Below are 99,888 nucleotides of genomic sequence, written 5' to 3'. Positions count from 1 at the left end.
CGACAAGTCGGGGCATTGGCTTTTAAACAGCGGCAGACTGCGTTTTCACACAGTCTGCGAAGGCTCCGTTTTTTTCAAACCAACCTGAATCAGGCCAGTTTCTTGTGACGCACACGGTGCGGCTGGGCTGCGGCTTCGCCCAGGCGCTTTTTACGGTCTGCTTCGTACTCGGTGTAGTTACCTTCGAAGAACACCGCTTGGGAGTCGTCTTCGTACGCCAGGATGTGGGTCGCGACGCGGTCAAGGAACCACCGGTCGTGAGAGATCACAATGGCGGCGCCCGGGAAGTCCAGCAGGGCTTCTTCCAGGGAACGCAGGGTTTCCACGTCGAGGTCGTTGGACGGTTCGTCGAGCAGCAACACGTTGCCACCCTCTTTCAAGGTCAGGGCCAGGTGCAAGCGGCCGCGCTCACCACCGGAGAGGTCCTTGACGAACTTCTGCTGGTCGCCGCCCTTGAAGTTGAAACGGCCGACATAGGTACGCGACGGGATTTCATAGTTACCGATGCGGATCTGGTCGGAACCATCGGAAATCTGCTGGAATACCGTCTTGCTGCCGTCGAGGTCGTCGCGGCTCTGGTCCACACAGGCCAGTTGCACGGTGTCGCCGATCTCGATGCTGCCGGAGTCCGGGGTTTCCTTGCCCATCAACATGCGGAACAGCGTGGATTTACCCGCACCGTTACCACCAATGACGCCGACGATCGCGCCTTTTGGCATGGAGAACGACAGATTGTCGATCAGCACACGGTCGCCATAACCCTTGGATACGTTCTTGAACTCGATGACCTTGTCACCCAGGCGCGGGCCGGCCGGGATGTAGATCTCGTTGGTTTCGCTGCGCTTCTGGAATTCCTGCGACTGCATTTCTTCAAAGCGTTGCAGACGTGCCTTGGACTTGGACTGGCGGGCCTTGGCGCCTTTGCGCACCCACTCCAGTTCTTCCTTCATGGCTTTTTCGTGGGCCGATTGCTGCTTGGATTCGGCGGCCAGACGGTCGGACTTGGCTTCGAGCCAACCGGAGTAGTTGCCCTCGTAAGGGATACCGGCGCCGCGGTCGAGCTCAAGGATCCAGCCGGCGACGTTGTCCAGGAAGTAGCGGTCGTGCGTGATCGCAACCACGGTACCTGGGAAGTCGTGGAGGAAATGCTCCAGCCAGGCGACGGAATCGGCGTCCAGGTGGTTGGTCGGTTCGTCGAGCAGCAGCATGTCGGGCGCCGACAGCAGCAGGCGGCACAGGGCCACACGACGCTTTTCGCCGCCGGACAGGTGCTCGACCTTGGCGTCCCACGCCGGCAGCCGCAGCGCATCGGCGGCGACTTCCAGCTGGCGCTCCAGGTTGTGACCGTCGCCGGCTTGCAGGATCGCTTCGAGCTTGGCCTGTTCGGCGGCCAACTTGTCGAAGTCGGCATCCGGTTCGGCGTAGGCGGCGTAGACCTCGTCCAGGCGCGCCTGGGCGTCCTTGATCACGCTGACGGCCTCTTCGACCACTTCGCGCACGGTCTTGGTCGGATCCAGAATCGGCTCTTGCGGCAGGTAGCCGATGTTCAGGTCCGGCATCGGGCGGGCTTCGCCTTCGAACTCGGTGTCGACGCCGGCCATGATTTTCAGCAGCGTGGACTTACCCGAACCGTTGAGGCCGAGCACGCCGATCTTGGCGCCCGGGAAGAAGGACAATGAAATGTTTTTCAGGATTTCCCGCTTCGGCGGAACAACTTTTCCCAGCCGATGCATGGTGAAGACGTATTGAGCCATGGTGAACCTAGCGTCAGTGACTGATGAATTAAGCGGACGAAGCCCGTGCCAGGCCATGCGCCGCGCGGGCCGTTGACGATGATCAATGCCTGCGTGGGGAAAAGCCTGAATGTCTGGGGCTGGAACGCCCCCGCGTAACCGGCAAAGCTACCTGAATGCGCTAGGGCAGTCCAGCCAGGCAGGACTGGCACTTTGCCACAACTCAAGGCATGCTAGCCGCCCTCCGGGCGTCCGGCTTATAGTGCACGTCGCGCGCCAGTCCAGCCAAACCGCAGGATCACAGCTTGTCCAAAGTCACGCCGCCAACGCCCTTGCGCGCCGCTCATATTGCGCCGGGAGCACCCCTGCACGGCACCTTGAAGGGCGCATTGGCGACGCTTGTCTTGTTGCTGCTCGCGTTATTGTTCTGGCAACTGCTCGACCAGTTGCAGCAAAACCAGAAAAACCAGCAGCAATACACCATCGACTACAGTGCCGACCTGGCCGAGCAAATCAGCCAGAGCATGGCCCTGAGCGCGCAGATCGCGCTGAACCTGCTGCCCATCGTCGAACCACCGCGCAATGCCGAACAGCAGCAGGCCTTGATGCGCACCTTGCAGCGTTCGTTACCAGAACTGCGCAGCTTCGCCCTGCTGGCGCCCAGCGGCGCGCTGATCAGCGACACCGACGACGACAGCCGCGACAGCGCCTGGCTTGAAGAGCTGGTCAAACGCAGCCACTCCCAGTCGTATTACCTGAGCAACGACAATGACGGCACCGTCATCTATCTGTTGCTGCACCAGCCCAGCGGCGGCTCCAAGGTGTATTGGGCATTACGCCTGGCACCCAACTACCTGGCCGGCCTCACACGTCAGGATGCCCAGGCCCAGCGCCCGATGTGGGCGATCGAGAACCGCCTGAACCACCGCGTGGTCAGCCGGGACAGCGGCATGCCGGCGCAGTGGGCCGGCGCCCTGACCCCGGAGGAGTTGAACAAAAGCGTGCTGGTCACGCCCTTGAGCAAAAGCGACTGGCAACTGCGCGGCCTGTTTGATCGCAGCGCAGTGCTTGAACAACTGCTGCCGGCGTTTATCGGCAAATGCCTGCTGGGGCTGGCGTTCTCGTTGATACCGGTGATCGTGCTGCTGAACATGCGCCGCCGCCAGCGCCAGGTGAACGAGGGCCGGCGGCGCTACCAGGACATTTTCGAAGGCACCGGCGTGGCCTTGTGCGTGCTTGACCTGTCGGGGCTCAAGACATTCTTCGACAACACCCAAGTACACAGCCGCGAGCTACTGCATGCCTGGTTGCAGGCCAACCCCAGCGAACGCCAGCAACTGCTCAAGGAATTGCGGGTCACCGAGGTCAACCAGGTGGCGGTGCGCCTGTTGAACGTAAACTCATGTGAGCAAGCCTGGGAACGCCTGATCGATGATTGCCCACACAACGCCACCGCCATCGGCTACCCGGTGCTGGAAGCGGTACTGGCCCAGCAGAAACAGCTGGAGCTGGAAATCCAGCTCAACGATGTAGCCGGCAATGAGCAATACCTGTGGCTGGTGATGCGCCTGCCGGAACAACAGGACGACTTCAAGGCGGTGATCCTCAGCATCAGCGACATCACCAGCCGCAAGCTGACCGAGTTGTCACTGGTGGAGCGCGAGAGTTTCTGGTCGGACGTGGTGCGCACCGTGCCCGACCACCTGTATGTGCAGGACGTGATCAGCCAGCGCATGATTTTCAGCAACCATCACCTGGGCCACACCCTCGGCTACAACAGGGCCGAACTGCAGCAAATGGGCGAGTACTTCTGGGAAATCCTGCTGCATCCCGAAGACGCCGAGCATTACCACGACTTGCGCCAACAGCAACGCCAGGTCGGCTACACGACGCAACTGCACTGCCAGCTGCGTTTTCGTCACCGCAATAACCAATGGCGTCGCTTCGATATCCGCGAACAAGCCCTGGCCCGGGACACGTCCGCAGTGGTCACACGGATCATTGGCGTGGCCAAGGACATTACCGACCAGATTGAGGCCAGCGAATCCCTGCGCGACAGTGAGCAGCGCTATCGCATGCTGGCCGAAAGCATCAGCGACGTCATCTGTTCCACCGACAGCCAACTGGCCCTCAACTACGTCAGCCCATCGGTCAACGCCGTGCTCGGCTATGACGTGGACTGGGTATTCAAGAATGGCTGGCAGTCGATCATTGCCAACCCGCAGCAGTTGACCGGCATTTATAGCTTGATGGAACAGGTCAGCCGCGCCCTGGGCAACCCCGAGGCCTTGAACACGCTGCGCGATGATGTTCAGACCCAGTTGTTCCTGTTCGACTGCCTGCGCGCCGACGGGCGCAAAGTGCCGATCGAACTGCGCCTGGTACTGGTATGGGATGAACATGGTGCGTTTGAAGGCATTCTCGGCGTGGGCCGCGATATCAGCCAGCAACGCCGCGCCGAAAAAGACCTGCGCATGGCGGCCACGGTATTCGAGCATTCCACCTCGGCCATCCTGATTACCGACCCGGCGGGCTACATCGTGCAGGCCAACGAGGCGTTCAGCCGGGTCAGCGGCTACGCCGTGAGCGATGTACTCGACCAACTGCCGAACATGCTCACGGTCGACGAGCAGCAGGAAGCCCACTTGCGCTATGTGCTCAAGCAACTGCACCAGCACAGCACCTGGGAAGGCGAAGTGTGGCTCAAGCGCCGCAATGGTGAGCATTACCCGGCCTGGGTCGGCATTACGGCGGTGTTCGACGATGAGGGCGACCTGGCCAGCTACGTCTGCTTCTTCAGCGACATCAGCGAGCGCAAGGCCAGCGAACAACGCATCCATCGCCTGGCCTACTACGACGCCCTGACCCACCTGCCCAACCGCACGCTGTTCCAGGACCGCCTGCACACTGCGTTACAGTCGGCCGAGCGGCAGAAGTCGTGGGTGGTACTGATGTTCCTTGACCTCGATCGCTTCAAGCCGATCAACGACTCACTGGGCCACGCCGCCGGCGATCGTATGCTCAAGGAGATGGCCACGCGCCTGCTCGGTTGCGTGGCCGAGGACGACACCGTGGCGCGCATGGGCGGTGATGAGTTCACCCTGCTCTTGCAGCCGCGGGTCAGTCGCGAGATGGCGTTGAACCGTGCGATTCATGTGGCTGAGCAGATTCTCGCCAGCCTGGTGAAGCCGTTTGTACTGGAAGGCCGCGAGTTCTTCGTCACCGCCAGTATCGGCATCGCCCTCAGCCCGCAGGACGGCAACGAGCTGAGCCAATTGATGAAAAACGCCGATACCGCGATGTATCACGCCAAGGAGCGCGGCAAGAACAACTTCCAGTTCTACCAGGCCGACATGAACGCCAGCGCCCTGGAACGCCTGGAGCTGGAAAGCGATCTGCGCCACGCCCTGGACCAGAATGAATTCGTGCTGTATTACCAACCGCAATTCAGCGGCGACGGCAAACGCCTGACCGGCGCCGAAGCCCTGCTGCGCTGGCGCCATCCGCGTCGTGGCCTGGTGCCGCCGGGTGACTTCATCCCTGTGCTGGAGGAGTTGGGCCTGGTGGTGGACGTGGGCGACTGGGTGATCAGCGAAGCTTGTCGCCAGCTCAAGAGCTGGCACCAGAACAAGGTGCGGGTGCCCAAAGTCTCGGTGAACATCTCAGCGCGACAGTTCTCCGACGGCCAACTGGGCACGCGCATCGCCACCATCCTCAAGGACACTGGCCTGCCGCCGGCCTGCCTGGAGCTGGAACTGACCGAAAGCATCCTGATGCGCGAAGTCAACGAAGCCATGCAGATCCTCGCCAGCCTGAAGAACCTGGGCCTGAGCATCGCGGTGGATGACTTCGGCACCGGCTACTCATCACTCAACTACCTCAAGCAGTTTCCCATCGACGTGCTGAAGATCGACCGCACCTTCGTCGATGGCCTGCCCTCCGGTGAGCAGGACGCACAGATCGCCCGGGCGATCATTGCCATGGCCCACAGCCTGAACCTGGCGGTGATCGCCGAAGGTGTGGAAACCCACGAGCAATTGGACTTTTTGCGCGAGCATGGCTGTGATGAGGTACAAGGTTACCTGTTCGGGCGACCGATGCCGGCGAATCGGTTCGAGGCGCAGTTCAGCAATGATGCGCTGTTCATGTTCGACTGAGCTGCTGCTGTGAGGCTAATGGCCCCATCGGGAGCAAGCCCCCTCCCACATTTTGAACTGTGAATACCTTCAAATGTGGGAGGGGGCTTGCTCCCGATGAGGCCAGCACAGTCACCACCCATCCCCAGATGAGCCCCACTTGTCCGCGACATGATGTCCTTTCATATGCCATCCAAAACCCATTGGGTTAGAATGCCCTTCTTTTCTGCCCCCGATCCTTGAGGACCGCCATGTTCAGCCGTGATTTGACTATTGCCAAGTACGACGCCGATCTCTTCGCCGCCATGGAGCAAGAAGCCGTGCGCCAGGAAGAGCACATTGAGCTGATCGCTTCGGAAAACTACACCAGCCCTGCGGTGATGGAGGCTCAAGGTTCGGTTCTGACCAACAAGTACGCCGAAGGTTACCCAGGCAAGCGCTACTACGGTGGTTGCGAGTACGTCGACGTGGTTGAGCAGTTGGCTATCGACCGTGCCAAGGAACTGTTCGGCGCCGATTACGCCAACGTCCAGCCACACGCCGGTTCCCAAGCCAACAGCGCCGTGTACCTGGCCCTGCTGCAAGGCGGCGACACCATCCTGGGCATGAGCCTGGCCCACGGCGGTCACCTGACCCACGGCGCCAGCGTTTCCTCCTCCGGCAAGCTGTACAACGCCGTCCAATACGGTATCAATGCCGACGGCCTGATCGACTACGACGAAGTCGAGCGCCTGGCAGTCGAGCACAAGCCGAAAATGATCGTGGCCGGTTTCTCTGCCTACTCGCAGATTCTGGATTTCCCACGTTTCCGCGAAATCGCTGACAAAGTCGGCGCCTACCTGTTCGTCGACATGGCTCACGTTGCCGGCCTGGTCGCCGCTGGTGTCTATCCGAACCCGGTGCCTTACGCTGACGTGGTGACCACCACCACCCACAAGACCCTGCGCGGCCCACGTGGCGGCCTGATCCTGGCGCGCGCCAACGCCGAGATCGAGAAGAAGCTCAACTCCGCAGTATTCCCGGGTGCCCAGGGCGGCCCGCTGGAGCACGTGATCGCGGCTAAAGCGATCTGCTTCAAGGAAGCGCTGCAGCCTGAGTTCAAGACCTATCAACAGCAAGTGGTGAAAAACGCCCAGGCCATGGCCAGCGTGTTTATCGAGCGCGGTTTTGACGTGGTGTCCGGCGGTACCGAAAACCACCTGTTCCTGCTGTCGCTGATCAAGCAGGACATTTCCGGTAAAGATGCTGACGCTGCCCTGGGCAAAGCCTTCATCACCGTAAACAAGAACTCCGTGCCGAACGATCCACGTTCGCCGTTCGTCACCTCCGGCCTGCGCTTCGGCACTCCGGCTGTGACCACCCGTGGCTTCAAGGAAGCCGAGTGCAAGGAACTGGCTGGCTGGATCTGCGACATCCTGGCAGACCTGAACAACGAAGCCGTGATCGACGCGGTACGTGAGAAGGTCAAGGCCATCTGCAAGAAGCTGCCGGTATACGGCGCTTAATTGCAGTAGCTTGAATAAGAAGCCCGGCTCTTGAGCCGCAATGCCGTTCAGTTTAAGGCGTTTTGTAGGAGCGAGCTTGCTCGCGAAAAACTCATAGGCGCCGCGTTCATTCATGGTGCACGCGTTATCGTTGACGTTTTTCGCGAGCAAGCTCGCTCCTACAGAGGGCGGTATACGCTTAACTGAACGGCATTGGCTCTTGAGCCGGGCTTTTTTATTTCAATTTGAAATGCAATCCAATGTGGGAGGGGGCTTGCTCCCGATAGCAGTGTCAGTCACTTATTTGTTTACTGACCCACCGCAATCGGGAGCAAGCCCCCTCCCACAGTTGATCGTATTTCAAGTCAGGATTGGTAGACGCGCTGGAAGCCTTCACGGATCTTGTCCTCCGGCAGCTCATCGGCAATAAACACGATCACACTCTCCCGCGCTTCACCCTCGGCCCATTCGGTGTCCCAGTCGAAACCATAGAGTTTCAAGACGCCCTGGAACACCATGCGCCGGTCTTCCCCGGCAATATTCAACACGCCCTTGTAGCGCAGCAATTGCTTGCCGTGGTCTTCCAGCAACTCGTTCATGAACTCGCTGAGCCGGTCGATATCCAGCGGCTGCTCGGTACGCAGTACCAGGCTGGAAATACGGTCGACCGATGGCGCGGCGCTGACCGGGCGCAGGCTCATGCCGGCGTTGAGGTTGAAGCCACGCACATCCAGCAGCTCGGCCAGGTCAATCTTGCCGTGATCCACCACACGGATCGGCGCACGACGGTTGATGCGCGTCAGGCGCTGGCTGAGGGCGTCGAACGTCGCCTCGTCCACCAGGTCTCGCTTGCTCACCAACAGGCGGTCGGCAAAGCCGATCTGGGCCTGAGCGATGGTCTGGGTCAGGTGTTGCTCGGCGTGGGCCGCGTCCACCAAGGTAATGATGCCGTCGAGGATGTAGCGCTCGCGCAGTTCTTCGTCGATAAAAAACGTCTGAGCCACAGGGGCAGGATCGGCCAGGCCCGTGCACTCGATCACCAATCGGTCAAAGGCGATTTCGCCACTGTCCAGGCGTTCGAGCAGCAGGTACAGGGCCTTGGTCAGGTCAGTGTGGATGGTGCAGCACACACAGCCGTTGGACAGGGTCATGACTTGTACCGGCTCTGCGCCCAAGAGCTGGGTGTCGATGCCGGCGTCGCTGAATTCGTTTTCGATCACGGCGATTTTCAAGCCGTGCTCGACCTTGAGCAGGTGGCGCAGCAAGGTGGTCTTGCCGGCGCCGAGGAAGCCGCTGAGGATGGTGACAGGGATGGGAGAGGACAAAATTACCTCCTGATAACTGAATAAACACAAAACAAATGTGGGAGGGGGCTTGCTCCCGATAGCAGTGTGCCAGGCACTTGTATGTCACTGACATACCGCTATCGGGAGCAAGCCCCCTCCCACAGGATCACCGCCAACCCAAGTTATCGAGCTAGCAGCACTTGGGCCCACCCTTGCCGCCGTAACGGGCCTCCTGGCGTTCTCGGAAGAACGCCTTGTAGTCCATCACCGGCTTGTCCGGGTGTTTGGTTTGCATATGCTCGACGTAGGTGTCGTAGTCGGGCATGCCGACCATCAGGCGTGCGGCCTGACCGAGGTATTTACCGAGGCGACTGATGTCATTGAACATGTTTGCAATCCTCGTTTACGCGTCCGGTACAGCCTGGAACGGGGCTTCTTTATCCGTACGCTCTTTGTTGCCCCAGGCGGCGACGCCAACCTTGAGCGCATAGAACAGGATGCTGAACACCACGAACAGGAACAGCGCCGTCAGCGTTGCGTTGGTATAGGCGTTCCAGATCACGTGCTGCATCTGGTCGATGTTCTTGGCCGGGGCCAGGATCTGGCCATTAGCCAAGGCATCGCTGTATTTCTTCGCAAGCGACAGGAAGCCGATGGCCGGGTTGGCGTCGAACAGCTTGATGAAGCCTGCAGTGGTGGTGCAGATCAGCAGCCAGACAGCCGGCAGCATGGTTACCCAGATGTAGCGTTGGCGTTTCATTTTGATCAGCACAACGGTCGCCAGCATCAGCGCGATGCCCGCCAGCATCTGGTTGGAGATACCGAACAGCGGCCACAAGGTGTTGATACCACCCAGCGGGTCGATCACGCCTTGGTACAGCAGGTATCCCCACATCGCCACGCAGCCTGCGGTAGCAATCAGGTTGGCAGTCCAGGACTCGGTGCGTTTCAGCGCCGGCACGAACGAACCCAGCAGGTCCTGCAGCATGAAGCGACCGGCACGTGTACCGGCATCGACGGCTGTGAGGATGAACAGCGCTTCGAACAGGATCGCAAAGTGGTACCAGAACGCCATGGTGTTTTCACCCGGCAGCACACTGTGCAGGATCTGCGCGATACCGACCGCCAGTGTCGGTGCACCACCGGCACGCGCCAGGATCGTGGTTTCACCGATATCGTGGGCCACGGCTGACAGCGCCTCAGGGGTAATTGCAAAGCCCCAGCTGCTGACGGTTTGCGCCACGGTGACCACGTCGGTGCCGACGATTGCAGCCGGGCTGTTCATGGCGAAGTACACGCCTGGCTCGATCACCGAGGCGGCAACCATCGCCATGATGGCTACGAACGATTCCATCAGCATGCCACCGTAGCCGATGTAACGGGCGTGGCTTTCACTGGCCAGCAACTTGGGCGTGGTGCCCGAGGAGATCAGCGCATGGAAGCCCGAGACCGCGCCACAGGCAATGGTAATGAACAGAAAAGGGAACAGGCCGCCCTTCCACACCGGACCGGTGCCGTCGATGAACTGGGTCAGTGCCGGCATTTTCAGGTCGGGCATGGTGACCAGGATGCCAATCGCCAGGGCGATGATGGTGCCGATTTTCAGGAAGGTCGACAGGTAGTCACGGGGCGCCAGGATCAGCCAGACCGGCAGCACAGCGGCAACAAAGCCGTAGCCGATCAGCATCCAGGTGATCTGGATGCCGGTGAAGGTAAAGGCCTTGGCCCAGTACGGGTCGGCGGCAATCTGCCCGCCCAGCCAGATCGAACCGAGCAGCAGCAGCACGCCGATGATCGAGATTTCACCGATGCGGCCCGGGCGGATGTAGCGCATGTAGATGCCCATGAACATCGCAATCGGGATGGTCGCCATCACCGTGAAGATGCCCCATGGGCTCTCGGCCAAGGCCTTGACCACGATCAACGCCAGCACCGCGAGGATGATGATCATGATCAGGAAGCAGCCAAACAGCGCGATAGTCCCGGGAATACGCCCCATCTCTTCGCGGACCATGTCGCCCAGGGAGCGACCGTTACGACGGGTGGACAGGAACAGGATCATGAAGTCCTGCACCGCACCGGCCAGTACCACCCCGGCAATCAGCCACAGGGTGCCGGGCAGGTAGCCCATCTGCGCCGCCAGTACCGGGCCGACCAAGGGGCCCGCGCCGGCAATCGCCGCAAAGTGGTGACCAAACAGGATGTGTTTGTTGGTCGGCACATAGTCCAGACCGTCGTTATTGACCACTGCGGGGGTGGCCCGCCGTGGATCGAGTTGCATCACGTTATTGGCGATGAACAGACTGTAGTAACGGTACGCAACCAGATAGATGGCCACGGCAGCGACCACGATCCACAAGGCGTTGATCGCCTCGCCGCGGCGCAAGGCCACTACGCCCAGGGCGCACGCTCCTACGATTGCCAGCACCAGCCAGGGTAAGTGGCGTAGCAGGCTATTATTATTTTTCATTTTTATATTCCAGCCAGGGTGGACAGAAAGGACAGCCATCCGGAGTTTAGCGCTACTGGCATCAAAGACCAGCCCCCTACGTTGGTCTAGAGCCTTGCCATGGCCAAAAAAAGCGGAAATAAACGCTGGAGGGTGGCGCAGGGCTACACTGCTCCTATCCACAGAGGGCCTCACCATGACCGAGCAAGCGCCTGACCGCCGCCATTTTCGCCGGATCGCTTTTGACGCCAAGACCGAACTTCGGCAAAACGGATGGGAATTGCAGGTTAAATTGGTAGATCTCTCGTTAAAGGGCCTGTTGATAGAGCGCCCCGAAGGCTGGAAGGGAAATAAAGCCCTGCCGTTCGACGTAGACATACGCCTGGATCCTAAAGCACATATAAAGATGCAAGTGAAGCTGAGCCACGAGGATCAGGGGCAGCTGGGCTTCGTGTGCCAATACATCGATCTGGATTCGATCAGCCATTTGCGGCGGCTGGTTGAGTTGAATCTGGGGGATGAGGAAGAGCTGAACAGAGAGCTGGCGGCATTGCTGGAAATCTAGAAGCCAACACAATTCAAATGTGGGAGGGGGCTTGCTCCCGATTGCGGTGGGTCAGTCAGCCCATCTGTTACTGATCCACCGCAATCGGGAGCAAGCCCCCTCCCACATTGTTTTTGCGGTGTCGCTGGCTACTCGAACAGTGCATCCAACGCCTGCTCCAGGCGAGTCACCCCAATCACCTGCAAGCCCTGGGGCATCTCCTTCGGCGCATTGCCCTTGGGCACAATTGCACGCTTGAAGCCATGCTTGGCTGCCTCCTTCAATCGCTCCTGCCCGCTGGGCACCGGGCGCACTTCACCCGACAAGCCCACTTCACCGAACACCAGCAGGTCGTGAGGTAGTGGCCGATTGCGCAGGCTGGACATCACCGCCGCCATCAGCGCCAAGTCGGAAGCAGTCTCCAACACCTTGACACCACCGACCACGTTGAGGAACACGTCCTGGTCGTGGGTCGGGATACCGCCGTGGCGGTGCAATACCGCCAGCAACATTGCCAGGCGGTTCTGGTCCAGGCCGAGCGTGACCCGTCGCGGGTTGGCCAGGTGACTGTCATCCACCAGCGCCTGGACCTCCACCAGCATCGGCCGGGTGCCCTCCCATGTTGCCATCACCACACTGCCGGGGACTTCCTCTTGGGCGCGGGTCAGAAAAATCGCAGAGGGATTGGAGACCTCCTTAAGCCCGCGGTCGGTCATGGCGAACACACCCAGCTCGTTCACCGCGCCAAAACGGTTCTTCACCGCCCGCAGCAAGCGTAGGCGACCGTCGGATTCACCTTCGAAATACAGCACGGTGTCGACCATGTGCTCCAGCACCCGTGGCCCGGCCAGCGCGCCTTCCTTGGTTACGTGACCGACCAGGAAAATCGCCGTGCCACTCTGCTTGGCATAACGCACCAACAACGCCGCACTTTCCCGCACCTGGGACACGCCGCCCGGTGCCGATTGCAGTTGCTCAGTAAAAATCGTCTGGATCGAGTCGATCACCATCACCTTGGGCTTTTCGATCCGCGCCGTGGCAATGATGCTTTCGATGCAGGTTTCGGTCATGACCCGCAACTGGTCCTGGGGCAGGCCCAGGCGCCTGGCGCGCATGGCCACTTGCTGCTGGGACTCTTCGCCGGTGACATACAGCGCCGGCATGCGGCTGGCGATGCTGCACAAGGTCTGCAAGAGAATGGTCGACTTGCCGATGCCCGGGTCACCGCCGATCAGCACCACCGAACCGTCCACCAGGCCACCACCGAGTACGCGATCCAACTCACCGGAGGCTGTGGAGAAACGCGGGATCTCTTCGACACTGACTTCTGCCAGGGTCTTGATCTGCGCCTGTTGCCCGGTCCAGCCGGCGCGGCCGGTAGGCGCTGCAGCCCCGCCGCTCTCGATCATGGTTTCAGTCAGGGTGTTCCACGCACCGCACTCGGAGCACTGGCCCGCCCATTTGGGAAAGGTCGCGCCGCACTCTGTGCAGCCGTACATGCGCTTGGCCTTTGCCATATGAGAACCTCCAACCGAAAAAACCGCGATGATAGCTCAGCGCGACGCCGGGGTCCGGATTTCACCGTTGGCCAAACGTGAAGCGCTGTTGCCGATGGGGTCTTCGGCGTTCAAGTCGGCGCCTTTGGCTTGCAGCTCGCCCAGCAGTTCAAGGCGCTTGAATAGCCCGGCGTACATGGCGGCAGTCTGCCCTGCGCCGTTGCGTTGATCGGGGTTGCAGTCGGTTGCCAGCAGACGCTGGGCAATTTTCAGCTCGCCTTTGAAGATGGCGCCCATCAACGCCGTGTTGCCGCGTTTGTCTTGCACGCAGGCGTCGGCACCCGCGTCGAGCAAACGTTCTACATACGGGCCTTGGCCGTGATAAGCGGCGAGGATCAGCGCGGTGTAGCCTTTATCGTCCTGGGTGTTGAGGCCATAGCCGGACTCGATGAAAGTATTGAGCATGTCGAGGTCGCCACGGCGGGCAGCATCGAAATAGTAATCCTGTAACTGCGCCTTGAGCGCCACCGGGTCGGGGGATTCGGCATGGGCGATAAAGGCCAGCATGGCCATCAGCAAACCGATAGAGATACGCATAGGGTTTTCTCCTGCAAAGGTCAGCGCCCCATCAGGGCGCCGACCACAACCAACGGATCAGTCGGTCAGTTTTTCAGCCAGCGCCTTCACGCGCGCCAGGTCACCCTTGGCGACCTTGGTCACGCCGGTGCCGTATTCCGAATCAGCTTTGTAGAGGAACGACAGGATGATGTGCTTGCTCTCGTCATCGGTGGTGGCCAACGAGCCGCCGAAGTTGTCGATCAAGTCCTGACGCTCCTTCTTGGAGTAGGAACGGTACAGGTCACCGGCCTGCTTGAAGTTCTGCTCACGCTGGATCTTCGCCTGCTGGGTATTGCCCGTCAGCGCCGACTCGCTGTAGCGCGCAGTTTGCGGCTCTTCCCGTGGCATCAGACGACTTGGCTGGTAGTTCACGCCGGTGGTGGTCTTGCCGAAGTTCATCGCGCCGTCCTGGTTGCCATTGTTCACGGTCACCCGTGGGGCGTTGATCGGCAATTGCAGGGCGTTGGCGCCCAGGCGGTACATCTGCGTATCGGCATAGGAGAATACCCGGCCTTGCAGCAGGCGATCTTCCGACGGCTCGATGCCCGGTACCAGGTTGGCCGGGGCCATGGCGACTTGCTCGGTTTCCTGGAAGACGTTGGCCGGGTTGCGGTTCAGCACCATTTGCCCGACTTTACGCTGCGGTACATCCGGCCAGATCTTAGTGGCGTCCAGTGGGTCGAAATCAAATTTGGCCAAGTCCTCGGGCTTGAGGACTTGTACATATAAGTCCCACTTCGGGAAATCGCCCTTGTTGATATGAGTGACCAAGTCATTGGTCATATGGCTGTAGTCACGGCCCTGCACTTCGGTGACTTGCTTGGGATCAAGGTTCTTGATGCCTTGCAGGCTCTTCCAGTGGAACTTGACGTAGTGCACTTCGCCCTTGGCGTTAATCAACTTGTAGGCATGTACGCCGTTACCGTCCATTTCACGGTAACTGGCTGGCGTGCCCGAGTCCGAATACAACTCGGTCAGTGTACGAGTGGACTCTGGAACATGGGAGAAGAAGTCGAAACGACGCGAGTCATCATCCAGGTTAGTGCGTGGGTCCGGCTTGAAAGCGTGGACCATGTCCGGGAACTTGATGGCGTCACGGATAAAGAAGGTCGGGAAGTTATTGCCGACCAAGTCCCAGTTACCTTCGGCGGTATAGAACTTGGTGGCGAAGCCTCGTGGGTCGCGTAGGGTTTCCGGGGAATGGTTACCGTGGACCACCGCCGAAAAACGCACGAACACGGGGGTGGTTTCACCAGCAGCGAACACCTTGGCCTTGGTCAGGTCACTGAGGTTGTCAGTGACGGTAAACGTGCCATGGGCGCCAGTGCCGCGAGCATGAACCACGCGCTCGGGGATGCGCTCGCGGTCGAACCGTTGCAGTTTCTGGATCAGTTGCACGTCCTGCAACAACACTGGGCCGTTGGCCCCGGCGGTTTGCGAATTCTGGTTGTCACCGATGGCGGCACCGTTATCGCGGGTCAGGTTAGCGGCTTGTACTGAGAGGGAAAGCAGGCTGGCGGTCACCAGTGCCAGCGCGTGGCGCGCGGACACGGGCCTGCGGCTGAGTGAAATATTCATCGAGGTTTCCTCTGGTTTTTTCAGTGCACATTCGTTGTGCCTGCCAGAGGCTAGTGACCCGCGAGTCAGAATATAAATAGAAAAACACCACAGGCCCGATTAAGAAAATAATCTGGTAACTCGCTGAAATAGCGCCTATTTCGCGCGCGACTGATGGCACTTTGCAAACTATTTGCGATTTAATGTGTCGATAAAATCGACAGTGTTAACAGTTGTGTCGAGCAAGCCTTGGACGACTGAATTACACTGACCTCCACCCTTTTCAACTGTAACAAGGAATAACCTATGGGCGTGATCAGTGAATTCAAGGCCTTCGCGGTCAAAGGTAATGTGGTCGACATGGCCGTCGGTATCATCATCGGCGCCGCCTTCGGCAAAATTGTTTCCTCGTTTGTAGGCGACGTGATCATGCCGCCTATTGGTCTGCTGATCGGGGGGGTGGACTTTGGCGACCTGGCAGTAACGCTCAAGGCCGCGCAAGGCGATGTACCGGCCGTGGTCCTGGCCTATGGCAAGTTCATCCAGAGCATCATCGACTTTGTGATCGTGGCGTTTGCGATCTTCATGGGTGTAAAGGCCATCAACCGCCTGAAGCGAGAAGAGGCCGTGGCCCCGAGCTTGCCACCGACGCCGAGCAAGGAAGAAGTTCTGTTGGGTGAGATCCGCGATCTGCTCAAGGCACAGAATGACAAGCCACTGTAACCAGCGGCTGCACAAAGAAGGCGCCTCGTAGGGCGCCTTTTTTCTACCAGTAGTTTTCTACTGCAACCTGGCCGGGTCGTCGACTCAGGCTCAATTGCATGTCCCGCTGCTTGAGCAACTGGCGGGTGTCATCGACCATCTGCGGGTTGCCGCAAATCAGTACGCGCGAGTGCTCCGCCGTCAGCTCGACGCCAGCCGCGCGCTCCAACTCACCGTTTTCTATCAAGGCCGTGATGCGCCCGTTCAACGCACCCGGGTGCTGTTCACGGGTGACGATGGGGATGTAGATGAACTTGTGGGCGTATTGCGCAAGATACTCACGTGTCCCCAGCTCCTTGATCAGCGACTGGTACGCTAATTCCCTGGCTTCCCGGGCGCTGTACACGAGGATGATGCGCTCGAACTTCTCCCAGGCTTCGAAGTCCTGCAGGATCGACAGGAACGGGGCCACGCCGGTACCGGTGCCCAGCAGCCACAGGTCACGCCCATCCACAAAGCGGCTCAGGGTCAGGAAACCGGTGGCCTGGCGTTCTACCAGCAAGGTATCGCCTACCTGCAGGCGGCTCAGCTCACTGGTGAACTCGCCGCCTGGAACGACAATGGAAAAGAAATCGAGGTACTCGTCGAACGGCGACGACACCACGGAATAAGCACGCCATACCGTACTGCCATCTGCCTTGGTCACGCCCAGGCGCACGAACTGGCCGGCGGTAAAACGAAAGCCGGGGTCGCGCGTGGTGCGCAGGGTGAAGAGGCTGGGGGTCAGCGATTGCACGTCGAGCAAGGTCTGGCGGGTAAATTTCTCAGCACTGGCCGTCATGGGGGGCTCCGTTTTGCACAGGCGCCTAGTGTCCCTCAAAGCAGGCCGCGCAAACACCGTTGATTTGTACTGGCATTGCCAAGGGCGCCCAACCTGGATGCCGGCCGGGCAGAAAAAGGCGCTGAACGGGAGAACGAGGTCACATTAACGCAAACTAACTATTTCGCTATTAATCGACTGCCAACCTACCACCGTCCAGCACATCGCACCTACGCTGCTATCAGTCTGACACTATTTATAACCCCTTAAATCTACTAAAAAACCACCTCCAATTCCGAAATCTTATACAAAAGCCGCTGTACCGTACAAAGCCAAGCGACTGTTGGATCTGACGGTATATAACATCTTTTTCACATGCATTTGCAGGCAGTGTCCTACACTAATTTCCGTTAAACATTGGGATCAGGACGTACCCACGTAACATGACAAACCATGGAGATTCACGATGGAAAACTGGCGCACTACTCGTCTCCCCAAACTGGAAGGGGAAAACGAGATCACTACTGTCTTTGAAATGGTGCTTAACCATACCTATGAACTAGGCTTCCAGTACTGTTCATTCACGATGGGCTGCCAATCACATAGCCCCCAGGCAAAACCCGTCCAGATGAACAACTATCCAAACGAGTGGAGCAAGCTTTATCAGCGCGCGCACTATTTCGACGTAGATCCAATTGTGGCCCACTGCAAGCGCTGCGTATTGCCTATCGTCTGGGAGGAAAAAGCGTTCGAGACCGCCCCCGAATTGTGGTCGATGGCCCAATCCTACGGCGTGCATCTGGCTTGGACACAACCGGTGCATGACTTCCAGGGCGTCTATAGCATGCTGACCTTGGGCCGCAGTACTGGGGAAATCACCCCGCAGGAATTATATGAAAAGGCGGGGCAGGCCTTGTGGCTATGTCATGCGCTACACGCGGTGGTAGCGCAAAAATATGCCGATAACAGCGACGTGCATTCTCCAAGCAAACTGACCCCACGGGAAACAGAAATCCTCAAATGGTCAGCCATGGGCAAGACCGCCTCGGATATCGCCACCATCCTCTGCCTGTCGGAGCGCACGGTGGGTTTTCATATCAGCAGCACGTTCAAGAAACTGGGGGTCAATAACAAGATCGCTGCTGTACTCAGCGCTTCCAAAGCGGGGCTGTTTTAACTGGGCAAGAAACACTGCATGTCATCGGGTTCAAAAAAAAGTAACATTTGTGGTCAATTCTGAGTGTTGACGCAGCCCTTTAAGGTATTGCTTCGCGGTTCACTCAGACGGCCCGCCGATTACCCCAGAGCCTCCCCTGCCATGCCCCTGCTCGACAGCCCCTTCGCCCAGCTCGATCTGATTCGCCAGCCAGAGCAGCATAATGATCCGCTGCAAGCCTTCGATGCCGCCGACGAGTACCTGCTCAGCTACCTTGCCGAACAGCAACCCCATGCTGCCACCCGCGTGCTGATCCTCAATGACAGCTTCGGTGCCCTGGCAGCCAGCCTGCTGGGCCATGTTCAGATCACCTCCAGCGGCGACTCGTTCCTCGCTGCCCAGGGGCTGGAGAAAAATCTCGTGCGCAATGGCAAGGCCTTTGATGCCGTGAGGTTCATACCTGCCAGCCAGGCCGTGAGCGGGCCGTTCGATAGCGTGCTGCTCCGTGTCCCGAAAACCCTGGCGCTGCTGGAGGAACAACTGATCCGCTTGCAGGGGCAGCTGGCGCCTGGCGCACAAGTGATCGCCGCGGCGATGGTCAAGCATCTGCCACGGGCTGCGGGCGAGTTGCTGGAGCGTTATATCGGGCCGATGCATGCCTCATTGGCGGTAAAAAAGGCACGCCTGTTGATCGCCACCGTTGCAGATCGCGCGGTTGCCGTCTCGCCCTACCCGACCCGCTACACCCTGGACACACCAGCCATCGAGTTGCTGAACCACGCCAATGTGTTTTGCCGCGAGGCCCTGGACATCGGTACCCGCGCCTTCCTGCCCCACCTGCCGAAAGACCTCGGCAGTGCCCGCGTGGCGGACCTGGGCTGCGGCAACGGCGTGCTGGCGATTGCCAGCGCCCTGCAAAACCCAGACGCCCACTACACCCTGGTAGATGAGTCCTACATGGCCGTGCAGTCTGCCGCTGAAAACTGGCAAGCCGCTTTGGGTGGGCGTGAGGTCATAGTACGCGCCGATGACGGCCTAGCCGGCCAGGAGGCGCAATCGCTGGACGTGGTGCTGTGCAACCCACCGTTCCACCAGCAACAGGTTGTCGGTGACTTCCTCGCCTGGCGCATGTTCCAGCAGGCACGTGAAGCCCTGGTCGTCGGCGGCGCCCTGTATATCGTCGGTAACCGTCACCTGGGCTATCACAGCAAGCTGGCGCGGTTGTTCCGCGGTGTCGAGCAAGTGGCGGCCACGCCGAAGTTCGTGATTCTCAAGGCACGCAAATAAAAAAGCCCTGCTTTTTTGTAGGAGCGAGCTTGCTCGCGAAAAACCTGAGAACACCGCGGGGCGTCAGGCACCCCGCGTTATCGTTGACGTTTTTCGCGAGCAAGCTCGCTCCTACATTGGTGTCAGTGCGTGGTCAGGCCGGCGGCATTCATGAACATGCGCATCAGGCTGGCCACAATGAACAGGGCCACCACGCTGGCGGTCCAGATCATCGCCAGCCAACCCAGGCGCCGCCACAAAGGCTGCTTCTCGGCCTGTTCAATCTCGTGCAACGTTGGTTTGCCGGACATGTTTCGTCCCTCCTAGTGATAGCCGTCTTCGTGGGTGACCTTGCCGCGGAACACGTAGTAGCTCCAGAAGGTGTAGCCCAGGATAAACGGGATAATGAACAACGTGCCCACCAGCATGAAGCCCTGGCTTTGCGGCGGCGCGGCGGCATCCCAGATCGACACGGATGGCGGGATGATATTCGGCCACAGGCTGATACCCAGGCCGCTGTAGCCGAGGAAGATCAATACCAGCGTCAACAGGAACGGCGTGTAGTGCGCATGTCGCGCCACGGCGCGGAACAGACCGTACATGGTCACCAGCACCAGGATCGGCACTGGCAGGAACCAGAACAGGTTCGGCAGGGTAAACCAGCGCGAGGCGATTTCCGGGTGGGTCAGCGGCGTCCAGAGGCTGACGATACCGATCACCGCCAACACCACGAACGCCAATGGCCGCGCCAGGTTATGCATCTGCTCCTGCAACTTGCCTTCGGTCTTCATGATCAGCCAGGTGCAGCCGAGCAAGGCATAGGCCACGATCAACGCCACGCCACAGAACATCGTGAACGGTGTGAGCCAGTCCAGTGAGCCACCGGCAAACTGGCGGTCGACCACCGGGATGCCGTCGATAAAGGCGCCCAGCGCCACACCCTGGAAGAAGGTCGCCGCCAGCGAGCCGCCGATAAACGCCTTGTCCCACAGGTGGCGCTTGTGGTCCTTGGCCTTGAAGCGAAACTCAAAGGCCACGCCACGGAAGATCAGCCCGATCAGCATCAGGATCAGCGGCAGGTACAAGGCCGACAACACCACCGAATACGCCAGCGGGAACGCGCCGAACAACGCCGCGCCGCCGAGCACCAGCCAGGTTTCGTTACCGTCCCAGACAGGCGCCACGGTGTTCATCATCACGTCACGGTCAACCTTGCCGGGGATAAACGGAAAGAGAATGCCGATGCCCAGGTCGAAGCCGTCCATGACCACGTACATCATGATGCCGAAGATGATGATCACGGCCCAGATCAGCGGAAGATCAATACCCATCTCAATTCCCCTTGTGCTGGATGTGGTCGTGGTCGTTATCGCTGCCATCATCGGCGGCAGACAACGGCCGTGCCGGGGTGCGTTTCTGGCCAGGGCCACCGTGGGTGGGTTCGCTGCCTTCATAAGTCTGAGGCCCTTTGCGCACCAGGCGCATCATGTAGCCCAGGCCGGCACCGAACAGCGCAAAGTACACCACCACGAACAACACCAGAGTGATGGTCATCTGCGCAAGGCTATGCCCGGATGAGGCATCCGCCGTGCGCATCAGCCCGTAGACCACCCAAGGCTGGCGTCCGATTTCGGTGGTGAACCAACCGGCGAGAATTGCGATCAGGCCGGAGGGGCCCATCCACAACGCCAGGTACAGGAACGGCTTGGACGTATACATCTTGTCGCCCCGGCGCAGCCAGAGGCTGAACAAACCGGTGAAGATCATCAAAAAGCCCAGGCCGACCATGACCCGGAATGACCAGAACACGACGGTCGAGTTCGGACGGTCCTCAGGCGGGAACTCCTTGAGGGCCGGCACCTGTTTGTCCAGGGAGTGGGTCAGGATCAGGCTGCCGAGGTAGGGAATTTCGACCGCGTATTTGGTTTTCTCGGCTTTCATGTCCGGCCAGCCGAACAGAATCAGTGGCGTCGGCTCGTTGCCGATGTTTTCCCAGTGGCCTTCAATCGCGGCGATTTTTGCCGGTTGATGCTTGAGGGTATTGAGACCATGGAAGTCGCCAATCACCGCCTGGATCGGCGCAACGATCAAGGCCATCCACATGGCCATCGACAGCATTTTGCGGATCGCCGGGTTGTCCTTGCCGCGCAGCAGATGCCAGGCCGCCGAGGAGCCGACGAAGAACGCGGTGGCCACGAAGGCTGCCGTGGCCATGTGCATCAGGCGATAGGGGAATGAAGGGTTGAAGATCACCGCCAGCCAATCGGTGGGAATCACGCGGCCATCGATGATTTCAAAGCCCTGGGGCGTCTGCATCCAGCTGTTGGATGCCAGAATCCAGAACGTGGAAATCAACGTACCGACCGCCACCATTACCGTGGAGAAAAAGTGCAGCTTGCGCCCCACCTTGTTCCAGCCGAACAGCATCACACCGAGGAAACCGGCCTCAAGGAAGAAGGCCGTCAACACTTCATATGTCAGCAACGGCCCGGTAATGCTGCCGGCGAAGTCCGAGAAACGGCTCCAGTTGGTGCCGAACTGATAGGCCATGACCAGGCCCGAGACCACCCCCATGCCGAAGTTGACCGCAAAGATCTTCGACCAGAAATGGTAGAGGTCACGGTAGGTATCGTTGTGGGTCTTGAGCCACAAGCCTTCCAGCACCGCAAGGTAACTGGCCAGGCCGATGGTGATCGCCGGGAACAGGATGTGGAATGAGATGGTGAACGCGAATTGAATTCGGGCGAGATCTAGCGCCTCCAAACCGAACATAAGTCTTCCTCTGTCAGGTAATACCGGCTGCTGGCTGGGAGCCTGCAACCACTGCCCCCACGGATATGGAGTGCGGCGAATTTCAATTCGTTTCTTTTTTTACCCATCTCGCGGGGAATCTGGTCTTGCGACCGCCAGAACAATCCCGGGGCAGGTTTTGATCTGGATCAAGCATTGCTCAAAAGAGTAGTCTCATTTTCGCGATCAGACTGTGTGGTCTTTTGCCGCGTGACAGCTTGCCTCAGTCCTGTTCTCGCAACTATTTGTTACAGCTTGGTGCTAATCTCGCCATTCCCACAACCCTGACCTGAGTTCCCGATGCCCAGTGAACCCGCGTTATTGTTACGTCACCACCGTCCTTTCATCGCGTTCTGGCTGGCGCGCATCTTTACTGCCAGCGGCTTCCAGATGCTCACCGTGGCGATCGGCTGGAACCTCTACCAACTGACCGGCAATGTGCTGGACCTGGGCTTGGTGGGTCTGGTGGAATTCGTACCGCGTGTGCTGTTCATGCTGCACACCGGGCATGTGGCTGATCGCTATGAGCGACGCAAAGTCGCCGCCATCTGCCAGACCCTGCAGGCGCTGATTGCCCTGTCCCTGGCCATCGGCGGCCTGACCGGCAACGTGACCCGCGAGATGATCTTTATCCTCGCGTTCCTGCTCGGCGCGGCGCGTTCGTTTGAAATGCCCACCACCCAGGCTCTGCTGCCAAGTATTGTGCCGAGCGCCCTGTTCCCGCGGGCCGTGGCCTCCTCGCAATCGGCCCAGCAATTGGCGACCATCGTCGCCCCGGCCCTTGGCGGTTTGCTCTATGCGTTTGGCAGTGTGTGGGTGTACGGCCCGACCGTGGTGCTGTACCTGATCGCCTGCGTGCTGACCCTGAACCTGCCCGCCCGCCAGAACCCGCTGAACAAAGGCAAGGCCACCCTGGATTCGCTGCTGGCCGGCATTCGCTTTATCCGCAGCCGCCCGGACATCCTCGGCGCTATCTCCCTGGACTTGTTCGCCGTGCTGCTGGGTGGCGCCACCGCGCTGCTGCCGGTGTTCGCCAAGGACATCCTGCTGACCGGCGCCTGGGGCCTGGGCCTGCTGCGTTCGGCGCCAGCGGTGGGAGCGTTATTAATGTCATTGTGGTTGGCGCGGTTCTCGGTGGACCGCCAGGTCGGCCGCGTGATGTTTACCGCCGTCGGCGTATTTGGCGTGGCGACCATCGCCTTCGGCCTGTCGACCTCGTTCTGGTTCTCCCTGGCAGTGCTGGTGGTGCTGGGCGCGGCGGATATGATCAGCATGGTGATCCGTGCGTCGTTCGTGCAGTTGGAGACGCCGGACGAGATGCGAGGGCGGGTCAGTGCGGTCAATGGCTTGTTTATCGGCGCATCGAATCAGTTGGGCGAGTTCGAGTCCGGGATTACTGCTCATTGGTTCGGTACCGTGCCGGCGGTGGTCATGGGTGGGATCGGCACGCTGGTGGTGACTGGGGTGTGGATCAAGCTGTTTCCGACATTGGCTAATCGGGACCGTATGCATGTGCCGGTGGAAGAACCCATTCAAAAAACTACCGTATAACTAATGTGGGAGGGGGCAAGCCCCCTCCCACATGGGTGATGAGGTGTTTTTTTAAAGCACCTTGTCCAGGGTGATCGGAAACTCCCGCACCCGCTTGCCGGTGGCGTGGTAAATCGCATTCGCCACCGCCGCCGCCACCCCGACGATCCCGATCTCTCCCACTCCCTTGGACCCCAGGGCATTGACGACCTCGTCGTGCTCTTCGACAAACACCACGTCAATCTCGCCGATATCGGCATTCACCGGGACGTGGTACTCGGCCAGGCTGTGGTTCATGTAGCGCCCCAACTGATGGTCGACCTGGGTCTCCTCATGCAGGGCCATGCCGATGCCCCACACCACACCGCCAAGGATCTGGCTGCGGGCCATCTTCGGGTTGACCACGCGCCCGGCGGCAATCGCGCTGACTACACGGCTGACCTTGATGGTGCCCAGGTCCTCATCCACCCGCACCTCGACGAACACCGCCGAATGGGTGGCGGTGGCGTAACCTTCGCGCTTCTTGTCTGGCTCACTGTCGACCTGCACCTCCAGGATGTCCTCACCGCTGTCCTTGACGAGCTGGGCCAACGCCACACTTACGTCACCGGCATGCAGCTTGCCGTCCTCGAACCTTACCGATTCGGCATCCTTGAACAGGGGATAAGTCTGCCCGGCGATTTTCAGCAATTTGGCGTTCAGCGCTTCGCACGCTTGCTGCACGGCGGTGCCAACGGAGGACACGGTAAACGAACCGCCCTGCAACGGCGCCGTGGGCAATGACGAATCACCCAGCAGAAAGCTGATATCGGCCATCGCCACGCCACTGGCCTGAGAGGCAATCTGGGTCATCACCGTGTAGGTGCCCGTGCCAATGTCGGTAGTGGCACTGCTGACGGTGAGTTTGCCGTCGCTATCGATGCGAGCCTTGGCGCTGGCCTTCATCTGCATGGCTTCCCACACCCCACCAGCCATGCCCCAGCCGATCAACTGGCGGCCGTCGCGCATGCTACGCGGTTCCGGGTTGCGCTGGCTCCAGCCGAAGCGTTCGGCGCCTTCGCTGTAGCATTCGCGCAGGGCTTTGCTCGACCAGGGTTTGTCTTCGTTCTGGTTGCGCTCGGCGTAGTTGATCAGGCGCAGTTGCACCGGATCGATAGCCAGGGCGCAGGCCAGTTCATCCATGGCACATTCCAGGCCGATCACGCCCAAGGCGGCGCCGGGTGCGCGCATGTCCAAGGGCGTGAACACATCCAGCGGTGCCAACTTGTAGGTCAGTTGCACGTTGTCGCAGTGATAGAGCATGCCGCTCCACTCCACTACGTGCTCGCTGAAATCCTCGAAGCGCGACGTCTGGCCAATTGCGGTATGGCCTAGAGCCAGCAGTCGGCCGTTGGCAGCGGCACCCATTTGCAAACGCTGCAAAGTGCGCGGGCGATAACCGAAAGTGAACATCTGCTGGCGAGTCAGGGTGACGCGCACCGACCGCTTGAGCGCCAGAGAGGCCATGACGGCCAGTGGCAATTGATACTGCGGGCGCAGGCCCGAACCGAAGGCGCCACCGACAAAGGCAGCAAAGATGCGCACCTGGCTTTTATCCAGGCCGAACACTTTTTGCACGTAGGCTTGGCAGTTCTGCGGGCCCTGGGTTTTGTCGTGGATATGCAACGTACCGTCCGGCTGATACAGCACGGTGCTGGCATGGGGTTCCATCGGGTTGTGGTGTTCGATGGGGGTGCTGTAATGCAGATCGAGGCTGATCGCCGCACCGGCCCACTCAGCCTGAAAGTTGCCGCGTGGTTTGGGCGGTGTCTGCGGCGAAGGGTGAGCTCGTTCCTGCTGGGTGAGCAGGTCCGTTTCGAAATCTTCAGGTGCGTATTCGATGTGCACCAGTGAACCGGCGTACCGGGCCAGTTCCAGGTTATCGGCGATCACCAGGGCCAAGGGTTGGCCGCTGTAAAGCACGCGGTCGTTATACAGCGGGCGAAAGGGTGAGCCGTCGGCGGCATCATCATCCTGGAAGGCGTCGTCGTAGCTGGCGATTCTGGGGCGATTGAGATGATGGATGACCTCGACCACGCCGGGCAAAGCCAGGGCCATGGAGGTATCGATCTTGATAACGCGGCCTTTGGCGATGGTGCTGGAGACTACGCTGCCATGCAGCAGGCCACCCTCAGGGAACTCACCGGCATAACGCGCCTGGCCTGTGACCTTGAGCAGACCGTCGACACGGTCCAAGGGTTTGCCGATGGCACTCATGGCTGTTCTCCTGCGACAGCGGCGTCGCTCAGGGCACGGATGATTGCGCGTCGTGCCAGTTTGATCTTGAAGCCGTTGTGTTCCAGCGGCTCGGCGTCTTGCAATAGAGCGTCGGCGGCATTGCTGAAGGTTTCGCGGCTGACGGTCTGACCGATCAATGCCGCTTCCACTGCGCGGTCGCGCCAGGGTTTGTGCGCCACGCCGCCAAGGGCCAGGCGCGCATCAATGATGGTGTCGCCGTCCAGTTCCAGCGCCGCAGCCACCGACACCAAAGCAAAGGCATACGACGCCCGGTCGCGGATTTTCAAGTAGTGGCTATGCCGGGCCAGATGGTCGGCAGGCAGTTCGATAGCGGTGATCAGCTCATCGTCGGCCAACTGGTTATCGCGCTGCGGCGCATCGCCGGGCAGGCGGTGGAAGTCGGCAAACTCGATGACTCGCGCCCCGCCGCGGCCCTCGACATGTACCCGCGCTTCCAGCGCCGCCAGGGCCACGCACATGTCCGAAGGATGGGTGGCCACGCACTGCTCGCTGGCGCCGAGGATCGCATGGATGCGATTCAAACCGCTGCGCGCCGGGCAACCGCTGCCGGGCTCGCGCTTATTGCACGGCACCGTCGCGTCATAGAAGTAGTAGCACCGGGTGCGCTGCAACAGGTTGCCGCCGGTACTGGCCATATTGCGCAGTTGCGGCGAAGCCCCGGCCAGGATCGCCTGGGACAGCAACGGGTAGCGCTGTTCGATCAGCGGGTGCCAGGCCAGGTCGGCATTGCTCACCAACGCGCCGATACGCACACCGCCGTCGGCAGTTTCTTCAATCGCATGAAGTGGCAGGCCAGTGATATCGATCAGGTGCTCGGGGCGGCTGATGTTTTCTTTCATCAAGTCCAACAGGTTGGTGCCGCCGGCAATGAAGCGCGATACCGCACTGCTCAACTGCACGGCTTCGTGCACATCGGCAGGTTTGCTGTACTGGAAAGGGTTCATTGCTCACCTCCCGTGGTGCGGCACGCTGGCAGCGCCTCTTCGATGGCATCACGGATATTGGTGTAGGCGCCGCAACGGCACAGGTTGCCGCTCATCAGTTCCTGGATCTGGGCACTGTCGTGGGCGCGGCCTTCATTGGCCAGGCCCACGGCGGAACAGATCTGGCCGGGGGTGCAATAGCCGCACTGGAAGGCATCGTGCTTGATAAAAGCTTGCTGCATGGGGTGCAGTTGGTCGCCTTCGGCCAAGCCTTCGATGGTGGTCAGCTCGGCGCCATCGCACATCACGGCGAGGGTCAGGCAGGCGTTCACGCGCCTGCCATCACGCAATACCGTGCAGGCGCCACATTGGCCGTGGTCGCAGCCTTTTTTGCTGCCGACCAGATCCAATTGTTCGCGCAACAGGTCCAGCAAGGTGGTCCAGGGCAACACGTCCAATTGGCGATCCTGGCCATTGAGGGTCAATCGAATCGAGTGGGCGACGAACGGTTGGGCCGCCGCGCCATTAGGGGTCGCGCTCATAAAACACCTCACGGGTTGGTGTACATCCGCGGCGTTCAGGAAAGTCGCCGTCTTAGGGGTACGACTTCCCGGGGTTTTGAGCGTTCAAGATGATTGATCAGCGGATATTGAGCTGGGCTTTCAAGGTGTTTTGCGGCGGGTTGATCGAGGTGTTGGTGAACTCGAACCAGCCCTGGGCCTGGACATTCAGGTCGAATACATAGATGTAGCCCATCAACGTGCCTACGCCGTTGCACGCCTCACTGATGTTGCCGACCTGGCATACCGCCGTGCGTTGCCCGTTCAACTCTGCGCCGTTGAAGCGCCCCATTGGGCTGTCGCCCAGGCCGACTTCCATCACCGAGACCTTGGTGGGCCCGCGGTGCTCGCACATCTGGGTGGTGTTGACCCGTTCCGGGATCGCTTCGCTGCAGTTGGTCGATTCCACCTTGAACACCCGCACCTCGCTCAAGGCCGGTGCAGCCGCGCCCCACACCGGTGCTGCACCCAGCCACAGGCTGATACTGGCGATCAGAGCTAGACTCCACGCGTTGGCTTTTTTCATGCTGGCAATGACCCGGTATTGAACGTCGGCGCAGTATGCCTCAAGGCCATGCGCCACACAGCCTCGGCTGCTGGTATGATGCGCCGCTTTTTCCGATCCTCTCTGAAACCACAGGCGCTTGGCGCAGTTTGTGCTTTGACTTAGAGGTCAACAAATAACGACGCAAGATAGCGTCACAGGGAGCCGGCATGCTGGAAAAGCTGTTTCAACTCAAAGCACACAACACCAATGTGCGCACCGAGATTCTCGCGGGTATTACCACGTTCCTGGCCATGGCCTACATCCTGTTCGTGAACCCGAGCATCCTCGGCGAGACCGGCATGGACAAGGGCGCGGTGTTTGTCGCCACCTGCCTGGCCGCCGCCATCGGCTCCACCGTGATGGGCCTGATCGCCAACTACCCGATTGCCCTCGCACCGGGCATGGGCCTCAACGCCTTCTTTACCTACACCGTGGTCCTGCACATGGGCCATACCTGGCAGGTGGCGTTGGGTGCGGTATTCATTTCGGCGGTGCTGTTCTTCCTGCTGTCGATCTTCCGTATCCGCGAGTGGATCATCAACAGCATCCCCCTGCCCCTGCGTTCGGCAATTGCCGCCGGTATCGGCCTGTTCCTGGCGCTGATCGCCCTGCACAACGCCGGTATCGTAGTCGCCAACCCGGCCACCCTGGTGGGCCTGGGCGACCTGAAGCAACCCGCGCCGATCCTCGCCACCCTCGGTTTCGTGCTGATCGTCGCGCTGGAAGCCCTGGCGGTACGTGGCGCCGTGTTGATCGGCATCCTGGCGGTGACGATTGTCTCGATCCTGTTGGGCGTCACCCCGTTCGGCGGCGTGACTTCGATGCCACCGTCCCTGGCCCCGACCTTCCTGCAGCTGGATATCAAGGGCGCCCTGGATATCGGCCTCGTCAGCGTGATCTTCGCCTTCCTGTTCGTCGACCTGTTCGATAACTCCGGCACCCTGATCGGCGTCGCCAAGCGTGCCGGCCTGATGGGCAAGGACGGCCATATGCCGAAAATGGGCCGTGCGCTGATCGCCGACAGCACCGCCGCCATGGCCGGCTCCTTGCTGGGCACCTCGACCACCACCAGCTACATCGAATCCGCTGCGGGCGTGAGTGCTGGTGGTCGCACCGGCTTGACCGCCATCGTGGTTGCGATCCTGTTCCTGCTGGCGCTGTTCTTCTCACCTCTGGCGGCCAGCGTACCGGCCTTCGCCACCGCGCCAGCGCTGCTGTTCGTTGCAGTATTGATGACCTCTGGCCTGGCCGAAATCGACTGGGATGACATTACTGTTGCAGCGCCGGTGGTGATCACAGCCCTGGCGATGCCCTTCACTTACTCCATCGCCAACGGCATCGCCTTCGGTTTCATCGCCTGGACCGCCATCAAGCTGCTTTCGGGCCGCTACCGTGAGCTGAACCCGGCACTGGTGATCCTGTCGATTCTGTTTGTGATCAAGCTGGGCTGGTTCAACGCATGATTTTTGACGCCGCAACCTACACCGTTCAACTGCAAGACAAGGTCACGCGCCTGCGTGACCTGCTGGCACCCTTCGACGCGCCGGAGCCTCAGGTTTTCGACTCGCCCCTGCAGAACTTCCGCCTGCGTGCGGAGTTCCGCCTGTGGCGCGAAGGAGGCGAGCGCCACTACGCGATGTTTTCCCAGGACGACAAGCGCACGCCGATCCTGATCGAAGCATTCCCTATCGCCAGCCAGCGTATCAACCAATTGATGCCGCAACTCAAGGCCGCCTGGCAAGCCAGCGCCGCCCTGAGCCACAAGCTGTTCCAGGTGGAGTTCCTAACCACCCTGGCCGGCGACGCGATGATCACCCTGTGCTACCACCGCCCCCTGGACGAACATTGGCACACCGCCGCGAACAAGCTGGCGCAGGAACTGAACGTGAGCATCATCGGCCGCTCCAAGGGCAAGCGCGATGTGATCGGCCAGGACTACGTGGTGGAGAAACTCGACGTTGGTGGCCGCACCTTCAGCTACCGCCAACCCGAAGGTGCCTTCACCCAGCCCAACGGCACGGTGAACCAGAAGATGCTCAACTGGGCCTATGAAGCCCTGGGCGATCGCCCGGACGATCTGCTGGAGCTGTATTGCGGCAACGGCAACTTCACCCTGCCGCTGGCCACCCGCGTGCGTAACGTGCTGGCCACCGAGATCAGCAAGACCTCGGTGAATGCGGCCTTGAGCAACCTTGATGAAAACAACGTGGATAACGTCACCCTGGTGCGCCTCTCCGCCGAGGAGTTGACCGAAGCCCTGAATGAAGTGCGTCCGTTCCGCCGCCTGCACGGCATCGACCTGAAAAGCTATGAGTTTGGCAGCGTATTCGTCGACCCGCCCCGCGCCGGCATGGACCCGGATACCTGCGAACTGACCCGGCGTTTCGACAACATCCTGTACATATCCTGCAACCCGGAGACGCTCGCGGCGAACATCGCGCAACTGCACGACACGCACCGGATTACCCAGTGTGCGATGTTTGACCAGTTCCCGTGGACACACCATATGGAATCGGGTGTGTTGCTGACCCGCCGATAATTGCTCAAGACACTGAGATCCAACTGTGGGAGGGGGCTTGCTCCCTCCCACATGGGTTATTCATGTGTCTGAAGTATCTGAAGTTTCCGGTGTTTGCTTGCGCGGCCGCCCGCCCTTCTTGCCATTGGCGCGGGCTGCGGCGGATTTGGCCGCGCTGCTTTTGCGACCATTGCGCGATGCCACCAGGCTGGTTGCCAGGTCCATCAGCGGCTGGCTTGTGGCGATCAGGCCGGTGATCGAAACATCCAGGTCCTGAGCTTCACAGCTGATGGCCTTGCCACCGAAAGTCACTTCCAATTGCTGGAAATCCTTCGCTGAAAAACCCTCGAACTCCGGCAGGCCAGCCACCGGCACCATGACGCGGCTGCCGTCGCTGAAGCCAATGGAGAGGCAGTCGCTTTCATAACGTACGTTGCTGGCGTTGGCGTACAGGCGTTTCAACCTGCGCCCTCGGGCGATTGCCTTGTCAACGTCAGCTTCAGTGAGAGGTACATAAGGTTTGACCTTAGCTTTTACGATCTTCATAAATTAATCCCCACGCAATCTGGCGCTCTTACCAGATTCAAAATAGTCCGTTGCCCGACAACGTCGTGCCGTGCGCTTGCGATGACGTAGACACCCGGTCGAATGACCAATCCCGGAACCAATTCACCTGCGTCCCAATTCCAGGAATGATTCTCCAGGCAAACCGTTTGCAGTTTTTCCCACCAGATCCTGCGTGCCCGCGCCAGGTAGTGCGGCTGCATGATCGCCCCGCGTATCTCATTCAAAACCGCCATGGGTGGCCGCCTCCGTTCAGGCTCCACGTCCCACAACTCGACATCCCCATCCAAAAAACTGAAACGAAAGCGCGCATCCCACTCCTTGCCCCTGACATGTACATGGGGCGGGCAATGCTCATCCCTGACAAACACCGAAATCACGTAGCCTTTGTAAGCACCTACTCTCATCGTAACCCATCCGTTAGGTTATTTTCCGCCAGGTAACAATTTCCCTCCGCCACCCGACAACCGGCTCCCTATTCCCGAAGCTGTTTCACAGATTAGTAACCACAAAAAACCCGGCGAATGCCGGGTTGTAACCACTCATGCCGACGGCTGGAAATACCCGGCCAGCGCTCGCAAGTCCTGCTCGCTCAGCAACCCCGCGTAATACTTCAGTTGAATGCGCGCCAGCAGGTACGCATGCCGCGCATTAGCCAGATCGCGGCGGGCGGTGAAGAGTTGTTGTTCGGCATCAAGCACGTCGAGGTTGACCCGTTCGCCGCCGCTGACGCTTTTCTTCGTGGCGGTCACCAGCGCAGTCGCGGAACTCACCGCCATTTCATAGGCCCGCACCTTCGCCGCGCCGCTGGTGTTGAGGTTGAATTGTTTGCGTAACTCCACCAACGTGGCAGCGGTTTGCGCGTCGAGCTCGTACTGGGCCTGGGACAGCTGGTTGGCCGCCTGGCGCGTGGAGGCCGACACCGAGCCACCGGCAAACAGCGGCAGGCTGACCTGGATGCCGACGCTGTTGGTGTCGTACTTCTGGTTGTAGCTGCTTTCTGAATCGGAGCTGGTCTGGCGACTGCTGGCGTATAGGCTGACCCTGGGCAAGTGCCCGGCGCGCTTGCGCTCCACTTCATAAGAAGCCACATCCAGTGCGTGGTGCTGGGACTTGAGTTCAGGGTTGTTGGCCATGGCCAGTTCACGCCAGGTTTCGAAGCGATTCGGTTCCAACGGTGCAATATCGAATTGGCGTGCCAGGGGCGCCAGCGCTTCGATCTGCAGCGGCAGGCCAACAATGGCTTCCAGCTCGCGCAAGGCGCTGTCCTGGACATCCAGGGACTCGATTTCCTCGGCCTGGGCCAGGCTCAGTCGCGCCTGGGTTTCGAGCACATCGGTACGCGTGCCTTCACCGCCTTTGAGCAGGCGATCATTGAGTTGCAGCCGTTCGGCATAGGCGCGTTTCTGCGCTCGGCTCAACTCGATGCGCTCCTGGGCCAGCAACGCCTGGCTGTAGGCGCCCAGCACCCGCACCGCCAGTTCCTGGCTCTTGCCGCGAAAGCGCTCGTCGGCCATCAGTGCCTGGGCGGTGCCCTGGCGAAAGCGTACATAGGCTTCGTAATCCAGCAGCGGTTGCTGCAAGGTCAAGGTCGAGGCGTAGCTGCGGTAATCACGGTCGCTGGTGACATTGCCGAGCGCGGTGCTCTGGGTGACTTCGGACTCATTACGCGAATTGTTGTAGCTCCACGACAGGTTGGGCAGCAGTGCCGCACGGCCGATCACACGGTTTTCTTCACCGGCTTCACGCTCTTGGATGGCCGCCTGAAAGGTCGGGTCGTTGCGCAACGCCAAATCATAAACATCCAGCAAACCCAGGGCATGGGCCGCTGGCGTGCAACTTAAGCAGAGGGTGAACCACAACGCCTTCATTCTTCCACCAGGGCCATATGGGTGCGATCCAGCAACGGTTTGAACAGGTAGTTGAGCATCGAGCGCTCGCCAGTCTTGACGAAGGTTTCCACCGGCATGCCCGGGCGGATCTGCACGCCGTCCAGTTGCTGTATACCGGCTGCACTGACCTGGGCCCGCAACGTGTAGTAGGGCTCACCAGTGCGTTCATCTACCTGACGGTCAGCGGACACCAGCGTGACTTCACCCGCCACCCGTGGCGTGGTGGACTGGTTGAACGCCGAAAACATCAATTCCACCGGCAACCCTGGGTGCACCTTGTCGATCATCTGTACCGGCACCCGTGCTTCCACCAGCAGCGGCTCGCCCTGGGGCACGATGTCCATCAGGGCCTGGCCGGGCTTGATCACGCCGCCCTCGGTGTACACCTCCAGCCCCACCACCACGCCGGATACCGGTGCGCGTACCAGGCTGTTGGCCAGTTCAAACTCAGCCGAGGCCAGGCGATTGCGCAGGTCGTCGCTGCGGGTGCGGGTCTCGGCCAACTGGCCGCGCAGGTCTTTCTGGAAGTCTTCACCGAGCTGGCGGATGCGCAGACGCAACTCCAGCACCTGGCGTTGCAACTGGCCGATGCGTCCAACATCCTCGGCGATGGCACCATCGATTTGCGCGTACAGCCGCTCGCTGTCCAGCAGACGATTGCGTGGGATGTAACCGTCGCGGGCCAACTCACGCAGGCCCTGCAGCTGTTCATTCAACGCTGCACGCTGCTGTACTTTGCTCGCCTGGGAGTCCCGCGTACCGCGCAATTGCGACTCAAAGCCAGCAATGGTTTCGCGCAGGCCCGCCTGCTCGGTGGCCAGTGCCCGGGCACGGCTTTCGAACAGCTGGCGTTGCAGGCTCAGGGTGGCGGCAGCCTCAGGATCGGCCAGCAGTTCAGGTGCAAACTCGATGGCCGGCAAACCTTCGCTTTCTGCACTCAAGCGCGCTTCGCTGGCCAGGGACGCCAGGTATTGGCTGCGCAGTGACTGCATCTGCCCGCGCAACGGGGTTTCCTTTAAACGCAGCAACACTTGGCCGGCGCTGACTGGGTCACCGTCGCGTACTTCGATACGCTCGACAATCCCGCCCGCCGGGTGCTGCACCGTCTTGCGATGGCCCGAGACCATGACTTTGCCCGGCACGGCCACGCCCTTGTCCAACGGTGCCAATGCCGCCCAGCCGAGGAACCCCGCAAAGCCCCCGAGCACCAGCCACCAGCCCAGGCGCGAGTATTTCTGGTCATCCAGCGCCAGCACGTTGTGCGGTTGGTCACTGATTAATGTGGGTTTAGTCTGGCTCATGCGTGTTTTCCCTCACCGAGGCGGTAGCTCATGCTCATGGTCGATACGGGCTTGCTCGCCAAAGGTTTCTGTCGCGCTTCCAATACCCGCGCCGTCGGGCCGAAGGCCTGCATCTGGCCGTCCTTGAGGATCAGCAACTGGTCGGTCAGGCTCAGCACGTTAGGCTTGTGGGTAATCAGGATCAGGGAGCGGCGCTGTTGCTTGAGCTGGGCGATGGCTTGCAGCAGCGCCTGCTCGCCCACTTCGTCGAGATTGGCGTTGGGTTCATCCAGCACAATCAACGCCGGCAGGCCGTACAGCGCACGCGCCAAGGCGACGCGTTGTTTTTGCCCACCGGACAAACCCGCTCCGCCTTCGCCCAGCAGGGTGTCGTAGCCTTGGGGCAGTTGCAGGATCAGCTCATGCACGCCAGCCATTTGTGCCGCAGCGAGGACTTTGTCGGCTTCCACCGTTTCAAAGCGCGCGATGTTCTGCGCGATGCTGCCGGCGAACAACTGGATGTCCTGGGGCAAGTAACCGATATGCGGACCCAGTTGCTGCTTATCCCAGAGAGCCAGGTCGGCGCCATCGAGGCGCACCTTGCCGGCCAGGGGTGCCCAGGCCCCCACCAGCACCCGGGCCAGTGTCGACTTGCCGCAGCCCGACGGCCCGATAACACCGAGTACGTCACCCGCGGGCAGGCTGAAACCCAGGTTGGCCAGCGCCGGCCGGCGACTGCCAGGGGCACAGGCGCTGATCTGCTCCACGCTCACCTGGCCCTTGGGTACGGGCAGGGCCATGCGTACCGGGCGCGCCGGGTTATCCTGGAGCATCAGTGACAAACGCTCATAGGCCAGACGCGCCGAACTCCATTGCTTCCACACGCCGATCAACTGGTCGATGGGGCTGAGCACCCGGCCCATCAGGATCGACCCGGCAATCATCATTCCCGGGGTAATGTCGCCATTGACTGCCAACCAGGCGCCCAAACCCAGCACCAGGGATTGCAGGGCCAGGCGTACGCCCTTGGACCAGGCAGTAACCACGGCGGTCTTTTCACTGGCCAGGTTCTGCTGCACCAGAAATGCCTGGTGTTGGTTGAACCAGCGCCCGCGCAGTGTGGCGAGCATGCCCATGGCTTCGATGGTGTCGGCATTGCGCAGGTTGGCCGTGGCCTGCTGGCTGGCGCTGATCGACAGTTGGCTGGCCAGGGCCATTGGCGCCTGGCTGACATGATGGTTGGCCCACGCCAGCGCGATCAACAGCAGCGCACCGCCCAGCGCCAGCAGGCCCAGCCAGGGGTGGAACAGGAAGATCACCACCAGGTACACCGGAAACCATGGCGCATCGAAAAAGGCGAACAACGCCTGGCCGGTGGCGAACTGGCGCAAGGTGGTCAGGTCGTGCAGGGCCTGGCCCGCCGCCTGGGTGCCGCCCTTGAGCTGCGCTTCATAGGCGGCGTCGAATACGCGCTGGTTCAAGCGCATGTCCATCTGCGTGCCGAGGCGAATCACCACCTGGCTGCGCACCCACTCCAACGCCCCCATCAAGCCGAACAGGCCGAGGATCATCAGCGTCAGCATCAACAGCGTCATCTGGTTGCCCGAGGCCAATACCCGGTCATACACCTGCAACATGTACAGCGCCGGAGCCAGCATCAGCAGGTTGATCACCGCCGAGAACAGGCCGATGTTGAAGAAGGCACTTTTATAGGCCGTCAGTGCAGCCAGCATCTCATTCGTGCGCTTGGCACCGGGCCGAGTCATGGTGGTTGTTCCATTGAAGAGTCGAGCAAGGGCCCGCCCGGTGCGCTGACGGCACCCGCGGCGTGCCCACAGGATTCGCAAGGCCGATGAAGGCGTGAGCCTCCATCGGCTTTTTGCATCAGGCGGCCATGGCGAAGTCTTGAGGCGCGTCCTGAATGCCGACCAGGCCCACATCGGCTGCGGCGAATGCAGGCGAGTCCTGATGCGCCACACCGGCCGCGGCCAGTTGATCGAAGGTGGAATTGACCGACAGGCTTGGGTCGATGCCCTTGAGCAAGGTATCGATGGCCGAAGCCAACGCCGAACTGTCACCGCTCATCAGGCCGTACACGATTTTGTGCACCTGGCCGTCACGGCCTTCGGACTGCAGGCTCGACAGGCCCAGGTTGGTGAAGCTGACTTCCTGGTTGGCGATGCTGTAGCCACCGCTGCTTGCGCCACCGGCCAGGGTGTCGCCCAGGGTCAGAGCATCGAGCGAACCCCACAGCGTGTGGGTCGGCGGATTGAACAAGGTGTAATGCAGGCTGCCTTCGGCGACCACGGCGGCATCACTGACGCTGCTCGAAACGCCGTATTGAGTGCCGTCGAACGGCCCAGGATTGAAACCACCGGTGTTCACACCCTCTTTGACCGAACCTTCACGGTGGTTGAGATCACCGAAGTAGGCCGACCAATCGCTCAGGTACTGGGCGACGGTGCTAGCGGCGTAGGTCGTGCTGTATGAAATAGAAATGCTCATGCAAAACTCCAAGTCATGGGGTGGTCACTCCGCAGCAAGCCGGTGCCTGCTGTGGTTTTGCCCGTCACTGGGCAAAAGCGGTCAGAACTGATATTCAACGGTGCCCTGCAAGGTGCGCCCACGTCCCAGGGTGAAGGCCAGTACATCGCCCAGCGGCACCAGGTAGGCGCGGTCGGTGACGTTTTCCATGGCCAGGCGCAGGGTTAACTGATCGGTGGCGCGGTAGCTGCCGTACAGGTCGTAGACGGTGTAGGGCTTCCAATCGGCGGGGTAGACGCCGGTTTGCGAAGTGGTCACTCCGGCGCCGCCCTTGACGTAATAACCGGCGCTGTAGCGGGCCCGCACACCCACATCCAACCTGCGCTCGAAGAACCGCGCGCCAAGGGTCGCGGTGCCGCGGTCCATGGGCATGTGTTCGGATGAGCCCAGGATCGCGCTGCAGCCCACGCCGGCATTGGCCGCGTCGTCCGGCACCATCGCATCCACGGGCGCACGGTTGCCTGGACGCTTCTGGGTCTTGGTCACGCCGCCGAGCCAGGCGGTCTTGCTGCAGAATTTGTTGCTGCCGAGCATGCGTGTGTAGTTGAACTGGCCGTAGGCAAACCCGGCGTCGTAATCGAGCTGGTATTCGAGGCCACGAAAACGTGTGGTCTCCAGGTTGTTTACATACGCCGCACTGCCGATATTGACGTTGCCATAACCGGGCGGCTGTACGCCCAAGGCCATATAGGAAAAGTCATCGACCCGGGTGTTGAAGTAGGACACCTTCATGCCTACGCGATCCTCGGCGAACAGCAGGTCTTGCTTGAGCACATTGAAGCCGACCTCCCACGCGGTGGATCGCTCCGGCTTGAGGTAGGGATTGGGCAGAATCGACTCCGAACCACCGCCATGGGGCCGGCCGCTGACCATGGTTTCGGTCACCGCCGGCGGGCGCCAGCCCTTGCCGTAGGTGGCGAACAGTTGCAGCCAATCGACACCTGGCTTGATCGACAGGCCAAAGGTCGGCGAAAAACGGCCCTCCTCGCGATCCACGTCGTAGTTCACCGGCACGCCGATCTGACGGGTAGTGCCAATGATAAACGTGCGGGTGTTCAAGCCGGTTTCGCCGCGCAGCCGGTAGCGGTCATAACGCAAGCCGGCGTTGAGATTCAGCCAACCGTCGTAGTCGAAATCCAGGCGCCCGAACACACTGCCCATCGCACGGTCGCCCTTGGGTGTGATGCTCTCGGCCGCTGAGGCCTTGACCGCAGAGCCAGCTTCCACCGCCTGGTTGGAGTCCGGGCGCACTTTGTCGTAGAAAAATTCCAGCCCATAGTTGGCCTTGAGTGCGGCCAGCTCCGTCAGGGCAAAGGTCGAGATGTTCTGCGCCTGCAAGCCATAGGTATTGGTTTGATAGGTGACGTCATAAGCCTTGTTGATCCCCCGGGCCAGGGTGGATTGCTCATTGCGGGTGTCCACGTAGTAGAGCTTGGCCTTGAAGTCGATCAGCGGGTTGTCCGGCGCATAGCTGTAATCCAGCGCAACGTTCTGCGCCCTGACGTCGCTGCTGCCGAGCTTTTCCCATAACTGCGCCTTTTCGGCGGTCATCATGTTGACGTCGTCGTAGTCGACATCGGTGGCCAGGTAACTCAGTTGCAAACGCTGGTCAGCCGGCAGGTTGAGCCCCAACTTGAGAAGGCGCGAGCGCATCACCGAACCTGAATAGGCAACGGTGGTGTGCTTGATACGCTCCTCACTGGCCGGCATGAACGCCGCGCCGGTACGCAACTCGCCAATGCTGCCCTTGGTGCCAGGGTTGTAATCGCCCAGGTGCCGTTCACTGGCGGCCACCAGCATGTCCCATACGTCGGTGCCCACGGCAAACGCCGAGCTGCCGATGAAATGCGTGCCGTTGCTGCGCCCGCCCAGCCCTGAGGTAAGGCGAATGCGCCCGCCGATTTCCTTGCCGCCCTTGAGCAGGTCAGCGGCCTCCACCGTACGAAAGTTGGCCACCCCGCCAATCACGCCCGCACCGCCCTGGGTGGAGGTCGCGCCCTTTTCGATCACGACTTCGGACAACAACTCAGGGTCCACATACAACGTGCCGTTGCGTTGCTGGTGACCGCTCTGCTGGTAATTCTGGCGCATGCCATCGACTGACATATTGACCCGGCCATAGTCCTGGATACCGCGGATGTTCACGGACAGCCCTGGGTCTTGCTGGCTGACGGCGGAGTAGACCCCAGGCGCCTCTTCAAGCATCTCGGCGGCATGCCGGGGCGGGTTGCGATCGAGCTGTTCGCGCCTGACCACGCTCACCGGGCGCGGGGTTGAATACACCCAGTCCTGTTGGTGCAAGCCGGTGACTGTTGTGGTCGCCAAGGCCAGGGCACCGGCCTGCTGCTCGACTCGGCTCAAGGTCACCTGGCGCTCACCGGTAAAGCGGTATTCAACCGGTGCGGCACCCAGCAGGCGGGCAAGCCCTTCCTGCACGCCAAAGCTGCCCTTGAGCGTGGTACTGCTCAGACCTTGCAGGCGTTGGCTGTCGAACAGCACTTGCAGGCCGGCCTGGTCAGCGAAAGCCAGCACCGCACTGCCGAGCGATTGCGCAGGGATATCGAACCTCAGCACCACGGATTGGGCGGCACCGGCCGCAGGTTGCACGGCATGGACCGGCGCGGCGACGGCCAACAACCCCAGGTGAATGGCCAGGGCCAACCGACTGCCGGTGATACGCCCCTTGGTGAGTGCTGACATGTGTGGTGATCCCTGCGCTAAGCGTTTTTTGTTTATGCGAATGCTTCTCACCTAGCAAGACGTGCGAGGCGCGGGAAGTCAGTAATATTTTTTTGCAGGAGCGAGCTTGCTCGCGAAGAACGTCAACGAAAACGCGTTGCCCTTGGGTTTTCGCGAGCAAGCTCGCTCCTACAAGGGCAGCGGTTTTAAAGGGGAAAGATCAGTAGATCAAGCTGAGGCCGGCCAGGTCCAAGCGTTGCACTTGGAGCTCCTGGGTCAGGGTGCCGAGGGCAGTTTCCAGCATATCGAGGCGGAATACGCCGCTGACTTCACGCTCGCCCAGCGCCGGGTTGGTCAACACCACATGCCCGGGTCGGTAACGGTTGAGTTGCTCGATAACCTTGGCCAACGGCTGCCGGTCGAAGATCAACATACCGCGCCGCCAACTGGTGGCGCGATCAACATCAAACTGGTCGAGGCTGACCACACCGTCCTGGGGGCTGTAGCGCGCAGCCTGGCCTTGCTCGACGATGCGCTCGGTCGCGCCATTTTTCGGTGAAGCCTGCACAGACACCTCGACGCTGTGCTGCAACACGCCGACCCAGGCTTGACTGTCACCCTCTCGCTCGACCACAAACCGCGTACCCAATGCCCGGGTCTGGCCCGCGGCGCTGTGCACCACGAAGGGCCGGGCCTCTTCGCCCACCATTGGCGCCACGTCAAACACCGCTGAGCCCTGGAGCAGGCTGATGCCCCGCTGTACCCCATCGTAATCCAGGCGAATAGCACTGCCGGAATCGAGCTCCACCGTACTGCCGTCGGCCAGGTGCACCGTGCGCACTTCACCTTTGCCCGTGACGTAGTCGGCCTGCATGTGCAGCAACATATCCGGGCCGCGCATCCAGCCGACACCCACTACCACTACGACCAGCGCTGCGACAGCCACACGCTGCCACGGCCTTCGGCGGGTGGAACGGCGTACCGTTGAAGCCACTGTCGGCGGTCGCTGACGATAAACGGATTCGTCCTTGTGCACTTCGCCCAGCGCCGCCCAGGTCTGCTCGGCAAAGCGCAAGGCCGCTTCGTGACGACTGTCGCGGGCGATCCACTGGCGCAACTTGGCTTGTTCCTGTTCGCTCAAGGCACCGGCGTGCAGGCGCACCGCCCATTCGGCCGCCTCCTCGGTAATGCTGTGCTGTTGCGGACCTTGGCTATTCACGTGTGAATCTCGAATTCTCGTTATATAGACGCTGTGACGTCTGGCCTGGCGGTTTTCGGTAATTCATTCGTCGGATGGCTTCACCTCGCCTTCCTGCAAGCGCTGCATCACATACGCCAGGGCCTTGGCCAGGTGCTTTTGCACGGAACTGTCGCTGATGTCCAGGTGCTGGGCGACCTGGGCGTGGGTCATGCCTTCGATACGGTTCAAGCGGAAAATCTGCTGGGTGCGCTCCGGCAACTCCGCCAGTGCCTGCTTCAATGCCTGTCGCTGTTGCTGCGCCATTGCCTGAGCCTCCAACCCGGCCACGTCATCTTCAATCTCGGCCAACGCCTCGTGGGGCACGGTATCAGTCTTGCGCCGTGCTTCCTGGCGAATATGGTCGATCAGCAGATTGCTCGCCGTTCGATAGAGATAGCCCTGGGAGTTATCGATGTGCTCGCCGGCCGGCTTTTGCGCCAGGCGCAGGAAGCTCTCCTGCACCAGGTCGGCAGCCAATTGCGGGTCCCGTACCTTGCGGGCCAGATACCCGCGCAGAGTATCGGCGTGCTTGAGAAACAGGCCCTTGAGATCCACGTCCGACAAACCGACTCCCTGGAATGTTAAGGAAACAGGCGGGCATCTTAAGCGTTATCGAGAATGATTTTCAATTGATATCTAATCTGATTGCGTTGGACTTTGGCGCTGATTAACGGTTCGATAATCGAACGGATCCGCTGCCAGCAATTGACCAAATTAACCATCCGGTACATTTTGTCCCCACAACCAATAAGAACTGTGGAGAACCCTCTATGCCGCCCATCGTGCTGGTGCTCAACGGCCCCAACCTCAACCTGCTCGGCACCCGCGAGCCCGCCACCTATGGCCACGAAACCCTGGCCGACATCGCTGCCCTGTGTGGTCGCAGCGCAGACAAGCTCGGGCTGAAAATCGAGTTTCGCCAGACCAACCATGAGGGCGAACTGCTCGACTGGATCCACGGCGCCCGCGCCCGCTGCGCCGGTATCGTGATCAACCCGGCAGCCTGGACCCACACCTCGGTCGCGATCCGCGATGCACTAGTGGCCAGTGAACTGCCAGTGATCGAAGTGCATTTATCCAACGTGCATGCCCGCGAGGCGTTTCGTCATCACTCGTTTGTATCCCCTATCGCCCAGGCGGTGCTGGCCGGGTTTGGCAGCCACGGCTACCACCTGGCGCTGGAGCACTTCAGCCATACGCTGAAGGGACGCGCTTGATGAAACCACGCATTCTCGCCGGCCTGATCGGCGCCGGCATCCAGGCCTCCCGCACGCCGGCGCTGCATGAAGAGGAAGGCGACGCCCAGGGCTTGCGCTATCTGTATCGCCTGATAGACCTTGAGCCACTGCACCTGGACCTCAATGCCCTGCCCGACCTGCTGCGATCCGCCGAGTTGATGCAGTTCAACGGGCTGAACATTACCTACCCGTGCAAGCAGGCGATCCTGCCGTTGCTCGATGACTTGTCCGACGAGGCCAGAGGCATTGGCGCAGTTAACACGGTGGTGTTCCAGGACGGTAAACGGATCGGCCATAACACCGATTGCCTGGGCTTCGCCGAAGGGTTTCGCCGCAACCTGCATGACGTCGCCCGCCGGCACGTCGTGCAGATGGGTGCCGGCGGCGCAGGGGCGGCGGTGAGCCATGCGCTGCTGGCAGAAGGTGTTGAGCACTTGAGCATTTTCGACGTGGACGGCTCCCGTGCCCGCGACCTTGTCGATAACCTTGCGCAGCGTTTCGGACCCGGTCGCGCCCAGGTCGGCACTCATCTGGAAAATGCGATGGCCGAGGCCGATGGGTTAGTGAACACCACGCCAATGGGCATGACCAAGCTGCCCGGGACACCGGTGCCAGCTGCGTTGTTGCGCACAGGACTGTGGGTGGCTGAGATCGTATATTTCCCACTGGAAACCCAGCTGTTGCGCGATGCCCGCGCCTTGGGCTGCCGTACCCTGGATGGTGGCAATATGGCAGTTTTTCAGGCGGTGAAGGCGTTTGAGTTGTTCAGCGGCCAGGTGCCGGATGTGCAACGCATGCTGGCGCACTTCCAGAGCATGAATACCTGACAGTAGAAACCGGGAGCAAAATGTGGGAGGGGGCTTGCTCCCGATTGCGGTGTATCAGACAGAATTGCTTGGCTGACAGACCGCAATCGGGAGCAAGCCCCCTCCCACATGGATTGCCTGCTTACCTGATAGAGGCGTGTTCTCAGGCCTGCAGGTAGCGCAACACCGACTCGCAAATCATCTCCCGATGCCGCTGCTTGATCGCCTCATCCGACAGTTCGATCTGGAAAATTTCACTGAACGTATGCCGGTTGGATACCCGGTAGAAGCTGAACGAGTTGATCAGCAGGTGCACGTCCAACGGCTCCAGTCCTTCGCGAAACAACCCTAATTCGGCGCCACGGCGCAAGGTCTCACCTAGCCCCTCAAGGATCTTGCTGTTCATCGCCTTGATGGTGTCGGTGCGTTTGACGTACTCGGCGTTGTGAATGTTTTCGATGCTGACGATGCGCACGAAATCCACGTTCTGGTCGTGGTGATCAAACGTGAACTCCACCAACCGACGAATCGCCTCACGCGGTTCCAGGGCGGTGAGGTTCATGCGGGTCTCGGTGTTGCGGATATCGCCGTAGAGCTTCTCCAGCACCTCGACGTACAACTGCTCCTTGCTGCCGAAGTAGTAATAGATCATGCGCTTGGAGGTGTGGATGCGCTCGGCGATGGCATCCACGCGGGCGCCGGCCAGGCCCTGCTGAACAAACTCGACAATGGCTTCCTGGAGAATATTCTCGCGGGTCTTTTCCGGGTTGTTCTTACGACTCTTACGCGGTGCGTCTGACACCGCGCGGAGAACGGGACTCGAGGTCATGGGGCGCTCACAGCCATTATTGTGCAGGCCCTGATTATGGGCCGCGGCGCTCGCCGAAGGAAGCACCCGGCCAGCTGTTATAAACGCGCCTGGCGCACTGCGCCGCTACGTGACTTGGCCATCGCCGCCAAACGCACGGCCACGTTGGCTGCGCCATAGCCAGCATAGCCGTTCCTGCGCTGGATGATCTCGAAGAAAAATCGCCCCTCGAACGGTTCGGTGTACACGTGAAACAACTCACCGCCCTGGGCGTCACGGTCGTACAACACGTTGTAGTACGCCAACTCGCTGAGGAACTCATCGTCAAAATCGAAGCGTGCCGCCAAATCGTCGTAGTAATTGAGCGGAATATCCAGCAACGGCACCCCGGCCTCCTTGGCCCGGCGCACCTCGGCGAAGATATCCGCGCAATCGAAGGCAATGTGATGCACCCCCGAACCACGATAGCTGGAGAGTGCGTGGGAAATCGCGGTGTTGCGGTTTTCGGAGATATTCAACGGCAGGCGGATCGAGCTGCAACGGCTGCGCAACGCACGGCTTTTCACCAGGCCGTATGGGTCAGGCAACACCACTTCGTCATCGGCTTCGAAATCCAGCAAGCTCTTGTAGAACAGCACCCAACTGTCGAGGCTGTCGGCCGGCAAGGCCATGGCCATATGGTCGATGCGCAGCAAACCACCACTGGTGGCAGAAGCCGGTTGCAGATTGAAGTCAGTGTCGTACAGCCCGCTTTCACTGGGGTCGACCAGGTAAATCAGGCTGCCATCGGGCGCACGCACGGCGGCCAGTTCCAGCTCGTTTGGCCCGACCAGGCCGCGATACGGCTGGCCCTTGTAGGCCACCGCCCGCTCCAGGGCCTTGGCGCTGTCCTTGACCCGAATCGCCGTGGCGCACAGGGACGGGCCATGGGCCTCGAAAAAGTTGTGGGCAAAGGAATAAGGCTCGCAGTTGAGGATCAGATTGATATCACCCTGGCGTAACAGACTCACATTCTTAGAGCGGTGCTGGCCGGCCTTGGTGAACCCCAGTCGCTCCAGCCAATGGGTGAGCTTGGCGCCGAGGCTTTCATCCACGGCAAATTCCAGGAATTCGATGCCGTCGTATTCACTGGCCGCCGGGGTTTCGAACAGGATGTCGACGGGCTGGGGGAGCTGCTCCTCGGCCAGGCGCTGACGGGTTTTCTCTTCCAGGTACAGCAGCGAACGCAAGCCATCCGCCGCATTCGCACGAGTCGGCGCAGCGCGAAAGCCGTCGTTGAAAATCTCCAGGGACAATGGCCCGGTGTAGCCGCTCTGGATAATCGGTGCCAGAAAACCAGCCAGATCAAATTCGCCCTGGCCAGGGAAGCAACGAAAATGCCGGCTCCATTCCAGCACATCCATGGCCAGGATCGGCGCGTCCGCCATTTGCACAAAGAAGATCTTGTCGCCCGGGATCTGGGCGATGCCGCTTGGGTCGCCCTTGAGCGACAGAGTGTGAAAACTGTCGAGCAATACACCCAGGCTCGGATGATCGACCTGGCGCACCAGGTTCCACACCTGCTGCCAGGTGCTCACATGCCTGCCCCAGGCCAACGCCTCATAGCCGATGCGCAGGCCACGCTTGCCGGCGTGTTCGGCCAGCAGGCCCAGATCGTCGAGTAAAATATTTTCGTCGCCCACACAATCGGCCGAAGCATTACTGCACACCAGTATCAGGTCGGTACCCAGTTCATGCATCAGGTCAAACTTGCGCTCGGCGCGCTCCAGGTTGCGCGTCAGGCGGTCGCGGCGGCAGCCTTCAAAGTCGCGGAACGGCTGGAACAGGGTGATGGCGATGCCGAGGTCGGCACATATCTGCCTAACTTCGCGGGGGCTGCCGTCGTAATACAACAAATCGTTCTCAAAGATCTCCACCCCATCAAACCCGGCTGCAGCAATGGCTTCGAGCTTTTCCGGCAAGGTGCCGCTCAAGGAAACAGTGGCGATGGAACGTTGCATGGATGACTCCCGGCAGTTGTTATTTGTGGCAAATTATTCGCCCCCAGCCTACACCCAGCAATTAAAATGTACGAACCGGTTAGTTTTCGGTGCGATTATCGAACACTATGCCCCTTTGACGAATTGACGACTTTTTAACCACTGCGCACCATCGACCGGGCAACTCGTTCAAATAACAAGACCCAGAACACACCATAAAAATTTCAAAAAACGGGTACGACCTCATGCCTCTGCAAAACCCCACCCTGGCCGCGCGCCCGGGCAACCCGCACGCCGGCATCGGCGACAAGATCCGCGGCGCCCTGGCCGTAGGTAAAACGCGCTGGGGCATGCTGGCCCTGGTGTTCTTCGCCACCACTCTTAACTACATCGACCGCGCCGCCCTCGGCGTCATGCAGCCGATCCTCGCCAAGGAAATGAGCTGGACGGCGATGGACTACGCCAACATCAACTTCTGGTTTCAGGTCGGCTACGCCATTGGCTTTGTGCTGCAAGGCCGCTTGATCGACCGGGTCGGTGTCAAGCGCGTGTTCTTCTGCGCCGTGCTGTTGTGGAGCCTGGCCACTGGCGCCCACGGCCTGGCCACCTCGGCGGTGGGCTTTATGGTCTGCCGGTTTATTCTCGGGCTGACCGAAGCCGCCAACTACCCGGCTTGCGTCAAGACTACCCGCCTGTGGTTCCCCGCCGGTGAGCGTGCGGTCGCCACCGGTATCTTCAACGCCGGCACCAACGTCGGCGCGATGATGACGCCGATGCTGCTGCCGTTGATCCTGCACGTGTGGGGCTGGCAGGCGGCGTTCCTGTGCATGTCGGCACTCGGCGGCATCTGGCTGTTGTTCTGGGGGCTGAAGTACTACAACCCGGAAGACCATCCCACCGTTAAACAATCCGAACTGGACTACGTGCAACAGCAAGTCGAGCCGGAACAGCCCCGCGTGCCGTTCAGCCGCATCCTGCGCATGCGTGGTACCTGGGCCTTCGCTCTTGCCTACTCGCTGACCGCACCAGTGTTCTGGTTCTACCTGTACTGGCTGCCGCCGTTCTTGAACCAGCAATACAACCTGGGCATCAACGTGACGCAGATGGGCATTCCGCTGATCATCATCTACCTGACCGCCGACTTCGGCAGCGTGGGGGGTGGCATCCTGTCGTCGTTCCTGATCGGCCGTGGGATGAACTCGATCAAGGCCCGCTTGCTGTCGATGCTGCTGTTTGCCTGCTGCATCGTCGGGGTGATCATGGCGGCCGGCTCCAGCCAGCTGTGGGTCGCGGTGTTCGCCATCTCCCTGGCCATCGGCGCGCACCAGGCCTGGACCGCCAACATCTGGAGCCTGGTGATGGACTACACGCCCAAGCACATGATGAGCACGGTGTTCGGTTTCGGCGGCATGTGCGCGGCCATTGGCGGCATGTTCATGACCCAGCTCGTCGGTCACATCCTCACGGTGACCAATAACAACTACACCGTGCTGTTCACCCTGATCCCGGCGATGTACTTCATCGCACTGGTGTGGATGTACTTCATGGCGCCGCGCAAGATTCCGACGGTAGACGTCTAATCAACGCCGCCGTTGCTGCCAGGCAGCGGCCAATCCGCTCATGCAGATCACCCCGATACCAACCACAGTGGTGGTATCGGGGGTATGACTGAACACCAGCCAGCCCAACAACCCCGCGAACACGATCTGGCAATAGCCGAACGGCGCCAGCAAAGCCGGCGCAGCGAAACGGAAGGCCTGGGTGAGCATCAGGTGCGCGGTCATCCCACAAGTCCCCAGCGCCAGCATCAACACAGCGTGCCACAAGGTCGGCACCTGCCAGAAGAACGGCACCATGGCGCTCATCACCAAGGTGTTGCACAACCCGGCGAAGAAGTTGCTGGTGGTGGGCGTATCGAACTTACTGAGGATGCGCGTAAGCAGTTGATAGAAGCAGAAGAACGTTGCCGAACACAGGGGCAACAGTACCGCCGGCGTGAACAGCTCGCCTCCGGGATGAATGATCACCAGCACCCCGATAAAACCGCAAATCACCGCCAGCCATTGACCACGTGTGACGTGCTCACCCAGCAGCGGCACCGACAGCGCCGTCACCAGGATCGGCGCGAGAAAGTTGACCGCCGTGGCTTCCGCCAACGGGATGTAGTGCAGCGCCGCGGTGAAAAACAAGCTGGTGCCCAACAGGCACAAGGCACGCACCACCTGCATGCCCGGCCGCTTGCTGCGCAGTACACGCAAGCCCGACTGCGGCAGGAAGATCCCGGCCATCAGCAAGGTGTGCACCAGGTAGCGCGCCCACACCACCATCACAATGGGGTAGAACCCGGCCAGGTATTTGGACAAGGCGTCATGGCTGGAGAACAGGAACGTCGCCAGCACAATCAGCAGAATGCCTTTGAAGGGATGGTTGACGCCGGAAAGCGGGGTACTGACAGTCATGGAATTCTCTTGCGTGGCGAGTTCAACGCGGTAGCACTCAACCGAGTAATCTAGCAGCCGGGCATGGGTCTGCCCCGAGAGCATAACCAAACAGTGGGCGAACAGCGCACTAAATCACTGGAATCGAGTCCAACCCTGCACGCTCGCCCCGGCGCTGCACACTTTTTAACCAAGGCCTTGCCGCTATGAAAAAAATCCTCTTTGTTCTTTCTGCCGTCGCCCTGCTTACCGCCTGCGATAAAGCCAAGGAAGCGCCCAAACCTGCGCCACCCTCTGTACAGGCCACCCTCGTGCCGCAAACGCCCCCGACCGACCAGTGGGTTGGCAAGTGGATCGGCGTCGAGGGCTTGAACCTGATCATCGCCAAGGACGACAGCGTTGGCCGCGGTCACTACATTCTGACCATGCAATACGGCCTCGACGCCGCAGATTCCGGCACCTTCAAGGGTGAAGCGGCCGAAGATGGCATTGCCTTCACCCGCCCGGACGGCCCGCAACTGCTGCGCGCCGGCGACGGTGCCGCCACCGGCCTGAAATGGCTGGCGGATAAAAAAGACTGCCTGATCGTCGCCACGGGCGAAGGCTATTGCCGTTAATACCGACCATAATCACTCACGGTTAGCACACAGAGGATTGCTCCCATGCTATGGAAAAAAGGCAGACGCAGCGACAACGTGGTCGATGCCCGCAATGACAGTGGCGGCGGCGGTGGCGGCATGCGCTTTGGCGGCGGCAAGGGCCTGAGCCTGACGGCGATTGTGCTGATCGTGGGCATTGGCTGGTTGACCGGGCAGGACCCGATGCAGATTCTCGGCCAGTTAAGCGGCCAGATGGAACAGGCACCGTCGGTCAGTACCCAGTCGCGCCAGGCACCACCGGCCAATGACCAGCAGGCCGACTTCGTGCGGGCCGTGCTGGGCGACACCGAAGACACCTGGGGCCAGGTGTTCCAGGAAAACGGCCTGGCCTACAAGAACCCGAAGCTGATCCTGTTCCGTGGCCGGGTGAACTCGGCCTGTGGCGGCGCCACCTCCGCCAGCGGCCCGTTCTATTGCCCGGCTGACCAACAGGTGTACCTGGACCTGGATTTCTTCCGGGAAATGTCCCAGCGCTTCCAGGCATCCGGCGAATTCGCCCAGGCTTATGTGATCGCCCACGAAGTCGGACACCACGTGCAAACGTTGCTGGGTATCTCATCCAAAATCCAGGCAGCGCGCCAGCAAGGTCGGCAGATGCAAGGCGACGGCGGCTTGCTGGTACGCCAGGAACTGCAAGCCGACTGCTTTGCCGGGGTGTGGGCCAACCGCGCACAGAAACGGCTTAACTGGCTGGAACCCGGTGATATCGAAGCGGCACTGAACGCCGCCAACGCCATTGGCGATGACCGTTTGCAGCAACAGGGGCAAGGGCGCGTAGTGCCGGACTCGTTTACCCACGGTACCTCGGCCCAGCGCGTGCGCTGGTTCAAGACCGGCTTCGCCCAGGGTCAGATCTCTCAATGCGACACCTTCGCGGCCAAGAGTCTCTAAATGATCAAACGATTGGGGTTGCTGCTGGGTGTGTTCGTGTCCTGCTGCACCCTGGCGGCCGAACACGGCGTTAAGGTGGTCAGCCCCGATCGCTTTCATCTGGAGGCCGGCGACCTCAGCCTCGGCGTGAGCCAGGACTGGCGCCAGCCGCTGCCCAAGGTCACGCGTGCGCTGATCATCGTGCATGGCCGCCTGCGCAATGCGCAGACCTACCTGCAAAGCGGTATCGACGCCGCCACCCATGCCGGGGTCGGCGGCACTACGCTGGTGATCGCGCCGCAGTTTCTGAATCAATCGGACGTGAAGCGCAACCATCTGGGCAATCAGGTATTGCGTTGGAAGGGCAACGACTGGATGGCTGGCGAAGCTTCCACCGCGCCTGGGCAGGTCAGTTCTTATGGCGTTCTGGACCAGATCATCAAGCACCTGGGCAACCGCAAGCTGTTCCCGGCGTTGAAAGAAATCGTGATCGCCGGGCATTCCGGTGGCGGCCAAGTCGTCCAACGCTTCGCCCTCACCGGCCATGACCACCCGTTGCTGAAAACCGAAGGCATCAGCCTGCGGTACGTGGTGGCCAACCCATCGTCCTACGCCTACTTCAGCCCGCAGCGGCCGGTGCCGTTCGATACGGCCAGTTGCCCAAGCTTCAACGACTGGAAATACGGCATGCAAAACCTGCCGGATTACGTGGGTGAGCGAGGCGCCCAGCAACTGGAACAAGCCTACGTCTCACGCGACATCACCTACCTGCTGGGCCAGCAAGACACCGACCCCAACCACCCGGCGTTAGATAAAGGCTGCGAGGCCGAGACCCAGGGCGCGTATCGACTGATTCGTGGGCATAACTACTTTGACTACCTCAGGCAGCGTCATCCGCAGCTGACTCACAAGCTGGTGGAAGTGCCGGGGGTGGGGCATAACGGGGATAAGATGTTTACCTCGCCAGAGGGAGAAAAGGTGCTGTTTGCCCAGTAGCACCTGAAGGAACTCAATCAAAATGTGGGAGGGGGCTTGCTCCCGATTGCGGTGTGCCAGCTAAACATAGGCTGGCTGACACACTGCAATCGGGAGCAAGCCCCCTCCCACATTTGATCTCTATTGTCTGGGCTAGATCATTTGGCGCAATGCAGCGCAGTCTGCCGCATGCCAATCCGCCAACTCCGGCCATGGGTTCTCCGGCAGGTTCACCAACACGGTTTTCGTCCCCGCTGCTCGGCCACAGTCCAGGTCAAAACGATAATCCCCGACCATCACCATCTCACTCGGCGCTACATCCCAAGCCGCTGCCAGTTTCAACAAACCACCCGGATCAGGTTTGTGCGGCGCATCATCACGCCCCAGCACATCCTCAATGGCAAAGCAGTCCGCCAGGCCGATGGCTTCCAGGGTGATATGGGCCAGCTCGCGCGCATTGCGGGTCAGGATACCCAGGTGATAACCGCGCCCGGCCAACTCACGCACCAGTTCCACAGCGCCTTGTGCCGCGACCGAACCGAGTGCCAGCTCGCGTTCATGCTCCAGTAGCCAGGCATGCTTGGCTGCTGCAACGTCTGCGGGCAACGCAGCAAGATGAGTGAGAATGTCGTCCTCAGGCGCAATATCCAACGCCACGCGGATGGCAGCAAAATCATGCACGGCCACCGTGAGGGTGCCGTCCATGTCGAACACCCAATGCTTAATGTCCGACAGGCTCATGCCCAGTCCTTGCGATGGCGGATCAAACCTTCCTGGGTCACCGAGGCCACCAGTTGCCCGGAGCGGTTGTACACGCTGCCACGGGAAAAGCCCCGGGAGTTGCCGGCCCACGGGCTATCCATGGCATACAGCAACCAGTCATCGGCACGCAGGTCCGCATGGAACCACAGCGCGTGGTCGAGACTGGCGACCTGCATGTCTTTCTGCCACACGGTCTTGCCATGGGGCAGCAACGAAGTCGTCAGCAGGCCGAAGTCCGAGGCGTAAGCCAGCAGGTACTTATGCAGCGCCGGCGCGTCCGCCAGGGCGCCATCGGCACGAAACCACACGTACTTGACCGGGTCGGACGGCTGCGGGTTGAACGGGTCTTTTTCGGTGACCGGGCGCACTTCGATGGGCTTGGGGCACAGCAGCTTGTCGCGCATGTGTTCGGGAATAAGATGCGCACGTTGCTTGGTCAGCTCCAGCTCCGACGGCAGGTTTTCCGGGCCGACCACCATCGGCATGGTGGTCTGGTGATCGAAGCCTTGTTCGTCGTACTGGAACGAGGTGGTGCACGTAAAGATCGGGTTGCCCTTCTGGATCGCCGTTACCCGCCGAGTGCTGAAACTGCCGCCGTCGCGTACGCGGTCCACCGAATACACCACCGGCAAGGCTGCATCGCCAGGGCGCAGGAAATAACCGTGCAGGGAATGCACATGCCGCGCTTCTTCTACCGTCTGGCTGGCCGCCGACAGCGACTGGCCGAGCACTTGGCCGCCGAACAACTGGCGAAAGCCCAGGTCCTGGCTGCGGCCGCGAAAGAGGTTTTCCTCGATCGGTTCCAGGGTCAGCAAGTCCACCAGATCTTCCAATACTTGGCTCATAGAGCAACTCCTGCAATCAATAGGGCATTCCGGGCTGCTTATCCATGCAGCGTGTCCAACCATTGGGCGCGGGTGATGCGGTACAAAACATGAGGGCGCAGCGGGTCATCCGCTGCGACCTTGGGGTGTTCAAAATCTGCCTGCGGATCGTAATGCATACCGATGGCCTGCATGACTTTTTGTGAAGGCTGATTGGCCTCTGTGGTGAAGGCTACAACCTCGTCCAGTTGCAAACGGTCGAAGCCGCAGCGCAACGCGGTCCAGGCCGCCTCACTGGCATAGCCCAGGCCCCAGTGTTCGCGGGCCAGGCGCCAGCCGATTTCCACTGCCGGTGTAAAGCCGGCTTCGAAGCTGACATTCTGCAGCCCGGTCAGACCGATAAATTCGCCGGTATCCTTGCGCTGCAAGGCCCAAAAACCGAAGCCGTACTCCGCGAAATGCCCGCGAACGCGACCGATCAATGCGGCGCTTTCCAGATGGCTCAACCTGGCCGGAAAATAGCGCATCACTTGTGGGTCGGCGCACATGCGCGCAAAGTCCGGCAGGTCGCTGTCGCGCCATTGGCGCATTAGCAGGCGTGCACTTTCCAATTCCAATATCGGCTCCATGGGGCCCCCTCCCTTGCCATGTGCGTGAGTGTACAGCGCTGTTAAGATCCTTCGCAGGTTCCCGTCAGAAAATCCCATGCCTTTGCCATTGATCTACCACGAAGACTACAGCCCCGAGTTCCCGGCGGACCACCGGTTCCCCATGGACAAGTTTCGCCTGCTGCGCGACCACCTGGTGAACACTGGCTTGACCCAAGACAGCCAATTGCTGCGCCCGCAATTGTGTCCAGCGGATATCCTGGCCTTGGCCCATGAACCTGGGTATATCGAACGCTACATGAGCGGCCAATTGTCCCGCGAAGACCAGCGCCGCCTCGGCCTGCCCTGGAGCGAAGCACTGGCGCGGCGTACCGTGCGTGCGGTAGGCGGCTCGATACTGGCGGCTGAACAAGCCCTCGAACATGGCCTGGCCTGCCATTTGGCCGGCGGCACCCATCACGCCCACTACGATTACCCTGCGGGCTTCTGCATCTTCAATGACCTGGCAGTGATCAGCCATTACCTGCTGGCCAGCGGTCGGGTCAATCGCGTGTTGATCTTCGATTGCGACGTGCACCAGGGCGACGGCACCGCACGCATCCTCCACGACACGCCGGACGCCATCACCGTGTCGCTGCACTGCGAAAAGAACTTTCCGGCGCGTAAGGCCCAGAGTGATTGGGACATCCCGCTGCCCATGGGCATGGGCGATGCCGACTACCTCAAGGTGGTGGAAGACACGCTCAACTACCTGTTGCCGCTCTACCAGCCCGACCTGGTGCTGTACGACGCCGGCGTGGATGTACACAAGGATGACGCCCTCGGTTACCTCAAGCTGACAGACGCAGGCCTCGCCGCCCGTGATGAAAGCGTGATGCGCCACTGCCTGGGTCGCGACATTCCGGTAATGGGCGTGATCGGCGGCGGCTACAGCAAAGACCGCCTGGCCCTGGCCCGCCGCCACGGCATCCTGCACCACAGCGCCCAGCGGGTGTGGTCGTCATCAGGTTGTCATTGAACTATGGGCGTTACCCACAATGCCTGTGGAACGGCCTGTGGATAACTTGAGCGTAAGCGCCTGCAGGCTAGCCGCCGTATGGCCTGTAGGAAAGTGTACGTTTTTTGATCAGGCAGCCGCGCCTTCGTCGGGTAGAATGCTCGGCCTATTCAAGCGACAGTAGCCCTGCCATGCCTCGGACCTCTTCTCACCACGTCACCATTATCGGCGGTGGCCCCGCCGGGCTAATGGCCGCTGAGGTCTTGAGCCAGGCAGGGGTGCGGGTAGACCTGTACGACGGCATGCCCTCGGTGGGGCGCAAATTCCTGCTGGCCGGTGTAGGCGGGATGAACATCACCCACTCCGAGGACTATCCGGCGTTTGTCTCCCGTTACGCCGAACGCGCGCCGCATATGGCGCCGTTGCTGCGGGCGTTCGGAGCCGAAGCGTTGTGCGAATGGATTCATGGCCTGGGCATCGAAACCTTTATCGGCACCTCCGGGCGGGTGTTTCCTACCGACATGAAAGCCGCTCCCCTGCTGCGAGCCTGGCTAAAACGCCTGCGCGATCAGGGCGTGGTTATCCACACACGCCATCGTTGGCTCGGCTGGAATACCGAAGGCGGTTTACTTATCCACAGCCCGGACGGCGACAAAGTTGTCCACAGCGATGCGGTGTTACTGGCCCTGGGCGGCGGCAGTTGGTCGCGCCTGGGCTCTGATGGCGCCTGGCTCAAGCTGCTGGAAGACAAAGGCGTGCCCTATGTGCGCTTGCAACCGAGCAACTGCGGTTTCGACGTATTAGCCTGGAGTGAGTTGCTGGTCAGCAAATTCGCTGGGGCGCCGTTGAAAAACGTCGCCATTGGCCTGCCCGATGACCCGCCTCGCCTGGGTGAATGCGTGATCACCGCCACCGGCATCGAAGGCAGTTTGATTTACGCGTTGTCGGCGCCCATTCGTGAAGCGATCAATCGCAACGGTTCGGCCATGGTGCATATCGACTTGCTGCCGAGCAAGCCGCTGGACAAGGTGCAAGCGGCATTGGCCAAGCCACGGGGCTCGCGGTCGATGAGCAAGCATTTACACAGTCAGTTGGGCTTGGACGGGGTCAAGGCGGCGCTGTTGCGCGAGTTGGCGCCGACTGAACATTTCAATGATCCGGCGCAATTGGCCGTTGATATCAAGGCGCTGCCGCTGACGTTGGTGAAGACGCGGCCAATGGATGAAGCAATCAGTACCGCAGGCGGCGTACCCTTTGAAACATTGGACGAACGACTGATGCTCAAGCAAGTGCCTGGCGTTTTTTGTGCGGGGGAAATGCTCGATTGGGAAGCGCCGACCGGTGGGTATTTGTTAACGGGGTGCTTTGCCAGTGGGTACATGAGCGGACAGGGAATACTGGCATGGCTGGAGGCGTCAGGTGGCTGAACCTGTATTAACTTGAGTTGAAGGCTCGTCCATCAGCCACCTGCTTTAATACTTATAAAAACTGACTTCTCAGCCCGCCATGAATATGACGCTGAAAATTGGTCTGCTGCCTGAATAGATCATTTTCTATCGACTGCGCGGCCCGTTGCAAGGCTAGCAAGGAGGTGGTGAGTTGCTCCACCGCTGAAAGTCGCTCTACGACGTTCTTATTTGAAACGCGGTGTGACGTATTGTCGTCCTTCGCTTTGCTGTCGAGCTCAGGCACCACGAGCTCACTGGGCAACTCTCGCAGTACACCATAAGTTCTACGGGTATTCTCCAACACGTACTTTCCCCCTGGCAAATATGTCTAAACCGCCGAAAAACCTGACAGCCTTTTATGAAAAATCTTTAATTAGCAGCTCAACCATATTTTAGAGCCGTGTAATTTACGTTGAAGTATTTCTCTATAATCTTAATTTGCTGAACTTAAATAGGCTGGGAATCGGGGTACATCTGCTCAAACCCTTCCAGTTCCCTTCGTAAAAACTCGTCACCTTCTGGCAGGGCTGCCGACAGTGCATCTATGTACGTGCGGTGCGCAGCTTCAAGCGCCACGGGTTGATCTTTCAAACTCTCCTGCTCAGCTTTGAAACCGCGACTGAGAGCTAGTCCCTTCTCCTGACTCTTATATTCAACCTCTTTGACAACCTGATTCAGCGGCAAGGTTTCGTGAGCATTTACGCCTACATGATGCTGCTGCAAAGAAGCCAACTCTTTATACAACCTGATTTGGTGCGCATAAGCCTCAGGTTGGGTTTTCTTAATATCGGTCAGCTCTTTCTCCAGCGCGCTGATACGCGCCTCATGACTCCTCTCTGACGCGGCCGCAGTGTCTCTATGCGTTTGCGCTGCGCGCCTCATGTACTGCCCGAATGTTTCCTCTCCCGGCTTGAAGGATAGCGATGCAAAAGAAGCCGCAAATTCCATATCAATTACCTCCACTCAAAGGCTGCTGATTGACGGTCAGTTTCCTGACGCCTACCTGAGTGGTGATCGAGCGTTTCGAGTTCAGTTTTACCACGCGGAAAAAATTTACAAGAAAATTCAATCCGCAGTGGACGGGATTGCCCCGCCCACTCTGTGCGCCAACCCTTATAAAACCTTTACTTCTTCTTGCGCGGCCCGGTATTGAAGACTGGCACCTTGCGCACCGGTTTGATCGAAGGCTCGGCCGGCGCCACTTCGCCACTGTCCACCCACTTGCCCAGGTTGCGCTTGCCGCCACCACCAGACGCCTTGGGTTTCTTCGGCTTTTTCGGTTTCTTCACCACTTGGCCACTGGCATCGGTATCCGGTACACGATGCTCCGGCTCAAAATCCGGCTCCATCTTGCGGGTCAAGGTCTGGCGGGTCAGCATCTCGATGGCCGAGAGCATGTTGACCTCGTCGGCACACACCAGGGAAATCGCCTCACCGGTGTTACCCGCACGACCGGTACGACCGATACGGTGGATGTAGTCCTCGGCCACGATTGGCAGGTCAAAGTTGACCACCAGCGGCAGATCTTCGATATCCAGGCCACGGGCTGCCACGTCGGTGGCGACCAGGATCTGCACCTCGCTGGACTTGAAGCGGTCCAGTGCGCGTTGGCGGGTCGCCTGGGGCTTGTCGCCATGAATGCCGTCGGCGTTGATGCCCAGGCCCTGCAGTTTGTCCACAAGTGCGTCCACGCCGTTGCGGGTCTTGGCGAATACCAGCACCTGCTTCCAGCGACCTTTGCGCATCAGATGCACGAACAGCTCGGCCTTGCGCTTCTTGTCCACTGGCACCACCCACTGCTTGACGGTGTTGGCGGCGACGTTGCGCGGGCTCACTTCGATGCTCAGCGGGTCGTTGAGCATCTGCCCGGCCAGCAGGCGGATGTCATCGGAGAAGGTCGCGGAAAACAGCAAGGTCTGGCGCTTTTTCGGCAGCATGCGATAAATGTTGGCAAGCTCTTCGGAGAAGCCCAGGTCGAGCATGCGGTCGGCTTCGTCGAGCACCAGGGTTTGCAGCTGGTTGAGTTTCAGCGCGTTCTGGCGGAACAGGTCGATCAGCCGGCCAGGGGTGGCGACCAGGATGTCGACGCCCTTGCGCAGCTTCATCATCTGCGGGTTGATGCTCACGCCGCCGTACACCGCGTATGTGGTCAGCGGCAGATGCTGGGCATACTCGGCGACGCTGGCGTGAACCTGCTCGGCCAGTTCGCGGGTCGGGCACAGGATCAGCGCACGCGCTGAGTTGGCGGCGACTTTCGGCCCTTCCATGGTCAGCAATTGCAGCAGCGGCAAGGCGAAGCCTGCGGTCTTGCCGGTGCCGGTCTGGGCCGCAGCCATCAGGTCGCGTCCGGCCAGCACCGCCGGAATGGCTTGCGCCTGCACCGGCGTCGGGGTCTGGTAGCCAAGCGTCTCAAGGGCGCGCAGCAAGGGTTCGATCAGGCCAAGGGTGGCGAAAGTCATGTGTTTACCGTAGGAAAAATTCAGCGCAAAGGCGTAATGCGCGGCAGTTTACCTTATTTCCGCCTTGGGCTTGCGCCACTGGGGCAGGCTGATCAACAGCACGGCGCTGATGATCACCAGCATCGCCAGGGCTTCTTCCAGGCCGATGGTCTCGCCGACGAACACAATCCCCAGCAACACCGCCACTGCCGGGTTCACGTAGGCATAACTGGTCGCCGCCGCCGGGCGCACATGCTTGAGCAGATACATATAAGCGTTGAAGGCGATGATCGAGCCGAACACGGTCAAGTAGGCCAGGGCCAGCCAACCTTCCAGCGGCGGCATGGCCTGCAGGTGCTCGCCGGAGAGCGCGCTGACGATCAGCAGCGCCACGCCGGCCACGAGCATTTCAGCGGCACTGGCCATGGCGCCTTGGGGCAGCGGCAAGTGTCGGCTCCATACCGAACCGAAGGCCCAGGAGGCCGCCGCCACTAGTAGCAAAACCGCACCCAATGGGCTTGATTGCAGGGTACTGCCCATATTGAGCATGGCAATGCCGATAATGCCCAGGATCACCCCGGCCCATTCCAGTCGCGTATTACGTGCGCCCCAGAAAAAGCCACACAGCAGGGTGAACAACGGCACTGTGGCCACGGCCAGTGCCGCCACGCCGGATGACACGCCCATATGTTCGGCCACACTGACGCCGCCATTGCCCACGGTAAGCAACAAAATGCCGATCATTCCGGCCGCCTTCCATTGCGGCCAAGTCGGCGCCGGCACCCCGCGCCACCGGAGGAAGCCATACATCAACACGCCTGCCGTGCAAAACCGAATGCCCGCCAGCAACAGCGGCGGCCAGTACTCCACGCCGATACGGATCACCAGGTAAGTGGAACCCCAGATCACATACAACGCAAAAAAAGCGGCGATCAACGGTAAGGGAAAACGACGTGGGCCAGGCATTGGGCGGCTCTATGGCAGGAGATAGGAGGCCTTATTCTAGAAAGACAGATGGATAAACATAAGTTACAAAACCTGTTTAAACCGCCAATACACTTTTCAAACCATGGTTATCAAGGCTATAACGCTTGCTTTCGAAAGCCACATGCCACTGGAGCCTTACCATGGACAAATACGACCGCATGCTCCTCAGCGCCCTGCTCGAAGACGGCCGTGCGTCCTACGCGCAACTGGCCCGCACGGTAAACCTCTCCGCCCCCGCCGTGGCCGAACGGGTCGCCAAACTGGAAGCCAGCGGCGTGATTACCGGCTACCAGGCCAAAGTGGATTTGTCCAAAGTCGGTTTGCCGATTCAGTGCGTAATTGAACTGCGGCTGACCAATCACGGCAGCCAGAAGGTTTACGACGCTCTGGCGGAAATACCCGAGCTGACCGAATGCCATCGGGTCACCGGCGACCCCTGCGTGATCATGCAAGCGGCGGTGGGCACCATGCCGCAGCTGGAAGACCTGATCAATCGGGTGGCGAAATTCGGGTTCAGCAAAACCTCGATTATTTTATCCAGCGCCATAGAGCGGCGGGTGCCGTTGGGGCAGTTGGAAGCCAATGGGAAAAATGCTGGCTGACCTGCCGCGCACTGTAGGAGCGAGCTTGCTCGCGAAGGACCTGTGGGCGCCGCGGGCATTCAGGACGCCAGCGTCACCGTTGACGTTCTTCGCGAGCAAGCTCGCTCCTACAAAGGGCTTGATCTGCGCTGGACGATCAAATCAACGATCTGCTCGATGGTCGTAATGCGATCCCAATCCTCCTGCGTCGCTTGCAGCTTGAACTGCCACTTGATCTGCATGACAAAGCAGGTCAGGTCATCATCAATGATGTCGTAGTCATGGATGAAATCGGTTTGCTCCGTCACTTCGCTTCGGTCAATAAAACCGATGATATCGACGAACAGCTGGATCACTTTCTCAGCAACTTCGGCTCTGCTCAGATTACCTTCCATTCCTCGCCTCATAGGCACACTTGCCAATACTGACTAGATCAAAGACTGCAAGCCCGGCAGCGACGAAGGGGATGCCTCGCCCGATGATGCCAAATACCCGGACGGTGCCAAACGTTGCCTTTGCCATTCTGGCCATGGTGGGTTGCCTGATCAATGTACGAGGAAAAAAGCGCATGCCGATCAGGCTAGCCAGGTTCGTGGTTTTGCTGGAGCCGACGTGAACCCAAGCACCCACCGCAATTTTGCTTATGGGTATGCCCGCCGCGCCAGTGATCACTGTGGCTGCCGTGAGGCCGTAGTGTTGCTGTGTACATTTCCAGAGTTCATCAAACGTCGTATCCGGCACAGCGGGGTCAGCGTGAATCGGCTTGAGTAACTGGTAATGAGGGCCATGACTCCAACCTGGCGAACTCGGCAACACCATGACTGCCGGGCAGCTTGTCATCGTGTTGCCCACATGAAACGCCATGCTTGAACTGGAACCCAGATCAATGCCATTTGATTCGAGTTCCAACTTGCTTCGCATAATCGCTGTATGAAGATCGCTTTCCTGCATGACTGTAATCCCTGTGCATGAGTGACAGAGGGGATGGTAGGTCGCAGTAAGACGCGATAGAGGAGTAAAGAGGAAAACCAGAAAGGTCCTAGGTCATAGCCGGATTTGGCCTACCGACCATTCAGCGCTCAGGTGAAAGAGACCTCAAAACCTCCGTGTTTCAGTGGCCAGCAAGACCGATCCCTTTCATTTGCGGGACGTTTCCGAGTGAGCATTCGCGCCTTGTTCTGATTAATTCCCACAGATAATCTTCCCCATGTCATCGGCCCTTCGATGACCGGAAGTGCAAGCCGAAATTGACGGAAGGAGTCAGTTAAATATCCTGGAGTTATCAACATGGTCAAAGCTACTTCCGCAGCAACCGACACCCGCGCAGACTTCCTCAGCGAAGACGCCCTGCTCCACCGTCGCGCCATCGACTACTACCTCAAGGCATCCGCCCCGGATGCGCCCATTTTTATCCTGAATGACAACCTGAGCTTCGAAGAGGCCCTGGCCCATGCGGCGGATTTGTTGCATTGCGCGGTGGAGACGGCCCATGGGTCGGGCGAAGTGATGAAGGCGCCGCAGCGGGCGGTGATGCATTTGGTGGAGATGGCGAAGGGGGTGGTGGACCAGGCGTTGGAGTGCGCACAGCCTCGATAGGCGCCGCATAACTAAATGTGGGAGGGGGCTTGCTCCCGATGGCGGTGTGTCAGTCAGCTTGGCTGTATCTGACCCACCGCCATCGGGAGCAAGCCCCCTCCCACATTTGGAGTGTCATTGGTCTTGAAAATGCACTCTGGGTCAGAACCCGCGATGTTTCTTCAGGTGTTCATTGATCTTCGCGGCAGGCACTTTCTGCAAGGTGCATAACAGGTCATGGGACAGTTCGCGCAAACCATGGGTACAGCGCAGTTCCTGGGCCAGGTGGGCGGTCAGGTTGGCGGCCATTTCCGCATCGGCCAGCGCCCGGTGAGCCTGGCCGGTGTGGGGCAGTTTGGCGTAGGTGTTGAGGGTACCGAGCTTGTGGTTGGGTGCGGCCGGCATCAGGCGGCGGGCCAGTAGCAGGGAGCAGGCGAATTTCTGCAGGCGGGTGCGGCGGATCAGGCCCAGTTCAAAGTCCCAGAACTTCTGGTCGAAGGCGGCGTTGTGCGCCATCAATGGCGTAGTGCCGACGAATTCGTTGACTTCGTTCATCACCCGCTCAGCCGGTGGCGCGCTGCGCAGCATGGCGTTGCTGATGCCGGTGAGTTGTTCGATAAAAGCCGGTACGCGCACGCCGGCGTTCATCAGGCTCTGGTAGCGGTCCACGATTTGTCCGCGCTCAAGGATGACGACGCCAATCTCCGTAGCCCGGCAGTGGCTGCTCGGGGTGATGCCGGTGGTTTCAAAGTCGATGACCGCTATACGTTCCAAACCTGTTCCCACTCCGTCTAACAATTTATTTGAGCAGCAACGCGCCTTCGATCGGCACGTAGCGGCTGGCAGCGCGGATCAATGAGTTGGCGGTCAGCCCGGGCACGCCGTAGGCCACGGCTTCAACACCATGCTTGTGAATGACACGGTCGAGCAGCATGTCGAAATCACCGTCACCGGAGGCCAGCACGATTTCGTCGACATGGTCGGCGGCGTCCATGATGTCGATGGTGATGCCCACGTCCCAATCACCCTTGGCCGAACCGTCGCTGCGCTGGATATACGGTTTGAGTTTTACCGTAAAGCCCAGGTTGCGCAGGATCTGTTGGAATTGCTGCTGCTTGCTGTCGCCACGGTCGATGGCGTAGGCATAGGCCTCGACGATCTGCCCGCGGGCGCCGATGTCAGCCCACAGGGCGGCGTAGTTGAAGTGGCAACCATAGGCCTGGCGCACGGTGTAATAGAGGTTTTGTACATCGGCGAACACTGCAATTTTCTTCACCGCACTTCCTCATAGACAGCCAGTCTCATAGACAGCCAGGCGCCAGCGCCCGGAAAGGGCGCCAGTATGCCAGCCAAGGGAGCGTTTCCGGGAAAAAATCAGACCGGAGCGCTGTAGCGCCCCGGGCCTGGCGTGTCAGACGAAGGAATCGTCGTCGCCAAAGGAAGAGGAATCGTCGGAATAATCGCTGTCAGCGAAGCTGTCAGCATTGTTACTGCCCCAACTGTCATTGCCGGCAAACTTCTGGTCATCGTTGCCCCAGTCACCTTGGTCGCTGGCCGGTGCCGGTTGTTCGATGATTTCTTCCACCACCTGCGGCTGCTGGTTGTGATGGAACAGGCTGCTGATGCCTTCGGCAAGCAACACACCACCGGCCACGCCGGCGGCAGTCTTCATCGCGCCGCCGAGAAAACCGCTGCCCACTGGCGCGGCTGCTGGTGCTTGCGGCTGCTGATAGTTCTGCTGCGGTGCAGGTGGGTTGAACGATGGCCGCGCCGGCTCACGCCAGCCGCCACCGGAGTTGCTCGGCGCAGGTTGCGGATCGCGGGAGCTACCGCCAAAGATGCTCGACAGAAACCCACCACCACTGGCCGGCGCCGGTTGCGTCGACTTGGCCCGCTGCAGTTCGTCCTGCAATTGCTGGATCTGTTGCGCCTGCTGCTTGTTTTGCGCATCCAGAGCCTGAAGCGCGTGTTCCTGCACCAGTAACGACTGGGTCATGTAGTACCCGGCAGCCGGTTGGCGAGTCATGTGCTCCTTGATCCGCGCTTCGGCCTGGGCGTCGCGGGGGGCTGAGTCCGTTTCGGCTTGCTGCAACCGTGAAAACAGTCCATCGATCAGGGTTTGCTCTTCGCTGTTCATGGCGACCTCGTTAGATTGCCGATAAAAAATTCTGGTCCCGCCTGTGGTCAGGCCGGGTGCCTTCCAGTTATGGGGATGTTACGAGTTGTTTCAATGGTCTTTACTCAAGGTTTACGTTTGTGCCCCTTGGACCCTGATCGGTTAAAGTGTCGCCCTCTGTTTCCAGGCCTGTGATGACCCTGATGAATCCGTTAGACGTTTTGCGCGACTCTTTGCGTTTTACCCAGCGCAACCTGGGCGCCATCGTGCAGTTGTGCCTGCCGTTGGTGATCCTCGAAGCCCTGCTGCAACAGATACTGGACCACACGCTGGGCCCGGATGCATTTCCCGGCTATAGCGTGGTCGTGGGTTTATTGGTGTACCCGCTGTACACCGGCGCCCTGATCCTGTTTCTCGACGCCCGCACCCGTGGCGAGTCGCCCCGTATCAAAGACGTGTGGGCCATGGCCTTGAGCCTGTGGCCGCGCTTTGCCTTGCTGACGGCCCTGAGCACGTTGTTGATCTTGCTCGGCCTGTCGCTGTATTTCCTGCCGGGCTTGTGGCTGATGGTGGTGCTGGCGTTTGCCGAATACTTGCTGGTGCTGCGCGGCATGCCGGCCCTGGAGGCGATGAAGGAAAGTTTTCGCCTGACCCGCGGGCATTTCTGGCGCATCCTGGTGTGCCTGCTGTGCGTGATGACCCCGTTGTGGCTGTTCAAGGGCGCCAGCGTGGCGGCCTATCCCGAGCCCGCGCCGTGGCTGGGGTTGCTGATGGACAGCGCCCACAGCTTCCTGCAGTTGTTCACCAGCGTGGTGCTGTTCCGTTTATTCATGTTGATCGGTGGCGACGCCGACGCGCGGTGATATGCTCCGTGCCTCTTCTGACACGCACATAAGCCGAGCCGATGACCCGTTTATTGCGCATCACCCTGTTGAGCCTTTTGCTCATCGCCGGCCTGTTGGCGGCGCTGATCTACAGCCTGACCTGGCGCCCTGCCGACAAAGAGACCTTGCCCGTCAGTTGTGTGGCGCCACGCGCCCCTACCCTGCTGCCAGGGCAGGCGCTCAAGGTGATGACCTGGAACGTGCAGTACCTGGCAGGCAAGAACTACGTATTCTGGTACGACACCCCCGACGACAGCGGCCCGGATGACCGCCCCACCGTTGAAGACATGGCGTTCAGCCTCGACGAAGTGGCACGGGTGATCCGCGACGAACAGCCCGACATCCTGCTGTTGCAGGAAGTCGACGAAGGCGCCAAGCCTTCCCACTATCAGGACCAGCTTGCGCTGTTGCAGGAGCGTCTGGTCGACCTCTACCCGTGCAGCGCCCAGGCCTTCGACTGGAAAGCCGACTTTGTGCCCAGCCTGCATATCTTCGGTAGCGTCGGGCGCAAGCTGGCGACACTGAGCCGCTACCAGATCGAACACGCCGAACGCCTGCAACTGCCGGCCGCCGAAACCAACTTCATCAGCCGGCAGTTCCAGCCTAAACCTGCGTTGCTACTGACTTACCTGCCCTTGAGCGATGGCGGCCAACTGGCGGTGCTCAATACACGCCTGGACGGCGGCGCACCTGGCCGCTCGGCAGCGCAACAACAAGTGCAAGCCACGGCCAAGCTGCTGGACAAGTTCGAAGGCCGGGGCACGCCCTGGTTGATCGGCGGGGATTTCAACCTGCTGCCACTGGGCCAATACCTGCGCCTGGACGCGGCTAAGCGTGGGCAGTATGCGCCAGACAGCGAGCTGCACATGCTGTGGGACAAGTACCCGATGATTCCGCGCAACAGCGAATCCAGCGGGATTGATCGTGAAAAATGGCTGACGCACTTCCCTAATGACCCGAGCCTGGACGGGCCGGATCGCACCTTGGATTATCTGTTCTACAGCCCGCGCATCAAGCGGGTGGAGGCGAAGGTGAGGCAAGAGGACACGTTGCGCATTTCCAACCATCTACCAGTCGTTGCCCGCTTCCTGCTGCCTGCTGCGCAATAACCCCACATCATTAATCTTTTGTAGGAGCTGGCTTGCCTGCGATGCCGCGGATGCGGTCTTTCAGTGACACCGCAGCGATGCGATCGCAGGCAAGCCAGCTCCCACATTTGAACTGCATCGCACCTACTTACGCGGTTTGATCCGGGCCGTCGCTTCGGCCACCAATGGGTCATCCGGCCAGTAATATGCTGTATCAAATACCCGCCACACCTTTGACACAGTCATAAGGCCCGCACCGCGGGGCTTTTGGAAAAAATGATGGGAATGCATTGACAGTCAATCGCTACCTGCAGTTTGACGATTTTCGATGAAGTATAAGGCATGTGTTTGACTCCACCTGTATGAAGTGATCACTGCAGGCGCCCGATGTGTTCGACCTTACCAGAGCGGCTGATGACCAGTGAGTACTCCAGTTTGCGAACTCGCTCCCACAGCTTTATATTCTGAGCGAGTACCTTGTCGCGTTGGATCTGAGCGATTTCTAACTCTTTTCTTAGCACTGCTAACTGACGCTCTATCTGCCGGACTTGTCTACCATTGGTTGACGTCCCTTTGCTGGCCTGTGCCCGCACAGCCTCAATCTTGGCAAGCAGCGGTAAATGCGACTTGCGAGACCTCTTTAAGTACCCGCGGTCAAATCCAGCCTCCAGACTAACAATGCTAGCAGTAAGTTTTGAAAGATCTAGGCCCACATGGCCGGCAACAATAGGTTTTCCGTCAAGAAGACGTTGAATGGCCTCCTCGCAAGCGCCCAACCCTGTGTTGGAAATATGATCATTTTTCAATGCTACAACTCCACTGTCTCAATGTGCCTTGCCTTGAATACCATCATAAGCTCCAAGTCGCCCTTTAAGATTTGGAATTCGGCAGAATTTTTAGCGTAATTTTTTATTTCGCTTGTCGCGTCTTCAATAGCCGCATCTAGCATTGAGGGTTTAATAACCGACGCATCACAAGACAGGCACTCGGTATACTCACCCAGCAGTAAGGCATCGCAACGGCCAGCCTTGGTACAACCTCCTAGAATGGTGGACCGATAGCTAATCGCACCATTTTTCACTCGCTTTTCAGTATCGCTACGGAGGTCTTCAATATGAATCTCACCATCGCTGATCCGTTTCTTTTGCTTTTCCATATACGAGCCAGTTCCCCCGAACAGCGGCTCCTCCGTGAACAAAAGATCTGAGATTAGCTGATTGGCCACAGCCATCGGCATAGCCATCTGGTACTCGAAAGCGAAGTGATTATGCGGCAGCAAGAACTCTTTCATCTTCTCATCATAATAGCCAAAGACCGTCCGCAAATTCTCAAAATTATTAGCATAATAGCGTGCCATTTGAATAGTCATGTGCTTAAACTGCGTCCGCAAGGTAGGCAACGAAAGAAAGCCGCTACTGCTACCATAAAACGCCAACGAGCGCCGAAACTGATGTGTCGTCAATGGCCAAGGCTGACCAATTGCGAACCCAGGATCATTCTGAAAATCTCGATTAGGGTCGCTTTGGGCCAGTTCCTGAAAGTCCTCAGCTTGAATCAGCATTGTTCGCAAAACACTTCCTTGAGTGGCTCTTGCAGTAAAGCTTGTAACACCAACTTCGGCTTTGCTTTGTGTAAAACTTAAGATTGAAGGATTAAGAAATAATGGGCACCTATCATCCAAAGGAATATTGTAAAGTTTGGCGAGGCCACGGCATATCGCTTTAGCAATAGCAATAGCCCTTACGACCTCACCTGGCGCCAACCAAACGCTTTCCTTCTTGTAGCCCGAAAATTTAGTAGTGGTTGATAGCACATCGACCAACTGCGCTTTATCGCGCCTAATGTCTAGGTCGTCGACAACTGCCGCACGTACGACTTGATCGGACAAGCAGAGATATGACATCCGCATGACCTCCTGATCCCGCATACCAGTGTAGAGATGAACAACTGTTGCCAACGCATACTGCATCTTGAGCAAAGCTGTTTGCAGATGCCTCTTACTAGTACACTCATACTCACCGGAAAAAACCTCGTGCAGATCATGATCCTTGAGCACTTGAGCCATGTCGGGCTGGAAATCCGCAGTGTATCCCAAGTCTCGTTTTTGCCTTGAATGCGTTCGACCGTAGTGCTTATTGGTAAAGCACCCTAAAAATGCCTCGACACGATCGGCTCCAGGATGAATCTGATCGACTAGGTCGCCCGTGATATTTATCAGATTTAAGTATAGTCGCGTCGGTATGACTGGATGCTGCTTTGAATCCGGAGCCTTACTTCCAAATGTAATCGGATTTAGTACGGCGTATCCAAGTCGATCTGCACCCACGTATATCAAGGCACGCAATATACCATTTAGTACCTTTCCCACCGGATTCTGATCACGGATAAAGGCTGCAAAATAAACCGGTACAGTAAACAACTGCTTTAAAGTCAGCACACCCACCAAGGGCTTCTGTCTTTGCGCATAGCAAAATTTCATGGCCATCCGCAGCACCATCCAATATTGAGCTAGCGTAGACGCGCTCAGCGAACCGCGCCGGCCACCACCCGCAAAGTAAATAAGGCAATAAAGTACATATTTGACTTCCTCGATCAGTTCTTGCTGCTCTATACCTCCCTGTTCAAAAATTGCCTGAAAGTAAATTTTGTTTATTTTTCTCGCACTAAGCCTGTATGGATTAAAGTCCCAAACTATTTCACCATATACCGCCGTAGAATTACCTTCCTCGTCGCGGCAAAGGATGAAATCGGGAGAGGGCTTTGCATACATTTGAAGGGCGCTATCTGGTTCGCTTACGTCAGAAAAGTGGCCACTGGCAAAGAGACTCCCTACAGACCGGATAACAGCGCTCAAAATACCACTCCTAATGTTTCATAACGGCTCATTCGCTTCTCCCAAAACACCGTAAGCTCACCATACTCAAAAACTTTTTCTCTGACCTTTGTGACCGCCTCTTTCGCCAAATCCGAGCGTTCATAGAGTGAGTCGATAACAAACTCTATTCGAATGGACAGATCCTTATATAACGCTTCAGCATGCGCACTGTCAGGAGCTGCGCTGCGGACAGAATTAATCACATACTGCAAGCTCATCAACTTGTGCAGATCCTCCTCATCGCTGTGACAGATATAGTGTTCACAATATAGACAACCATATTGAGTGCGGCAGTTCAGCTCGATAAAAGCTCCAGCCCCAGCTACAGCTGTCGGCTGGTTAAATTCAGCACAGTGGCCCGCGGCTGTCGCGATCTCGCCTTCTATTCGGCTTTGACTGCGTTCACGCACGACATTGGCGGCATGCCGGATGGATTGCCAATATTGCCCGATCTCTGCTGCCTGCTGCTCGGGCGTGGCATCTGCATAGGTCGACAAATTTACAGCCTGGCTGTGATTCAAAGATTTCGCTATCGTCGAAGGCGAAATGCGGGCCGTGTGCATCCCATTACTCTTATGCTTGCGCATTTTGCGTGCCGAGATTCTCGGCACTGTCGGGTCAAGAAATACGCCACTAATAGAAACATGAAATTTGCTCACGATCTGTGTTGCTGATATTTCGTTGGGGCTTGGTGTATGGCATTTAAGCGTAGAGTCATAAGGACATGGGAAGAACAACTTATCATGCGACGAGCCGTTCAAAATCCACTCACGAAGTTTGAGGTACTCCCTCAGAAGCGGTAAACCAGTATTCCGACCAATATTGTATAAGGTTGTCTTCCCCCCAGCGCGAAACTTTACAGCCGACAATTCTTTCTTGAGGGGGGATTTTTCTACTTCTAGGGCTTCCTCGTAAGTGAATTGAGACAGTTCGGTCGGCGAGGCTCCCGTAATCAGCAAGAAGAGGCACGTGTAAGCTCTGGCAGCGAGAATCGCCACATACAGCCTGTGCCAGTGACGCTCATCGGCGTTTGACGAGTCAAAACTAGCCTGAGCATCTGCCAGATCACTCGTTATCTGACTTCTAGCCGGAGGTATTCGTCCACGTCCGGCGCACGCTGCAATATACTCTTCGACCGTCGCAATTCGGCGCTCACCAGAATTATATGAAAGTGGCGATTCTTTAAATGGACCAACAGAGCCATGAAATGACGGAAACATAACGACTTGATAGTCGCTGACTTTAACTATACAAGGGTATGGTAAATTGGTTAAAGCGAAAACTCCGCACTGTTGCGCTATTGCTAAGCAGACATCTCTGTACATTTCAACATGATCTGCGCTAGCCCCCGACGACCCTCTATCCGGAATTATTCTGACTGCGCCTGCCAGGATATGATGAGCCTTTTCTGGAAAGAGCAACTCCATTACCCTCGCCGCGTTATTTTGGTACTGAGCAGCGGTAGTGGGCTTCCAAAGTTGGATGGCTATCTGACGCTTTAGGTCTGCAGTATAGTCCCGGTACACTTGCTGTGCATGCGCCTCATTTGTAAAAGCTTCTTCATAGCCGTGAGCATCTACCCAGTCGACAAAACGCTTAAAACCACTAAAAAACAAAAGCACTGACGCGTCACGAAGCCCAACAAAGGACTTTAAAAGCCTTACTATAAGTTCACGGCGAGCACTAACAAACGAACCTACTACAACGGGTGTGCCACGATCATCAAAGGCGTTGTCATTTCTACGCCTAACTGAGTAGGCTAAACTACCAACATCCAATGGTTTTTTAATTACTTTGAGGGACAGTTGCAAGCGCAGGCGCTCTGGTTCGGGACACTCGAGACTCAACTCACGCATCGTAATAACTTGCGTGCCGACTCTATACTCAAAGTTCTGCTGACTATTGATTTTCCGCCTCCACATTCAGCACTTCGTAACTACCGTTAAAAAGTTTATTTTCCCATATCTCTTGGGCGATTACCTTTTCATGAGTCATCTTGAACAATTTCAGGTAATTTTCGGTTGTGAGCCTTGACTCATGATGCATGCGGCTTTGGATGAAATCGATGTCATCACCCGGCTTAAAGCTGCCTTCTTTAATCAAAGGTTGCAAGCGTTGGTAGAGTTGATAGGCGAATGTCGCGCGCAACCAGTGATATGAGAAGTCTTTAGGAAATATGCTAGATGCCTTGAGTATCAACTTCCGCTTGATCGTATCTGTCACCTGCCCTGCCTGAGGCGACTTTATAATTGGATAGCGTGGATCACTGGATGCCATGTAATAGCTATTTCCTTGATCGGAGAGAAACAGATACATATCCTCCTCACCCATCATCAGCCCTGGAAAGTTAGCGTCTAATTTAAGACGGAATTTCTCACGTCGTTTCTTCATGATTGAGCTACGAGAAAAGGCGACAAGTTCGTCAGCAAGCTGCTTCGGAAAATACAGTATCTGCGCCTTATCGTATTTAGTATCCATGCCTGTACGCGGGCCGGCATGTAACTTATAGGACCCGTCTTGCCCCAGCCGGTCGTCCCTAAATTGTGCCAAATGCTTCAATCGTATAGTCAAGACGGTTTGTTTACGTGCCCCCGTCATCAGCGAGGTCAGTAGGATCAAGCGCTCAGTAGTAGACCAATCTCTTTCAACTCTGATTGTTTTTAGAAAAGCACCCAGCTCAAGGTTGGAAAGTGGCCGAAGATCTTCACCGTCTTCACGCACGAAGCCCAATGGTACTGAGCTAACTGATGGGGCTCGCCGCGTTTGGCTTCGCTTTTCTACATCGATTAACTTTCCGCCCTTACGAGTCTCCACGAAGATGCGCACTTGCTTTACGGTATCGACGCGTTTCATATCTAGAGCGTGCCAATTTTCGGATACGTACTTATAAAAGTGATAGATAGCGGCGGTATACTGATTGATGACCTGATTGCTGCGCGCGCCTTCGTTGATTAGGTGTGCAAAGTATTTGTATGTTGGACGAAGTGTAGGCCGAGCGCCGGAAAAGTCTAACCAATCCAGAGCGTTGCTTTCACAGAACTTGAGAAAATCGAGCAGTTTGCTTGCACGGCGCCGAATGTCATCAGTTCGCACGTTTGCGGACACTCCATCGCGTATGACACTCATCAAATAATCATTCGCTTCGTGCCAAGGATCACCACTCGAATGAAATAAGTAAGGAAAATTGAATAGGTCAGGCTTATCTCCGCCGCCGACTTCACCGAGCTGGAAAACAGCCAAAGAACTTTCCCCTTCGAGGGCCAGAGCAGTCGAACCAGGAGGTGCTTCGTGGACGTGCAGGCTGGCGAAGGCATCGCGCAGGCTCGGGATCAGAACAAGACGGCCTTCTTGATGCGAATTGGTGTAGGTCATGACTCATCTCTATAGCGATTGAGCCAGATCCTAGAGAGTTCGAGGCCCCCTCACAACAAGACTTGTCAAACTATTCCTTGTTAAGGGATTCAACCCAAGGGTCCAACTTACGGAATAGCTTGGGGTACCGTCCCTTCAAATCCTTCTTCACCTCGGCATAGGTACTGCGCCAGAAGTTCGCCAGGTCCTGCGTGACCTGCACCGGTCGCCGCGCCGGAGACAGCAGGTGCAACTTCACGGCCAGGCGCCCGCCGGCGATGCGCGGGGTATCTGCCAAACCGAACAACTCCTGCAAGCGCACAGCGAGGATCGGCGGCTGTTCGCTGTAGTCCAGGCGCACCGACGAGCCCGACGGTACTTTCACATGCTGGGGCGCGAGTTCATCCAGGCGCTGGGGCAGTGGCCAGGGCAGCAGGTTGTGCAGGTAGCTGGAGATATCCAGGTTGGCGAAATGACTCAGGCGCGAGACTTTGCCCAGATAGGGCATCAACCAGTGTTCCAGGCTGGCAAGCAGGGCCTTGTCGCTGATATCGGGCCATTCGCTGGTTTTGCCGGCGTCCAGTTGGCGCAGCAGCATCACACGGGCCTGCCATTGGCGCAGTTCCGGGGTCCAGGGCAACAATTCCAGACCTTTGCGGCGCACCAGGTTGACCAGCGCCTGGCTGCGAGCGGATTCGTCGAGGCCGGTCAGGGGTTCGCGGCTGAGCACCAGTTCACCGACTTTGCGCTGGCGCTCGGCGCGCAAGACGCCTTCGCGCTCGTCCCAGTCGAGTTGGTCGACGTTGCGCACTTGCTCTGCCAGCACCGTGTCGAACAGTGCCGGATCAAAATCCGCCGCCAGGTAGATGCGCTCTTCACGCTGGCCCTGGCGGCTGCCCAGGTCGGCGATCACTAGCCAAGGTTGTTTCATCAGGCTGTCGGCTTCGGCAAACAGCGCCGCTCGGCCATTGGCCAGCCGATATTCAGCGCCACCAGGGCGGCGTTGCTGGGCGACGCGGTCCGGGTAGGCCAGTGCCAGCAAGGCGCCGAGCCAGCGCGGGTGGTCGGGGTTGTCCACCGGCTGGGTCGCCTTTCCGCGCAGGTAGCCACGGTATTGCCGGGCCAGTTGCTTGGCGCGCTGCACGCCCCCCTGGGTGCCGCGCGTACGCTCCTCGCCGGACATCAGCGCCAGGCGGCTGTGCAAATCGGCGCCACCGCCACGCAGGATATCGCGCTCGCCCAACAGGGCCGCCACGTCACAGGCAGTGGCGGCCAGCCCCAGGTCCTGGCCACGCAATAACAGATGGGCGATACGCGGGTGGGCCGGCAACTCGGCCATCTTCTGGCCGTGGGCGGTGAGGTTTTTTTCGTTCAAGGCGCCGAGCCGTTGCAGCAGCTCATGGGCCTGGGCATACGCCGCCGTGGGTGGCGCATCCAGCCACACCAACTGGCTGGGCGTCACGCCCCAACGGGCCAGTTGCAAGGCCAGCCCCGCCAGGTCGGCGGCGAGGATTTCCGCGCTGCCATAAGCGGCCAGACCGTCGTGCTGGTCTTCGGACCACAACCGATAACACACGCCTGGTTCCAACCGCCCTGCGCGACCGGCGCGCTGGGTCGCACTGGCGCGGGAGATGCGCTGGGTGTCGAGGCGGGTCATGCCGCTGCCCGGGTCGAAACGCGGCACCCGCGCCAGCCCGGCATCGATGACAACGCGCACGCCGTTGATGGTCAGGCTGGTCTCGGCGATGTTGGTGGCCAGCACCACCTTGCGCTTGCCCGCCGGCGCCGGGTCGATGGCGGCGCGCTGAGCGTTAAGGTCCAGCTCACCGTGCAAGGGGCATAACAGCACATCGGGGCGATCACCCAAGGCCTCGGCCAGTTGCTGGTTGACCCGGCGAATCTCCGCTTGCCCCGGCAAAAATACGAGCACGCTGCCGGTCTCGTCATGCAGGGCCTCGAGAATGGTTTGCACCACGCGCGGCTCGATAAACTCCCCGGCCTGGTATGGCCGGCCCCAGCGCATCTGCACCGGGAACATGCGCCCTTCACTGCGCAGGATCGGCGCGTCATCCAACAAGCCCGCCAAACGCTCGCCCTCAAGGGTGGCGGACATCAGCAGGATCTTCAGCGGCTGCTGCTCACGAAACAGCTCGCGGCCGTTAAGGCTCAGGGCCAGCGCCAGGTCGGCGTCGAGGCTGCGTTCGTGGAATTCGTCGAAGATCAACAGGCCCACGCCATCCAGAGCGGGGTCATCCTGCAGGCGACGGGTAAGGATGCCTTCGGTGACCACTTCGATACGCGTATTGGGGCCGACCTTGCTGTCGAGACGGATGCGGTAACCCACGGTTTCACCGACTTTTTCACCCAGTTCGCTGGCCAGTCGCTCGGCGGCGGCCCGCGCAGCCAGGCGCCGGGGTTCGAGCATCAAGATGGTTTGCCCGGCGAGCCACGGTTCATGCAACAGAGCCAAGGGCACCCGCGTGGTTTTACCGGCGCCGGGGGGCGCTTCGAGCACGGCTTCATGGCGATGCGCCAAGGCGTCACGCAGGGCGGGTAAAACATCATCGATCGGCAACGAATTCATACTGGCTCCAAAGCAGAGCGGCGAGTATAACGGCGAACTGCTGAAAGCCGGCTGTGGTCTCAACAACACCTGACCCTTCCCACATTCGATCATCGGCGCCTAACAGATCTGGCTTATAGTCACCCATAAACGTGTTCAGGAGACTTTTCATGCGTATCGCTTCCCGTGTCATCGGCGCTGCATTAGCCGTCACCCTGCTGAGCCAACTCACCGCCTGCGGGTCGATTTTCTATCCCGACCGCCGTGGCCAGATCGACGGCAAGATTGACCCGGCCATTGCCGTACTCGATGCCGTCGGCCTGCTGTTCTACGTCATCCCCGGCCTGATCGCGTTCGGCGTCGACTTCGCCACGGGTGCGATCTATTACGAACCCGGCAAGACCGCCCAGGTCGCCCCCGAGAAACTGCACCAAGCCATCGGCGCCGACGGCCAGGTCGACAACGCCAAGCTGCAGAGCATCATCCAGAAGGAAACCGGCCGTACCTTGCCGCTGGACGACCCACGCCTGATCCAGTTCAAGGGCAGCGTGCAGCAACTGGCGTCCCTGGGCCTGCAACCCGCCGCGTAAGGACAGCCCATGACCAGCAGCCCCGAACACGCCAGGCTCTTGCGTCTGGCCACTCGCGCCTCGGTGGGCGTGGCCTGTGTGCTGATCATCACCAAGGCCATCGCCTGGTGGCTCAGCGGCTCGGTGAGCATGCTCGCCGGCTTGACCGACTCGCTGCTCGATGGCGTGACCTCGCTGTTGAACCTGCTGGCGGTGCACTACGCCCTGCGCCCAGCCGATGACGATCACCGTTATGGGCACGGCAAGGCGGAGTCACTGGCGGGTATGGCCCAAGCGTTGTTTATCGCCGGCAGTGCGGTGCTGATTGCGCTCCAGGCGTTTGAACGGCTCAAGCATCCCGAGCCTGTGGGCGCGCCCTGGCTGAGCATTGGCGTGATTGTCTTGTCCCTGGCGCTGACCGTGGCCCTGCTGATGCTGCAACACCGTGTGGTGCGCGAGACCGGCTCGAACGCGGTGCGTGCCGACTCGCTGCACTACCGCTCGGACTTGCTGCTCAATGGCAGCATCCTCATCGCACTGGTGTTGGCGGGCTTCGGCTTTCATCAGGTCGATGCGTGGTTTGGCCTGGGCATCGCCGCCTACATCCTGTGGAGTGCGATCCAGATCGCCCGGGAAAGCTTCGCGGTGTTGATGGATGAAGAGCTACCACCGGATGTCAGCCAGCACATGCTGGAACTGGCCCGTGGCGTGCCGGGGGTACTGGGTGCCCACGACTTGCGCACGCGCATCTCCGGCAGCCACTGGTTTGTGCAGTTGCACCTGGAACTGCCGGGGGAACTGACCTTGTCGGTGGCCCATGGCATCAGCGACCAGGCCGCCGACGCCATTCACCAGGCCTACCCGCGTGCAGAAGTGCTGGTGCACGCCGACCCGCTGGAAGTGGTCACCGGCAACAAGGCCTAGTACTGCACCTGATACCCACGACTGCCCAGGCAGTTGCCCTGGGCCTGGCGGTAGGTTTGCACCACCGCCGGGTCAGGCGCATAGGTAACGGTGCGCGGGTCGAAGCCACTTTGCTGCACGGCCCAGCGATAACAGTCGTAGCCGTCCTGCTGCACCTGGGCCGGGGACTGGCCGTTGGCGGGATAGGCAACCACGTCATAGCCATTGCCTTGCGGTGCCGGCTGCGGTGATGGCACTTGCGCCGGCGGTTGCACCACCACGTATTGCTGGGTGCTTTGCTCATAGGCGTAGTAGGCGCCAGCGGCAAGGAACAAGAGTGAGCCACCTACCCACACTTCCCGCGCATAGTCCGGCAGGTACTGCACACGAATGCCATAGGGCGGCGTCACCACCACGTAGCGCGGGCCTTGGGGGCGATACCAGTAGCCGCCGGAGTAGAAGTAGTCCTGGCCACGGTAAGGCACGCGGTAATTACGCTCAGGGAAGCGATCCACCACGTAACCGGGACGGTGCTGCGGGCCTGGGCCCCAGCCATTGCCGTGCCCGTCGGGGCGGCCTGGCCAGCGGTTATCACCGGGACGATCATAACCAGGCCGCGAACCTGGGCCACCAGCCTCCCAATGCCGGTTGTCATCGTTGCGTCGAGGAATATCGCGGTAATACCCCTGGCGCGGCTCCTGGGTCTGACGCACGGTATCGGGCCGGCCCTGGATCGGCAGGTTATTGGAAGTTTGCGGCTGCGGTGCCGGTCGCCCGGGCTCATTACCTTGAGGGCGACCTTGCCATTGACCCTCGTGCTGGCCGCCGCGCTCAAAATGCGGGTTTTTTGGGCGTGGCTGATTGTTCTCAGGCCGTTGCCCGGGGCCCGGTGAGTTATCGCGCTCATCAGCCATCACCTGCGTGCCGACGCTGACCACCAGCAAACCAACACCTGCCATATGCCAGATGCGCTTCATGCTATTCCTCACTGCGGATTAGGGCCTTACAGATGAGACTGAAAAAGCCACACCCGGTTCTCAGGCAGGTTATCAGTCGCGGGCAGTATTTTCTCAAGGCAAAAGAAAAGGGGTGACCCGTCGGCCACCCCTTGAGAACTTCGTCCATGCTCAACGCTTTTGACGTTGGCTCACCTCACGCCGTCTTGTGGACAGTGTGCAGCCTGGAGGCCGGCTCAACCCTGCTGGGGCGGCGGCCGCAGCGGGCCTGATTGGGCGCGCTGCTGTGGACTGTTGTCCAGGCGGTGATTCTGTTGATAAAGATACCCGCCAACGCCCGACGGATGATTGCGAAGATTGCGTTAATAAACAGTGCTTGCGCAATTTTTAACCCTTCATGGATAATTCACCGCAATAGTTACGACAAAGGCCAACCCAATGAGCAAGCTTGATCGATACGACCTGAGTATTTTGGCGGAATTGCAGCGCGACGCGAGGATCTCCAACCAGGAGCTGGCCGAGCGTATCGGCCTGTCGCCTTCGCCCTGCTCACGCCGGGTCAAGCAGCTGGAAGACGACGGCTACATTGCGCGCCAGGTTGCCTTGCTGGACCGCAAGATGCTCGGCCTGAGCCTTACGGCCTACGTATTGATCGGCATGGACCGGCACACGCCGGAGCGCTTCGAAAACTTCGAAGCCGCCATCCGTACCTTGCCCCAGGTGCTGGAATGCAGCCTGGTGACCGGCATGGATGCGGACTATCAGCTAAAGGTCGTGGTGCCGGATATGGATCACTATCAGAAACTGCTGCTGGGCCATCTGACCCGCATCGAAGGCGTGACCAGCGTGCGTTCCAGCTTTGTGCTCAACCAGGTACTGAACAGCACCGAACTGCCCCTGACCCACCTGCGCACCTGAGCACACTGAGATTCAAATGTGGGAGGGGGCTTGCTCCCGATGACTGAGTGTCAGTCAGTTATTTATCAACTGACCCACCGCTATCGGGAGCAAGCCCCCTCCCACATTTGGATTGTGCTTGGACTCAGGTCAATGTTGCGTCTGTGACGCTGCCGTATACTGCTCGCTTGTCTTGCTGGAAGAGCCCCATGAACAACATCGACCCCGCCCTGTTTGAAGAATGGATGATGACCGGCCTGGTCACCATCCTCATCATTTTCATGGGCTTCATCGTCTGGGACCTGGCAAAGAAATCCAAGGCCGGGCGCTTTGGTTCGTTCATCCTATTCTTCGTGCTGGGCCTGGGTGTGGCCGCGTTCATCATCAAGAGCGTGGTGATCGGCCTGATCGAGTCCGGCGCTCTATAAACGCGCCGGGACTGCCTTCCATTGGCCTTGATCCAGGCCGTCGATAGACCAGTCACCAATGCGCACGCGCACCAGTCGTAACGTCGGCAGGCCCACCGCCGCGGTCATGCGCCGGACCTGGCGGTTACGCCCTTCACGAATCACCAGCTCCAGCCAGTGAGTCGGCACGCTCTTGCGAAAGCGTACCGGCGGGTTGCGCGGCCATAACGCGGGTTCATCCAGTCGCCGCGCCTCGGCGGGCAAGGTCATGCCGTCATTGAGTTCCACGCCATCGCGCAGGCGTTGCAGCTGTTCTTGCGTCGGCTCGCCTTCCACCTGCACCCAATAGGTTTTCGCCAGCTTGTGCTTGGGGTCGGCAATCCGGGCCTGCAACTGACCGTCATTGGTCAGCAACAGCAAGCCTTCGCTGTCACGGTCCAGGCGGCCGGCCGGGTAGATGCCGGGGATGTCGATAAAGTCCTTGAGGGTCGCACGCCCGCCTTCGTCGCTGAACTGGGTCAGCACGTCGAACGGTTTATTGAACAGGATCAGCTTTGGCTCGGCCGGTGGCGCCTTGGCGACACGACGGGGAGCGGCATGTGGAGGTTTCACGCCAGGGCGGCGTGAATCGGGTCGTGTAGGACGGGGCATGGCAAAAGGAACATCCAGCGGTCAGGACCGACAATGCTAGTGGCCTGACCGCCAAATGACCATCCCAACCGCTTAGCGGAACGGCGGCTCGTCGAAGCTGCGCAATTTACGCGAGTGCAACGAGTTGAGTTCGGTGCGCAACAGGTCGACCGCCTCGATGCCGATTTTCAAGTGCTGGCTGACCGCACGCTCATAAAACGCGTTGGCCGAACCTGGCAGCTTGATCTCGCTGTGCAAGGGTTTGTCCGATACGCACAACAAGGTGCCATAGGGCACACGCAGACGATAACCCTGGGCAGCGATGGTGCCGCTTTCCATGTCCACGGCCACGGCGCGGGACAGGTTGATCAGCGGGCGTTCCTGGGCCCAGCGCAGTTCCCAGTTGCGGTCGTCGTAGGTCAGCACGGTGCCGGTGCGCAGGCGTTTTTTCAGTTCTTCACCTTTTTCGCCAGTAACATTCGCCGCGGCCTGCTGAAGGGCCAACTGCACCTCGGCCAGGGCCGGGATCGGGATATTCGGCGGTACCACGCGATCAAGAATACCGTCACGACGCATATAGGCGTGAGCCAGTACGTAGTCACCGATGGTCTGGGATTGGCGCAGGCCCCCGCAGTGGCCGATCATCAGCCAGCAATGCGGGCGCAGCACCGCCAGGTGGTCGGTGATGTTCTTGGCGTTGGATGGGCCGACGCCGATATTCACCAGAGTCACGCCGTGGCCATCGCTGGCTTGCAGGTGATAGGCGGGCATCTGGTAGCGGTGCCAGACCACGCCTGCGGCAATCGCCGAGGCCTCGCCGTGGTCCATGCTTTTGTCGATCACCACGTTGCCTGGCAATACCATGCGGATAAACCTTGGGTCGCTGCGCAGTTGTTCCAGGCCATGCAGGATGAACTGGTCAACGTAGCGGTGGTAGTTGGTCAGCAGGATCCAGGGTTGTACATGGCGCCAGTCGCTGCCGGTGTAGTGCACCAGGCGGCGCAGGGAAAAATCCACACGGGCCGCGTCGAACAGCGCCAGGGGCAGCGGGTCGGTGTTTTCCCAGTCGTAGAGGCCGTCGGCGATGCCATCGGTGGCAGCGGACAGGTCGGTACTGGGGAAGACCCGCGCCAGGGTCGCGGCGGTCACGCCGGAGCCGGCCAGTTCGTCGCCCTGCTCCACCACGTAGGGGTAAGGGATGTTCTGCTGGCTGACGCCCACTTCCACCGTCACGGTGAAATCGTGCATCAGCGGCACCAATTGTTCGAGCAAGTACTTACGGAACGCGGCCGGGTGGGTCACGGTGACGCTGTAGGTGCCGGGTAACTGGACCTTGGCATACGCCCGGGTGGTCTGGGGCACTTCGCCATGGCAGTGGTAGGTCAGGCGCAGTTCCGGGTAGCGAAACAGCGCGCGTTGTGCGGCGTCAGGCTCGATGCGGTCCTTGAGGTATTGCTTGAGGGCTTGGTTGAGCGCACCGGTAGCACGCTCATGCAGGGCCGCCAGCCGATCCACGGCCTCTTCGGCGGTTTTAACGACAACAAAAGCTTCGGTCACGGTAAGCATCCTGTGTTCTGGACTTGCAGGCCTTTATCTTGCCTGTATCCCGGCCTCACCGAAACACCAGGATTGGAATGCATTTTAAAATGTGGAGGGGAAAAGCCCTAATACCATGTAGGAGCGAGCTTACTCGCGAGCCCCCCATAGGCGCCGCGTTTATTCAGAAAGCACGCGTTATCGTTGACGTTTTTCGCGAGCAAGCTCGCTCCTACAGTTGACCGTGTTTATTCAAGGATATGGGGGGGTTGAGCGCGCGATTATGGCTGTTACATCCACTCCACGCGGCAAGGTGCCGTACACCCGACCGGACGATTCGCCCAGGCGGCTGGCGATAAACCCATCGCTGACGGCTGCATTCCCGGCCTCCAACAACAACTTGGCCTGCAACGCCACGGCGATATCCTCGGTCAACTGCCGTGCGCGGTACTGAATGTCCTGGGTGTCCATAAAAGCCGTCTTCAGTTGCTCGGTATGCCGCGTCAACAGCCGGTCGCCGTGCCCATCGCCCAGTTCGACAAACAGCGTCTCCAGCACACCCGGTTCTTTCGACAGTGCCCGCAGCACGTCCAGGCACTGCACGTTACCCGAGCCTTCCCACGTCGAGTTCACCGGCGCCTCACGGTACAGGCGCGGCAGGATGCTGTCCTCCACATACCCGGCGCCGCCCATGCATTCGGCGGCTTCATTGATCATCGCGGGCGCACGCTTGCAGATCCAATACTTGCCCACCGCCGTAACCAGCCGGGCGAACTTGGCTTCCTGCTCATTATCAAGATGATCCAGCGCGCGGCCCATGCGCAGGCTCAAGGCCAGGGCCGCTTCGCTTTCCAGGGCCAGGTCGGCCAAGACGTTTTGCATCAGCGGTTGTTCGCTAAGTAGGCGGCCGCCGACCAAACGATGTGCACAGTGATGGCTGGCCTGGGTCAGCGCCTGGCGCATCAACGCGCTGGAGCCGACCATGCAATCGAAGCGGGTCATGGCGACCATTTCGATGATGGTCGGTACGCCACGACCTTCTTCGCCGACCATCCAGGCCAGGGCGCCGCGAAACTCCACTTCGCTGGAGGCATTGGAGCAGTTGCCGAGTTTGTTTTTCAAACGCTGGATATAGAACTGGTTGTGCGTGTCATCCGGGCGCTGCCGGGGCAGCAGGAAACAGGTCAGGCCCTTGTCGGTCTGGGCCAGGGTCAGGAAGGCATCGCACATCGGCGCCGAGCAGAACCACTTGTGCCCCACCAGTTCGTAGGCCTGGCCGGGACCGCCTGCGCCAACCGGATAGGCGCGGGTGGTGTTGGCGCGCACGTCGGTGCCGCCCTGCTTCTCGGTCATGGCCATGCCGATGGTGGCGCCGGCCTTGTGGGCGATGCCAACGTTGCGCGGGTCATATTGGGTATTGAGGATCTTCGGCAACCAGAGGTCCGCCAGGTCCGGTTGCAAACGCAGGGCCGGGACGCAGGCAAAGGTCATGGTCAATGGGCAACCGGTGCCGGCTTCGGCCTGGCTGTGCAGGTAGGTCATCGCCGCACGCGCCACATGGGCACCGGATTGCGGATGAGCCCAGGGCAGCGACGGCAGGCCATGCTCGACAGCGGTGCGCATCAGCTCGTGATAGGCCGGGTGAAACTCCACCAGGTCAATACGGTGCCCGTAGCGGTCATGACTGCTGAACACCGGTTTGTTCTGGTTCGCCAGGAACCCGGCCGCCATCAACGGCCCGCCGGCCAGCGCACCGTAGGCGTCGATACGCGATTGCGCCCAGCCAGCGCCAAAGTGGCGCGACCATTCTTGCAGAGGCAGATCGATGCGATACAGGTTGGTGCCGTCCAGGGACGGTGGCTGGTTGGTGACGTCGTGGGTTTCAGCAAACTGATGCAGGTTCATGACGGGCCTCCTGGAAAAAGGCCACGTCGATTTCAGGCTGTCTGTAGGAGCGAGCTTGCTCGCTCCTACAAAAGGCACCGCTCGATTGAGGCCGGTTATTTCAGTTAAGCACTGACCTTACGCTCAAAAAAGTGGCATACCCGCCGAATGTTCGGCGCTTTCGCCCTCTGTCGCGCACGGCACATGGCGCTCCAGCACTGTCTGCAAGGCATCGAAACGCAGGGGTTTGGCCAGGCGATCGGTCATGCCGATGCCGAGGCAACGCTCACGTTCCGGCCCATCGGGCGAGCTACTCAGGGCGATCACCGGTAACTCACCGCAGCCGGGCAAAGCTCGAATCTGACAGCACAACGAGAAACCGCCCTCCGGCACGTCCAGCAGCACTGCATCAAAACGCTCACCTTGCAGTGCTGCCAGTGCAGCCGGGCCGTTATCCACGGTTTTAACCCGGTAGCCCAGTTTGAGCAGCATGCCACGCACCGCCAACTGGCCCACGCTGTTGTCGTCCACCAGCAGCACCTTGCATTCATGGGGCGAACGTTGGGCGTGGTGCCCCGGCGCGCGCTGCTTGGGTTGCGCAGGCGCAAGGCCGACGTCCACGTCCAACTGGAAGCGGCTGCCTTTGCGCGGCTCGGAATGATGGGTCAAGCGCCCGTCCTGCAGTTCAATCAACTGCCGGCAAATCGCCAAGCCAATGCCCAGGCCACCGTATTCGCGGGTCGTCGAGCCGTCGAGCTGGAAGAAACGCTGATACAGCGTGGCCTCGTCTAGAAAGGCAAAGCCGATACCGGTGTCGGTCACGATAAAGCTCAGGTGCAATTTGCCATCCGCTTGGGGCACACCGACCACACGCAAGCGCACAACGCCTATGTGGGTAAATTTGAACGCATTGTCCAACAGGCAATCCAGGCATTGGAGCAACTTGCCCGCATCGCCGATTACCCGGTCCGGCAGTTCATCCGCGACGTCAATGGAAAACTCCAGGCCCTTGGCTTGGGCACTGGCGGTAAACTGCTGGCGCAAAGTATCAAGCGCCCCCCGCAGGCTGAACACTTGGGGCTGCGACACCAGGCGGCCGGCCTGCAGTTCGGTCAGGGTGAGGATGCCGTTGACCATACGCATCATGTCCCGTGCCGAGCCAGCGGCGGTTTGTTGGTACTGCGCCAGGTCATCGGTCAGGGGGACGGTCTGCATCAACTCCAGAGAACCAATTACACCGTTCATCGGCGTGCGCAGTTCGTGGGTCAGGGTGGCAAGGAATTCATCTTTGAGGCGATTACTGCGGGCCAGCTGCTGGTTGAGCGCCTCGAGCTTCTGGCTGGCGTCGAAGAGGATTTGCGCCTGCTGCTCACGCATGCCGTTGATGCGGTCGGCCAAGGCCAGGGACAGTAGCGCCACTTCAATGGCCGAACCGATCTGGCTGGCATACATGGTCAGGAACACGTTAGGCAGGTAGCCCAGCACCATCAGGGTGTTGACCACCCCGCCAAGCAGGAACGCCGACCAGGCTATGATGAAGTAGCGTGCCATACGCTGCCCGCAGTACCAGGCCTTGATGGCGGCGACAAAGATGGTCACGGTAAATACCAGCGCCAGGCCCGTGGCCAGGCGCAGGGCCACCGCGTAGCTGGTCAGCAGCGCCAGCGCCATTACCAACCCACCACAGGCCGCCAGCGCCAGCAGCATCCGGTTGATCCAGCGACTGTGCTGCGCGGTATGCAGGAAGCTGCGGGCGAACAGGCTGCCGAACAACGCCGCCGAACCGATCAGGAACGGCACCGCCGCGTTCGCCCACCACGGGTTGTTGGGCCAGAAGTACTGCACCGCGACGCCGTTCACCGAGAGCTGGTACAAACCGAACGATGCGATATAGAGGATGTAATAAAGGTAGCTGGTGTCGCGCACGCTCAGATAGATGAACAGGTTGTAGATCAACATGCCCAGTAACACACCATAGATCGCCCCAAGCACATACAAGCGCAGCGGCTGTTCTTCCAGGTATGCCGTACCCGCCCATAACGTCAACGGCGCCTGGATCGAGCCCTGGCTTTGCAGGCGCAAGTAGAGGGTCTGTTGCTGGTCGGGCAGGAAGTTGAGCTTGAACAGATAGTTGCTCTGGCTCATCTCACGACTGGAAAACGGCAAGGCGCTGCCGGTGCGGGCGGTCAGCCGGTAGTAACCGGCGCTGTCGCTCTGGTAGAGGTCCAGGCGATTGAGCGGCGGGTAGGCCAGCTCCAGAAACCAGGCGCGTGGTGCACGGGGATCCTTGGCGGTGTAATGCAGGTTGACCTTGAGCCAGAACACCGAGCGCGAGTAACCGGCGTTGAGGGTGGCTTTGTCATGGGTCTTGAACTGGGCGGCGTAGGCGGGGGAGCTGACATCGGCGATGGTGAGGGTATCGGTGGGATCTTCGAGCACTTGCATGACCTGGCCAAGCGGCAGGCTTCGCGTGTCCGGGTTGAACTCGACGGCGCCGGCAAGCATTGGCAGCCCGCACAAGATAAAGATCAGCAAATAGCGCATAAAGCCCCAGCGTGGCCTGTCCGGCTGTGTCAAAAGCCCCCCATTCCTTTTGAGAAGACGTACACCGGCGATACAGTAAGTTGTTTGGATGCACTTTAGCATAGCCATTAAAGGCCATTGGACAGCATTGAAATATTTTTTTGAAAGGCTCTGGATCGAGGCTTTCAGCATTTAAACCGCAGGTTCGAGCCGCAGAAAAACGTCGTAACTGCGGGCAGACTTCAACCATCGCCAGACGGCCACGCAAAAAGCGTTTGGTGGTAAGCTCGCGCACCATGAATATCTACAGCTCTCGCCCCGTTGTCCTCTGTCTCTCCGGCCACGACCCCAGTGGTGGCGCCGGCCTGCAGGCAGATATCGAAGCCCTGCTCGCCCAGGGCTGCCACGCCGCTGCGGCCGTCACCGCCCTGACCGTGCAGAATACGGTCAATGTCAGTGACTTCCGCGTGCTTGACCGCGAGTGGGTCATGGCCCAGGCCAATGCCGTGCTCAGCGACTCCGAAGTGGCGGCAGTCAAGCTGGGCATGCTCGGCTCCACCGCGATGGTCGACACCGTGGTCGAACTGCTGCAGGCGCACCCGCATCTGCCGGTGGTCTGCGATCCGGTGCTGCGCGCCGGCGGTGGCGGTAGCCTGGGCAAGGATGAAGTCGGCTACGCAATGCGCGAGCGGCTGTTGCCACTGTCGTTGATCGCCACGCCCAACCTGCCGGAAGCGCGCATCCTGGCCGAATTACCCGACGGTACTGCCGATGAATGTGCCGAGAAACTGTTGCCGTACATCAAGCACCTGCTGATCACCGGTGGCCATGGCGACGAGCACGAAGTGCACAACCGCCTGTACAGCCGCGACGGCACGCGCCGCATCTTTACCTGCCAGCGCTTGCCTGGCAGCTATCACGGCTCGGGTTGCACCTTGGCCAGTGCATTGGCCGGCCGCATCGCCCAGGGTGAAGGCTTGGCCAGCGCCGTGCAATCGGCCCTCAACTACACCTGGCGCGCTCTGCGTGACGCCGAGCAACTCGGCCAGGGCCAGTTCGTGCCGCGCCGGTTGCCGCTGGATTTCTGCTCGTAACCTATCGCCTGTCACAGCAAGGGGCTTGCCCGATGAAACTACGTGGCCTTTACGCCATTACCGACAGCCAGCTCTTGGCCGGCAAGTTCCTCGCCTACGTCGAGGCTGCGCTGGACGGTGGCGTGACCTTGTTGCAGTACCGTGACAAAAGCAGCGACGAAGCGCGGCGCCTGCGTGAGGCAGAGAAACTGCACGAATTGTGTTCCCGCTATAAGACCCAACTGATCATCAACGACGATGCCGAGCTGGCGGCGCGCCTGGGCGTTGGTGTGCACTTGGGCCAGACCGACGGCCCACTGACCCCGGCCCGTGCACTACTGGGCTCCAAGGCGATCATCGGCGCCACCTGCCATGACCAGATCGAACTGGCCGAACAGGCCGCCAGGGAAGGCGCCAGCTATGTCGCCTTCGGGCGCTTCTTCAATTCCACGACCAAACCCGGCGCACCTGCCGCCACCCTTGAAATGCTGGCCCAGGCCCGCACGCGCTTGCAGTTGCCGATCTGCGTGATCGGCGGCGTCACCCTGGACAACGCCGAACCGTTGGTAGCCCACGGCGCCGACCTGCTGGCGGTGGTGCACGGCCTGTTCGGTGCCGACAGCACCCAGGACGTCACGCGCCGCGCCCGCGCCTTCAACGACCTTCTTAAATATTCAGCTTAGAGAGCCCGATCATGTCCCGTTCCGAAACCCTGTTTGCCAATGCCCAGAAACACATTCCCGGCGGTGTGAACTCCCCCGTACGTGCGTTCAAGAGCGTGGGCGGCACGCCGTTGTTCTTCAAGCATGCCGAAGGCGCCTACGTCACCGACGAAGATGACAAGCGCTATGTTGATTACGTCGGCTCCTGGGGCCCGATGATCCTCGGCCACAGCCACCCGGACGTACTGGACGCAGTGCGCCAGCAGCTGCAACACGGCCTGTCCTATGGCGCGCCGACCGCCATGGAAACCGAGATGGCCGACCTGGTCTGCGCGATCGTCCCTTCGATGGAAATGGTGCGCATGGTCAGCTCCGGCACCGAGGCCACCATGAGCGCCATCCGCCTGGCCCGGGGGTTCACCGGCCGCGACAACATCATCAAGTTCGAAGGCTGCTACCACGGCCATTCCGACAGCCTGCTGGTGAAAGCCGGCTCCGGCGCGCTGACCCAGGGCGTGCCCAACTCTGCCGGTGTGCCGGCAGCCTTCGCCAAGCACACCCTGACCCTGCCGTTCAACGACATCGCCGCCGTCGAGCAGATGCTCAGCGAAGTCGGCCAGGACGTGGCGTGCATCATCGTCGAGCCGGTTGCCGGCAATATGAACTGCGTACCGCCGGCCCCGGGTTTCCTCGAGGGTCTGCGCGAGCAGTGCGACAAGCACGGCGTGGTGCTGATCTTCGACGAAGTGATGACCGGTTTCCGTGTCGCCCTCGGCGGCGCCCAGGCGCATTACGGCATTACGCCGGACCTGAGCACCTTCGGCAAGATCATCGGTGGCGGCATGCCGGTAGGCTGCTTCGGCGGCAAGCGCGAAATCATGCAGCACATCGCTCCCCTGGGCCCTGTGTACCAGGCCGGTACCTTGTCGGGTAACCCGCTGGCGATGGCCGCCGGCCTGACCACCCTGCGCCTGATCAGCCGCCCGGGCTTCCACGCCGAGCTGACCGACTACACCACCCGCCTGCTTGATGGCCTGCAACAACGCGCCGATGCCGCCGGTATCCCGTTTGTCACCACCCAGGCTGGCGGCATGTTCGGCCTGTACTTCAGCGGTGCCGACGAGATCGTCACCTTTGATGACGTGATGGGCAGCGATGCCGACCTGTTCAAGCGCTTCTTCCACCTGATGCTGGAAGGCGGCGTGTATCTGGCGCCGAGTGCCTTCGAAGCCGGGTTCACCTCGATTGCACATGGCGAAGCCGAGCTGAAACTGACCCTCGATGCTGCCGAACGCGCCTTCGCGGCCCTGAAATAAGTGACGGCACGCTCTGACGTTGCCCCTGGCAGCGTCAGATTTGCTACCTTGCCTACAGATATTTCCTGCATTTTTCGAGAATTGTCCTGCAAACCGGCAGATAACTTGCCCAAGCAGCAGAAAAACGAGTAAAGACTTTGTAAGCAGGTGCCTGCTTATTTCATAATGCGCGCTGATTGGACTCCCCCGAGGGTCCGCGTGCCCCGTCAGAGGTAAGTCGATTCCCATGAAACGCACCGGCCGCACCCTGGTTCTGGGCTGCCTGTTGCTCCTTCAGCCGCTGCTGGCACATGCCCAGGCAGGCGGCAACTCGTTGTTAATCCCAGCGATGGGTCGTTGCACCCTCAATACCCAGCCAGACAGCCAGGCCGAAGCGCTGAGCGCGTGCCAGAAACAGGCTGATGACGGGGATGCGCAGGCGCAATACGAGTTGGGCGAGTTCTTCCATGACAGCAAGAACCCGGCCGTCGACCTCAACAAAGCGTTGAGCTACTTCGAGAAAGCCTCGTTGCAGGGTCATGCCCAGGCGCAATTCCAGCTGGGTAAGATGTTCTTCCGCGGCGAAGGCGTGCCGGCCAATAACGTCCAGGCGTACATCGTGCTGAAAATGGCTGCGGTCAACGGCGCCGAAGACGCACTGGATACTGCCGACGAAGTCGCCGAGCACATGCAACGCGATGAACTGGAAGTGGCCACCCAGGTGCTGGGGCAGATTTTCCGCAATTACCTGCAGGAACTGCAGAGTGCCGATGGGCGCTCGCCCTTCTCACCCCTGCCCTGAATTCTCAGCGTTTTTGATGGCCTCTTCGCGAGCAAGCCCGCTCCCAGATTCGACCGCGTTTCAAATTTGAAATGCCGTCAGTGTGGGCGCGGGCTTGTTCGCGAAGGGCGCGACGCGGTTTAACGCCCTACTTCTCAGGCATCGGCATCGGAAACGGCATGACATTACTCGTGCCCCGTGCCTCGCTGATCTTCGGAGTACCCAGGCGTTCGACTTCATCGATGCGCACAATAGAATGCATCGGCACGAAACTGCGCACCACGCCCTCGAACTGGGCCTTGAGCTTTTCTTCGCCCGGGTCGACGACCAACTGGGTGCGCTCGCCAAAGACGAATTCTTCCACTTCCAGGAAGCCCCACAGATCACTTTGATAGATCTGCTTGGCGTACATTTCGAACACCTGGCCCTGGTTGAGGAAAATCACCTTGTAGATTGGAGCTTCACGTTTGGTCATGGTGGGCGCGGAACACATGGGGATATAAAAGAGGGCGCGAACTATAGCATGGCACCCGATGCACAGCGCTAGGAACCGATGGGCATGCCCCCTATAATGCGCGGTTCTTTACCACCAGTTGACGATTCCCATGGCCAAGAAGCTTTATATCGAAACCCACGGTTGCCAGATGAACGAGTACGACAGCTCGCGCATGGTCGACCTGCTGGGCGAACACCAGGCCTTGGAAGTCACCGCCCGCGCCGAAGATGCCGACGTGATCCTGCTCAATACCTGCTCGATCCGCGAGCGGGCCCAGGACCGTGTGTACTCCCAGCTGGGCCGCTGGCGCGAACTGAAACTGGCCAACCCGGACATGGTGATCGCCGTCGGCGGTTGCGTGGCCAGCCAGGAAGGCGCCGCGATCCGCGATCGTGCTCCCTATGTCGACGTGGTTTTCGGCCCGCAAACCCTGCACCGCCTACCTGACATGATCGACGCCGCACGCATCACCAAGCTGCCCCAGGTGGACGTGTCGTTCCCGGAGATCGAAAAATTCGACCATCTGCCCGAACCGCGCATCGACGGGCCGAGCGCCTACGTGTCGGTGATGGAGGGCTGCAGCAAGTACTGCACCTTCTGTGTGGTGCCCTACACCCGCGGTGAAGAAGTCAGCCGGCCGTTTGACGACGTACTGTCGGAAATCATCCACCTGGCTGAAAACGGCGTGCGTGAAGTGACCCTGCTCGGCCAGAACGTCAACGGCTACCGTGGCCTGACCCACGACGGGCGGCTGGCCGACCTGGCGGAATTGATCCGCGTGGTCGCCGCCGTCGATGGCATCGAACGTATCCGCTACACCACTTCGCACCCGCTGGAATTCTCCGACAGCCTGATCCAGGCCCACGCCGAAGTGCCGGAGTTGGTCAAGCACCTGCACTTGCCGGTGCAATCGGGCTCGGACCGCATCCTGTCGGCGATGAAGCGCAACCACACGGCGCTGGAATACAAATCCAAGCTGCGCAAGTTGCGCGCTGCGGTACCGGGCATTTGCATCAGTTCGGACTTTATCGTTGGCTTCCCGGGTGAAACCGAGAAAGATTTCCAACAGACCATGAAGCTTATTGAAGACGTCGGTTTCGACTTCTCCTACTCGTTCGTCTACAGCCAACGCCCCGGCACACCGGCGGCCGACCTGCTGGACGAAACCCCGGAAGCGCTGAAAAAAGAGCGCCTGAACGCGCTGCAACATCGCCTCAACCAACAGGGTTTCGAGATCAGCCGACAAATGGTCGGTTCGATCCAGCGCATCCTGGTCACCGATTACTCGAAAAAGGACCCGGGTGAATTGCAGGGCCGTACCGAGAACAACCGCATCGTCAACTTCCGCTGCGACAACCCAACCCTGATCGGCCAGTTTGCCGATGTGCATATCGATGCGGCGCAGCCACACTCGTTGCGCGGCTCGCTGATCAACTGATCTCGCGGACCGGATGAAGATCAAAATGTGGGAGCGGGCTTGCTCGCGAATGCAGTGTGTCAGCCAATATAAATATCGAATGTACTGGCGCATTCGCGAGCAAGCCCGCTCCCACATGGGATCTGCGCCACATTCAGTCTATTTAAGTGCTTTCGCACACCGGCGCCTGGCGTTATTCTCTCTCTCACCTCATCAGCCAAAGGGCGGCTAAAAGCAACCTTGAACGCACCCATAGCAGAACCCCATCGTTTTCTCCTCGAGCCTTTTGAGGCTCGCCGTTTCGCCAACCTGTGCGGACAGTTCGACGAGCACCTGCGCCTGATCGAACAACGCCTGAGCATCGAGATCCGCAACCGCGGCAATCAGTTCGAACTCATTGGTGAACCTCAACACACCACGTCTGCAGAAAACCTGCTGCGTCGCCTCTACCGCGAGACCAAGGGCAGTGAACTGTCGCCGGAAACGGTGCACCTGTACCTGCAGGAGTCCGCCGTGGAAGACCTGGCCAACAACCCGGTGGCCGAAGCCAGCGTGGCCCTGCGTACCAAAAAAGGCATGATTCGCCCACGCGGCTTGAATCAGCAGAAGTACGTCAAGGAAATCCTCGGCAACGACATCAACTTCGGCATCGGTCCAGCAGGTACCGGCAAGACCTACCTGGCCGTGGCCTGTGCGGTCGATGCCCTGGAGCGCGAGCAGGTGCGACGCATCCTGCTGGTACGCCCGGCGGTCGAGGCCGGCGAAAAGCTTGGTTTCCTGCCCGGCGACCTGGCCCAGAAGATCGACCCATACCTGCGCCCGCTCTACGACGCACTCTACGAGATGCTCGGCTTTGAATATGTCGCCAAGCTGATCGAGCGCCAGGTGATCGAGATCGCCCCGCTGGCCTACATGCGTGGCCGTACGCTGAACAACAGCTTCATCATCCTCGACGAAAGCCAGAATACTACGGTCGAGCAGATGAAGATGTTCCTCACCCGCATCGGTTTCGGTTCCACCGCCGTGATCACTGGTGACGTCACCCAGGTCGACCTGCCCAAGGGCACCAAGTCCGGGCTGGCGCAGGTGATCGAGGTGCTCAAGGACGTGCCGGGCATCAGCTTTACGCACTTCATGCCCAAGGACGTGGTGCGCCATCCGCTGGTGCAGCGCATTGTCGAGGCCTATGAGCGCTTCGACCACAAGGACGACGCTCCGGCCAAGGACGTTCACCGCGATGCTTGAGCTAGACCTGCAGCTGGCCACCGAAGCGCCCGCCCCCAGCGAAGCCCAGTTCCGCGAGTGGTGCGCCCTGGCCCTGCGCCAGCGCAGCGCCGACTCGGAACTGACCATTCGCCTGGTGGACGAGCCCGAAGGCCGCGAGCTGAACCATACCTGGCGCCAGAAAGACTACGCGACCAACGTGCTGTCCTTCCCTGCCGACGTACCCGACGAGCTGCTGGATATCCCGTTGCTGGGCGACCTGGTGATCTGCGTCGAAGTGGTCGAGCGCGAGGCGAAGGAACAAGGTAAGGAACTTGAGGCCCATTGGGCCCATCTAGTCATCCACGGCTGCTTGCATCTCTTGGGCTACGACCATATAGACGATGACGAAGCCGAGGAAATGGAAGCACTGGAACGAACGTTGCTTGCCGAACTGGGTCATCGCGACCCGTACGCAGACGACGAAAGCTGATCAACACTCAACTGTCATATCAAAGGATTTAGAGTAATCGCTATGAGCGAAGACCGATCGAGCAATGGGCAGAAGTCATGGCTGGGTAAACTGACCCAGGCTTTTGCCCACGAGCCGAAGAACCGCCAGGAGCTGCTGGAGCTGCTGCGCGAGGCCCACCAGAACAAGTTGCTGGACAGCGAAGCGCTGGCCATCGTCGAAGGCGCCATCCAGGTGGCTGACCTGCAAGTACGGGACATCATGGTCCCGCGTTCGCAGATGATCAGCATCAAGGCGACCCAGACCCCACGGGAATTCCTCCCGGCCGTGATCGACTCGGCGCACTCGCGCTACCCGGTGATCGGTGAAAGCCATGACGACGTCATGGGTGTCCTGCTGGCCAAGGACCTGCTGCCGCTGATCCTCAAGGAAAATGGCGACAGCTTCAACATCAAGGACCTGCTGCGTCCGGCCACCTTCGTGCCTGAATCCAAGCGCCTGAATGTGCTGCTGCGTGAATTCCGCGCCAACCACAATCACATGGCCATTGTGATCGACGAATACGGCGGCGTGGCGGGCCTGGTGACCATCGAGGACGTACTGGAACAGATCGTCGGCGACATCGAAGACGAGCATGACGTCGAAGAAGACAGCTACATCAAGCCGCTGCCCAGCGGTGACTTCCTGGTCAAGGCGCTGACACCCATCGAGAACTTCAACGAGTTTTTCGACAGCGAATTCTCCGACGACGAGTTCGACACGGTCGGCGGTCTGGTGATGAGTGCGTTCGGGCATCTGCCCAAGCGTAACGAAACTACCGAGATTGGCGCCTATCGCTTCCGCATCCTGAATGCCGATAGTCGTCGTATCCATCTGATCCGTTTGACACCTATTGCCCGCTAAGGAATGACATGCAGCGCCTGAACCGCCCCGGCTGGCCCGGTAACCTGCTGGCCGTGGTAGCCGGCGCCCTCACTACCCTGGCGCTGGCGCCCTTCGATATCTGGCCTCTGGCGCTGGTGGCGGTCGGCCTGTTCTATATCGGCCTGCGCGAACTGACGCCCCGCCAGGCCCTGGGCCGCGGCTGGTGCTTCGGCTTCGGCCTGTTTGGCGCCGGTACCAGCTGGATCTACTACAGTATCCACCACTTCGGCGGCGCTTCGGTGCTGCTGGCGGGGTTCCTGATGCTGCTGTTCACCGCCGCCATTGCCTGGTTCTTCGCCCTGCCAGCCTGGTTATGGGCGCGCTGGCTGCGCCGCAATGAGGCGCCATTGGCGGATGCCCTGACCTTCGCGGCACTATGGGTCGGCCAGGAGGCGTTTCGTGGCTGGTTCCTCACCGGTTTCCCGTGGTTGTACTCCGGCTACAGCCAACTCGACGGCCCGCTGACCGGCCTGGCGCCGTTGGGCGGGATGTGGCTGATTTCCTTCGCCCTGGCACTGACTGCCGCGCTGCTGTGCAACCTGCCGCGTCTGTTGGCGAGCAAGCGCAATGCCTTCATCGGCGCGGGCCTGGTGTTGCTGGTGACCCCCTGGGCCATCGGCCTGGCCCTCAAGCATCACGCCTGGACCTCGCCTTCGGGCGCCCCGTTGAGCGTGGCCGCGATCCAGGGCAACGTCGAACAAAGCATGAAGTGGGACCCCGAGCAGCTCAATGCCCAACTGGCGCTGTACCGCGACATGAGCCTGAGCTCCAAGCGGGTCGACCTGCTGGTATGGCCGGAAACCGCGGTGCCTGTGCTCAAGGAGTCCGTCGAGGGCTATTTGGGGATGATGGGCAAGTTTGCCGCCGACCGGAATACCGCGCTGATCACCGGCGTGCCGATTCGCCAGGAAGTGCACCACCAGAAGCGCTACTTCAACGGTATCACCGTGGTCGGTGAAGGTGACGGCACGTACCTGAAGCAAAAGCTGGTGCCGTTTGGCGAGTACGTGCCGTTGCAGGATATGCTGCGCGGGCTGATTGCCTTCTTCGACCTGCCGATGTCCGATTTCGCCCGCGGCCCGTCAGACCAGGCCATGCTCCAGGCCAAGGGTTATCAGATTGCGCCGTTCATTTGCTATGAAGTGGTGTACCCGGAGTTCGCTGCCGGCCTGTCGGCCCAGAGCGACCTGCTGCTGACCATCAGCAACGACACCTGGTTCGGCCGCTCCATTGGCCCATTGCAGCACCTGCAAATGGCGCAGATGCGAGCACTGGAAGCCGGGCGCTGGATGATCCGCGCCACCAATAACGGCGTGACCGGGCTGATCAACCCGTTCGGGCAGATCACCGCACAGATCCCGCAATTCGAGCGTGGCATTCTCTACGGCGAAGTGGTGCCGATGCATAACCTCACGCCGTACCTGCAATGGCGTTCGTGGCCGTTGATTATTGTGTGCCTGGGGTTGTTTGGCTGGGCCCTGCTGGCTGGCCGGATGTCCAAAACCGTCTAACCGGACAAATACCAAACAAATGTGGGAGGGGGCTTGCTCCCGTTAGCGGAGTGTCAGTATCAGATGTACTGACTGACACACTGCTATCGGGAGCAAGCCCCCTCCCACATTTTTATCCTACGGTGTTACTGATAAAACACCCGATACCCAACCTGCCCCACCGCCTCATTGATCAACTGCCCGCTCTGCCACACCGCCTTGACCTCCGGCATCCAGCCGCCGAGCGGTCGGCCATGGTCCACGCCCAGAAAGCCCACCGGTCCGGGCACCACAGTGAAGCCAGCCTTCTCAAAACTCCATACCGAACGCGGCATGTGCCAGGCTTGAGTCACTACCACCACACGCTTGATGCCTTGGGGCAACAGAATCTCGGCGCTCATCTGGGCGTTCTCCCAAGTGGTGCGGCTACGCTCTTCTTTCCAGCGTACGCTGACACCGAAATCATCCTGCATCGACACAGCCATCAGTTCAGCTTCACTGGGTGGCGTGCCGTAGTGCAAACCGCCACTGGTCAGCACTGGCAACCCGGACGCTTTCGCCAATCGCGCCGCATAACGCTCACGATCCAAGCCAATGCCGGTGGGCTGGTCGCTGCCCCAGGCAATATCCCCACGCTCACGCCCAGAGCCCAGCACCACAATTGCATCGGCCCGCTGGGCCAGGGTGGCCCACTCTTCGCGAGCCAAAGGCGGTTCAGTCTCGAGGGCACGGGCGCCCCATTGCACCATTACCGGCAGGCTGATCAACCACATCCCGCCCAGTCCGAGGGCAAAGCATAATCCGGCCAGGCGCGGGCGACTGCGACGAAACCACCAGGCAAGTGCCAACAACAGCAAAAAGATACCGGGCGGCAACAACAATTGTTTAATGAAATAGCGAAAAGGCATCGGGCATCTCCAAAGATGCCCGAAGCCTAGATGCAACGGGGTTGAGCGACAATCTTTACCAGCCTGCTTGGAGAAAATTAACGGATAGCACTGTGCTTCACTTGCACCGTACGGACCGGGATTTTTCCGGGCCGCGACCGGCCGCCAGATCCTTCAGCCAGACAACCTTGGCCGAACGAGGAGGCTCTTGGGCTGGCGGGGAGGCCTGCCCATGAGAGGCGCGGTGGTGATTCAACTCCAGGTAGTTCTTGATCAGTTCAAGTTCCGCCTGGCTCAAGCCTCGCAACTCCAGCTCCAGAGGCCGTTCACCACGCAATCGGCCTGCGGTTCTTGCGGCATCCAATGCCCGACCCAAACGGTCGATCAGTCCCTCATACAACTGCGGTTTCGTTAAAGTTCGCTGCGATTCAACCATCCCCTCACCTCATTGAAGAAATACTTGCTCCCCACTAAACAGCGTAGCCCCCGTTGCTGTGCCTGCCCGCTGCCGCGACAGACGGCCCTTGCCGCGCAATCAGGGTTTCCCTCGATAGAGTGGGGTCATGTATGCTACGGCGCTTCCTGTAACTCCACTTCCCGCAGGGTTTGGGCATGGACGCGCCGCTTCTTGGTGTCGAACAACCCGGACAGTGCACCGAAGAGGATTAGGCCACCCCTATCCAGTTCAAAAGTAGCCATGCACGAACAATATCAGCCCCGTGAAATAGAAAATGCCGCCCAAACCTTCTGGGACGAGCAGAAGTCCTTTGAAGTCAGTGAACAGCCAGGCAAGGAGACTTACTACTGCCTGTCGATGTTCCCTTACCCCAGCGGCAAGCTACACATGGGGCACGTGCGTAACTACACCATCGGCGACGTGATTTCCCGCTACCAGCGCATGCTCGGCAAGAACGTCCTGCAACCCATGGGGTGGGACGCCTTCGGCATGCCGGCGGAAAACGCCGCGATGAAAAACAACGTGGCGCCCGCCAAGTGGACCTACGAAAACATCGCCTACATGAAGACCCAGCTGCGCAGCCTGGGCCTGGCAGTGGACTGGTCTCGCGAAGTGACCACCTGCAAGCCGGACTACTACCGCTGGGAACAATGGCTGTTCACTCGCCTGTTCGAAAAAGGCGTGATCTATAAAAAGAGCGGTACCGTGAACTGGGACCCGATCGACCAGACCGTACTGGCCAACGAGCAGGTCATAGACGGCCGCGGCTGGCGCTCCGGCGCGCTGATCGAAAAGCGCGAAATCCCGATGTACTATTTCAAGATCACCGCCTACGCCGATGAACTCTTGTCGAGCCTCGATGACTTGCCGGGCTGGCCTGAACAGGTCAAGACCATGCAACGCAACTGGATCGGCAAATCCAAGGGCATGGAAGTACAGTTCCCGTACAACGTCGATTCCATCGGCGAAGCCGGTGCACTGAAAGTCTTCACCACCCGTCCGGATACCCTGATGGGCGCGACCTACGTCGCCGTGGCCGCCGAACACCCGCTGGCCACCCAGGCCGCACAGAACAACCCTGAGCTGCAGGCGTTCATCGCCGAATGCAAAGGCGGCAGCGTGGCCGAAGCCGACGTCGCCACCCAGGAGAAAAAAGGCCTGCCGACCGGACTGTTCGTCGAACACCCGCTGACGGGCGACAAACTGCCGGTATGGGTCGCCAACTACGTGCTGATGCACTACGGCGATGGCGCTGTCATGGCGGTCCCGGCTCACGACGAGCGCGACTTCGAATTCGCCACCAAGTACAACCTGCCGATCAAGTCCGTGGTGCGCACCAGCTCGGGCGACACCAACCCGGCCCCCTGGCAGGACGCCTACGGCGAGCACGGCACCCTGATCAATTCCGGCGAGTTCGACGGTTTGGACTTCCAAGGCGCCTTCGACGCCATCGAAGTCGCGCTGATCAAGAAAAACCTCGGTGCCTCGCGCACCCAGTTCCGCCTGCGCGACTGGGGCATCAGCCGCCAGCGCTACTGGGGCTGCCCGATCCCGATCATCCACTGTGAGACCTGCGGCGACGTGCCGGTGCCGGAAGACCAACTGCCGGTCGTCCTGCCGGAAGACGTCGTGCCGGACGGCGCTGGCTCGCCGCTGGCGCGCATGCCGCAGTTCTACGAGTGCAGCTGCCCGAAATGCGGCGCACCGGCCAAGCGTGAAACCGACACCATGGACACCTTTGTCGAGTCCTCGTGGTACTACGCCCGCTACGCCTCGCCGCACTATGAAGGCGGCCTGGTGCAAAAAACCGCAGCCGACCATTGGTTGCCGGTTGACCAGTACATCGGCGGCATCGAACACGCCATTCTCCACCTGCTGTATGCGCGTTTCTTCCACAAGCTGATGCGCGACGAAGGCCTGGTGAGTTCCGATGAGCCGTTCAAGAACCTGCTGACCCAGGGCATGGTGATCGCCGAGACCTACTACCGCCGTGAAGCCAATGGTGCCTACACCTGGTTCAACCCGGCGGATGTCGAGCTCGAGCGTGACAGCAAGGCCAAGGTGATCAGTGCCAAGCTGAAATCCGACGGTCTGCCGGTGGAAATCGGTGGCACCGAGAAGATGGCCAAGTCGAAGAACAACGGTGTCGACCCGCAGTCGATGATCGACCAGTTCGGCGCCGACACCTGCCGCCTGTTCATGATGTTCGCCTCGCCGCCTGACATGAGCGCCGAATGGTCCGACTCCGGCGTCGAAGGCTCGCACCGCTTCCTCAAGCGCGTCTGGCGCCTGGCCCATGCCCATGTCAGCCAAGGCTTGCCGGGCAAGCTGGACGTCGCGGCCTTGAACGACGAGCAGAAAGCCATTCGTCGCAGCACCCACCTGGCCATCCGCCAGGCCAGCCAGGACGTAGGGCAGCACCACAAGTTCAACACCGCCATCGCCCAGGTGATGACGCTGATGAACGTGCTGGAAAAAGCCCCGCAGGCTACAGAACTTGACCGCGCGCTGATCCAGGAAGGCCTGGAAACAGTTACTCTGTTGCTCGCACCGATCACGCCGCACATCAGCCATGAACTGTGGAGCCGTTTGGGCCACAGCGGCGCCGTAATCGATGCCGCCTGGCCAGTGCAGGATGACAGCGCCCTGGTACAGGACACGCTGCAATTGGTCATCCAGGTCAACGGTAAACTGCGCGGCCAGATCGATATGCCGGCCAGCGCCAGCCGTGAAGAGGTTGAGGCCGCTGCACGTATCAACGAGAACGTGCTGCGCTTTACCGAAGGCCTGACGATCCGCAAAGTGATCGTGGTGCCCGGCAAACTGGTCAACATCGTCGCCAGCTAAATCGGATCGGGCGCGGGGCTTGGGCCCTGTGCCGAACTAAACCTTTAGGGCCTCGATATGGCCCACATGGTTTCAAGGGGAGCAACAAAATGATCAAACGCAATCTGCTGGTTATGGGCCTTGCCGTGCTGTTAAGCGCTTGCGGCTTCCAGCTGCGCGGCACCGGCACCAATGAGTTGTCGCTCAAGGAACTCGACCTCACCGCTCGCAACGCCTATGGCGAGACCGTGACCCAACTGCGCCAGACCCTGGAAAACAGCGGCGTGCACGTGTACAACGGCGCGACCTACAAACTGATCCTGACGGATGAGAAAGAAACCCAGCGCAATATCAGCTACGCCAGCGCCGGCCGTGCGTCAGACGTCGAGTTGAACACTGCGCTCCTCTTCGAAGTACAAGGTCGCGACAACTTGCCGCTGATGGGTGACAAGATCCAGGTGCAGAAAGTGGTGAGCCACGATGGCAATAACCTGGTGGGTTCGGACTCCGAGACTATTCAGGTGCGCAAGGAAATGCGTCGTGAGCTGATCCAGCGCATGATGACTCGCCTGCAAATGCTCACCCCGGAAAAGCTGGCTGCCCTGCAGCAAACCGCCGACAACAAGGCCAAGGCTGACGCCGATGCCCTGAAAGCCGCGCAAGAGTATGAAGACAACACGCCGAAACAATCGCCTGTTGAAGTTCCAGTCGAGTAAGCCAGGCGGGGCGCCCCCGGCGCCCCGTTCGACCCGCCTATGAAACTTGCCCCCGCCCAACTCGCCAAGCACCTGCAAGGTGGCCTCGCGCCTGTCTATATTGTCAGCGGCGATGACCCGTTGCTGTGCCAGGAAGCGGCCGACGCTATCCGCACCGCCGCACGTCAGCAAGGCTTCGATGAACGCCAGGTCTTCAGCGCCGACGCCAGTTTCGACTGGGGTACATTGCTGCAGGCCGGCGCCAGCATGTCGTTGTTTGCCGAAAAGCGCCTGCTGGAACTGCGCCTGCCCTCGGGCAAGCCGGGCGACAAAGGTGCGGCAGCGTTGATGGAATACTGCTCGCGCCCTGCCGAAGACACGATCTTGCTGGTCAGCCTGCCCAAGCTTGACGGCAGCGCACAGAAAACCAAGTGGGGCAAGGCGTTGGTAGAAGGCCCACAGACCCAGTTCATCCAGATCTGGCCAGTGGACAGCAACCAGTTACCGCAGTGGATTCGTCAGCGCTTGTCACAATCGGGGCTGGCGGCGACACAAGATGCCGTAGAGCTGATTGCTGCCCGGGTCGAGGGCAACCTGCTTGCCGCCGCCCAGGAGATCGAAAAGCTCAAGCTGATGGCCGAGGATGGGCAGATCACTGTCGAAACCGTACAAGGCGCAGTCGCTGACAGCGCTCGCTTTGATGTGTTCGGCCTGGTGGATGCGATCCTCAACGGCGAGCCCGCCCACGCCCTGCGCATGCTCGAAGGCCTGCGTGGCGAAGGGGTGGAACCGCCCGTGATTCTCTGGGCCCTGGCTCGGGAGTTGCGGGTACTGGCGAACATTGCCCTGCAATACAGCCAGGGCACACCCCTGGACAAATGTTTCAGCCAGGCCAGGCCTCCGGTGTGGGACAAGCGCAAGCCCCTGATGAGCAAAGCCCTGCAACGGCACTCGGCGCAACGCTGGGCGCAACTGTTGCTGGAAGCCCAGCGCATCGACGCACAGATCAAGGGCCAGGCGGCCGGCTCGCCGTGGATGAGCCTGAGCCGTCTGTCGCTGTTGATGGCCGGCCAGCGCCTCACCCTGCCCGCCGAATAATCCTCACTTAAACACACCATAGATCCAATGTGGGGGCTTGCTCCCGATTGCAGTGCATCAGTCGACATTTTCAGTGGCTGACACACCGCTATCGGGAGCAAGCCCCCTCCCACATTTGACCGCGTACCTTTCCTACATGTCGTCAGGCTTTACAGCCGGGCAACTTCGGCAGATGATTTGCACCGCTCCATTCCACACCCTAGCGAGAGAACCATCATGAGCAAAAAGCCATCCAAGCATGGCCCCAACAAGGCCAAATCCATCATCGCCCAGCCCTTGTTCCGCAGCCGCCAGGAACGCGCCGGCAAGGGCAAAGGCAGCTACC

At 59.9% G+C, this 99,888-nt stretch carries 90 protein-coding genes (1 of these 90 only partly in view); 38 read left to right on the top strand and 52 right to left on the bottom strand.

What is annotated here, in order from left to right; all coding sequences use genetic code 11:
* Positions 1–89: 89 nt before the first annotated feature.
* Positions 90–1,754, bottom strand: a complete 1,665-nt coding sequence (gene ettA / locus KVH01_RS23975) for an energy-dependent translational throttle protein EttA (protein ID WP_005791601.1) — start codon at positions 1,752–1,754, stop codon at positions 90–92.
* Positions 1,755–2,038: 284 nt separating this feature from the next.
* Here ettA and KVH01_RS23970 point away from each other — a divergent pair, with 284 nt between their 5' ends.
* Positions 2,039–5,890: a sensor domain-containing protein gene (locus tag KVH01_RS23970; protein ID WP_217883153.1), complete on the top strand. Its 3,852-nt coding sequence runs from the start codon at positions 2,039–2,041 to the stop codon at positions 5,888–5,890.
* 230 nt (positions 5,891–6,120) lie between these two features.
* Positions 6,121–7,374, top strand: coding sequence for a serine hydroxymethyltransferase (gene glyA, locus KVH01_RS23965; RefSeq protein ID WP_043048451.1), 1,254 nt, complete (start codon positions 6,121–6,123; stop codon positions 7,372–7,374).
* Between the two features lie 344 nt (positions 7,375–7,718).
* Here glyA and yjiA read toward each other — a convergent pair whose 3' ends face one another.
* The 3 genes from yjiA to KVH01_RS23950 all read right to left on the bottom strand — a co-directional run bounded on the left by yjiA (position 7,719) and on the right by KVH01_RS23950 (position 11,109).
* On the bottom strand, positions 7,719–8,678 hold the full coding sequence (yjiA, locus tag KVH01_RS23960) for a GTPase (RefSeq protein WP_217883152.1): 960 nt from the start codon (positions 8,676–8,678) through the stop codon (positions 7,719–7,721).
* Between the two features lie 151 nt (positions 8,679–8,829).
* Positions 8,830–9,027 carry a YbdD/YjiX family protein gene (locus KVH01_RS23955; RefSeq protein ID WP_003194308.1) on the bottom strand — a complete coding sequence of 66 codons (198 nt, stop codon included), beginning with the start codon at positions 9,025–9,027 and terminating at the stop codon, positions 8,830–8,832.
* A 15-nt stretch (positions 9,028–9,042) separates the two neighbouring features.
* A complete protein-coding gene (locus tag KVH01_RS23950; RefSeq protein ID WP_043048455.1) occupies positions 9,043–11,109 on the bottom strand; it encodes a carbon starvation CstA family protein in 2,067 nt (688 codons plus the stop codon).
* 175 nt (positions 11,110–11,284) lie between these two features.
* Between KVH01_RS23950 and KVH01_RS23945 the strand changes: the two genes are divergently transcribed.
* The gene (locus KVH01_RS23945; protein ID WP_217883151.1) at positions 11,285–11,653 is read left to right on the top strand and encodes a PilZ domain-containing protein; all 369 of its coding nucleotides are present in this window, start codon (positions 11,285–11,287) and stop codon (positions 11,651–11,653) included.
* Positions 11,654–11,781: 128 nt separating this feature from the next.
* On the opposite strand, the gene radA is transcribed toward KVH01_RS23945, so the two are convergent.
* Genes radA through KVH01_RS23930 form a run of 3 tightly spaced genes read right to left on the bottom strand, consistent with a single transcriptional unit; the run spans position 11,782 to position 15,324 of the window.
* Positions 11,782–13,149: a DNA repair protein RadA gene (radA, locus tag KVH01_RS23940; RefSeq protein WP_046069598.1), complete on the bottom strand. Its 1,368-nt coding sequence runs from the start codon at positions 13,147–13,149 to the stop codon at positions 11,782–11,784.
* 36 nt (positions 13,150–13,185) lie between these two features.
* Positions 13,186–13,725, bottom strand: a complete 540-nt coding sequence (locus tag KVH01_RS23935; protein ID WP_217883150.1) for an ankyrin repeat domain-containing protein — start codon at positions 13,723–13,725, stop codon at positions 13,186–13,188.
* A 57-nt stretch (positions 13,726–13,782) separates the two neighbouring features.
* Positions 13,783–15,324: a catalase gene (locus KVH01_RS23930; protein WP_217883149.1), complete on the bottom strand. Its 1,542-nt coding sequence runs from the start codon at positions 15,322–15,324 to the stop codon at positions 13,783–13,785.
* Positions 15,325–15,609: 285 nt separating this feature from the next.
* On the opposite strand from KVH01_RS23930, the gene mscL reads away from it, so the two are divergent.
* Positions 15,610–16,026 carry a large-conductance mechanosensitive channel protein MscL gene (gene mscL, locus KVH01_RS23925; protein ID WP_043048461.1) on the top strand — a complete coding sequence of 139 codons (417 nt, stop codon included), beginning with the start codon at positions 15,610–15,612 and terminating at the stop codon, positions 16,024–16,026.
* 43 nt (positions 16,027–16,069) lie between these two features.
* On the opposite strand, the gene KVH01_RS23920 is transcribed toward mscL, so the two are convergent.
* The gene (locus tag KVH01_RS23920; protein ID WP_124401957.1) at positions 16,070–16,846 is read right to left on the bottom strand and encodes a ferredoxin--NADP reductase; all 777 of its coding nucleotides are present in this window, start codon (positions 16,844–16,846) and stop codon (positions 16,070–16,072) included.
* A 445-nt stretch (positions 16,847–17,291) separates the two neighbouring features.
* On the opposite strand from KVH01_RS23920, the gene KVH01_RS23915 reads away from it, so the two are divergent.
* Both KVH01_RS23915 and KVH01_RS23910 read left to right on the top strand, forming a co-directional pair.
* The gene (locus KVH01_RS23915) at positions 17,292–18,002 is read left to right on the top strand and encodes a LuxR family transcriptional regulator (protein ID WP_217883148.1); all 711 of its coding nucleotides are present in this window, start codon (positions 17,292–17,294) and stop codon (positions 18,000–18,002) included.
* A 141-nt stretch (positions 18,003–18,143) separates the two neighbouring features.
* The gene (locus KVH01_RS23910) at positions 18,144–19,268 is read left to right on the top strand and encodes a methyltransferase (protein ID WP_217883147.1); all 1,125 of its coding nucleotides are present in this window, start codon (positions 18,144–18,146) and stop codon (positions 19,266–19,268) included.
* 122 nt (positions 19,269–19,390) lie between these two features.
* Here KVH01_RS23910 and KVH01_RS23905 read toward each other — a convergent pair whose 3' ends face one another.
* From KVH01_RS23905 to KVH01_RS23895, 3 genes are read right to left on the bottom strand one after another with little or no spacing between them, the layout of a single operon-like run.
* Positions 19,391–19,558: a DUF2474 domain-containing protein gene (locus KVH01_RS23905; RefSeq protein ID WP_068965453.1), complete on the bottom strand. Its 168-nt coding sequence runs from the start codon at positions 19,556–19,558 to the stop codon at positions 19,391–19,393.
* A 12-nt stretch (positions 19,559–19,570) separates the two neighbouring features.
* Entirely contained in the window at positions 19,571–20,578 is a 1,008-nt protein-coding gene (gene cydB / locus KVH01_RS23900) for a cytochrome d ubiquinol oxidase subunit II (protein ID WP_217883146.1), read from the bottom strand.
* A gap of 1 nt (position 20,579) precedes the next feature.
* Complete coding sequence (locus tag KVH01_RS23895) at positions 20,580–22,019, bottom strand: cytochrome ubiquinol oxidase subunit I (protein WP_043048468.1); 1,440 nt, start codon at positions 22,017–22,019, stop codon at positions 20,580–20,582.
* Between the two features lie 318 nt (positions 22,020–22,337).
* Here KVH01_RS23895 and KVH01_RS23890 point away from each other — a divergent pair, with 318 nt between their 5' ends.
* Positions 22,338–23,588 (top strand): MFS transporter, encoded by a 1,251-nt coding sequence (locus KVH01_RS23890; RefSeq protein ID WP_217883145.1) that lies wholly within the window; start codon positions 22,338–22,340, stop codon positions 23,586–23,588.
* Positions 23,589–23,639: 51 nt separating this feature from the next.
* On the opposite strand, the gene KVH01_RS23885 is transcribed toward KVH01_RS23890, so the two are convergent.
* From KVH01_RS23885 to KVH01_RS23870, 4 genes are all read right to left on the bottom strand, one after another.
* The gene (locus KVH01_RS23885) at positions 23,640–25,823 is read right to left on the bottom strand and encodes a xanthine dehydrogenase family protein molybdopterin-binding subunit (RefSeq protein WP_217883144.1); all 2,184 of its coding nucleotides are present in this window, start codon (positions 25,821–25,823) and stop codon (positions 23,640–23,642) included.
* A complete protein-coding gene (locus tag KVH01_RS23880) occupies positions 25,820–26,809 on the bottom strand; it encodes an FAD binding domain-containing protein (RefSeq protein WP_217883143.1) in 990 nt (329 codons plus the stop codon). Before KVH01_RS23880 ends, KVH01_RS23885 begins: the two co-directional genes overlap by 4 nt.
* On the bottom strand, positions 26,806–27,330 hold the full coding sequence (locus KVH01_RS23875) for a (2Fe-2S)-binding protein (RefSeq protein ID WP_225924338.1): 525 nt from the start codon (positions 27,328–27,330) through the stop codon (positions 26,806–26,808). Before KVH01_RS23875 ends, KVH01_RS23880 begins: the two co-directional genes overlap by 4 nt.
* A gap of 97 nt (positions 27,331–27,427) precedes the next feature.
* Positions 27,428–27,874 (bottom strand): DUF4879 domain-containing protein, encoded by a 447-nt coding sequence (locus KVH01_RS23870; protein ID WP_217883142.1) that lies wholly within the window; start codon positions 27,872–27,874, stop codon positions 27,428–27,430.
* 188 nt (positions 27,875–28,062) lie between these two features.
* Between KVH01_RS23870 and KVH01_RS23865 the strand changes: the two genes are divergently transcribed.
* On the top strand, positions 28,063–29,358 hold the full coding sequence (locus KVH01_RS23865; protein ID WP_034117796.1) for an NCS2 family permease: 1,296 nt from the start codon (positions 28,063–28,065) through the stop codon (positions 29,356–29,358).
* Positions 29,355–30,434, top strand: a complete 1,080-nt coding sequence (gene trmA / locus KVH01_RS23860) for a tRNA (uridine(54)-C5)-methyltransferase TrmA (RefSeq protein WP_217883141.1) — start codon at positions 29,355–29,357, stop codon at positions 30,432–30,434. Before KVH01_RS23865 ends, trmA begins: the two co-directional genes overlap by 4 nt.
* A gap of 60 nt (positions 30,435–30,494) precedes the next feature.
* Here trmA and KVH01_RS23855 read toward each other — a convergent pair whose 3' ends face one another.
* The 9 genes from KVH01_RS23855 to KVH01_RS23815 form a co-directional block, all read right to left on the bottom strand.
* Complete coding sequence (locus tag KVH01_RS23855; protein WP_217883140.1) at positions 30,495–30,959, bottom strand: DUF2442 domain-containing protein; 465 nt, start codon at positions 30,957–30,959, stop codon at positions 30,495–30,497.
* Positions 30,956–31,384 (bottom strand): DUF4160 domain-containing protein, encoded by a 429-nt coding sequence (locus KVH01_RS23850; RefSeq protein ID WP_217883139.1) that lies wholly within the window; start codon positions 31,382–31,384, stop codon positions 30,956–30,958. The genes KVH01_RS23855 and KVH01_RS23850 overlap by 4 nt, the downstream gene beginning before the upstream one ends.
* A 135-nt stretch (positions 31,385–31,519) precedes the next feature.
* Positions 31,520–32,848, bottom strand: coding sequence for a TolC family outer membrane protein (locus KVH01_RS23845; RefSeq protein ID WP_217883138.1), 1,329 nt, complete (start codon positions 32,846–32,848; stop codon positions 31,520–31,522).
* Positions 32,845–34,170: an HlyD family type I secretion periplasmic adaptor subunit gene (locus KVH01_RS23840; protein WP_217883137.1), complete on the bottom strand. Its 1,326-nt coding sequence runs from the start codon at positions 34,168–34,170 to the stop codon at positions 32,845–32,847. Before KVH01_RS23840 ends, KVH01_RS23845 begins: the two co-directional genes overlap by 4 nt.
* On the bottom strand, positions 34,167–35,915 hold the full coding sequence (locus KVH01_RS23835) for a type I secretion system permease/ATPase (protein WP_217883136.1): 1,749 nt from the start codon (positions 35,913–35,915) through the stop codon (positions 34,167–34,169). The genes KVH01_RS23840 and KVH01_RS23835 overlap by 4 nt, the downstream gene beginning before the upstream one ends.
* A 118-nt stretch (positions 35,916–36,033) precedes the next feature.
* The gene (locus KVH01_RS23830; protein WP_217883135.1) at positions 36,034–36,654 is read right to left on the bottom strand and encodes a heme acquisition protein HasA; all 621 of its coding nucleotides are present in this window, start codon (positions 36,652–36,654) and stop codon (positions 36,034–36,036) included.
* Positions 36,655–36,735: 81 nt separating this feature from the next.
* On the bottom strand, positions 36,736–39,393 hold the full coding sequence (locus KVH01_RS23825) for a TonB-dependent receptor (RefSeq protein ID WP_217883134.1): 2,658 nt from the start codon (positions 39,391–39,393) through the stop codon (positions 36,736–36,738).
* Positions 39,394–39,592: 199 nt separating this feature from the next.
* On the bottom strand, positions 39,593–40,591 hold the full coding sequence (locus KVH01_RS23820; protein ID WP_217883133.1) for a FecR family protein: 999 nt from the start codon (positions 40,589–40,591) through the stop codon (positions 39,593–39,595).
* A gap of 63 nt (positions 40,592–40,654) precedes the next feature.
* Positions 40,655–41,176, bottom strand: coding sequence for an RNA polymerase sigma factor (locus KVH01_RS23815; protein ID WP_217883132.1), 522 nt, complete (start codon positions 41,174–41,176; stop codon positions 40,655–40,657).
* Positions 41,177–41,382: 206 nt separating this feature from the next.
* Between KVH01_RS23815 and aroQ the strand changes: the two genes are divergently transcribed.
* Positions 41,383–41,829, top strand: a complete 447-nt coding sequence (gene aroQ, locus KVH01_RS23810) for a type II 3-dehydroquinate dehydratase (RefSeq protein WP_124379528.1) — start codon at positions 41,383–41,385, stop codon at positions 41,827–41,829.
* Positions 41,829–42,677, top strand: a complete 849-nt coding sequence (locus KVH01_RS23805) for a shikimate dehydrogenase (RefSeq protein ID WP_217883131.1) — start codon at positions 41,829–41,831, stop codon at positions 42,675–42,677. Before aroQ ends, KVH01_RS23805 begins: the two co-directional genes overlap by 1 nt.
* A 142-nt stretch (positions 42,678–42,819) precedes the next feature.
* Here KVH01_RS23805 and KVH01_RS23800 read toward each other — a convergent pair whose 3' ends face one another.
* Positions 42,820–43,485: a TetR/AcrR family transcriptional regulator gene (locus tag KVH01_RS23800; protein WP_043050684.1), complete on the bottom strand. Its 666-nt coding sequence runs from the start codon at positions 43,483–43,485 to the stop codon at positions 42,820–42,822.
* A gap of 77 nt (positions 43,486–43,562) precedes the next feature.
* Positions 43,563–45,464, bottom strand: coding sequence for a 3-dehydroshikimate dehydratase QuiC (gene quiC / locus KVH01_RS23795; RefSeq protein WP_217883130.1), 1,902 nt, complete (start codon positions 45,462–45,464; stop codon positions 43,563–43,565).
* A 224-nt stretch (positions 45,465–45,688) separates the two neighbouring features.
* Between quiC and KVH01_RS23790 the strand changes: the two genes are divergently transcribed.
* On the top strand, positions 45,689–47,023 hold the full coding sequence (locus KVH01_RS23790) for an MFS transporter (protein ID WP_217883129.1): 1,335 nt from the start codon (positions 45,689–45,691) through the stop codon (positions 47,021–47,023).
* Here the strand turns inward: KVH01_RS23790 and KVH01_RS23785 are convergent, their stop codons facing one another.
* Positions 47,024–47,902, bottom strand: a complete 879-nt coding sequence (locus tag KVH01_RS23785; RefSeq protein ID WP_043050681.1) for a DMT family transporter — start codon at positions 47,900–47,902, stop codon at positions 47,024–47,026.
* Positions 47,903–48,087: 185 nt separating this feature from the next.
* On the opposite strand from KVH01_RS23785, the gene KVH01_RS23780 reads away from it, so the two are divergent.
* Genes KVH01_RS23780 through KVH01_RS23770 form a run of 3 tightly spaced genes read left to right on the top strand, consistent with a single transcriptional unit; the run spans position 48,088 to position 50,406 of the window.
* The gene (locus tag KVH01_RS23780) at positions 48,088–48,498 is read left to right on the top strand and encodes a membrane lipoprotein lipid attachment site-containing protein (RefSeq protein ID WP_217883128.1); all 411 of its coding nucleotides are present in this window, start codon (positions 48,088–48,090) and stop codon (positions 48,496–48,498) included.
* A 45-nt stretch (positions 48,499–48,543) separates the two neighbouring features.
* Positions 48,544–49,431 carry a KPN_02809 family neutral zinc metallopeptidase gene (ypfJ, locus tag KVH01_RS23775; protein ID WP_043050679.1) on the top strand — a complete coding sequence of 296 codons (888 nt, stop codon included), beginning with the start codon at positions 48,544–48,546 and terminating at the stop codon, positions 49,429–49,431.
* Positions 49,432–50,406: an alpha/beta hydrolase gene (locus KVH01_RS23770; RefSeq protein WP_217883127.1), complete on the top strand. Its 975-nt coding sequence runs from the start codon at positions 49,432–49,434 to the stop codon at positions 50,404–50,406.
* 132 nt (positions 50,407–50,538) lie between these two features.
* Here the strand turns inward: KVH01_RS23770 and KVH01_RS23765 are convergent, their stop codons facing one another.
* The 3 genes from KVH01_RS23765 to KVH01_RS23755 are packed head-to-tail and all read right to left on the bottom strand — an operon-like array spanning position 50,539 to position 52,600.
* Positions 50,539–51,126 (bottom strand): HAD family hydrolase, encoded by a 588-nt coding sequence (locus KVH01_RS23765; RefSeq protein ID WP_217883126.1) that lies wholly within the window; start codon positions 51,124–51,126, stop codon positions 50,539–50,541.
* Complete coding sequence (gene tesB, locus KVH01_RS23760; RefSeq protein WP_217883125.1) at positions 51,123–51,992, bottom strand: acyl-CoA thioesterase II; 870 nt, start codon at positions 51,990–51,992, stop codon at positions 51,123–51,125. Before tesB ends, KVH01_RS23765 begins: the two co-directional genes overlap by 4 nt.
* A gap of 38 nt (positions 51,993–52,030) precedes the next feature.
* The gene (locus KVH01_RS23755; RefSeq protein WP_043050675.1) at positions 52,031–52,600 is read right to left on the bottom strand and encodes a GNAT family N-acetyltransferase; all 570 of its coding nucleotides are present in this window, start codon (positions 52,598–52,600) and stop codon (positions 52,031–52,033) included.
* Between the two features lie 76 nt (positions 52,601–52,676).
* Between KVH01_RS23755 and KVH01_RS23750 the strand changes: the two genes are divergently transcribed.
* Positions 52,677–53,597 (top strand): histone deacetylase family protein, encoded by a 921-nt coding sequence (locus KVH01_RS23750; RefSeq protein ID WP_217883124.1) that lies wholly within the window; start codon positions 52,677–52,679, stop codon positions 53,595–53,597.
* Between the two features lie 170 nt (positions 53,598–53,767).
* On the top strand, positions 53,768–55,003 hold the full coding sequence (locus KVH01_RS23745) for a TIGR03862 family flavoprotein (protein WP_217883123.1): 1,236 nt from the start codon (positions 53,768–53,770) through the stop codon (positions 55,001–55,003).
* A 52-nt stretch (positions 55,004–55,055) separates the two neighbouring features.
* On the opposite strand, the gene KVH01_RS23740 is transcribed toward KVH01_RS23745, so the two are convergent.
* From KVH01_RS23740 to yedA, 4 genes are all read right to left on the bottom strand, one after another.
* Positions 55,056–55,328: a hypothetical protein gene (locus KVH01_RS23740; RefSeq protein WP_217883122.1), complete on the bottom strand. Its 273-nt coding sequence runs from the start codon at positions 55,326–55,328 to the stop codon at positions 55,056–55,058.
* A gap of 143 nt (positions 55,329–55,471) precedes the next feature.
* Entirely contained in the window at positions 55,472–55,972 is a 501-nt protein-coding gene (locus tag KVH01_RS23735) for a hypothetical protein (protein WP_217883121.1), read from the bottom strand.
* A 176-nt stretch (positions 55,973–56,148) separates the two neighbouring features.
* Entirely contained in the window at positions 56,149–57,483 is a 1,335-nt protein-coding gene (locus KVH01_RS23730) for a DEAD/DEAH box helicase (protein WP_217883120.1), read from the bottom strand.
* A gap of 48 nt (positions 57,484–57,531) precedes the next feature.
* Complete coding sequence (gene yedA / locus KVH01_RS23725) at positions 57,532–58,428, bottom strand: drug/metabolite exporter YedA (RefSeq protein ID WP_046069637.1); 897 nt, start codon at positions 58,426–58,428, stop codon at positions 57,532–57,534.
* A gap of 161 nt (positions 58,429–58,589) precedes the next feature.
* Between yedA and KVH01_RS23720 the strand changes: the two genes are divergently transcribed.
* Positions 58,590–59,051: an Lrp/AsnC family transcriptional regulator gene (locus tag KVH01_RS23720; RefSeq protein ID WP_043050670.1), complete on the top strand. Its 462-nt coding sequence runs from the start codon at positions 58,590–58,592 to the stop codon at positions 59,049–59,051.
* Between the two features lie 107 nt (positions 59,052–59,158).
* Here the strand turns inward: KVH01_RS23720 and KVH01_RS23715 are convergent, their stop codons facing one another.
* A complete protein-coding gene (locus tag KVH01_RS23715; protein ID WP_043050669.1) occupies positions 59,159–59,425 on the bottom strand; it encodes a hypothetical protein in 267 nt (88 codons plus the stop codon).
* A complete protein-coding gene (locus KVH01_RS23710) occupies positions 59,415–59,981 on the bottom strand; it encodes a hypothetical protein (RefSeq protein WP_032873225.1) in 567 nt (188 codons plus the stop codon). The genes KVH01_RS23715 and KVH01_RS23710 overlap by 11 nt, the downstream gene beginning before the upstream one ends.
* A 336-nt stretch (positions 59,982–60,317) precedes the next feature.
* Between KVH01_RS23710 and KVH01_RS23705 the strand changes: the two genes are divergently transcribed.
* The gene (locus KVH01_RS23705; RefSeq protein WP_217883119.1) at positions 60,318–60,626 is read left to right on the top strand and encodes a DUF6124 family protein; all 309 of its coding nucleotides are present in this window, start codon (positions 60,318–60,320) and stop codon (positions 60,624–60,626) included.
* A gap of 141 nt (positions 60,627–60,767) precedes the next feature.
* Here KVH01_RS23705 and KVH01_RS23700 read toward each other — a convergent pair whose 3' ends face one another.
* From KVH01_RS23700 to KVH01_RS23690, 3 genes are all read right to left on the bottom strand, one after another.
* Positions 60,768–61,379 (bottom strand): 3'-5' exonuclease, encoded by a 612-nt coding sequence (locus KVH01_RS23700; RefSeq protein WP_217883118.1) that lies wholly within the window; start codon positions 61,377–61,379, stop codon positions 60,768–60,770.
* Positions 61,380–61,404: 25 nt separating this feature from the next.
* Positions 61,405–61,881 carry a LabA-like NYN domain-containing protein gene (locus KVH01_RS23695; protein WP_043050665.1) on the bottom strand — a complete coding sequence of 159 codons (477 nt, stop codon included), beginning with the start codon at positions 61,879–61,881 and terminating at the stop codon, positions 61,405–61,407.
* A gap of 135 nt (positions 61,882–62,016) precedes the next feature.
* Positions 62,017–62,742, bottom strand: a complete 726-nt coding sequence (locus tag KVH01_RS23690) for a DUF2076 domain-containing protein (RefSeq protein WP_043050664.1) — start codon at positions 62,740–62,742, stop codon at positions 62,017–62,019.
* A 182-nt stretch (positions 62,743–62,924) separates the two neighbouring features.
* Between KVH01_RS23690 and KVH01_RS23685 the strand changes: the two genes are divergently transcribed.
* Both KVH01_RS23685 and KVH01_RS23680 read left to right on the top strand, forming a co-directional pair.
* Positions 62,925–63,584 (top strand): YciC family protein, encoded by a 660-nt coding sequence (locus KVH01_RS23685; RefSeq protein ID WP_217883117.1) that lies wholly within the window; start codon positions 62,925–62,927, stop codon positions 63,582–63,584.
* A 41-nt stretch (positions 63,585–63,625) separates the two neighbouring features.
* A complete protein-coding gene (locus tag KVH01_RS23680) occupies positions 63,626–64,714 on the top strand; it encodes an endonuclease/exonuclease/phosphatase family protein (protein ID WP_217883116.1) in 1,089 nt (362 codons plus the stop codon).
* A gap of 350 nt (positions 64,715–65,064) precedes the next feature.
* Here the strand turns inward: KVH01_RS23680 and KVH01_RS23675 are convergent, their stop codons facing one another.
* The 5 genes from KVH01_RS23675 to hrpB form a co-directional block, all read right to left on the bottom strand.
* Positions 65,065–65,499 (bottom strand): hypothetical protein, encoded by a 435-nt coding sequence (locus tag KVH01_RS23675; protein ID WP_217883115.1) that lies wholly within the window; start codon positions 65,497–65,499, stop codon positions 65,065–65,067.
* Between the two features lie 2 nt (positions 65,500–65,501).
* A complete protein-coding gene (locus tag KVH01_RS23670; RefSeq protein ID WP_217883114.1) occupies positions 65,502–67,547 on the bottom strand; it encodes an integrase in 2,046 nt (681 codons plus the stop codon).
* Positions 67,544–69,424 carry a hypothetical protein gene (locus KVH01_RS23665; protein WP_225924337.1) on the bottom strand — a complete coding sequence of 627 codons (1,881 nt, stop codon included), beginning with the start codon at positions 69,422–69,424 and terminating at the stop codon, positions 67,544–67,546. Before KVH01_RS23665 ends, KVH01_RS23670 begins: the two co-directional genes overlap by 4 nt.
* 43 nt (positions 69,425–69,467) lie before the next feature.
* Positions 69,468–70,940, bottom strand: a complete 1,473-nt coding sequence (locus KVH01_RS23660) for a site-specific integrase (protein WP_217883113.1) — start codon at positions 70,938–70,940, stop codon at positions 69,468–69,470.
* A 70-nt stretch (positions 70,941–71,010) separates the two neighbouring features.
* Positions 71,011–73,503 (bottom strand): ATP-dependent helicase HrpB, encoded by a 2,493-nt coding sequence (hrpB, locus tag KVH01_RS23655; RefSeq protein ID WP_217883112.1) that lies wholly within the window; start codon positions 73,501–73,503, stop codon positions 71,011–71,013.
* A gap of 149 nt (positions 73,504–73,652) precedes the next feature.
* Here hrpB and KVH01_RS23650 point away from each other — a divergent pair, with 149 nt between their 5' ends.
* Positions 73,653–74,072: a hypothetical protein gene (locus KVH01_RS23650; RefSeq protein ID WP_057012850.1), complete on the top strand. Its 420-nt coding sequence runs from the start codon at positions 73,653–73,655 to the stop codon at positions 74,070–74,072.
* A gap of 9 nt (positions 74,073–74,081) precedes the next feature.
* A complete protein-coding gene (locus KVH01_RS23645) occupies positions 74,082–74,975 on the top strand; it encodes a cation diffusion facilitator family transporter (RefSeq protein WP_043047946.1) in 894 nt (297 codons plus the stop codon).
* Here the strand turns inward: KVH01_RS23645 and KVH01_RS23640 are convergent.
* The gene (locus tag KVH01_RS23640) at positions 74,972–75,931 is read right to left on the bottom strand and encodes a DUF6515 family protein (protein ID WP_217883111.1); all 960 of its coding nucleotides are present in this window, start codon (positions 75,929–75,931) and stop codon (positions 74,972–74,974) included. The two genes, KVH01_RS23645 and KVH01_RS23640, sit on opposite strands and share 4 nt — an antisense overlap.
* Before the next feature lie 417 nt (positions 75,932–76,348).
* Between KVH01_RS23640 and KVH01_RS23635 the strand changes: the two genes are divergently transcribed.
* Positions 76,349–76,828, top strand: a complete 480-nt coding sequence (locus KVH01_RS23635) for an Lrp/AsnC family transcriptional regulator (protein WP_003194418.1) — start codon at positions 76,349–76,351, stop codon at positions 76,826–76,828.
* Positions 76,829–77,025: 197 nt separating this feature from the next.
* The gene (locus KVH01_RS23630) at positions 77,026–77,235 is read left to right on the top strand and encodes a DUF2788 domain-containing protein (protein ID WP_025999909.1); all 210 of its coding nucleotides are present in this window, start codon (positions 77,026–77,028) and stop codon (positions 77,233–77,235) included.
* Here the strand turns inward: KVH01_RS23630 and KVH01_RS23625 are convergent.
* The 4 genes from KVH01_RS23625 to KVH01_RS23610 form a co-directional block, all read right to left on the bottom strand.
* Entirely contained in the window at positions 77,230–77,865 is a 636-nt protein-coding gene (locus tag KVH01_RS23625; protein WP_043047950.1) for a pseudouridine synthase, read from the bottom strand. The two genes, KVH01_RS23630 and KVH01_RS23625, sit on opposite strands and share 6 nt — an antisense overlap.
* Before the next feature lie 72 nt (positions 77,866–77,937).
* Positions 77,938–79,410 carry an AMP nucleosidase gene (amn, locus tag KVH01_RS23620; protein WP_161796505.1) on the bottom strand — a complete coding sequence of 491 codons (1,473 nt, stop codon included), beginning with the start codon at positions 79,408–79,410 and terminating at the stop codon, positions 77,938–77,940.
* 222 nt (positions 79,411–79,632) lie between these two features.
* Complete coding sequence (locus KVH01_RS23615; protein WP_217883110.1) at positions 79,633–81,285, bottom strand: acyl-CoA dehydrogenase family protein; 1,653 nt, start codon at positions 81,283–81,285, stop codon at positions 79,633–79,635.
* A 123-nt stretch (positions 81,286–81,408) separates the two neighbouring features.
* Positions 81,409–83,808, bottom strand: a complete 2,400-nt coding sequence (locus KVH01_RS23610; RefSeq protein WP_217883155.1) for a hybrid sensor histidine kinase/response regulator — start codon at positions 83,806–83,808, stop codon at positions 81,409–81,411.
* A 275-nt stretch (positions 83,809–84,083) separates the two neighbouring features.
* Here KVH01_RS23610 and KVH01_RS23605 point away from each other — a divergent pair, with 275 nt between their 5' ends.
* The 4 genes from KVH01_RS23605 (at position 84,084) to KVH01_RS23590 (ending at position 87,619) form a co-directional block, all read left to right on the top strand.
* Entirely contained in the window at positions 84,084–84,881 is a 798-nt protein-coding gene (locus KVH01_RS23605) for a hydroxymethylpyrimidine/phosphomethylpyrimidine kinase (protein ID WP_217883109.1), read from the top strand.
* 32 nt (positions 84,882–84,913) lie between these two features.
* Positions 84,914–85,543, top strand: coding sequence for a thiamine phosphate synthase (gene thiE, locus KVH01_RS23600; RefSeq protein ID WP_217883108.1), 630 nt, complete (start codon positions 84,914–84,916; stop codon positions 85,541–85,543).
* Positions 85,544–85,554: 11 nt separating this feature from the next.
* Positions 85,555–86,838 carry a glutamate-1-semialdehyde 2,1-aminomutase gene (gene hemL / locus KVH01_RS23595; RefSeq protein ID WP_217883107.1) on the top strand — a complete coding sequence of 428 codons (1,284 nt, stop codon included), beginning with the start codon at positions 85,555–85,557 and terminating at the stop codon, positions 86,836–86,838.
* 226 nt (positions 86,839–87,064) lie between these two features.
* Positions 87,065–87,619, top strand: coding sequence for a tetratricopeptide repeat protein (locus KVH01_RS23590; protein ID WP_217883106.1), 555 nt, complete (start codon positions 87,065–87,067; stop codon positions 87,617–87,619).
* A 127-nt stretch (positions 87,620–87,746) separates the two neighbouring features.
* Here the strand turns inward: KVH01_RS23590 and KVH01_RS23585 are convergent, their stop codons facing one another.
* Positions 87,747–88,073: a DUF1820 family protein gene (locus tag KVH01_RS23585; protein ID WP_003194436.1), complete on the bottom strand. Its 327-nt coding sequence runs from the start codon at positions 88,071–88,073 to the stop codon at positions 87,747–87,749.
* Positions 88,074–88,203: 130 nt separating this feature from the next.
* On the opposite strand from KVH01_RS23585, the gene miaB reads away from it, so the two are divergent.
* The 5 genes from miaB to lnt all read left to right on the top strand — a co-directional run bounded on the left by miaB (position 88,204) and on the right by lnt (position 93,621).
* Complete coding sequence (gene miaB / locus KVH01_RS23580; RefSeq protein ID WP_217883105.1) at positions 88,204–89,532, top strand: tRNA (N6-isopentenyl adenosine(37)-C2)-methylthiotransferase MiaB; 1,329 nt, start codon at positions 88,204–88,206, stop codon at positions 89,530–89,532.
* A gap of 219 nt (positions 89,533–89,751) precedes the next feature.
* Positions 89,752–90,756: a PhoH family protein gene (locus KVH01_RS23575; RefSeq protein ID WP_043047963.1), complete on the top strand. Its 1,005-nt coding sequence runs from the start codon at positions 89,752–89,754 to the stop codon at positions 90,754–90,756.
* Positions 90,749–91,207: an rRNA maturation RNase YbeY gene (gene ybeY, locus KVH01_RS23570; RefSeq protein WP_043047964.1), complete on the top strand. Its 459-nt coding sequence runs from the start codon at positions 90,749–90,751 to the stop codon at positions 91,205–91,207. Before KVH01_RS23575 ends, ybeY begins: the two co-directional genes overlap by 8 nt.
* A 42-nt stretch (positions 91,208–91,249) precedes the next feature.
* The gene (locus tag KVH01_RS23565; RefSeq protein ID WP_005791724.1) at positions 91,250–92,089 is read left to right on the top strand and encodes an HlyC/CorC family transporter; all 840 of its coding nucleotides are present in this window, start codon (positions 91,250–91,252) and stop codon (positions 92,087–92,089) included.
* 8 nt (positions 92,090–92,097) lie between these two features.
* On the top strand, positions 92,098–93,621 hold the full coding sequence (lnt, locus tag KVH01_RS23560) for an apolipoprotein N-acyltransferase (RefSeq protein WP_217883104.1): 1,524 nt from the start codon (positions 92,098–92,100) through the stop codon (positions 93,619–93,621).
* 125 nt (positions 93,622–93,746) lie between these two features.
* Here the strand turns inward: lnt and KVH01_RS23555 are convergent, their stop codons facing one another.
* Entirely contained in the window at positions 93,747–94,508 is a 762-nt protein-coding gene (locus KVH01_RS23555; RefSeq protein WP_217883103.1) for a YdcF family protein, read from the bottom strand.
* 97 nt (positions 94,509–94,605) lie between these two features.
* Positions 94,606–94,923, bottom strand: a complete 318-nt coding sequence (locus KVH01_RS23550) for a hypothetical protein (RefSeq protein ID WP_217883102.1) — start codon at positions 94,921–94,923, stop codon at positions 94,606–94,608.
* A 261-nt stretch (positions 94,924–95,184) separates the two neighbouring features.
* Between KVH01_RS23550 and leuS the strand changes: the two genes are divergently transcribed.
* From leuS to arfA, 4 genes are all read left to right on the top strand, one after another.
* Positions 95,185–97,791 (top strand): leucine--tRNA ligase, encoded by a 2,607-nt coding sequence (gene leuS, locus KVH01_RS23545; RefSeq protein ID WP_217883101.1) that lies wholly within the window; start codon positions 95,185–95,187, stop codon positions 97,789–97,791.
* Positions 97,792–97,880: 89 nt separating this feature from the next.
* A complete protein-coding gene (locus tag KVH01_RS23540) occupies positions 97,881–98,486 on the top strand; it encodes an LPS-assembly lipoprotein LptE (RefSeq protein ID WP_043047972.1) in 606 nt (201 codons plus the stop codon).
* 39 nt (positions 98,487–98,525) lie between these two features.
* Entirely contained in the window at positions 98,526–99,563 is a 1,038-nt protein-coding gene (gene holA, locus KVH01_RS23535) for a DNA polymerase III subunit delta (RefSeq protein WP_057024457.1), read from the top strand.
* A 216-nt stretch (positions 99,564–99,779) separates the two neighbouring features.
* Positions 99,780–99,888 carry the 5' portion of an alternative ribosome rescue factor ArfA gene (arfA, locus tag KVH01_RS23530; protein ID WP_003176285.1) on the top strand. Its footprint extends 56 nt past the window's final position, so 109 of the gene's 165 nt are visible here — the first part of the coding sequence; it begins with the start codon at positions 99,780–99,782; its stop codon lies off the right edge, out of view.

The sequence above is a fragment of the Pseudomonas khavaziana genome (assembly GCF_019145205.1).
GTDB lineage: Bacteria > Pseudomonadota > Gammaproteobacteria > Pseudomonadales > Pseudomonadaceae > Aquipseudomonas > Aquipseudomonas khavaziana.
This window is presented reverse-complemented; position numbering and strand designations above follow the sequence as displayed.

Coding starts and splice junctions, on each gene's coding strand:
- ettA (WP_005791601.1), bottom strand. CDS start 1,754: ATGGCTCAATACGTCTTCACCATGCATCGGCTGGGAAAAGTTGTTCCG.
- glyA (WP_043048451.1), top strand. CDS start 6,121: ATGTTCAGCCGTGATTTGACTATTGCCAAGTACGACGCCGATCTCTTC.
- KVH01_RS23955 (WP_003194308.1), bottom strand. CDS start 9,027: ATGTTCAATGACATCAGTCGCCTCGGTAAATACCTCGGTCAGGCCGCA.
- KVH01_RS23950 (WP_043048455.1), bottom strand. CDS start 11,109: ATGAAAAATAATAATAGCCTGCTACGCCACTTACCCTGGCTGGTGCTG.
- KVH01_RS23945 (WP_217883151.1), top strand. CDS start 11,285: ATGACCGAGCAAGCGCCTGACCGCCGCCATTTTCGCCGGATCGCTTTT.
- radA (WP_046069598.1), bottom strand. CDS start 13,149: ATGGCAAAGGCCAAGCGCATGTACGGCTGCACAGAGTGCGGCGCGACC.
- KVH01_RS23935 (WP_217883150.1), bottom strand. CDS start 13,725: ATGCGTATCTCTATCGGTTTGCTGATGGCCATGCTGGCCTTTATCGCC.
- KVH01_RS23930 (WP_217883149.1), bottom strand. CDS start 15,324: ATGAATATTTCACTCAGCCGCAGGCCCGTGTCCGCGCGCCACGCGCTG.
- mscL (WP_043048461.1), top strand. CDS start 15,610: ATGGGCGTGATCAGTGAATTCAAGGCCTTCGCGGTCAAAGGTAATGTG.
- KVH01_RS23920 (WP_124401957.1), bottom strand. CDS start 16,846: ATGACGGCCAGTGCTGAGAAATTTACCCGCCAGACCTTGCTCGACGTG.
- KVH01_RS23915 (WP_217883148.1), top strand. CDS start 17,292: ATGGAAAACTGGCGCACTACTCGTCTCCCCAAACTGGAAGGGGAAAAC.
- KVH01_RS23910 (WP_217883147.1), top strand. CDS start 18,144: ATGCCCCTGCTCGACAGCCCCTTCGCCCAGCTCGATCTGATTCGCCAG.
- KVH01_RS23905 (WP_068965453.1), bottom strand. CDS start 19,558: ATGTCCGGCAAACCAACGTTGCACGAGATTGAACAGGCCGAGAAGCAG.
- cydB (WP_217883146.1), bottom strand. CDS start 20,578: ATGGGTATTGATCTTCCGCTGATCTGGGCCGTGATCATCATCTTCGGC.
- KVH01_RS23895 (WP_043048468.1), bottom strand. CDS start 22,019: ATGTTCGGTTTGGAGGCGCTAGATCTCGCCCGAATTCAATTCGCGTTC.
- KVH01_RS23890 (WP_217883145.1), top strand. CDS start 22,338: ATGCCCAGTGAACCCGCGTTATTGTTACGTCACCACCGTCCTTTCATC.
- KVH01_RS23885 (WP_217883144.1), bottom strand. CDS start 25,823: ATGAGTGCCATCGGCAAACCCTTGGACCGTGTCGACGGTCTGCTCAAG.
- KVH01_RS23880 (WP_217883143.1), bottom strand. CDS start 26,809: ATGAACCCTTTCCAGTACAGCAAACCTGCCGATGTGCACGAAGCCGTG.
- KVH01_RS23875 (WP_225924338.1), bottom strand. CDS start 27,330: ATGAGCGCGACCCCTAATGGCGCGGCGGCCCAACCGTTCGTCGCCCAC.
- KVH01_RS23870 (WP_217883142.1), bottom strand. CDS start 27,874: ATGAAAAAAGCCAACGCGTGGAGTCTAGCTCTGATCGCCAGTATCAGC.
- KVH01_RS23865 (WP_034117796.1), top strand. CDS start 28,063: ATGCTGGAAAAGCTGTTTCAACTCAAAGCACACAACACCAATGTGCGC.
- trmA (WP_217883141.1), top strand. CDS start 29,355: ATGATTTTTGACGCCGCAACCTACACCGTTCAACTGCAAGACAAGGTC.
- KVH01_RS23855 (WP_217883140.1), bottom strand. CDS start 30,959: ATGAAGATCGTAAAAGCTAAGGTCAAACCTTATGTACCTCTCACTGAA.
- KVH01_RS23850 (WP_217883139.1), bottom strand. CDS start 31,384: ATGAGAGTAGGTGCTTACAAAGGCTACGTGATTTCGGTGTTTGTCAGG.
- KVH01_RS23845 (WP_217883138.1), bottom strand. CDS start 32,848: ATGAAGGCGTTGTGGTTCACCCTCTGCTTAAGTTGCACGCCAGCGGCC.
- KVH01_RS23840 (WP_217883137.1), bottom strand. CDS start 34,170: ATGAGCCAGACTAAACCCACATTAATCAGTGACCAACCGCACAACGTG.
- KVH01_RS23835 (WP_217883136.1), bottom strand. CDS start 35,915: ATGACTCGGCCCGGTGCCAAGCGCACGAATGAGATGCTGGCTGCACTG.
- KVH01_RS23830 (WP_217883135.1), bottom strand. CDS start 36,654: ATGAGCATTTCTATTTCATACAGCACGACCTACGCCGCTAGCACCGTC.
- KVH01_RS23825 (WP_217883134.1), bottom strand. CDS start 39,393: ATGTCAGCACTCACCAAGGGGCGTATCACCGGCAGTCGGTTGGCCCTG.
- aroQ (WP_124379528.1), top strand. CDS start 41,383: ATGCCGCCCATCGTGCTGGTGCTCAACGGCCCCAACCTCAACCTGCTC.
- KVH01_RS23805 (WP_217883131.1), top strand. CDS start 41,829: ATGAAACCACGCATTCTCGCCGGCCTGATCGGCGCCGGCATCCAGGCC.
- KVH01_RS23800 (WP_043050684.1), bottom strand. CDS start 43,485: ATGACCTCGAGTCCCGTTCTCCGCGCGGTGTCAGACGCACCGCGTAAG.
- quiC (WP_217883130.1), bottom strand. CDS start 45,464: ATGCAACGTTCCATCGCCACTGTTTCCTTGAGCGGCACCTTGCCGGAA.
- KVH01_RS23790 (WP_217883129.1), top strand. CDS start 45,689: ATGCCTCTGCAAAACCCCACCCTGGCCGCGCGCCCGGGCAACCCGCAC.
- KVH01_RS23785 (WP_043050681.1), bottom strand. CDS start 47,902: ATGACTGTCAGTACCCCGCTTTCCGGCGTCAACCATCCCTTCAAAGGC.
- KVH01_RS23780 (WP_217883128.1), top strand. CDS start 48,088: ATGAAAAAAATCCTCTTTGTTCTTTCTGCCGTCGCCCTGCTTACCGCC.
- ypfJ (WP_043050679.1), top strand. CDS start 48,544: ATGCTATGGAAAAAAGGCAGACGCAGCGACAACGTGGTCGATGCCCGC.
- KVH01_RS23770 (WP_217883127.1), top strand. CDS start 49,432: ATGATCAAACGATTGGGGTTGCTGCTGGGTGTGTTCGTGTCCTGCTGC.
- KVH01_RS23765 (WP_217883126.1), bottom strand. CDS start 51,126: ATGAGCCTGTCGGACATTAAGCATTGGGTGTTCGACATGGACGGCACC.
- tesB (WP_217883125.1), bottom strand. CDS start 51,992: ATGAGCCAAGTATTGGAAGATCTGGTGGACTTGCTGACCCTGGAACCG.
- KVH01_RS23755 (WP_043050675.1), bottom strand. CDS start 52,600: ATGGAGCCGATATTGGAATTGGAAAGTGCACGCCTGCTAATGCGCCAA.
- KVH01_RS23750 (WP_217883124.1), top strand. CDS start 52,677: ATGCCTTTGCCATTGATCTACCACGAAGACTACAGCCCCGAGTTCCCG.
- KVH01_RS23745 (WP_217883123.1), top strand. CDS start 53,768: ATGCCTCGGACCTCTTCTCACCACGTCACCATTATCGGCGGTGGCCCC.
- KVH01_RS23735 (WP_217883121.1), bottom strand. CDS start 55,972: ATGGAATTTGCGGCTTCTTTTGCATCGCTATCCTTCAAGCCGGGAGAG.
- KVH01_RS23730 (WP_217883120.1), bottom strand. CDS start 57,483: ATGACTTTCGCCACCCTTGGCCTGATCGAACCCTTGCTGCGCGCCCTT.
- yedA (WP_046069637.1), bottom strand. CDS start 58,428: ATGCCTGGCCCACGTCGTTTTCCCTTACCGTTGATCGCCGCTTTTTTT.
- KVH01_RS23720 (WP_043050670.1), top strand. CDS start 58,590: ATGGACAAATACGACCGCATGCTCCTCAGCGCCCTGCTCGAAGACGGC.
- KVH01_RS23715 (WP_043050669.1), bottom strand. CDS start 59,425: ATGGAAGGTAATCTGAGCAGAGCCGAAGTTGCTGAGAAAGTGATCCAG.
- KVH01_RS23710 (WP_032873225.1), bottom strand. CDS start 59,981: ATGCAGGAAAGCGATCTTCATACAGCGATTATGCGAAGCAAGTTGGAA.
- KVH01_RS23705 (WP_217883119.1), top strand. CDS start 60,318: ATGGTCAAAGCTACTTCCGCAGCAACCGACACCCGCGCAGACTTCCTC.
- KVH01_RS23690 (WP_043050664.1), bottom strand. CDS start 62,742: ATGAACAGCGAAGAGCAAACCCTGATCGATGGACTGTTTTCACGGTTG.
- KVH01_RS23685 (WP_217883117.1), top strand. CDS start 62,925: ATGAATCCGTTAGACGTTTTGCGCGACTCTTTGCGTTTTACCCAGCGC.
- KVH01_RS23680 (WP_217883116.1), top strand. CDS start 63,626: ATGACCCGTTTATTGCGCATCACCCTGTTGAGCCTTTTGCTCATCGCC.
- KVH01_RS23665 (WP_225924337.1), bottom strand. CDS start 69,424: ATGCGTGAGTTGAGTCTCGAGTGTCCCGAACCAGAGCGCCTGCGCTTG.
- KVH01_RS23660 (WP_217883113.1), bottom strand. CDS start 70,940: ATGACCTACACCAATTCGCATCAAGAAGGCCGTCTTGTTCTGATCCCG.
- hrpB (WP_217883112.1), bottom strand. CDS start 73,503: ATGAATTCGTTGCCGATCGATGATGTTTTACCCGCCCTGCGTGACGCC.
- KVH01_RS23650 (WP_057012850.1), top strand. CDS start 73,653: ATGCGTATCGCTTCCCGTGTCATCGGCGCTGCATTAGCCGTCACCCTG.
- KVH01_RS23645 (WP_043047946.1), top strand. CDS start 74,082: ATGACCAGCAGCCCCGAACACGCCAGGCTCTTGCGTCTGGCCACTCGC.
- KVH01_RS23640 (WP_217883111.1), bottom strand. CDS start 75,931: ATGAAGCGCATCTGGCATATGGCAGGTGTTGGTTTGCTGGTGGTCAGC.
- KVH01_RS23635 (WP_003194418.1), top strand. CDS start 76,349: ATGAGCAAGCTTGATCGATACGACCTGAGTATTTTGGCGGAATTGCAG.
- KVH01_RS23625 (WP_043047950.1), bottom strand. CDS start 77,865: ATGCCCCGTCCTACACGACCCGATTCACGCCGCCCTGGCGTGAAACCT.
- amn (WP_161796505.1), bottom strand. CDS start 79,410: ATGCTTACCGTGACCGAAGCTTTTGTTGTCGTTAAAACCGCCGAAGAG.
- KVH01_RS23615 (WP_217883110.1), bottom strand. CDS start 81,285: ATGAACCTGCATCAGTTTGCTGAAACCCACGACGTCACCAACCAGCCA.
- KVH01_RS23610 (WP_217883155.1), bottom strand. CDS start 83,808: ATGCGCTATTTGCTGATCTTTATCTTGTGCGGGCTGCCAATGCTTGCC.
- KVH01_RS23605 (WP_217883109.1), top strand. CDS start 84,084: ATGAATATCTACAGCTCTCGCCCCGTTGTCCTCTGTCTCTCCGGCCAC.
- thiE (WP_217883108.1), top strand. CDS start 84,914: ATGAAACTACGTGGCCTTTACGCCATTACCGACAGCCAGCTCTTGGCC.
- hemL (WP_217883107.1), top strand. CDS start 85,555: ATGTCCCGTTCCGAAACCCTGTTTGCCAATGCCCAGAAACACATTCCC.
- KVH01_RS23590 (WP_217883106.1), top strand. CDS start 87,065: ATGAAACGCACCGGCCGCACCCTGGTTCTGGGCTGCCTGTTGCTCCTT.
- KVH01_RS23585 (WP_003194436.1), bottom strand. CDS start 88,073: ATGACCAAACGTGAAGCTCCAATCTACAAGGTGATTTTCCTCAACCAG.
- miaB (WP_217883105.1), top strand. CDS start 88,204: ATGGCCAAGAAGCTTTATATCGAAACCCACGGTTGCCAGATGAACGAG.
- ybeY (WP_043047964.1), top strand. CDS start 90,749: ATGCTTGAGCTAGACCTGCAGCTGGCCACCGAAGCGCCCGCCCCCAGC.
- KVH01_RS23565 (WP_005791724.1), top strand. CDS start 91,250: ATGAGCGAAGACCGATCGAGCAATGGGCAGAAGTCATGGCTGGGTAAA.
- lnt (WP_217883104.1), top strand. CDS start 92,098: ATGCAGCGCCTGAACCGCCCCGGCTGGCCCGGTAACCTGCTGGCCGTG.
- KVH01_RS23555 (WP_217883103.1), bottom strand. CDS start 94,508: ATGCCTTTTCGCTATTTCATTAAACAATTGTTGTTGCCGCCCGGTATC.
- KVH01_RS23550 (WP_217883102.1), bottom strand. CDS start 94,923: ATGGTTGAATCGCAGCGAACTTTAACGAAACCGCAGTTGTATGAGGGA.
- leuS (WP_217883101.1), top strand. CDS start 95,185: ATGCACGAACAATATCAGCCCCGTGAAATAGAAAATGCCGCCCAAACC.
- KVH01_RS23540 (WP_043047972.1), top strand. CDS start 97,881: ATGATCAAACGCAATCTGCTGGTTATGGGCCTTGCCGTGCTGTTAAGC.
- holA (WP_057024457.1), top strand. CDS start 98,526: ATGAAACTTGCCCCCGCCCAACTCGCCAAGCACCTGCAAGGTGGCCTC.